Source organism: Paraneptunicella aestuarii, from assembly GCF_019900845.1.
GTDB classification, from domain to species: domain Bacteria; phylum Pseudomonadota; class Gammaproteobacteria; order Enterobacterales; family Alteromonadaceae; genus Paraneptunicella; species Paraneptunicella aestuarii.
On sequence record NZ_CP074570.1, the window covers coordinates 3,517,958 to 3,633,300 of the forward strand.

97 protein-coding genes, 1 other RNA gene and 1 other annotated feature (1 of these 99 cut by a window edge) are annotated in these 115,343 nt (G+C 44.1%); of the genes, 37 read left to right on the forward strand and 61 right to left on the reverse strand.

Going from position 1 to position 115,343, the window contains the following annotated elements; genetic code table 11:
* Positions 1–2,039, forward strand: partial view of a hypothetical protein gene (locus tag KIH87_RS13350; RefSeq protein ID WP_232358360.1) — the 3' portion only. The gene continues 508 nt to the left of window position 1, outside the view; only the last 2,039 of its 2,547 coding nucleotides appear in the window; its start codon lies off the left edge, out of view; the stop codon is at positions 2,037–2,039.
* 60 nt (positions 2,040–2,099) lie between these two features.
* Here KIH87_RS13350 and KIH87_RS13355 read toward each other — a convergent pair whose 3' ends face one another.
* The 5 genes from KIH87_RS13355 to KIH87_RS13375 form a co-directional block, all read right to left on the reverse strand.
* Positions 2,100–3,596: a tryptophan halogenase family protein gene (locus KIH87_RS13355; RefSeq protein WP_232358361.1), complete on the reverse strand. Its 1,497-nt coding sequence runs from the start codon at positions 3,594–3,596 to the stop codon at positions 2,100–2,102.
* A 19-nt stretch (positions 3,597–3,615) separates the two neighbouring features.
* The gene (locus KIH87_RS13360; protein ID WP_232358362.1) at positions 3,616–4,746 is read right to left on the reverse strand and encodes a cupin-like domain-containing protein; all 1,131 of its coding nucleotides are present in this window, start codon (positions 4,744–4,746) and stop codon (positions 3,616–3,618) included.
* A gap of 13 nt (positions 4,747–4,759) precedes the next feature.
* Positions 4,760–5,509, reverse strand: a complete 750-nt coding sequence (locus tag KIH87_RS13365; RefSeq protein WP_232358363.1) for a SapC family protein — start codon at positions 5,507–5,509, stop codon at positions 4,760–4,762.
* 15 nt (positions 5,510–5,524) lie between these two features.
* Positions 5,525–7,084: a tryptophan halogenase family protein gene (locus KIH87_RS13370; RefSeq protein ID WP_232358364.1), complete on the reverse strand. Its 1,560-nt coding sequence runs from the start codon at positions 7,082–7,084 to the stop codon at positions 5,525–5,527.
* Positions 7,085–7,241: 157 nt separating this feature from the next.
* The gene (locus KIH87_RS13375; protein ID WP_232361486.1) at positions 7,242–10,151 is read right to left on the reverse strand and encodes a TonB-dependent receptor; all 2,910 of its coding nucleotides are present in this window, start codon (positions 10,149–10,151) and stop codon (positions 7,242–7,244) included.
* A gap of 447 nt (positions 10,152–10,598) precedes the next feature.
* Between KIH87_RS13375 and KIH87_RS13380 the strand changes: the two genes are divergently transcribed.
* Complete coding sequence (locus KIH87_RS13380) at positions 10,599–12,188, forward strand: AMP-binding protein (RefSeq protein WP_232358365.1); 1,590 nt, start codon at positions 10,599–10,601, stop codon at positions 12,186–12,188.
* Between the two features lie 14 nt (positions 12,189–12,202).
* Here KIH87_RS13380 and KIH87_RS13385 read toward each other — a convergent pair whose 3' ends face one another.
* From KIH87_RS13385 to KIH87_RS13395, 3 genes are all read right to left on the reverse strand, one after another.
* The gene (locus tag KIH87_RS13385) at positions 12,203–13,357 is read right to left on the reverse strand and encodes a CaiB/BaiF CoA transferase family protein (RefSeq protein ID WP_232358366.1); all 1,155 of its coding nucleotides are present in this window, start codon (positions 13,355–13,357) and stop codon (positions 12,203–12,205) included.
* Between the two features lie 351 nt (positions 13,358–13,708).
* On the reverse strand, positions 13,709–15,871 hold the full coding sequence (locus KIH87_RS13390) for a 3-hydroxyacyl-CoA dehydrogenase NAD-binding domain-containing protein (RefSeq protein ID WP_232358367.1): 2,163 nt from the start codon (positions 15,869–15,871) through the stop codon (positions 13,709–13,711).
* Between the two features lie 275 nt (positions 15,872–16,146).
* Positions 16,147–17,358, reverse strand: a complete 1,212-nt coding sequence (locus KIH87_RS13395; protein WP_232358368.1) for an acetyl-CoA C-acetyltransferase — start codon at positions 17,356–17,358, stop codon at positions 16,147–16,149.
* A gap of 353 nt (positions 17,359–17,711) precedes the next feature.
* On the opposite strand from KIH87_RS13395, the gene KIH87_RS13400 reads away from it, so the two are divergent.
* The 3 genes from KIH87_RS13400 to KIH87_RS13410 all read left to right on the forward strand — a co-directional run bounded on the left by KIH87_RS13400 (position 17,712) and on the right by KIH87_RS13410 (position 20,970).
* Positions 17,712–18,167: a hypothetical protein gene (locus tag KIH87_RS13400; RefSeq protein ID WP_232358369.1), complete on the forward strand. Its 456-nt coding sequence runs from the start codon at positions 17,712–17,714 to the stop codon at positions 18,165–18,167.
* A 274-nt stretch (positions 18,168–18,441) separates the two neighbouring features.
* Positions 18,442–19,515, forward strand: a complete 1,074-nt coding sequence (locus tag KIH87_RS13405) for an AMP-binding protein (RefSeq protein ID WP_232358370.1) — start codon at positions 18,442–18,444, stop codon at positions 19,513–19,515.
* A gap of 15 nt (positions 19,516–19,530) precedes the next feature.
* Entirely contained in the window at positions 19,531–20,970 is a 1,440-nt protein-coding gene (locus tag KIH87_RS13410) for an aldehyde dehydrogenase family protein (protein WP_232358371.1), read from the forward strand.
* 61 nt (positions 20,971–21,031) lie between these two features.
* On the opposite strand, the gene KIH87_RS13415 is transcribed toward KIH87_RS13410, so the two are convergent.
* A complete protein-coding gene (locus KIH87_RS13415; RefSeq protein WP_232358372.1) occupies positions 21,032–22,045 on the reverse strand; it encodes a M14 family metallopeptidase in 1,014 nt (337 codons plus the stop codon).
* A gap of 55 nt (positions 22,046–22,100) precedes the next feature.
* Complete coding sequence (locus tag KIH87_RS13420; RefSeq protein ID WP_232358373.1) at positions 22,101–23,549, reverse strand: glutamate--cysteine ligase; 1,449 nt, start codon at positions 23,547–23,549, stop codon at positions 22,101–22,103.
* 262 nt (positions 23,550–23,811) lie between these two features.
* On the opposite strand from KIH87_RS13420, the gene KIH87_RS13425 reads away from it, so the two are divergent.
* Both KIH87_RS13425 and KIH87_RS13430 read left to right on the forward strand, forming a co-directional pair.
* Complete coding sequence (locus tag KIH87_RS13425; protein ID WP_232358374.1) at positions 23,812–24,855, forward strand: AraC family transcriptional regulator; 1,044 nt, start codon at positions 23,812–23,814, stop codon at positions 24,853–24,855.
* A gap of 128 nt (positions 24,856–24,983) precedes the next feature.
* Positions 24,984–26,132 carry an acyl-CoA dehydrogenase family protein gene (locus KIH87_RS13430; RefSeq protein WP_232358375.1) on the forward strand — a complete coding sequence of 383 codons (1,149 nt, stop codon included), beginning with the start codon at positions 24,984–24,986 and terminating at the stop codon, positions 26,130–26,132.
* 275 nt (positions 26,133–26,407) lie between these two features.
* Here KIH87_RS13430 and KIH87_RS13435 read toward each other — a convergent pair whose 3' ends face one another.
* The gene (locus tag KIH87_RS13435) at positions 26,408–26,734 is read right to left on the reverse strand and encodes a hypothetical protein (protein ID WP_232358376.1); all 327 of its coding nucleotides are present in this window, start codon (positions 26,732–26,734) and stop codon (positions 26,408–26,410) included.
* 187 nt (positions 26,735–26,921) lie between these two features.
* Between KIH87_RS13435 and KIH87_RS13440 the strand changes: the two genes are divergently transcribed.
* Together KIH87_RS13440 and KIH87_RS13445 are read left to right on the forward strand one after the other, a co-directional pair.
* On the forward strand, positions 26,922–27,392 hold the full coding sequence (locus KIH87_RS13440; protein ID WP_232358377.1) for a DUF2489 domain-containing protein: 471 nt from the start codon (positions 26,922–26,924) through the stop codon (positions 27,390–27,392).
* A gap of 96 nt (positions 27,393–27,488) precedes the next feature.
* Entirely contained in the window at positions 27,489–28,439 is a 951-nt protein-coding gene (locus tag KIH87_RS13445; RefSeq protein ID WP_232358378.1) for an alcohol dehydrogenase catalytic domain-containing protein, read from the forward strand.
* Positions 28,440–28,518: 79 nt separating this feature from the next.
* Here KIH87_RS13445 and KIH87_RS13450 read toward each other — a convergent pair whose 3' ends face one another.
* On the reverse strand, positions 28,519–29,052 hold the full coding sequence (locus KIH87_RS13450; RefSeq protein ID WP_232358379.1) for a hypothetical protein: 534 nt from the start codon (positions 29,050–29,052) through the stop codon (positions 28,519–28,521).
* Positions 29,053–29,517: 465 nt separating this feature from the next.
* Here KIH87_RS13450 and KIH87_RS13455 point away from each other — a divergent pair, with 465 nt between their 5' ends.
* Positions 29,518–31,926 (forward strand): TonB-dependent receptor, encoded by a 2,409-nt coding sequence (locus tag KIH87_RS13455; protein ID WP_232358380.1) that lies wholly within the window; start codon positions 29,518–29,520, stop codon positions 31,924–31,926.
* 66 nt (positions 31,927–31,992) lie between these two features.
* Here KIH87_RS13455 and KIH87_RS13460 read toward each other — a convergent pair whose 3' ends face one another.
* From KIH87_RS13460 to KIH87_RS13480, 5 genes are all read right to left on the reverse strand, one after another.
* Positions 31,993–32,574 carry an LOG family protein gene (locus KIH87_RS13460; protein WP_232358381.1) on the reverse strand — a complete coding sequence of 194 codons (582 nt, stop codon included), beginning with the start codon at positions 32,572–32,574 and terminating at the stop codon, positions 31,993–31,995.
* A gap of 30 nt (positions 32,575–32,604) precedes the next feature.
* Positions 32,605–33,588: an acrylyl-CoA reductase (NADPH) gene (gene acuI / locus KIH87_RS13465; RefSeq protein WP_232358382.1), complete on the reverse strand. Its 984-nt coding sequence runs from the start codon at positions 33,586–33,588 to the stop codon at positions 32,605–32,607.
* Positions 33,589–33,728: 140 nt separating this feature from the next.
* Positions 33,729–35,297, reverse strand: a complete 1,569-nt coding sequence (locus KIH87_RS13470) for a BamA/TamA family outer membrane protein (protein WP_232358383.1) — start codon at positions 35,295–35,297, stop codon at positions 33,729–33,731.
* Positions 35,298–35,762: 465 nt separating this feature from the next.
* Complete coding sequence (locus tag KIH87_RS13475; protein WP_232358384.1) at positions 35,763–36,029, reverse strand: helix-turn-helix transcriptional regulator; 267 nt, start codon at positions 36,027–36,029, stop codon at positions 35,763–35,765.
* Positions 36,030–36,083: 54 nt separating this feature from the next.
* On the reverse strand, positions 36,084–36,317 hold the full coding sequence (locus KIH87_RS13480; protein WP_232358385.1) for a helix-turn-helix transcriptional regulator: 234 nt from the start codon (positions 36,315–36,317) through the stop codon (positions 36,084–36,086).
* Positions 36,318–36,582: 265 nt separating this feature from the next.
* Here KIH87_RS13480 and KIH87_RS13485 point away from each other — a divergent pair, with 265 nt between their 5' ends.
* Both KIH87_RS13485 and KIH87_RS13490 read left to right on the forward strand, forming a co-directional pair.
* Positions 36,583–36,837 (forward strand): hypothetical protein, encoded by a 255-nt coding sequence (locus tag KIH87_RS13485; protein WP_232358386.1) that lies wholly within the window; start codon positions 36,583–36,585, stop codon positions 36,835–36,837.
* Positions 36,838–36,936: 99 nt separating this feature from the next.
* The gene (locus KIH87_RS13490; RefSeq protein ID WP_232358387.1) at positions 36,937–37,212 is read left to right on the forward strand and encodes a hypothetical protein; all 276 of its coding nucleotides are present in this window, start codon (positions 36,937–36,939) and stop codon (positions 37,210–37,212) included.
* 728 nt (positions 37,213–37,940) lie between these two features.
* On the opposite strand, the gene KIH87_RS13495 is transcribed toward KIH87_RS13490, so the two are convergent.
* Positions 37,941–38,429: a hypothetical protein gene (locus KIH87_RS13495; RefSeq protein WP_232358388.1), complete on the reverse strand. Its 489-nt coding sequence runs from the start codon at positions 38,427–38,429 to the stop codon at positions 37,941–37,943.
* A 354-nt stretch (positions 38,430–38,783) separates the two neighbouring features.
* Positions 38,784–38,969, reverse strand: coding sequence for a hypothetical protein (locus tag KIH87_RS13500; RefSeq protein WP_232358389.1), 186 nt, complete (start codon positions 38,967–38,969; stop codon positions 38,784–38,786).
* 595 nt (positions 38,970–39,564) lie between these two features.
* Between KIH87_RS13500 and KIH87_RS13505 the strand changes: the two genes are divergently transcribed.
* The 7 genes from KIH87_RS13505 to KIH87_RS13535 all read left to right on the forward strand — a co-directional run bounded on the left by KIH87_RS13505 (position 39,565) and on the right by KIH87_RS13535 (position 50,521).
* Entirely contained in the window at positions 39,565–40,497 is a 933-nt protein-coding gene (locus KIH87_RS13505; protein ID WP_232358390.1) for a restriction endonuclease, read from the forward strand.
* 88 nt (positions 40,498–40,585) lie between these two features.
* The gene (locus KIH87_RS13510) at positions 40,586–42,856 is read left to right on the forward strand and encodes a type I restriction-modification system subunit M (RefSeq protein ID WP_232358391.1); all 2,271 of its coding nucleotides are present in this window, start codon (positions 40,586–40,588) and stop codon (positions 42,854–42,856) included.
* Complete coding sequence (locus tag KIH87_RS13515) at positions 42,856–44,190, forward strand: restriction endonuclease subunit S (RefSeq protein ID WP_232358392.1); 1,335 nt, start codon at positions 42,856–42,858, stop codon at positions 44,188–44,190. The genes KIH87_RS13510 and KIH87_RS13515 overlap by 1 nt, the downstream gene beginning before the upstream one ends.
* Complete coding sequence (locus KIH87_RS13520; protein ID WP_232358393.1) at positions 44,187–45,449, forward strand: FRG domain-containing protein; 1,263 nt, start codon at positions 44,187–44,189, stop codon at positions 45,447–45,449. Before KIH87_RS13515 ends, KIH87_RS13520 begins: the two co-directional genes overlap by 4 nt.
* A gap of 38 nt (positions 45,450–45,487) precedes the next feature.
* Positions 45,488–46,150 (forward strand): RhuM family protein, encoded by a 663-nt coding sequence (gene rhuM, locus KIH87_RS13525; protein WP_232358394.1) that lies wholly within the window; start codon positions 45,488–45,490, stop codon positions 46,148–46,150.
* Between the two features lie 11 nt (positions 46,151–46,161).
* Positions 46,162–47,199, forward strand: a complete 1,038-nt coding sequence (locus tag KIH87_RS13530; RefSeq protein ID WP_232358395.1) for a PDDEXK nuclease domain-containing protein — start codon at positions 46,162–46,164, stop codon at positions 47,197–47,199.
* Between the two features lie 4 nt (positions 47,200–47,203).
* Positions 47,204–50,521, forward strand: coding sequence for a type I restriction endonuclease subunit R (locus tag KIH87_RS13535; RefSeq protein WP_232358396.1), 3,318 nt, complete (start codon positions 47,204–47,206; stop codon positions 50,519–50,521).
* Positions 50,522–50,583: 62 nt separating this feature from the next.
* On the opposite strand, the gene KIH87_RS13540 is transcribed toward KIH87_RS13535, so the two are convergent.
* The 5 genes from KIH87_RS13540 to gcvT all read right to left on the reverse strand — a co-directional run bounded on the left by KIH87_RS13540 (position 50,584) and on the right by gcvT (position 57,340).
* A complete protein-coding gene (locus tag KIH87_RS13540) occupies positions 50,584–51,240 on the reverse strand; it encodes an HNH endonuclease family protein (RefSeq protein ID WP_232358397.1) in 657 nt (218 codons plus the stop codon).
* The gene (locus KIH87_RS13545) at positions 51,215–52,645 is read right to left on the reverse strand and encodes an AAA family ATPase (RefSeq protein WP_232358398.1); all 1,431 of its coding nucleotides are present in this window, start codon (positions 52,643–52,645) and stop codon (positions 51,215–51,217) included. The genes KIH87_RS13540 and KIH87_RS13545 overlap by 26 nt, the downstream gene beginning before the upstream one ends.
* Before the next feature lie 155 nt (positions 52,646–52,800).
* A complete protein-coding gene (gene gcvP, locus KIH87_RS13550) occupies positions 52,801–55,698 on the reverse strand; it encodes an aminomethyl-transferring glycine dehydrogenase (RefSeq protein WP_232358399.1) in 2,898 nt (965 codons plus the stop codon).
* A 69-nt stretch (positions 55,699–55,767) separates the two neighbouring features.
* On the reverse strand, positions 55,768–56,157 hold the full coding sequence (gene gcvH / locus KIH87_RS13555; protein ID WP_232358400.1) for a glycine cleavage system protein GcvH: 390 nt from the start codon (positions 56,155–56,157) through the stop codon (positions 55,768–55,770).
* A 103-nt stretch (positions 56,158–56,260) separates the two neighbouring features.
* Positions 56,261–57,340: a glycine cleavage system aminomethyltransferase GcvT gene (gcvT, locus tag KIH87_RS13560; RefSeq protein WP_232358401.1), complete on the reverse strand. Its 1,080-nt coding sequence runs from the start codon at positions 57,338–57,340 to the stop codon at positions 56,261–56,263.
* A 332-nt stretch (positions 57,341–57,672) separates the two neighbouring features.
* Between gcvT and lepB the strand changes: the two genes are divergently transcribed.
* Entirely contained in the window at positions 57,673–58,335 is a 663-nt protein-coding gene (gene lepB, locus KIH87_RS13565) for a signal peptidase I (RefSeq protein ID WP_408635748.1), read from the forward strand.
* A gap of 15 nt (positions 58,336–58,350) precedes the next feature.
* On the opposite strand, the gene KIH87_RS13570 is transcribed toward lepB, so the two are convergent.
* Positions 58,351–58,641 (reverse strand): hypothetical protein, encoded by a 291-nt coding sequence (locus KIH87_RS13570; RefSeq protein ID WP_232358402.1) that lies wholly within the window; start codon positions 58,639–58,641, stop codon positions 58,351–58,353.
* Positions 58,642–58,957: 316 nt separating this feature from the next.
* Positions 58,958–59,069, forward strand: a sequence feature (His leader region).
* A gap of 79 nt (positions 59,070–59,148) precedes the next feature.
* On the opposite strand from KIH87_RS13570, the gene hisG reads away from it, so the two are divergent.
* The 11 genes from hisG (at position 59,149) to KIH87_RS13625 (ending at position 68,716) form a co-directional block, all read left to right on the forward strand.
* A complete protein-coding gene (gene hisG / locus KIH87_RS13575; RefSeq protein ID WP_232358403.1) occupies positions 59,149–60,048 on the forward strand; it encodes an ATP phosphoribosyltransferase in 900 nt (299 codons plus the stop codon).
* 6 nt (positions 60,049–60,054) lie between these two features.
* Positions 60,055–61,353, forward strand: a complete 1,299-nt coding sequence (gene hisD, locus KIH87_RS13580) for a histidinol dehydrogenase (protein ID WP_232358404.1) — start codon at positions 60,055–60,057, stop codon at positions 61,351–61,353.
* Complete coding sequence (gene hisC / locus KIH87_RS13585) at positions 61,350–62,447, forward strand: histidinol-phosphate transaminase (protein WP_232358405.1); 1,098 nt, start codon at positions 61,350–61,352, stop codon at positions 62,445–62,447. The genes hisD and hisC overlap by 4 nt, the downstream gene beginning before the upstream one ends.
* Before the next feature lie 49 nt (positions 62,448–62,496).
* Positions 62,497–63,576: a bifunctional histidinol-phosphatase/imidazoleglycerol-phosphate dehydratase HisB gene (gene hisB / locus KIH87_RS13590; protein ID WP_232358406.1), complete on the forward strand. Its 1,080-nt coding sequence runs from the start codon at positions 62,497–62,499 to the stop codon at positions 63,574–63,576.
* 2 nt (positions 63,577–63,578) lie between these two features.
* The gene (gene hisH / locus KIH87_RS13595; protein ID WP_232358407.1) at positions 63,579–64,211 is read left to right on the forward strand and encodes an imidazole glycerol phosphate synthase subunit HisH; all 633 of its coding nucleotides are present in this window, start codon (positions 63,579–63,581) and stop codon (positions 64,209–64,211) included.
* A 15-nt stretch (positions 64,212–64,226) separates the two neighbouring features.
* Entirely contained in the window at positions 64,227–64,979 is a 753-nt protein-coding gene (gene hisA, locus KIH87_RS13600) for a 1-(5-phosphoribosyl)-5-[(5-phosphoribosylamino)methylideneamino]imidazole-4-carboxamide isomerase (protein WP_232358408.1), read from the forward strand.
* Positions 64,980–65,768 (forward strand): imidazole glycerol phosphate synthase subunit HisF, encoded by a 789-nt coding sequence (hisF, locus tag KIH87_RS13605; protein WP_232358409.1) that lies wholly within the window; start codon positions 64,980–64,982, stop codon positions 65,766–65,768.
* Entirely contained in the window at positions 65,765–66,382 is a 618-nt protein-coding gene (hisIE, locus tag KIH87_RS13610) for a bifunctional phosphoribosyl-AMP cyclohydrolase/phosphoribosyl-ATP diphosphatase HisIE (protein WP_232358410.1), read from the forward strand. The genes hisF and hisIE overlap by 4 nt, the downstream gene beginning before the upstream one ends.
* 407 nt (positions 66,383–66,789) lie before the next feature.
* The gene (locus tag KIH87_RS13615) at positions 66,790–67,350 is read left to right on the forward strand and encodes a cytochrome b (protein WP_232358411.1); all 561 of its coding nucleotides are present in this window, start codon (positions 66,790–66,792) and stop codon (positions 67,348–67,350) included.
* A gap of 28 nt (positions 67,351–67,378) precedes the next feature.
* On the forward strand, positions 67,379–67,954 hold the full coding sequence (locus tag KIH87_RS13620) for a YceI family protein (protein ID WP_232358412.1): 576 nt from the start codon (positions 67,379–67,381) through the stop codon (positions 67,952–67,954).
* Positions 67,955–68,206: 252 nt separating this feature from the next.
* Positions 68,207–68,716: a hypothetical protein gene (locus KIH87_RS13625; RefSeq protein WP_232358413.1), complete on the forward strand. Its 510-nt coding sequence runs from the start codon at positions 68,207–68,209 to the stop codon at positions 68,714–68,716.
* A 65-nt stretch (positions 68,717–68,781) separates the two neighbouring features.
* Here the strand turns inward: KIH87_RS13625 and KIH87_RS13630 are convergent, their stop codons facing one another.
* Complete coding sequence (locus tag KIH87_RS13630) at positions 68,782–69,561, reverse strand: SDR family NAD(P)-dependent oxidoreductase (protein WP_232358414.1); 780 nt, start codon at positions 69,559–69,561, stop codon at positions 68,782–68,784.
* A 221-nt stretch (positions 69,562–69,782) separates the two neighbouring features.
* On the opposite strand from KIH87_RS13630, the gene KIH87_RS13635 reads away from it, so the two are divergent.
* Positions 69,783–70,967 carry an AAA family ATPase gene (locus tag KIH87_RS13635; protein WP_232358415.1) on the forward strand — a complete coding sequence of 395 codons (1,185 nt, stop codon included), beginning with the start codon at positions 69,783–69,785 and terminating at the stop codon, positions 70,965–70,967.
* Positions 70,968–70,996: 29 nt separating this feature from the next.
* Complete coding sequence (locus KIH87_RS13640; protein WP_232358416.1) at positions 70,997–74,206, forward strand: tetratricopeptide repeat protein; 3,210 nt, start codon at positions 70,997–70,999, stop codon at positions 74,204–74,206.
* Positions 74,207–74,359: 153 nt separating this feature from the next.
* On the opposite strand, the gene KIH87_RS13645 is transcribed toward KIH87_RS13640, so the two are convergent.
* Genes KIH87_RS13645 through KIH87_RS13660 form a run of 4 tightly spaced genes read right to left on the reverse strand, consistent with a single transcriptional unit; the run spans position 74,360 to position 77,680 of the window.
* Positions 74,360–75,217 carry a cobalamin-binding protein gene (locus tag KIH87_RS13645; RefSeq protein WP_232358417.1) on the reverse strand — a complete coding sequence of 286 codons (858 nt, stop codon included), beginning with the start codon at positions 75,215–75,217 and terminating at the stop codon, positions 74,360–74,362.
* A complete protein-coding gene (cobO, locus tag KIH87_RS13650; protein WP_232358418.1) occupies positions 75,217–75,819 on the reverse strand; it encodes a cob(I)yrinic acid a,c-diamide adenosyltransferase in 603 nt (200 codons plus the stop codon). The genes KIH87_RS13645 and cobO overlap by 1 nt, the downstream gene beginning before the upstream one ends.
* A 23-nt stretch (positions 75,820–75,842) precedes the next feature.
* A complete protein-coding gene (locus KIH87_RS13655) occupies positions 75,843–76,853 on the reverse strand; it encodes a FecCD family ABC transporter permease (protein WP_232358419.1) in 1,011 nt (336 codons plus the stop codon).
* Positions 76,850–77,680: an ABC transporter ATP-binding protein gene (locus KIH87_RS13660; protein WP_232358420.1), complete on the reverse strand. Its 831-nt coding sequence runs from the start codon at positions 77,678–77,680 to the stop codon at positions 76,850–76,852. Before KIH87_RS13660 ends, KIH87_RS13655 begins: the two co-directional genes overlap by 4 nt.
* Before the next feature lie 322 nt (positions 77,681–78,002).
* Here KIH87_RS13660 and KIH87_RS13665 point away from each other — a divergent pair, with 322 nt between their 5' ends.
* The gene (locus tag KIH87_RS13665) at positions 78,003–78,440 is read left to right on the forward strand and encodes an Hsp20 family protein (protein WP_232358421.1); all 438 of its coding nucleotides are present in this window, start codon (positions 78,003–78,005) and stop codon (positions 78,438–78,440) included.
* Positions 78,441–78,556: 116 nt separating this feature from the next.
* Here KIH87_RS13665 and KIH87_RS13670 read toward each other — a convergent pair whose 3' ends face one another.
* The 19 genes from KIH87_RS13670 to KIH87_RS13755 all read right to left on the reverse strand — a co-directional run bounded on the left by KIH87_RS13670 (position 78,557) and on the right by KIH87_RS13755 (position 97,627).
* Positions 78,557–78,958, reverse strand: a complete 402-nt coding sequence (locus KIH87_RS13670; protein ID WP_232358422.1) for an MAPEG family protein — start codon at positions 78,956–78,958, stop codon at positions 78,557–78,559.
* A gap of 89 nt (positions 78,959–79,047) precedes the next feature.
* Entirely contained in the window at positions 79,048–79,776 is a 729-nt protein-coding gene (locus KIH87_RS13675) for an alpha/beta fold hydrolase (protein ID WP_232358423.1), read from the reverse strand.
* 93 nt (positions 79,777–79,869) lie between these two features.
* Complete coding sequence (adk, locus tag KIH87_RS13680) at positions 79,870–80,514, reverse strand: adenylate kinase (RefSeq protein WP_232358424.1); 645 nt, start codon at positions 80,512–80,514, stop codon at positions 79,870–79,872.
* A gap of 258 nt (positions 80,515–80,772) precedes the next feature.
* Positions 80,773–82,695, reverse strand: coding sequence for a molecular chaperone HtpG (gene htpG, locus KIH87_RS13685; protein WP_232358425.1), 1,923 nt, complete (start codon positions 82,693–82,695; stop codon positions 80,773–80,775).
* Between the two features lie 242 nt (positions 82,696–82,937).
* Positions 82,938–83,540, reverse strand: a complete 603-nt coding sequence (gene recR, locus KIH87_RS13690; RefSeq protein ID WP_232358426.1) for a recombination mediator RecR — start codon at positions 83,538–83,540, stop codon at positions 82,938–82,940.
* 49 nt (positions 83,541–83,589) lie between these two features.
* The gene (locus tag KIH87_RS13695) at positions 83,590–83,916 is read right to left on the reverse strand and encodes a YbaB/EbfC family nucleoid-associated protein (protein ID WP_232358427.1); all 327 of its coding nucleotides are present in this window, start codon (positions 83,914–83,916) and stop codon (positions 83,590–83,592) included.
* Positions 83,917–83,928: 12 nt separating this feature from the next.
* Positions 83,929–87,015 carry a DNA polymerase III subunit gamma/tau gene (dnaX, locus tag KIH87_RS13700; RefSeq protein ID WP_232358428.1) on the reverse strand — a complete coding sequence of 1,029 codons (3,087 nt, stop codon included), beginning with the start codon at positions 87,013–87,015 and terminating at the stop codon, positions 83,929–83,931.
* Between the two features lie 7 nt (positions 87,016–87,022).
* Positions 87,023–87,559: an adenine phosphoribosyltransferase gene (apt, locus tag KIH87_RS13705; protein WP_232358429.1), complete on the reverse strand. Its 537-nt coding sequence runs from the start codon at positions 87,557–87,559 to the stop codon at positions 87,023–87,025.
* Between the two features lie 32 nt (positions 87,560–87,591).
* Positions 87,592–87,723: a hypothetical protein gene (locus tag KIH87_RS19440; protein WP_269751476.1), complete on the reverse strand. Its 132-nt coding sequence runs from the start codon at positions 87,721–87,723 to the stop codon at positions 87,592–87,594.
* A 139-nt stretch (positions 87,724–87,862) separates the two neighbouring features.
* Positions 87,863–88,606 carry an HvfC family RiPP maturation protein gene (locus tag KIH87_RS13710; protein WP_232358430.1) on the reverse strand — a complete coding sequence of 248 codons (744 nt, stop codon included), beginning with the start codon at positions 88,604–88,606 and terminating at the stop codon, positions 87,863–87,865.
* Complete coding sequence (locus KIH87_RS13715) at positions 88,603–89,463, reverse strand: HvfB family MNIO-type RiPP peptide maturase (protein WP_232358431.1); 861 nt, start codon at positions 89,461–89,463, stop codon at positions 88,603–88,605. The genes KIH87_RS13710 and KIH87_RS13715 overlap by 4 nt, the downstream gene beginning before the upstream one ends.
* Positions 89,464–89,560: 97 nt before the next feature.
* Positions 89,561–90,034: an HvfA family oxazolone/thioamide-modified RiPP metallophore gene (locus tag KIH87_RS13720; protein ID WP_232358432.1), complete on the reverse strand. Its 474-nt coding sequence runs from the start codon at positions 90,032–90,034 to the stop codon at positions 89,561–89,563.
* 343 nt (positions 90,035–90,377) lie between these two features.
* Positions 90,378–91,652 carry a tetratricopeptide repeat protein gene (locus KIH87_RS13725; RefSeq protein ID WP_408635815.1) on the reverse strand — a complete coding sequence of 425 codons (1,275 nt, stop codon included), beginning with the start codon at positions 91,650–91,652 and terminating at the stop codon, positions 90,378–90,380.
* Positions 91,653–91,654: 2 nt separating this feature from the next.
* Positions 91,655–92,272, reverse strand: a complete 618-nt coding sequence (locus KIH87_RS13730; RefSeq protein ID WP_232358433.1) for an energy transducer TonB — start codon at positions 92,270–92,272, stop codon at positions 91,655–91,657.
* A gap of 1 nt (position 92,273) precedes the next feature.
* Entirely contained in the window at positions 92,274–92,675 is a 402-nt protein-coding gene (locus KIH87_RS13735; RefSeq protein WP_232358434.1) for an ExbD/TolR family protein, read from the reverse strand.
* 12 nt (positions 92,676–92,687) lie between these two features.
* Positions 92,688–93,212 carry a MotA/TolQ/ExbB proton channel family protein gene (locus KIH87_RS13740; RefSeq protein ID WP_232358435.1) on the reverse strand — a complete coding sequence of 175 codons (525 nt, stop codon included), beginning with the start codon at positions 93,210–93,212 and terminating at the stop codon, positions 92,688–92,690.
* A 1-nt stretch (position 93,213) separates the two neighbouring features.
* The gene (locus tag KIH87_RS13745) at positions 93,214–94,566 is read right to left on the reverse strand and encodes a MotA/TolQ/ExbB proton channel family protein (RefSeq protein WP_232358436.1); all 1,353 of its coding nucleotides are present in this window, start codon (positions 94,564–94,566) and stop codon (positions 93,214–93,216) included.
* Between the two features lie 6 nt (positions 94,567–94,572).
* Positions 94,573–95,337, reverse strand: a complete 765-nt coding sequence (locus KIH87_RS13750; protein WP_232358437.1) for a DUF3450 domain-containing protein — start codon at positions 95,335–95,337, stop codon at positions 94,573–94,575.
* A gap of 595 nt (positions 95,338–95,932) precedes the next feature.
* Positions 95,933–97,627 (reverse strand): tetratricopeptide repeat-containing sulfotransferase family protein, encoded by a 1,695-nt coding sequence (locus KIH87_RS13755; RefSeq protein ID WP_232358438.1) that lies wholly within the window; start codon positions 97,625–97,627, stop codon positions 95,933–95,935.
* A gap of 162 nt (positions 97,628–97,789) precedes the next feature.
* Between KIH87_RS13755 and KIH87_RS13760 the strand changes: the two genes are divergently transcribed.
* A complete protein-coding gene (locus KIH87_RS13760; protein WP_232358439.1) occupies positions 97,790–98,056 on the forward strand; it encodes a hypothetical protein in 267 nt (88 codons plus the stop codon).
* A gap of 42 nt (positions 98,057–98,098) precedes the next feature.
* On the opposite strand, the gene KIH87_RS13765 is transcribed toward KIH87_RS13760, so the two are convergent.
* From KIH87_RS13765 to KIH87_RS13790, 6 genes are all read right to left on the reverse strand, one after another.
* Entirely contained in the window at positions 98,099–99,898 is a 1,800-nt protein-coding gene (locus KIH87_RS13765) for a tetratricopeptide repeat-containing sulfotransferase family protein (RefSeq protein ID WP_232358440.1), read from the reverse strand.
* Between the two features lie 6 nt (positions 99,899–99,904).
* Positions 99,905–100,657 (reverse strand): O-methyltransferase, encoded by a 753-nt coding sequence (locus KIH87_RS13770; protein ID WP_232358441.1) that lies wholly within the window; start codon positions 100,655–100,657, stop codon positions 99,905–99,907.
* Between the two features lie 38 nt (positions 100,658–100,695).
* Complete coding sequence (locus KIH87_RS13775; protein WP_232358442.1) at positions 100,696–102,504, reverse strand: tetratricopeptide repeat protein; 1,809 nt, start codon at positions 102,502–102,504, stop codon at positions 100,696–100,698.
* Between the two features lie 9 nt (positions 102,505–102,513).
* Positions 102,514–103,485, reverse strand: a complete 972-nt coding sequence (locus KIH87_RS13780) for a class I SAM-dependent methyltransferase (protein ID WP_232358443.1) — start codon at positions 103,483–103,485, stop codon at positions 102,514–102,516.
* Between the two features lie 170 nt (positions 103,486–103,655).
* The gene (locus KIH87_RS13785; protein WP_232358444.1) at positions 103,656–106,403 is read right to left on the reverse strand and encodes a TonB-dependent receptor; all 2,748 of its coding nucleotides are present in this window, start codon (positions 106,401–106,403) and stop codon (positions 103,656–103,658) included.
* A gap of 243 nt (positions 106,404–106,646) precedes the next feature.
* The gene (locus KIH87_RS13790) at positions 106,647–107,744 is read right to left on the reverse strand and encodes a tryptophan 2,3-dioxygenase family protein (RefSeq protein ID WP_232358445.1); all 1,098 of its coding nucleotides are present in this window, start codon (positions 107,742–107,744) and stop codon (positions 106,647–106,649) included.
* A gap of 75 nt (positions 107,745–107,819) precedes the next feature.
* Between KIH87_RS13790 and KIH87_RS13795 the strand changes: the two genes are divergently transcribed.
* Entirely contained in the window at positions 107,820–108,080 is a 261-nt protein-coding gene (locus tag KIH87_RS13795) for a late competence development ComFB family protein (protein ID WP_232358446.1), read from the forward strand.
* A 19-nt stretch (positions 108,081–108,099) separates the two neighbouring features.
* On the opposite strand, the gene ffs is transcribed toward KIH87_RS13795, so the two are convergent.
* Positions 108,100–108,196, reverse strand: an RNA gene (gene ffs / locus KIH87_RS13800) — signal recognition particle sRNA small type.
* A gap of 112 nt (positions 108,197–108,308) precedes the next feature.
* Entirely contained in the window at positions 108,309–109,358 is a 1,050-nt protein-coding gene (locus tag KIH87_RS13805) for a Leu/Phe/Val dehydrogenase (protein WP_232358447.1), read from the reverse strand.
* A 431-nt stretch (positions 109,359–109,789) separates the two neighbouring features.
* Here KIH87_RS13805 and KIH87_RS13810 point away from each other — a divergent pair, with 431 nt between their 5' ends.
* Entirely contained in the window at positions 109,790–110,248 is a 459-nt protein-coding gene (locus tag KIH87_RS13810; protein WP_232361489.1) for an Lrp/AsnC family transcriptional regulator, read from the forward strand.
* A 71-nt stretch (positions 110,249–110,319) separates the two neighbouring features.
* Here the strand turns inward: KIH87_RS13810 and maiA are convergent, their stop codons facing one another.
* The 4 genes from maiA to phhA form a co-directional block, all read right to left on the reverse strand.
* Positions 110,320–110,973 carry a maleylacetoacetate isomerase gene (gene maiA, locus KIH87_RS13815; protein WP_232361490.1) on the reverse strand — a complete coding sequence of 218 codons (654 nt, stop codon included), beginning with the start codon at positions 110,971–110,973 and terminating at the stop codon, positions 110,320–110,322.
* A 173-nt stretch (positions 110,974–111,146) separates the two neighbouring features.
* Positions 111,147–112,223 carry a 4-hydroxyphenylpyruvate dioxygenase gene (gene hppD / locus KIH87_RS13820; protein WP_232358448.1) on the reverse strand — a complete coding sequence of 359 codons (1,077 nt, stop codon included), beginning with the start codon at positions 112,221–112,223 and terminating at the stop codon, positions 111,147–111,149.
* 305 nt (positions 112,224–112,528) lie between these two features.
* Complete coding sequence (gene tyrR / locus KIH87_RS13825) at positions 112,529–114,085, reverse strand: transcriptional regulator TyrR (protein WP_232358449.1); 1,557 nt, start codon at positions 114,083–114,085, stop codon at positions 112,529–112,531.
* A gap of 290 nt (positions 114,086–114,375) precedes the next feature.
* The gene (gene phhA, locus KIH87_RS13830) at positions 114,376–115,176 is read right to left on the reverse strand and encodes a phenylalanine 4-monooxygenase (RefSeq protein ID WP_232358450.1); all 801 of its coding nucleotides are present in this window, start codon (positions 115,174–115,176) and stop codon (positions 114,376–114,378) included.
* Positions 115,177–115,343: the final 167 nt, after the last annotated feature.

Sequence of the window (115,343 nt, forward strand, 5' to 3'; positions counted from 1 at the left end):
TCAAAGAGTTAAAAATTGATGAAAGAACTCATGCCGATGCAATTAATCCAATTATTCTAGCATGCTGGCAACAATGGACGCTGAGAAAAGACGACTCCATGGCATCAAACATAAAGCGTCTTTTAAGCGCCATTATTTTAAACAATGAAAAGCCAAACAATAAAAACTTTAAAATAGGAATAAAACTAGACAGCATTCAATTGCACAATTTTGTAATATCAACACTTATTGAAACCAGAGAACGCTTAAATAAAATAGAGAACACGAAAGAAAGCAAAATCAATTCAACACTAATAAAGACATTATTCCCACCCACGGAACCAGAAAAAAACAATAGTAAAAGCAATAACATATGCGCATTAAGCCTTTGTGTAATCATCAACAATCAAGATTCAAAAAACATAAAAAAAATAAAAAGCAACAAAGAATTCAAGCTATTTTTATTTAAAGCAATACATGCGAGCTTTGCCGAATATTTAACCCGACAAAACATGCTGAATTCCGAATCATCCCAAAGAAAAATGATAAGGCTGAACAGACCCAACCTTTACATTTGGCTAGTTTACTCTCTTTTATCAGTTGTCATTAATGAAAACGACGAAAAATCACTTAAAATTTTGAGTAATCAAATGCTCTTTGAAGATATTTGTTATCTGGTAGAGTCCACATCAAGATACTTACTATTTAGAAGTAATGATTATCTTTTTGAATCCTCACCAATATTAACTGCAAAAAAACTTTTGAGAATCATTAACAAACATGCTGAATTGGTTATCAATACAAAGCTCCCCTCTCGTTTAGTTCAACTATTACAAAATTCATTAAAACGAGAACATAAATTCAATAGATTAAAGGATTCTTCTCAGCACGTTCAACATTCAACGGATCTTTACTTACTGGGTGAATACCTCGCTAGCGAAGACTTTAAACTAACAAATGCAAGAAATAACAGGGAAATACTAGATGAGCCTTTGAAAAGAAGTTATGCATTAGCCTCGTTATTTCACGATATTGGTATGCTAAGGGAATATTCTGAGACGGAGTTTAAATGGCATACTTTTTCGTCAATAGACGAATATATTGATTATCTGACTAACATCAAGTTTGTATCAGCCAAAGAAGCTCTTGATATTAAGCAGTATGAACACTTCCCACATCAGGAACATGCGTTTACAAGTGCCGTGACATTGCATAAAGAAATATGTGAATACAATCGTCATCGCCCACAAAATATTAGTCAAGTATTGCAAATGAAAGATCCTGTGGAGGCTGCCGTTAAATCCGTTCTTTTTCACAGCATGTGTTATCTGCCCACAGAATCCTCCAAAAGCAATGATATCAATGTCCACTCTGCAATGCTGTTAGCGCTAACTGATGCAATCTACACCTGGCGCCCTTCCTCGACAACCATTGGACGACCGCGAAACTTGATCAGTGAAGGCTTTGGAGCAAGCATTCAATCGGATATAGCACGGTACGACGATAAACAACTCGAAATAATAAATGGCAATATTTTTTTAATTCGCGACTCAGTTGTTGGTCAGTCTATACAGTACACGTTAAAACTCATTCAGAGCTTTGGAAGACTGTCTTTTACAGATTTACAATGGCTCCCCATTGTATTGTTAGAAGTAGATGATAAAGATTGTCTACTACAAGAGCTCCATGAGATTAGACATACAATGTATCATGAAGTCTGTAGCGGCCTGGAACACTGGATAGAATTGCAAGAAAAATTTAGCAAAGCCTTGATTGAAGCTGTTCCCACAAGCTCACCAACAGCAGCAAACGATCCTGATAGCTCTGATAGCTCTAGTAGCCCTAGTAGCTCTGAGCAGAAATCGAGATTATCGGCAATTGTAGAGTCACTTATTCAGCCAGAAGTATTACAACAACTCAATATGACAGCCAAGTCCATCGCTGAAAAAACCTTGTATATAGAATCAGGAACCAAACCTTTAGGTAACTTTGATGTGACAAAATTTGTCGAGCTCCCCGAGATAAAGGAATATATACGCAATCAGTCACAGTTTTATTAAGGGTAGTTTCAACTTTGGTGCAAACACGAGGCGGTTAACCCGCCTTTGATTCTGGATTGACTATTTCACTCCCGAACTCACTATCCCACAATAATGCTGCACAAACTCTTGATGATTAGGTAACTGCCCCACCATCTGTTTGGCACGTTGTTCTATCTGGCTTAAAAACTGTTGCAGTTCTTCGTCGCTCATCATATCCACGATGGGGTGATATTGATTCGGTGTCAGTCCTTGTCCCATCATCACTTGAACCCAGGAGTTTTCACCAAACAATTCGTTTGGCACTTTGAATACTCGCCCTGTTTCTTTGAATAGCTGGATGCGATGTTTCAATGAATCGGGAATATCCATGTTTTTGCAGAAACGCCAGAAGGGGCTGTCGGTGCGTTCGGTCACATGGTAATGCAGGATAATAAAGTCGCGGATATTCTGTAGTTCAAAGTCGGTTTGCTGGTTGAACTCGTCGATGTCGGATTGGTGGATCGCCGTTAGCGGGAAGTTCTGCATCAAGCGGATAATGCTGCGCTGGATCATATGAATACTGGTTGATTCCAATGGCTCCACAAAGCCACTTGCCAAACCAAGGGCAACACAGTTTTTATGCCAATGCTGGCGACGTTGCCCCGGACGGAATCGAATCAATCTGGGCTCACTGATGGTGTTTCCTTCAATGTTTTCCAATAGCAGGGTTTTAGCCGCTTCGTCATTCAGATAGCGGCTACAGTACACCAAACCATTGCCGACACGATGTTGCAATGGAATTCGCCATTGCCAGCCCGCTTGATGGGCGATAGAACGGGTATAAGGAATAGGTTCCGACACCGACTCGGTTTGCACCGCCAGGGCCGAATCACAAGGCAACCAATGGCTCCAATCTTCATACCCCACATGCAAAGCTTGCTCTATCAATAAAGCTCGAAATCCAGTGCAATCAATAAACAAGTCGCCTTCAATCACCTGACCGGAATCCAATTCTAAAGCTCGAATAAAACCATTATCAGCGTGAAGCTGCACTTGTGCGATTTTGCCTTCAACCCGCTTCACGCCAAATTCTTCGGCGATTTTTCGGAGGTACACCGCATAAGCCGTTGCATCAAGATGGTAGGCATAGTTAAGCCCTTGCTTGGGTGTCACGGCGAATCGATTCTGCTTGGCTGCCACTAATTCTGGACAATAATCGCCATAGTCTTTGCTAAACCCTAGCGCTTGCCCTTTCAGCCAAAAATGTTGAAATCCTGCCGCCCAGCAATCCTGGCCTGTGGTACCGAAAGAGTGAATATAGTCCTGTCCTTGAGCTCGCCAATTCTCAAAAGAGATGCCCAGCTTAAAGGTAGCGCTGGTCGCTGCCATCATTTCCTGCTCATTGAGTTTTAACAGCTTGTGCAAGGTCAAGATAGTCGGAATAGTGGCTTCACCCACGCCCACCGTACCAATGGCGTCAGACTCCACCAGAGTAATATCGAGATTTTTGCCCAGTAGTTTCGATAATGATGCAGCAGCCATCCATCCCGCCGTACCGCCACCCGCAATAACCACACGTTTAATACTCTGCTTCATCTTTTTCTCTCTTATCGAATCATCTATTCAGCTTTTGTAACAGGCGCTGACGTAAGCTGATAGCCTGCTGTTCGCTCAATCTTTCCTGCAACACACCGCGAACCGGCTCAGGAATATGTTCAGACGCACTGCTCTCATCGTCATTAAAAATGTAGTAATCAAATAACTCTTTCCAGGCTTGTTTTTGCGCTTTCGGAAGACCCTTGATACTCATTAAGGCATGGGTCAACGCATCGGTCGGATTACCCAAATACGCTGGCGTAGAACGCCACCAATAATTCACCAAGCCGTTAATGGCAGACAAACTGTCAACGTGATGCCACCACATACTGGGAATGAATAAAGCGTCACCGGGTTCCAGTTCTGCGACTACAGCATGTTTCATTGCTTCGGCAAACCGAGGAAATTGCTGGAAATCAGGCTGATAAAAATCCACCAAACTGATGGCTTGCCCGGAAGGGGTCAAATCTAATGGCCCCACATATAAATTGGCGATCTGATCGGGTGGAAACAATATAAATCTACGCTTGCCTGCAATACAGCAAGCCAGATTATCGGGGAAATCATAATGTGCCGCGATACGACTTCGATTACCCAACCACAAACTGATTAGCGGATTTTCCACCGCTATTGGCAGAGAGTTCTCATCCAGAAAACCGGGCAAAAATCGCTGTAACAGGGTTGAACCAACATAGTAGGTAGCTTGCTGATCATCAGCGTTTTCTTTGTTGCCAGACAAGAGCAGCAACACTTCTGATAAAGGCTTATTCGCTACCTGAAAGTTAAACCCGCTAAAATCCTCGTTATAGAAAATACGGCCTTGAGCTTCAGGTGGCGCACGGTAAACCGTTATATGATCTTTACTGGAAAGAGGCTCTTTACTGGAAAGAGCTTTTTTGCCAGCAAACTTCGCTAAATAGCGAAGATACTCTTCACCATCCTGTCCTCCTCCCTCTCCATTTCCCTGCTCACCATCCTGCTCATTCTCCTGATCAGCATCACTTTGAGCGGCACGCACCACAGGCCAGTTTTTCACTAGCCCACGGAGTACAACGGGTTCAGAGCGAGAGCTCAGATAATCAGTTAACGTATCAGCCGAAACGGAATCGCTTTCTTCCACTTTCGGGCATTGTTGGATCCAGTCAGCCAAATCCCTTTATCCCTTATTCGAGGATAGCGTTTTTACGCGCAATCAGGTTCGACAACTGAGATTGCGACGCCAACATCATGTACACCGCAGCCAGAAAACCTTGCTCGTTCAATTCATGCAGAGCATCTGCTGAAAGTGCAAACAACACTTCTTCGTTAATGGTGTAATAACCAATCAACTGATTCAACGAACCATCTTCAAGTTCAATTTCCGCGTTAAAGCTCTCAACTAATTTGTGCTTTAACAAGGCATCAGAGAACAACTTGTTCTGCTCCATGCCCAGATGAATGCTTTCCAGCAGTTCAGACATTTTCTGTAAATAGTTAGAGGTGCCGCCGAATTCCAAAAACAGTTTTTCACCTTCAACACTTTCCTCAGTGCCAGCCAAACGCACACGAGGGCTGTCCATATCAATATGTACCACTCTGCGCTCTTGTTGCGTATCAGGATCTTTTTGTAAGCCAATAGAAAAAGGCTGGCGCGCTATTAAGGCCGGAATATAAGGTGCATCCCATTGTTCTTCGCCAAGAAACAGGTTTTCTCCCTGTTCAAAGCCCAACAAAGCAACAGGGTAAAGCAGCTCGGTCTTGCCATCTTTCTGGAAAAACAATGGATAATGAGCTTGCATAGAACGCATTTCGCCCACAAAGGTTAAACAGGCGTTGACGTTATCACCAAAGGTTTCGGCGAGTTCCAGTGAATGACGAGTATCAATACGTACAGGTTTGTGATCTTCTTTATTTAATAAAACGGTTCTGGTCATGCTTAATTCCAAATGCTACTGATTGCGCATCCACATCAATAGTTCACGATTTTCGGGTAACGATTGGGCTAACGTGCGCGTTTGTTGCGCCACTTGCTGAAACAGGTTAGCCGCTTTGTCGGTATTTATATCAGGCGTCACAGGTTGCAATAGCGCGCCACAGTTCATACCGTACCAAACATACTGGAAGCTGGCTGCCGGAAACATCTCCATCGCCATTGGCAAGTCATAAAGTGTGGGGCTGTTATGTTGCCATAGCTGTACACTTTCTCTCAACCAATCCGACCAATAGCGCTCATCACGATGAGCCAACCAATATTCACTGTCATCGCGTTTTGATAAAACATAATGCAACTTAAGAAAATCAATAATCTTCTGCCAATGTGCAGTCATGGTCTGATTAAACCGTTTGGCAACAGTGGAATAGAGTTCGCCAGGGATGTTTAAATGGTCACTCACATATTTGGCAGCCACTTCCACCAATGCAATAGCCGATGCTTCCAACGGTTCGATAAACCCGGCAGACAATCCAATCGCCACACAATTATGCTGCCAGAATGAAGTTCGATAACCCGGATTTAGCTTGATGTGCTTAGCTTGTAATTGTTCGATTTGCGATTCAGACAGATTGCCCGACGTGTTTGCAATATGCTGCCTCAGTGTGGCCTCAGCCTGTTCAGCATTGGTAAAATCGCTGGCATAGACATAGCCCATGCCTCTGCGAGAATAAAGTCCAATGTCCCATGTCCAACCATGAGTTTGAGCACAAGCAATGGTATTGGAGGCAATGGGCTCATTCTGGTTTTTACCTTCATTGCCATAAGGCACTTGTATGGCGATAGCGGCATCATTGAACAAACCATCGCGTACGGATTGCAGCGGTACTTGGTAGTGCTTGTCGATTAATAGCGCGGCAAAACCTGAACAGTCGATATAGAGATCGGCCTTAAGCTGGCCATGAGCCTTCGTATTTAACGCTGAAATAGGCTCATTCAAGCCACCTTCTACCGACAACACATCATCAATAATATGCTCGATCCCCAGCTTTTCGGTGCCGTGCTGCTGCAATAACTGAGCAAACTTGCCTGCATCCAGATGATAGCCATAATTTAATGCCGCTGAATATTCGCTGCTACGCGCGTTTTTAGGCGCTAATCCCATTTCACAAATTCGCCCTTGAGCGGTCACGGCATTGGCAAATTCCACTTGAGACTGATAAGGCAACCAGTATTGCCCCAGATTCATCTCGGGATACCCCGCAGGTAACGTAAATGGATGGTGATATTGATCATCCGAAGCGCCAGTGCGCCAGCCCTTAAACGTTGAGCCCTGCTTAAACGACGCATCGCATTGCACAATAAAATCGCGCTCGGAAATACCAATGCGTTGCAATGTGCTACGCATGGAAGGCCAGGTGCCTTCACCCACGCCAATACTCGGCACATTGGCAGATTCCACTAGTCGAATGCGAGCTCGGGGTAAGTCCCCTCGACCATGCTCAGCCGCCAGCAAACAGGCGGTTAGCCAGCCTGCTGTGCCTCCGCCTACTACAACAATGTCGATGGGTTTTGTCATATCTTTGCTCAAATAGTGAGACTCTTTTTGTCTGGTTTTTTATTCGGCTTTTTTATCCGAGAGAAGGTGAATAGTAAAAACGAAAAAAGCCGCAATGTCATTACTGACCGCGGCTTGAACTTCTGAGAACATCATTACAACACAATAGAATCTGGCACTAAAACTTGTATCTCATTCCTACATGATATCTTGGCCCGGTTTGAGTCACATTCAACACCTGCTCCCAAGCTCGACCATGAGTTCGAGTATGCTCATCAGTCAGGTTCAAACCTTCAAAAAATACCGTCAGGTTTTCATTAAAGTCATAACTCACCATGGCATCCCACTGGCCGTACTCTTCCACATAAACAGGATGAGCTCCTGTTCCCTGAACCGTCGCATTTAAGAACTTGTCGCGCCAATTGTAGGCAATACGCACCTGTATTCCGTCCTTATCGTAGAACGCAATCAAGTTGGCAGTGTCACTCAACCCCTTTAAAGCAAACTGCCCATCAAAACTGGAATCAACATAATAAATATCACCATCGACAATAGTTGCGTTAACGATTGCACCAAAGCCGGACTCACCAAATACATGCTGTAAGGCAACTTCCCATCCATAAGTGCTACCGTCGGTCTGATTCACAGGAACTGTGATATCAAAGGTTGCGTAGGCATCATCGCCGTCAACACCATAAATGGTTTGACCTTCAACACTGTCAGGATAATTGGCAATGATATAGTCACGGATCAGGTTGGCGTCATTGCTACCTATCGCCGCAAAAGCTTCTGCATAGCGAGAGCCTAACGCCGGATGAGGCAAATTAAACACCTGCTCTTCAACGATAGAGGTACCGATAAAGTTTTTGGCATCTTTACGGAAATAACCCACAGACAAATAACTATCTTCGCCGTAATACCACTCAGCGCTGACATCATAGTTGGTGGATTCAAACGGTTTAAGCGCCGGATTTCCTCGAGCTCCTGTACCACCATCAATCCTGACCAGTGAATCAATGGTTAAACCACCCTGAATATCGGCATAACCGGGACGAGCCATTGTTTCACTATAGGAAAACCGTAAAATCACATCATCAACAATCTCAATATCAATATCCAGATTGGGCAAGACGTTGTCATAACTGCCCGTTAGCTCCGTGAAATCCTGATCGCCAGTAGCAACCAAATTGAATTCGTTAGCACTCACCCAGCCAATATTGCTATAAGTCGGCACCAGGGCACGAGAAGTTACATCTGTTTCCTCGTAGCGAACTCCCGCTACAATGTTAACCGGGCGCTCTGCCAGTTCGGTTGCCAAGGTCACTTGCACATAAGCGGCTTTTGATTCTTCTTCTGTGCGACGGTCTGTGGTCATCACAGACGACGGACAGAAACCGGTTCCACAATCGCCTTGTCCAGCAACAGGATAAAGTTGTTCCGCTCTGGCAAGCACATCATGAAAATCCCACATGAAGAATTCATTTTGCAGATTAGGATCATTGCTACCGGAAATATCAAAACGATCAGCGACGGTAGCTCTTGGCCAGAACGAATCATCAAAATCGCCCGCAGCTCCCACGCCACCCCATGTATCACGTTGCACGTTTGAGAAAGCAGATCGATTATTCACATCAGTCAGGCTGATACCAAAATCGATCTTCTGAACAATGCCATCATCCAATACGTACTCACCCTGAATCTGAAACTGATCGATTTCATTCCGCATCATGCTGTTGCGGAAGGAGCTTCCTGTTATACGCATATCGGAAGGATCTAACGTTTCACCATCAGGGTAAGCCAATTGTAAAACTGGCAGTTCTGAACCAAAGTATCCCGTTGTGCTAGCACGAACAAAAGCTGCCGCACTTAATACGTTATTACTTCCCAATGGACTATCCGGGCTGGATTCCGCACTGGATGAATGAGCATCAAAGACCAGATTCAAATTATCAGAAACTTGCCATTCCAGATTAAGTCCCAGGGATTTATTTTCATTTTTCGTTGCATAGTCACCCGCCCCCATTGAAAAATCAGCCGGGCTTCCAGAAGTATCTTCGGTGTACACGAGAGGAGACGCGATAGGGCCATCCGTCCACTCTCCCGTTGATGGGCCAAAGTTAAACCAGGCAGATAGATCATTGAATTGCGTAGCCACTTCATTTTTTGAATAGGTGTAATCCAGCGTCGCAGTGAGCGTATCCATTGGACGATACTGCAAGGTCAGTTGACCATTCACGCGTGTGCGCTGCACTTCTTCAAACTTGTATCCCAAGCTTTGAGGAACAGAATAAATAGAGTTTTCATCCGGGCGGTTGATATGGCCGGAGTTTTCACCGTCGGGAATACCACCCCAATCGGCTGTTCCTGCACCCCAATCCTGATCGGTAATGCCCGGGAAAGTACGCCAGCCAGTGCCAACATTCGCTTGCTGATTTCCATTTTCACGCTTTTGGTAACTACCGGAAATCGCCACACCGAACTTGTTATCACTAAAGGTATTGCTGTACAAACCCGACAATTCAGGTGTCAGCGTTGAATTATCTTCGCTGGAAGTATCGTAAACCCCCTTCACACCGAATGTTGCATTTAACCCCGGAGCATTTAACGGCTTGGTAGTAGTGATATTAATGGTCGAGCCCATGCCCCCAGTTGGAATATGCGCCTTGCCCGTTTTATAAATTTCGACACCCGCTACGCCTTCAGAGGCTAAATTGGAAAAATCAAATGAACGAGATGAAGAAGCGGTGGTGGCTTCCAAAGAAGAAGCCGGCATTTGACGACCATTTAAGGTCACCAAATTATAATCAGGAGCAAAACCGCGAACAGTAACCCTGCTACCTTCGCCATTTTGACGATCTATCGAAACACCAGTAACGCGCTGAAGTGATTCAGCCAGGTTAGTATCCGGGAACTTACCCATATCCTCAGCAGAAATCGCTTCCATGACACCTTTGTAATCACGTTTCAGCTCCATGGATTTAATTAAACTCCCACGGATCCCGGAAACCGTAATTACCTCAACATCACTCGACTTGGCATCATCCTGTTGCGCCATGACAGGCATGGATACATTTGCCCCCAACAGCATGGTGACAGCGATCGCCAATGGCGATTTGGTAAATTCCACGTTTCGAATAGGTGTGTTCACGATAACCTCAATAGCAATTCTTTATAATCATTCGCTGTGAATTTCATTTTTCAAACGAAACTGTAAACGCTTTCATTTTAAACAAATGAGAAATGTAAACGCTTTCATTTAATGCTAATAACATCCTTAAACTGAGTCAACAAAAAATTAACAATTCCTTTATTACATACATCTTTGAGCACTGTAAACACAGGGGAAAATATCATTAATATTTTGATTTTAAGGATGTTTTGTAACAAAAACGCGTAAAAGAACCAATGTGTATACACACTAAAGTAAGCGCAAAATCACTTTTACAATCCATTTACACGGCCTTATTATTCAGGAAACAATGCGCACTCGATAAACAAATTGTCGGTAAACCAATAACCTGTGCAGGAATCATCTATGAGCCAACTGGCAGAAATTCTCAATGACATCCCCAGCGACATTCATAATTTGGCAGAATATCTGGAACGCAGCCTCATTGAGTTTGCCGACAAACCCGCCTTTACCAGCTTAGGGAAAACTCTGACCTTTTCTGAAATAAATGAACACTCCAAAGCGCTTGCAGCCTGGTTGCAGAATCATTCCGGACTACAGCCCGGCGACAGAATAGCCATTCAACTGCCTAACCTGACTCAATATCCCATTGCAGCCTATGCCGTACTAAGAGCCGGATTCATCATTGTAAATACCAATCCGCTCTATACCTCACCAGAAATGCTGCATCAGTTTAATGATTCCGGCGCCAAAGCCATCATTATCCTGCAAGATCTGTATCCCAAACTGGAAGCCATTCAAGCACAAACCGGTATCGAAAAAGTGATTGTCACCGGAGCCGATGATTTAATCACGGGTGAAACAAAGCTGCTTGCAGAAGGGCAAATTGGCCTGATGCAAGCCATTGAAGATGGGCGCAAAGAGACACTAAAACCCAGCACGGCAAAGTTAGATGACATTGCCGTATTGCAATATACCGGCGGCACAACCGGAGTCTCCAAAGGAGCCGCGCTGACTCACCGCAACCTGATTGCCAACACCCAGCAAACCAATGTGCGCTTTAGAATGGTTTGCAATAGAGGCGAGGAAACTATTATCTGCCCGCTTCCTCTTTATCATCTATATGCCTTCATGGTGAATATGATCCTGTTTGCCAGCGAAGGACAGCATAACGTGCTGATTATCAATCCTCGCGATTTGGATTCCTTTGTGACGGCCATCAAACAATTTCCGCCCAGTGCATTCACAGGCTTGAATACTCTGTTTGTTGCGCTGTGCAATCATCCCCCTTTTCAGGAGCTGGATCTTAGCCGCCTGAAACTGACCACCTCTGGTGGAACATCATTAACCTCAGCAACCGCTGAGCTTTGGAGTAGAACAACGGGTTGTACTATTTCAGAGGGGTATGGACTATCCGAAACCGGGCCAATTCTCACCTTCAACCAACCGGGTCAAGAGCTGTTAGGCTCAGTTGGACACCCTATGGTTGGAACCGAAATTGCCCTTTGGGATGACAAAGACCAGCCTGTTCCCGACGGCGAAGAGGGTCAAGTAGTCGCCCGAGGACCACAGGTGATGAAGGGCTACTGGAACAAGCCGGAAGAAACCGCAAAAGTGATTGATAGCGATGGCTGGTTTAAAACCGGCGATGTCGGTGTTCGCCTGCCAACCGGGCAAATCAAAATCGTTGATCGCCTCAAGGATTTGATTATCGTTTCCGGTTTTAACGTGTACCCCAATGAGGTGGAAGACGTATTAACCCGACACCCAAGCATTCTTGAAGCCGCGGTTGTTGGCGAACCAGATGAAAAATCTGGTGAGCGGGTATGCGCTTTTATTACCGTATCAAACCCCGTCGATACCGACGAAATAATTGCTCACTGCAAACAAAGCCTCACCGGCTATAAGATCCCGAAACACATCACCGTGCTTGAGGAACTGCCCAAATCAACCGTAGGCAAGATCTTGCGTCGGGAACTCCGAATAAAGAGTTAAAAGGGTAAAAAAAGTCAATCAGCGTTGAGAGTTATGCCTAATTGACTCAACACATTATTGGTATCCTGCCCCAATTCAGGAATAGAGAAAGACTCGCTTTGAGCACGGCTATCACCCGCACCAAATTTCGGTGTGGGTGCAGGCTGAGTCACACCATCCTGCTCCATGAAGACACCTCGCGCCTGATTATGAGGATGCTGTGCAGCTTCCTCCAAGCTCAAAACTGGCGCGTAGCACACATCAGTTCCCAGCAATAGCTCATCCCATTCATCACGGGTTTTACTGGCAAAGGTTTCAGCCATCACACGCTTTGCTTGCGGCCATGACTTTGTATCCCACTGCTGGGCAAAAACAGGATTATCGGTTAACGCCAAGCGTTGTAGCAGGTCTTCATAGAACTTGGGCTCAAGCGCGCAGACCGTAATATACTGACCGTCTTTGGTTGCGTAGGTATCGCTCCAGGGCGAACCGCCATCAGGCCAACTATGACCAAACTGCGGCGCAAGCTGCCCCATATTGCGTAAACACCACAACAAAGTAGACATATAAGCGCTGCTGTCTGAAATCGCAGCATCAACGACCTGACCTTTGCCTGAGTTTTGAGCACAAATGTAAGCCGCCAACACACCAGAAACCAACATCATGCCACTACCAAAATCACCGGCGATGGTCAGCGGTGCGCTGGGTGGTGCTATATTAGATGATGTGTTAGATGATGATGCGTTTTGTTCACGAATGCGACCGCCATACCACATGGAGCCCGCCAGGCTCATATAGTTAGGCTCATGCCCTGCTGCTTGCGCTAGTGGCCCTGTTTGTCCCCATCCTGTCAGGCGTCCGTAAACCAGTTTTGGATTGCTTTCTTCGAAGCTTTGAGGCGATAAACCCAATCGTTCCATCACGCCGGGTCGGAAGCCTTCCAGCAAAATATCGCTGTTTTCAACGATGGTTCGGGCGGCTTGAATGTGTAGTGGATTTTTTAAATCCAGCGCCACTGACTTTTTACCACGATGGTAAATTTCGGCTTTACGAGGAAAGGGGGTTTTATGGTCGGCGCGCTCAATTAATATGACCTCTGCGCCCATATCCGCCAACATCATACCGGCACAAGGGCATGGCCCCAGCCCTGCGAATTCAACGACTTTTACGCCCGTTAGTGGTGCTTGCATAACCCTAAAACCATCCTGTTAATTTACCAAATAGTGCCTGAAATAATGCTTGAGCAAATGTCTTAAGAACGAATCGCAAAATCGCTACAAGTTCATCCATGAACGCTCGAATTTTTCATCCCTGAAAAATACGTTTTGCTCACTCGTTCTTAAGCCATTTCAGAAAACTTTCGCTGTCAATTGTAGATAGCCAGCTTGAGGTAAAGCATTAATAAAAAGAAGACCGTCCTCGTCATGGATGACGAGGTCGAGCATACAGGGATGTACTTGCTGCGTGTCTTCGTTTATTCATGCTTTACCTAAAAGTGAGCTGTTATATAAAAGCTGTTATATAAAAGCTGTTAAAAGAAATTAACTAAAAGTCTTCCCTTCAGCCAAATAGCGTTTCACAATGGCAGGTGCTTCAAATCGTGCGCCATATTTCGCCGCTAACTCACCACAACGTTCAATGAAGTTCGCTAGTCCGTAAGTATTCACAAACTGCAAATAGCCCCCAGTCCAAGCAGGTGCACCAATACCCATAATAGAACCAATGTTGGCATCTGCCACCGTGTTCACCACGCCTTCTTCGAAGCACTTCAACGCCTCAATGACATTACAGAACAACAAACGGTCTTTAATATCAGCGTCGCTAATATCCAACTCTTCACGATAATACTGGCTCACCAGCTCAGGCCAAATCGACTTGCCATCTTCATTGTAGTCAAAGAAACCACCGCCATACTGGCGACCACCACGCTTCTGCTCCAAACATAAAAACTCACGCAAAGCCGTACCCAGTGGTGTTTGATCTTTAGCCGGATCACGCAAGCCCATCTTGATTTGGGTATCTCGCACCTGGAACAACAAGTTCAAACTCACTTCATCGGTTACCGTCAAAGGCCCAACGGGCATACCAATCGCCACGCCCAAATTATCAACGCGAACCGGATGCACACCTTCCGCCACCAATTGCGCACCTTCATTCAACTGCGCTTCAAAGGTACGTGAAGTGAAAAAGCCAACGCTGTCGTTCACCACAATCGGCGTTTTGCCAATCTGCTGAGTGAAATCAAAGGCTTTCGCCAAGGTTTCAGCGCTGGTTTCCTTACCGCAAATCAGCTCAACCAACGGCATTTTGTCTACAGGTGAGAAGAAGTGGATACCCACAAAATTGGCAGGATTCACACTCGCCTCGGCTAATTGCGTAATCGGCAAGCTAGACGTATTCGAGCCCCACACGCCGTTATCAGCCAATTGTGATTCCAGCTCTTTAGTGAGTTGATGTTTAAGTTCCATCTTCTCGAATACGGCTTCGATGATCAGGTCACAACCGGCCAAGTCAGAGGCATTTTCTGTCGCCAGGATTTTACCCAACAATGCTTCTTTGGCTTGTTCCGTTGCTCGACCTCGTTGAATTTGCTTGTCCATCAGCTTGGCGGAATACGCCTTGCCTTTGTCAGCAGATTCCTGACTCACATCTTTCAAGACCACATCAATACCGGCTTTCGCTGCAACATAGGCAATGCCCTGCCCCATCATGCCAGCGCCAATTACACCCAGCTTTTGTACTTTAAAACGCTGTTCAACCGCCGGACGGCTACCGCCATTGTTAAGGTCATTCAGTTGGAAAAAGAAAGTGCGGATCAAGTTCTTGGCTTGTGGCGTTGTCACCAAATAAGCCAACTTACGGCTTTCCAGGGTCAAAGCGCGATCGACAGGTAAACGCAGTGCTTCCACTGCCATATCAATGATTTGCTCAGGCGCCGGTAACAAACCGCGAGTTTTCTTAAAGGTCGCCGCAGCAACGCCAGATACAAACATGGCGTTGGCAGGGTTGTTATGGTCTCCGCCCGGGATTTTATGGGCTTTACCGTGTTTTTTCTTGTCTAAATCCCAAGGCTGAATTGCGGCAAAGGGGTCGTCAGCATTCGCTGTAATCCAGGCTTTAGCCTTGGCTAATAGCTCATCGGGATCAGCCGCTAACTCATCAATTAAACCCAATGCTTTTGCTTCAGGAGCTTTATGTTTTTTACCTTCCAGCAAGAATGGCAACGCGGTTTGAATACCCAGCATTTGCACTGTACGTACAATACCACCGCCACCGGGCAACAAGCCTAACGTCACTTCTGGTAATCCAACCACCACGCCTTTTTCCAAAGCAACGCGGTGATTACAGGCCAAACACAGCTCTAAACCACCGCCCATTGCCGCACCGTTAATAGCCGCAACCACGGGCACTGGCAGTATTTCCAAAGCGCGAAATTGCGCTTTAATGCGTTCAATAAAGTTAAAGGCGTCTTCTTCCTGCCCCGGTTCAATAGACACCATGTAATTCAAATCGCCACCGGCGAAGAAGGTGTTTTTAGCAGAAGCCAATACCACGCCTTTTAAATCGCTTTCGGCTTTTAATATTGCCAGCGTGTCGTCCATCAATTCAGCAAACTCAGCGTTCAGCGCATTTACTGGCCCGGTCATATCCATGGTGATGGTGACGATATTGGCATCATCTTTTGTATAGAGAAACTGTCCCATGATCATTACCTGTCATTCTCGAAATAGTTCAAATGTGATTGATGATAAAGGTCGAGCATACAAGGATGTACTTGCTGCGAGTCCTGGCTCTTTTATCATCAATCTTCTTTAATTTGTTATTCATGTCTTTATTGAGGGAGATTTAACGCAGACTCGCCGTGAATCAATCCCTTGAGGCTCCACCACCGCCTCCCTGCGGTGTAGGGTCTGCTTAGAAATCTCCCTCAATGAAAGCTTGGTAAGGTGCGATATATATTTACCTTAAACGCACTGGCTTAAACCCGTTCAATAATGGTCGAGATACCCATACCACCACCAATGCACAATGAAATCATGCCTCGTTCCAAATCGCGTCTTTCCAACTCATCTAACACAATGCTAACCAACATGGCTCCGGTTGCGCCAAGAGGATGCCCCATAGCAATTGCGCCGCCGTTAACGTTGGTCACATCATGCCCAATGCCCAAATCCCGCATATAACGCATGGCTACTGAGGCGAAGGCTTCGTTGATTTCCCACAAATCAATATCACTAACGCTCATACCCGCAATCTTCAAACACTTTTTCGCAGCAGGGCCCGGAGCGGTCAGCATGATCACAGGATCGTTTGCCGTAACTGCACCCGCCACAATACGTGCTCTAGGCTTCAAGCCCAGATCCTGTTTGGCTTGTTCATTACCAATCAACACCGCGGCAGAACCATCAACGATACCCGAGGAATTACCCGCAGTATGAACATGATTAATACGCTGAACCGATGGATACTTGGCAATCGCCATATCATCAAGGCCAGCATCGCCCATCGCCTGGAACGCGGAACGCAACCCGCCAAGGGTCTCCATGGTGGTTTCAGGTTTGATGTAATCGTCTTTATCCAGAATGGTAATGCCGTTCAGGTCTTTCACCGCCACAACCGACTTGTCGAAATAACCATTGTCACGAGCCAATGCAGCCCGGCGCTGCGACTCAACAGCGAAAGCATCGACATCAGCACGGGAATAACCATCTAACGTGGCGATCAAATCCGCCCCAATGCCTTGAGGCACGGAAAGCTGTTCAAATTTAAATTGAGGATCAAAGAAAAGCGCACCGCCGTTGCTCGCCATAGGAACACGCGACATGGACTCAACACCGCCAGCAACAACCAGATTCGACCAACCCGACATGACTTTTTGCGCCGCCATATTGGTCGCTTCCAAACCAGAACCACAGAAGCGATCCAGTTGCACACCCGCAACCGATTCATCCCAGCCAGAATGCATGGCAATCGCCTTGCCCACATCACTGCCTTGTTCACCGACAGGAGTTACACAGCCAAACAACACATCGTCAACATAGGCAGAATCAAAGCCGTGACGTCGTTGTAATTCTTTTAACAGGGTGGCGCCCAAATCAATGGGTTTGACTTCGGCAAGCGAGCCGTCTTGCAAACGACCTTTGCTGCGCGGAGTGCGCACAGCATCAAAAATATATGCAGTATTACTCATGATATCCTCAAGGAAAGTTGACCGATGCATAGCAGATATTTCAAGGTTCATACCTGTACGAAGCACATCGCTCAATTTGAATAAAAGCTTTTATACCCAGTAATCTGGTTGTATGTGTACTAGGCTAGAGGATTGATGTCATCTGTAAAGTGACCAAAGGTGTCATTGCGTTGACCATAAGTGCCTAATAGATGGATACCCAGACCGAAAAATCACTGAAAACAGTCATCTCAAAAGTGAAATAAGGTGAAATACACTCCCTCGCCGTCCTTGCCTATAGTGACCCCCGCATTCGACACACAAGAATGCAAACGAAACATATAAAACTTCACAATTTTAATGAGAGTAGAACAATGTCTGAATTAAATTACATCCAATGGGTAGGCGGAAACAAAACTGACACATTCAAAGATGGCGCCATTCAGGTTGAGCATATTTACAGACCAGAAGCCTATGAAGGCACAGTCCCAGGCACTATCGTTCACACAGTGAAAGTGACCAACATTGGTGGCAACAACGTAATGTTGAAGGATGTACAAATGGTCGTAGACCTGGACGATACCGGTACTCGCTGGGATGCTTACCTGGCCGACATTTCAGCAAACCCAATCGACCCACTGGGTGAAACCCTGAATTTCGGTGACATCGCACCGGGTAGCAGCTCAAGCCAAACTTATCGCTGGGCTGCCAGATCATTGATCCCAAATGTAGAAGAAGCCTTCGACATCACGTTCAACCTGATCCCGGTATACCAAGTGGTATATAGCAAGTCAGATGCCTTCGTAAGCAAGTGCCATGTGTCTGAATAAGACAATTTGATGATTGCTCGTTGAGCAACCTGAAACGACAAGCCATCCCGTCTAATGAGCTTGTCGTTTCAGCACATCTAAATCCATGTTTTTAACTCTTTCGTTTCACTGCATCTTTCCTAAAGCTTCTCCCTTCAATTCCAGAAATAAACTCCCGAAAAACGATAGGTTAATATAAAAACCTTAAATCAAACACTCATCCGATCTCAAAACACATCGTTTACAGCATAAAAAAGGTTAAATAACATACAGAAAAAACAACAAAAGAAAAATCGTGAAAAACCTACTTGATAACTCATTAGAAAGCTGCACAACAAAAGAAAGGGAAAATTTCATTTCAAAAAGGATAAAACAGCAGTTTGATTACAATAAAAATAAAACCCCCTTTCATACCAACCGACTCCCCGAATATGGAAAAATTGCAAACCTCAGTTATGAAGACTTATTTAAAGCCATTCCTTATATGACAAAATCAGAGGTTCGCAATGCCGAGTCCCCCATGTCTTTGGTCGCAAATGATGACATTGCAAACCTTCGTTATTCCTACTCTTCTTCTGGAACAACAGGCAAACCAGCCTATTCATTTTTTAGCGAACAAGATAATGATGCATCAATTATCAGCCTGACTCGTACTATCCCCGAACTGCAAAGCAATAAACAGGAATTAACCGTCTATAACGGTTACAACCAGGCGCATATTTCTGGCCCCTTATTTAACTCCATGTTCAGGCATATTGGAGGATTACCAGTACCCAGACGGTTTGGCATTTCCGATGAAGTTGCTTATGAACAGATAACAGAAACCAAGTGCAACATATTAACCATACCTTGGACTTCAACAAATAAAGGCGGTTCTTTAGAAGATCTTCTAAGCACTGAAGCAAAATTAGGAGGGAATTATATTAACGGCGACAATATAAAGGCTATTTATTGTTCCAGCATTGAACTATCAGAAGATTTAGCAGAAGAAATTCAAGATTTAGATATCCCGTTAATCTATAACAGTTATGGCACAACAGAAGTGTCTATCGTAGCCGTCTCCTGCCAAAGTAATCCCTTATCCATGCATTTATTACCGGGAATGACCTGGGCTGAAGTGGTCGATGCTCAAGGAAATCTAACCCCGAGTGGCGAGGTGGGAAGAGTGATAGCAAGCCGAATAATGAGCCAGCGCAATGATGAAATCACGACCTGTAATAGTTCCCAATATTTCTTTTACGAAATTGGCGATGAAGTATTAGTGGATCGCAGCCCCTGCCAATGTGGCAGAACCACCCCCAGAATAAGCCAGATACGCCGTTTTTCCGGGATTAACGACAATATCGAAGGTGGCTGTCAAACCTTGTAACCGAGTCTGAAAATCATGTTAACAATACCGAATTACATTGATGGATGCGTTAAAAACAGCCAATCACCTTTCACCTTATACTCCTGCGAAGGACTTCCCTATGCTGAAGCATACTTTGCAACGCCCGCTCAACTCAGGAAGTTCAAACGCGCAATTCCCAGTATCAAAAAAAGGTTAAACACAATACCTGTCGATACCCTCATTCACTTGCTGCAACAAGCCTTTCAAAACTTCATCAATGACGAAACGGCAGAGCACACAGCGAAATTATCCGGTGTTCCATCGGTCATTATTAAACAAGACTGGAATACATTACGCCTTTGGTTTGAAGCCCTTCCAGACTACCTGCAAGACAATTTCGGTTCAGAGAATTATCAACGAAGTCCGGTCATTCACCCCCTAAGCCACAAAGATTTTCGGCGTTTTCAAGCCAAAGGCCCTCTTATATCAATATTACCTTCAAATTCAGAGATCGAGAGCCTGGTACTCATCGCTATCGCGCTTTTATCGCGCACTCCGGCACTATTAAGAAGTTCAAGGAGAGGAACTTCAAATTACATCCCTACAACGTTTTTACAATGCTTCAACAAAGTTGTGGATCAACATACCTTCTCCAGCGACATCGCCGAAGCACTCATGTCGGCCGTTTGCGTCGCTAACTTGCAACAGGATTCTGTGGCAGATGTCATTGAGCAACTTGATGTAATAGATGGGGTGTACTATCTATTTGGCTCTGACAAAACGCTCCAAGATTTCAAACATGCAATCCCCAAGAATAGAACCATCGTTGAGTTTGGAACCGGATATGGTGTGTCGTACCTGTCCTCTAGTGCCGAACTCGACTCAAGCCTGAATAATATTTTGGAGTCGGTCAGCTATCGCAATGGCACGCAATGCACCAATACCAAGCTGCTTTACGTTCATCAGGACATTTACCCTCAAGTCATCGACGAATTATTCACTCGCTCCTTAGCGAAAAAATATCAGCCCTCTGATGTGCTCGGTGGAGAGTCCACTATTGGCCTGTTACCACCCGAGAGTCAAAAATCAGTGAAAAGCCATGCAGCAAACCTTGTACACAGCGAGCAACTGCACATCAATAATAAGTCGACTGGACTCTCTTTTATCGAATTACAACCAGAAGAAGTTTTCCCGGAATACCCGGCTCCGATTTGTGGAGTCCGCAAAGTAAAGGATCATCAGGATTTCCTTGAAAGCATGAAAAACGATCTGGAACGAATGTGTATGTCGCGCAATCTGGTGTCATCCATTTATTCCAGTGACAATGTTGAAATCCAGAGCCTGATAAATAGCATCCCTTCACATTCAATCCGAGTGAATCTGCCTACAACCCGATTCGCACTGCATATTGAACATCAGGGAAAAAGCCTGATCTCTTCACTGATGCAGGTGCAAACTGTAGAAGGATGGGAAAGCATGGAGCTATCAGATTAATAGCTATCAGATTAATAGCTATCGGATTAAGAGCAATCGTGTTTGAAGACAAGAAAATCGCCTAATCGGATAATGGCACAAAATAAAACAAGCAATCCGATTTGGCGATATCTGCTCTTGTCGTCACCATAAAAAGCCTTAAGGGCTGTTTACATTTCAACTGACCATTCTGGATAGCAAAATAATCCTCTACCCTTTTCCCGGTTTCTGACGAGTCCAGACAGAAATGTCGTAATCCATCAGGGGATAAATACCCCAACACATCATCAGGCTGAGTCACACCAAAGTTGTGCCGCTCCACGTCCTGACAAATAGTGATATCCAGCTGTGGGTTTAGTCTTTCACCATAACCAATACTACTCTCGGGCATGATTTGTAATCGTCTGGGATGCTTTAGTAACGCCATATCCTGTTGTATTTCAAACAAGCTGCCTTGATTCAGGAACTTCATCATGCCGTCAAGGGCGGTAACATCCGCTTCGCGGTCTTGTACACCGCCGCACTCAATAGTGACAACAGGGCAACCGAAATCCACTTCCATCAAGCTACCGAGGCGAATATCGGTAACGATAATGCGATGCGTAAAATACGAAGCTAATGCCAGCGTTTTCTCGCATTCAGTAATAGCGACAGAAAAAGCAGGGCCACTGCCAGAGGTATTGTGAATATCCAACACCGCTTCCGGCTGATATTCAGTAATCAATTCCTGGATGGATTTCGCCAACTGACCTTGCAGATCATCATAAGGCGCTATAAAGCAGCGGTTTAAATCGCGTTTTCCCGGCAACATGCGATGCGTAAAAACCGGCTCGGTTTTGGCTGCCACAACCGACGCAATGATAAATTTCACATTGGTTTTAGGTGTCATTCCCTGTTTGAACAGCTGATGAATCGCCTTCAATCCCGACGGTTCGTTACCATGCAATAAGGTAACGATCACTCGAGTGCGAGTGGCATCTTCCCCATTAACATGAATAACCGTGGCGCCAGACAAACTGGCGAAAAACGCTTGGAAGCTTTCTTGCACCTGTTCAGGCTCGGGTTGATACCAATGATTAAGCTGAATAGCTGGCACTATTTCCCCTCATTGCTGGTAATTGTTCTTAATTCATATGTGGTTAAATCGAGGATTATTTCCATTTAGACACCGGTTCACCTTCGATCATATTCTGCAAATACTGACTCAACATTAAGTTTAAACTGTCTCTGCGAGAATGCGTTTTTTCATGCTCAGCGACCTTGTTCAATTGCCAGATCGCCCCCGTTTGTTTGTGTGCTAAGCGCTCTTCAATAACCGACATTAAATGATCGATTTCGCCCGGTTCGACATGCAATTGCGCCAAGCCTTGTGCCGCTAAAGGCAATAAAGCCTGAATAACGTCAACGATACTCACTTCCTGCAATGCCTGTTGTTTCGGTTGCGGCCACAAAATACGGGCATTGAGGCCATATTGCGCGGCACGATAAAAATTATATTCGGCATAAGTAAAAGGTAACTTGCTGATAAACCCATCAACATCATCCGCTAGCGCTTGAGTCAGGCCAATCGCCAGAGCGGCATTAGCCATCATATCCGTCACTGTTGGGCCAGCAGGTAAAGCGCGGAACTCAATTCTCAGATGCTGGTCTTTGCCAGAATCAAACACCGCACGGTTCCAATTCCACACCGTTCCATGATGCATGGATAATTCTGCAAAAGCGTTGTCTTCAGATAATAAAGGAATAATAGGAGGATAAAGTGCGACGTTCTCGGCGAATAATTCCCATACCCCTTCGCGCACCCAACCGTTACCAAAGTGAACTCTGGGAGGGTTCTTCCAATGGCTATTGTGATGATCAACACGGCTATCAATGGACTGTTTAAACAAGGCAATTCGCGTTTCATGCCACAGCTTTTTATCCATGAATAAAGGTGAATTGGCAGAAATAGCCACAAGCAACGGCGTGACTAACTGTGCAGCATTGTACATATTCTTGAAGCGGCTCTGAGGCACTCTCAAATGCAGCTGAAATGAGGTATTCGCCCCTTCCAACGTCACTTCATCACAGTAAGTTTGCAACGACTCATCACCATTGATGTTGATGTGAAAGGCTTCGCCTCTCAAATCAGATATCGCCTTGGTTAACACACGGTAACGAGGTAAATCCGTCATACAATGGCGCTCAAGATCTTTATGCTGCAAAGTGGGTAAGATGCCAATCGCCATCACTTGAGAATTCAAACCATCGGCAATACTTTGAACAGAGTCCAGCGTTCCTCTCAACTCCTTATCCATTGTCGTAAAAGGCTTACCTTGCGCCATAACTGGCGACAAATTGAACTCCATATTGTAGCGGTTCAATTCTTCTGTTAGCTGCGGGTTATTGGCAATTTCCAGAATTTGCTGGTTAATCATGCGAGGATTAAATGCTCTATCAACCAGATACAATTCCAACTCCGCGCCTATTGAGGTATCGCCCTGTTCCAGTTTAGAGTCATCCAACAGGCTCTTTAAATCATCCAACTGCTGATACAAGCGAGAAACAAACTCTTGATACTGCTCGGTGTTAAAGTCTTCCTGCTGAAAGAATTGCCCCATATAGCCCTACCTGTTTGTAATATGATTTTATTATTCTCAAATATCAGGCTAGAAGTTTTGCCATATTTGTTTATTGATTAGTATCAAGTTCAGCTCATTCACGCCCGCACTCGAAGAAACTCAGAGTAAGAATTCATCCTCCGTAGCAATCATGCTATTATTCCGCCACTATCAATGCCGCCGATTTAACGTTACCTGGAGTATTACCCTAAACACGTTGAAAATCAGGCGCAAAACATAACAAAAAGCCAATCCCATCGTTGTGAATACCAATACGTCTCAGTCATCCTATTCGGTACATCAGGTCGCACTCGATCTGCTCTTGGCAGGATGTGTTAGTAAAGGGTTAAAGCCTGCCGATTTACTGGAAAAAATTGGTGAACAACGCAACTTTTTCAGTATAGAAGGTAATCGCCTTCCATCACGTAAGTTAGGCAAATTGCTACGACTTGCGAGCATTACCCTGAACGATGAAACGTTGGGCTTTTTGCAACGTCCAACCAAACTTGGTGGTACAGAGCTCGCGCTGACCAGCGCCATGAGCGCAACCACACTAAAGCAAGCCATACAAAATCTCGGACGTTTCTGTTCACTCGTTCATGACGATATGAACCTCATCCTCACCGAATCCGAACAGGAAGCGAAGCTGTCACTGCATTTATCACCCATGCAAAGCAGCACGCCCGTGGCTCAAAAGCCCGCAATTTTTGTCATGATGGTGTTGCTGTTTCTGGTGCGTTGGATGTCGTGGTCGGTTAATCGTCAGGTGATGCTTAATCACGTCACCATGCAAGCGCCCGAGCCGGTTTTCGCCGAAGACGTAGACACCATCTTCCCATGCCAGCATAGCTTTCATCATATTGAAAACGCCTTGATATTCAGCCGTGACTATCTGGATTTGCCTCTGGAACATAAAGCCGAAGACGTGCCCGCATTCGTCAAAACCCTGCCCGATTTTGTCACCACGCGCTTTGTCGATTCCAACCTGACAGGCCAGATAAAACGCATGTTGAAAAAGCGCGACAATATCGAGTCTCTACCGTTAAAAGTGATTGCCGAAGAGCTGAATAAAAGCCCGCAAACCATACGCCGACATCTAAAACAGGAAGGTATTACCTTTGCTGAAATCAAAGAGAATGTGCGCCGCGATATCGCCATTTATCACTTAAAACAACAAGAGACGCCAATCAAGAATATTGCTTATCTGGTGGGATTTTCAGAACCCAGTGCTTTTATTCGCGCTTTTAAGAACTGGACAGGACTAACACCGGGCGAATTCAGAGAAAAATCTCGCGCCTCAGAGTAGTTCAGCCATTGCGAGTGAACGTTTTTGTCACCTTGTTGCTCTCATCCGTCAACTTACCTCCCTGCAAGACTTTGTTAAGTTAGTCCCCATTTCAATTTGGGCATAGTCCAACCGTTAAGGAACTCATCATGATCCCACGTACCTTATTTGATTCAGAGCACGAATTATTGCGCGACAGCTTACGTCGCTTCCTTGAGAACGAAGTTGTTCCCCATTATGAAGAATGGGAAAAAGCGGGAGAAGTCGACAAAGCATTATGGAAAAAAGCTGGCGAGCAAGGTTTTCTTTCGCCAATGGTGCCAGAAGAATACGGCGGTTTAGGCTTGGACTTCCTCTATAACACTATTGTTACCGAAGAAATCGGTCGCATGGGATTAAATGGCCTGGGTTGGCAGCTTCATTCTGACATTGCCGTTCCTTATATCACCCGTTTAGGTACAGAAGAGCAAAAACAAAAGTACCTGCCAGGTACAGTATCTGGTGACATCGTCACAGCCATCGCTATGACAGAACCCGGTGCAGGCTCAGACCTGCAAGGCGTAAAAACCACTGCGCGCAGAGATGGTGACGAGTATGTCATCAATGGCTCAAAAACCTTCATCACTAATGGTCAACATGCAGACTTAATTATCGTTGTTGTTAAAACCGATCCCAGTGCTGGTGCAAAAGGCACCAGTTTGATTCTGGTAGAAGCAAACACGCCAGGATTCGAGCGCGGCACAAATCTGGATAAGATTGGCATGAAGTCGCAAGACACGTCCGAGCTTTTCTTCAATGATGTTCGCGTTCCGGTTAGCAACTTGCTTGGTCAGGAGAATCAGGGCTTTGTTCACTTAATGGAAGAACTGCCACAAGAACGTTTGACCGTTGCCGTTCACGCTATGTCGATCTGTGAGTCTGTACTGCAACAAACCGTTGAATATGTGAAAGAACGTCAGGCATTTGGCAAGTCAGTGGCTACATTCCAAAACACCCAATTCGTTCTGGCACAACTGGATGCAGAAATCACAGCAACGCGGGTATTTATCGACCGCTGCATTGAGCTACACGTTAAGAAAGAGCTGTCTACAGTTGAAGCATCGAAAGCCAAACTGCTGGCAACAGAACTGCAAGGCAAGGTCGTTGACCAGTGTCTGCAATTATTCGGTGGCTATGGTTACATGCTGGAATATCCGATTGCTCGGGCTTTCGCTGATGCCCGTGTTATGCGCATCTACGGCGGAACCAGCGAAATCATGAAGCTGATCATTGGCAGAGATTTACTGGCAGATAAGTAACAATTCTAAAGCCTAAAGCCGCTTGCTAAATACCTGTTCCAAACTATCAGTCACCTGTAGAGAATTAGGAGCAAACCCTCAGCCCTGCTTTTCACTTGATGAATCGACGAAGCGGCTGTGGAGCCTACATGGAAGTATCCACGGCGAGTTTGCGATAAATCTCTATGGGTGACTGACAATTAAACACAGCTATTTAGCTATGATTTCCCTCAAGCTTCAAGTGGCTTTTTTAATGTCGTATATTGCTCTGGAGCTTATTTTCTCTGGTTCTACGCCTAATACTTCACGCTTTTGGCCAAATTAATAATGGCCTGTGAGAAATCTTGTTTTAGCTCGTCCTGGCGATACTGTAATTCTTCAATCGCTTTGAGAATATTCTCTTTACCGGGATGATTGGTGATCACAACAAACCCGGGCATCATCATCACCGACGCCTGTGTGCCCGGGAAAAAATTAAACTCCTGCAAACTTTCGTTATCGAGGATAACGCCCTCACTATCAACAGATACCTGGCTCACACAAACATGAGAAGCGGTAAACTGATTGACGGAATAGTCATCAAAACCGCATTGCTCTGTATCAAAATGCATTTCATCTTGCATGGCTCTTTATCCTATTTGTACCATTTGACTCTATTTGCAATTGCCACACAGCATTAGCAAACAACCAGAATACTGTATATATTTACAGTTTAATATTATTTGTAGAACAAAGCATCTCTTTTATAAATGGTTTCGTTTAGAATACGCGCGCACTTTTCCCAAGATGAGACGTACAACAGGAAGAACCATGCTTATTTACCTAATGATTGCCATCGCTTTAATTATCATCGCGGGACTGTCGTGGTACGCAGCATCATTGTTATTGCAACTAAAAAAACAAAATGAAAACCAAAGAGCGCAGCGAACAGAGAGAAATCTGAATATCGCCGAGAGCATTGAGGGTATAGTGTTAGCAATGGAGCAAGGCCAATGTGATTATTCAGAAGGCGTGATACGCTTATGCGTTTTACTGGATCACTTTGCGCCAGAAAAGCCTGTCGACTTCCAACAAACCTACCCACAAATGCACCTTTTTTATAGCCAAATCAAAGATATGGCGACACACAGCAAACGTGCCGCCTTACCCAAAAACGAGCGGATGAAACAAGACGTAGAACGCTTGAAATACGAAGCAGAAAGTAAAGCGGTTATTGAACAGAACGAGTTGCCAAAGTTAAAAGAATATATAACGCTATTTTTACAACAAAATACGAAATAACAACTTAAGTGAATAGCATACGTCAGAATAGTGATGATAAAAGCCTGATGATAAATGGCTGATGATAAATGGGTGCAGATAAGTGGGTAATAATAAATGAGTAATACTGACTACTTGGCATGGCAATTTCAGGGAAAGAATACCTCTCTACAACTAGCAACTAAAACACTCAACCGCAATCTCCAGCCTGATGAAATACTTGTTAAAAATCAAACAATTGGCATCAACCCGGTAGACTGGAAACTGATTCAAAACAATCCGCAAAACTGGCCTGTAGGGCATACGCCCGGCGTTGATGGCGCGGGAACAGTAATAAAAATCGGGGCACAAGTACCGGGAAACCTTCTGGGCAAACAAGTTAGCTATCATCAAGCGTTAGCTCTACCCGGTAGTTTTGCCGAATATACGATTTTAAAATACAACCGAGTCATAAAAATTCCTGAACATTTCCCAATGCCAGAGGCCGCAGCCACGCCTTGCCCAATGCTCACCGCCATATTAGCGTCCGAGAAAATTCCAGTAAAAGCCAACAAACGAGTTCTGATATCCGGGTTTGGTTCTGTTAATAAAATCCTGACTCAAATACTGCACAAGCAAGGCTTTAGCATCGACCTCCTATCAGCCAGTGCCAATCAAACTCAAGCAGAATTTCTTGGCATCACTCATATTTACCGAAGAGTCGAAGCATTAAACAGCAATTATTACGCTATTTTCGACGCCACCAGCCCACAAAGAGCCACAGAATTAACTCAATATCTATCGGCAAATGGGCATATTGTCTGTATTCGGGGCCGGGTAGAAAATCACCAGTTTGAACCTTTCACTAAAACTATTTCCTATCATGAAGTCGCACTGGGAGCATTACATCATTTTGGCAGCGATGAAGATTGGCAAGTGTTAATCAGCAAAGGCGAAGCGCTACTTTCAGATCATCTTCACAACAAACTTCAGCTCGATAGCCCCGTCGTATTTCCATTCTCCGACATAAACCAGGCGCTAACTCATAGTGAAAAGATAAGAACGAAAGCGGTTGTGGCAATAACCTAAAGCACTCAAAAGATGGGATAAGAAAATATAGCCCTTTCAAACAATTTCCTTATCCCAAACAAAGGTTTTTAATACAAAACTAGAACGGTTGACCGTCATTAAGCAGCATAAGCGTAGAAGCTTCTTGACCAGTGGCACTATAGTGACTTCTAAAAGCAACCAACAATGCTTGGTCAATACAAGCATCCGTTTGCCAGATAACAGTTCCAAACATCACATCTTGATAACTATCCTCAAAGATGCCAATTCTTGCAGAACGTCCCGGCCTAACAATAGCCCAACTATTAATAGGGCTCGTGCTAATCGGTGAATTGGATGAATTAAATTCCCCCTTCAGCTCATAAGACTGTGGGTAGTAAACAGAACCATCATAGTTTTTAAAGTGCAACCTGACGTTAATGTATTTATCACTCGTGTTGGTCACCGTAACGTAACCCGTCCACTTGCCATGAGTAAGAAAAGGCGGCAAATACAGAGAATTAGTTGACCCCTGCCCATCCTCACCATGAGGAATAGAGTAACAGGTCGCAGGAGGAGCATTACCACCCGCCTGAGCCAATAAAGGCATTGAAGATAATACTAAAGCCGAAAATACTGATAGTGTGTTTTTCATATTGATATCCTTAAATTACGAGTTGTATTACATACCTGTGCAGCACACCGACTGTGAAAAAACAGACTCACAGAAGAATTGCGATACGGAAGATGAGACCAGTCACACCTTTATTTAATTTCAGCCCGGAATAAAACAAGGCATAGCAACAAAGGTTAACCCATTGTTATAAAAGAGGTTATTAACAATTTCTTATTATCCCAAGCTATGATCATTTAAGGATTTTCTCCATTTCACTCATACAGCCATTTAATACCGCAAATCAGAGTTCACGAAAGCAAATACATACACCTAAGAACCTTTCCTTTTTTCACCAGCACAATGTTCTTCGGAAAGATTTAATCCCCATCACTATAAAAAATACTCAATATCATCAAGTTTTTAGAAGCATTGTTTGGTTAATGAGCTGGAAACAGGTAATGTTAACGAGTTGTTAACTGTCTGTATAAATGAGTAGTAAGTAGTATGATTAAAACAAAATATTCCAAAATACACCTTATGGTGGCACTCAGCTTAACGGGATCTCTTGGCTTTATTGGGCAAAACGCACTTGCTCAAGAAGATGCAGCAGCTCCCCCTGAAGAAGTTATCGCTCTGGAAAAGATCATCGTTACATCACAGCGCAGGGTTGAAAATCTGCAAGATGTTCCACTGTCTGTTCAGGCAATGTCGGCAGAAGGCATTGAACGCGCTTCTATCGACAAAATTGAAGACCTGCAACTCTACATTCCCAACCTGTCGATGACCGAAACCGGTATCAGCACTCAAACCTACATTCGAGGCATCGGTAGCGGTAATAACCAAGGCTTTGAGCAATCGGTCGTGCAATATATTGACGGTATTTCCTACGCCAGACCCCAACTTACCCGCGCCCCCTTTTTCGACATGCAGCGCGCGGAAGTGCTACGCGGCCCTCAAAGTATTCTGTTCGGTAAAAACGCGGTTGCAGGTGCATTAAACCTGACCACTGCCGAAGTGTCTGAGTATTCCGAAGGCAAGCTGATGGCTCAGCTCGGTGAACATGGTATTCGTGAATACCAAGCCATGTTTAACTTCCCCATTGTTGAAGACAAGATGTTTGGTCGTTTGTCATTGCGTAGCTACAAGGAGGATGGCTATGTGAAAAACACTTACACCGATAGCGACGAACCTCAGCGCGACGACTTTTCCGTGCGAGGCAAATTGCATTATCTCGCCACCGACAACTTAACCATTAATATCAAAGCTGAACACAGCACTTTTGATACTAAAGGGCGTCAAATCGAGATCATTCAGGATGAAGGCAACCCCGGCAATGCATTTGCCACAACCTTGGGAGCAGGATTTGGCTTGACCGAAGCCATCACAGAGACGGATTTGGACTATCGCAGACAAGCCGACGGCGGCGATTACAGTAAAAACGATTCCACCAGCTATGTGCTTGATGTGAACTACGACTGGAATCAATACGAAGTTCGTTTTACTGCCGCCTTTGTTGAATATGAATACGACGACTTGTGCGACTGTGACTATATCGCCGCACCTTTGTTCACCGTCCCCATGCAAGAGGACTATGAACAAACCAGTTACGAGCTGCGCATTGCTTCTGACACGGCTCAAACCATTTCATGGCAAGCCGGGCTTTTTTATCAGGAAGCTGAGTTAAACTTTAATGACAAAATCCTTATCCCAACAGGCAATGTTGGCTCCCCATCATTAAGCGTGATCCCAACCGCAGTAGCCGCACTAACGGGCAATGTCGCATTGGGGCAATCCATGTCAGGCACCAGTGCAGCGCGTGATTTTGAACAAGACTCTGAACATTTCTCGGTATTCTCACAAGCCACCTGGAATATCAGCGATGCACTAAAAATCAGTGCAGGTTTGCGCTGGTCTACGGAAGACAAAACCGGCTATCGTGAAATCAATATTTACGATACCGACACAGGCAACATCACCACTAGCCCGTATGCGCCTATCGTCTATAACAACTTATTTGCCATTGAAAACCAACAGCTGACAGGGCATGAATTAAATGGAAGCCGTTCTGAAAGCTCGCTGGATCCAAGCATTAATATTCAATATTACTTCGACCCAGACACCATGATTTACCTGTCGCGCACAGAAGGTTCAAAATCAGGCGGCTTTGACGCACGCGCCAATACAGTCGATTCTTTTGAATTCGAAGATGAAGGGGCGATTTCCTACGAATTGGGTCTGAAAACCACATTCTGGGACAACCGCGCCCAAATCAACATCGCCGCCTTCCAGATTGACTACGACAACCTTCAAGTCAGCCAGTTCGACGGTACATTGGGCTTCGTAGTGAGCAATGCCGATGCGGAAATCTCAGGCGTTGAAATTGATGGTCGAGTGGCCTTAATGGAAGACCTGACATTGGCCTACGCCTTGTCTTACCTTGACCACGAGTACACAGACTATGTCAATGGCAACTGTTACTACCGCCAAGGTTCAGATACAACGAACCCGGATTTTCAAGCCAGATACAACCCTGAAACCGGCTTATGTAACTACAACGGTTTGTCGGGGCAGTACACGCCGAAATTCAATGCCAACCTGAATCTGGATTACTACTACCCACTGGGTGATTACAACCTGCATTTAAACGGCAACCTGGCCTATGTTAGCGAGCAGGATATCCATCAAAACCTGGATCCAAACTTCAAAATTGGCGGCTATTCGAAAATGGATTTGAGAGTGAGTTTTGAAGCCGAAGAGTGGTCAATTTCATTGTTAGGCAGAAACATCACCGACAAAGAAATGATCACCTACGCAGGTAACTCACCGCTTTCCGGAACCTTTGGTGCCGACACCATTTATGCTTTTGTTGCGCCACCAGCCACATGGACACTAGCGTTTAATTACAGATACTAAGCCGATATCAAACAACAGTACAAGGTGCGAATAGCACCTTGTACTTATCGCATCTTATTTATCAACTCAGGTTTCATCACGATGGATCAGCTTTTCCACATTTAACGGCACATAGTCGCGCATTAAATCCAGTAAACAACTGGCGTCATCTGCCATCAGCATCATGTCGCGGTGCGCTTGCTTCATAAAGCCCTGTTCAACCGCATGATCAACAAACTGAGATAACTTGTCGTAATAGCCTTGCACATTCAGCACACCAATAGGCTTTTGGTGAAACCCAAGCTGAGCCCAGGTCAGCACTTCAAATAATTCCTCGAACGTACCCAAACCGCCCGGAAGCGCAATAAAACCATCGGCATAATCCGCCATTGCCGCCTTACGCTCGTGCATAGAACTAACGATTTTAAGCTCGGTTAATCCATGATGTGAGACTTCCTTATCCACCAAGGCTTGCGGAATAACACCAATGACTTCACCGCCATTTTCCAGTACAGCATTGGCAATTTTACCCATCACACCAATACTGGCTCCGCCGTACACCAAACCAAAACCTCGCTCCACCAACTCATGAGCCAGGGCTTTTGCCGCTTCGTAATAAATAGGAGAGTTACCCGGGCTAGAGCCACAGTAAACACAGATCCTTTTCATGCAAATAATCCTTCCAATATAAAATTGTTATTATGCGTTAACATCCACCAGCAAGCGCCCGGTGATCTGCCCTTTCAACAGTTCATCGGCTTTAGCAACACACTCATGCAAGGTGATTTTGGTAGCAATAGCATCAATATAATCCGCCATATCCATCTGAGCTAAACGCTCCCAGGCTTCGATTCGATCTTGCAATGGGCGCATCACACTATCAACACCTAACAGGCTCACACCGCGAAGAATAAAAGGCGCTACAGTCGCAGGAAAATCCATACCTTGCGCCAAACCACAAGCCGCAACCGCGCCGCCATATTGAATACTCGCGCACACATTCGCCAAAGTGGTACTACCCACAGAATCAATGGCAGCCGCCCACCGCTCTTTCATTAAAGGTTTACCCGGCTGCGATAATTCAGCACGGTCGATAATCTCCGAGGCTCCCAACGACTTAAGATAATCAGACTGCGCCATACTGCCCGTTGAGGCAACAACGCGATAGCCCAACTCCGACAGAATTTTCACCGCCCAACTGCCAACACCGCCAGTTGCACCTGTCACCAACACATCACCACTTTCGGGTTTGATATTGTGCTTTTCCAAAGCAATGACACACAACATTGCGGTATAACCCGCCGTACCAATAACCATTGCCTGTTCAGCGGAAATCGCTGCCGGCAAAGGGATGAGCCAATCACCATTCACCCTCGCCTTTTGTGCCAAACCGCCATGATGCTTTTCACCCACACCAAAACCATTCAGCAGCACTTTGTCGCCGGCCTTAAAATGCGCATGGGCGCTTTGAGCCACAGTACCCGCAAAATCAATACCCGGCACTAAAGGAAACTGGCGAACAACCGGCGCTTTACCGGTAATCGCCAAAGCATCTTTGTAATTAATGGTGCTAAAAGCCACATCAACCAACACATCCCCTTCCGTTAAAAAGTCATCGGAAAGCTCAGTAAGCAAGGTCTGATAGCCCTGCTCGTTCTTATCAACAAGTAATGATTTGTACATAGTCGGTTCCTGTTTTAAGCATGATGCCGCTTTCAAATATGAACCTAAGACTTTAGCTCTCAGAAGCCAAAAACTAAAGGAATGAACGCTTTTTCTCGCCTAAACAGCATACTCGCCTAAGCAATCTCGAAGTCAGAAATTTAAAAGTTCGATTTAGTGGTCACCAGAAATTCCACATTATTCACATGCTCACCGCTGATCATTGGGAACGACATATCAATGTGAATCACCTTGGTGTCGGAAGCGTGGCGAGAGTACAAGCGAGCACCAATACCCACGCTGGAAAGCCAACCTTTCTCCTGGTTATCAAATTCATCCAACCCCGACGCTTTCCCGGTATCCACAAATACCGCGCCACCCAGCTCAAACAAATTATAGATATTGATATCGGGGTAATAACGCAGCTCACCAGTGAATGCGAATTTACGGTGACCGCGTTGAAATTCCAGCGGATACCCACGCACACCACTTTCTTCACCAATGGTAATAGGTTCATCAAGATAGGGGTTTTTACTCAAGGTTAGATGTTGTGCAGCATACAGGCCAAATTTCGGGCTGAGCCTATAAAAGAGTTCGTTTTCAAGATTCATCACATAGCGCGATGAGTCTGTGCTACCAAAATTGGAAACAAAATCCATATTGGTTAACAGCAAAGTCGATTCAGATAACTGCGTCCCCTTGCTGGCTTCAAAATCCAAGATATAGCGCGACTCGTCATTGGAACGTGACGCAACATTAACGCCCAACTTCGCCATAAAACGCCAACCAAAATTGAAATCCTCAATTTGATTAATCACATGCACATTATTCAATTCATGAAAGTCATCTTCCAGGTACTCAAATTGAACAAAAGGAACCAGATACTCTCTGTCGGAAGGCAAAAAGATATCGTAGTCAGAGATCACCTGATTGAACAATCTCTGTGAATAATCCACCCCAACCTGATATCTCAGTACAGAATCAGGAGAGCGAGAATAGAGCTGCCCCCAACTCGCTCGCGCCAGCTTTTCGGTATAATCCAGCGCAAAGTAATCCTGACCATTTAAGAAATATTGCTGAGTAAGATCCGCGTTATATGCCGCAATCTCAAAAGCCGTTTGAGTGTCAAAACTCACAAAGGGCTTCACAACACTTATTCCTTGTGTACTACCATCATCGGTATTCGATAAGGAAAGATTACTATGAATGTTGTAGCCCATAAACAGCGGGAAATTGGTATCAAGAATGTAGCCAGAACGCTGTGCGTCCTTGAAATATTCGATCTCAGCATCAATGCCATAACCAAACAAATTGCGCTCTTTCAGGCCAATAGAAAACTTGTTTTTGCCACCTTTACGACCAAAATCGAAGGTGGGCATCAGAGTCCATTTATCGCTGGTTTCAACAGCCACCTTACCATCATCAGTAAACGACGCCTCGGCAGAGCGAATGTATTTCAGTGTACGCAGATGGCGTTCAATCTCCTGTAAATCCTGTTCATTCAAACCACACTTCTCTTTCAGAAACGCCAACTCATTACGGATCGTATATGGCTTGGTAACAAAGTTGAGTGCATTGGCAAGTTTATGCAACCAGATGGTTTCAGGATCATTCAAATCAAAAATGTCATTGGTTTTTATCACCAACTCAGGAGTAGGCGGGCATTCTTCCGCCAGCAACGACGATGAAAAACATAAAGCAGCAACAACAAACAGAGACTTTTTACACATACCATGCGACTAAAATGATGGATAGTGATTAAAGATTAGCCAAAGGATCTTACGAATTGCTTAAGCGAGAACTGAAATGTTTTTATGACGCAGGACTAAGAACAACAAGTAGCCAGGTGAGAAACAGACACAACAAGAACAATCTGAAAAAATCGTTTTTAAAGAAACGCATGCAATGCCCCTGAGATTAATACAAAAAAGCGGCGGGAACGAAAACCAACAAAGAGAATCTTCCTCCCGCCGCAAGTACATATTCAGAAAATCCCTTTCCCACACCTGATTTCCCCGTGTGTTATCAATAAATGTGTAAATAAATCAGGTTATGCACGACAGCCCAAAATAGTTAAACCAATCTGACCAATCTGGCTGCCACAGTAGTGTTGAACTCCCTGTAATTTAAAGCTCCTTCCCGATATGAGTGCCAAAGTTACAGAAGCCACAATCACGAAGACCAACGCCAACACCCTACCGTTTTTCAAGCGCCACCAAGTCATGAAAACAAATCAATGCATGGCTTTTTCGCTCAAACATCAAATGAAAATACTGCCTGTCGTTAATGCCACAAGCTTCCAACAATTTAAGAAACTGATTAATACTTGGGTGCCCTACATTCTTCTCCCAATTCATCACTGTCTTACGCGTCTTCACACCAACAATCTGCGCAATTTCGGTGATGGTATACCGTGAATATTGGCGAATCGCCCTTAACTCTTCACCAGTGATAAACCGCATATTTTTTCCTCTACAACACCGCCCTGTACTGCCTAACCCTCTAATGTACAGCCCCTACGCCGCCATACTGCTATCACGTAGATCCATAAAACGTATATAAGTATCTATATCGAACCCACAGGCACTTACCATCAAGAAGAACTGGTTCACACTGGGAAAACCCACCTCCTTTTCCCAGTTTTCATAGGTCTTACGGGTTTTAACCCCTGCCGCCGTAGCCATTTGTAAAGTCGTTAAGCCTGCAAACTGGCGCATGGCTCTTAAGTCTGAACCTTTAATCTGTCGCATTATTTAACTCTCCATTTCACTGGTCTTTTTATTCTCACCATCAGCTTTTATTGTTAACATTCATAGGCTTTGCTTATTGCAGTTGGCTAATTGCTGGTTCATTCAAGCATTCTGCAATATCAATCAAAACAGAGATCTTGTTAAAACACGTCCTCAAAAATGATTTGCAATGATATGGTAATGCACTTACTGTTAAAGTCAAATCATTTTTGAGGACAACCTTTGAAATGTAATAAATACAAAAGCTGTAAAGTAAGGGGTTAACTTGGATAAACTTTCTTTCGCCAGAAATAACGTTAAAAAGCTCAAAGACGAATGCGGCGGCTACAAACAACTATGGGCAAGATTGAATAAAGACAAGGAAGTGAATCGACGTGACACTCAAACTTTCACCAACCTGGTTAACCGAGGTGCATACAAGGCCGAACTCATCATTCAACTCATGGAAGAATTTGGCTTGGAAGACGTCACCCTAGGCGAATTCTTCAAGGGTGAAATACCGCGTAAACCAAAAGACTAAGAACAAAAAAATCAGCAATCAACAGAACAGGCTGGTAACACAAACACACAGTGGTATCATCGGGTTAATTTGTACTCAGTGTAATTTTTTACGTTATCTATGTCTGAATTCGATTTACCCACCGATGAAATATTGAAGCGCCGCATTCGCTACCTGTTAATGACAGAATACGACGGCAATGTCAGCAAGTTTTTCCGCCACGTATACCCAAATGAAACCGACTTTTCCGGCATGAAACGCTTCGAGTTTTACCTAAAACGCGGGCAATACAACCACAACTTCTTCCGCCTGCTGGCAGAAAAAACAAAACTAGGGCAAGTCACACTCGCCCGACTCTTTGATGTAAATATCAATAACGAAGACTTGTTTAAATAGCTCCAACAAATAGCGTCGCCCTGTAACCACAAACGACGTCGCCCTACAGCCACAACGACATCGCCCTACAACCACAACGGCGTCGCCCTGAATTTATTTCAGGGTCTCCCAAAAAAGATGCTGATATACATCAGCATGACGACAAATCTGAACTTATTAACATCACCCTGTAACCACAACGGCGTCGCCCTGAATTTATTTCAGGGTCTCCCAAAAAAGATGCTGATATACATCAGCATGACGACAAATCTGAACTTATTAACATCACCCTGTAACCACAACGACGTCGCCCTGAATTTATTTCAGGGTCTCCCAAAAAAGATGCTGATATACATCAGCATGACGACAAACCTGAACTTATTAACATCACCCTGTGACCACAACGACGTTACCCTGAATTTATTTCAGGGTCTCCCAAAAAAGATGCTGATATACATCAGCATGACGACAAACCTGAACTTATTAACATCACCCTGTGACCACAACGACGTCGCCCTGAATTTATTTCAGGGTCTATTGAATCGAGCCAGAATCTCACATTGTCGTTCCTGCGAAGGTAGGAACCCATTAACTCAAAGGCCAGCAACAGCGCACTTATTCAAACATCGCGTTTATAGATTACCGCCTTCGCGGTAATGACGAAGAAAGGAATGACCAACACAAAAAAAGCCGGACAAGTAACACCCGCCCAGCTCTTCAATACAAATAACAAAAGGTTATTTAAATAACTAACTTCTTAACCAATAAACAAAGCGCCCCAAATAACCAACCGGCTTGGTTCTTCCCGGCTCATAACAGCACTTTTTAATGCCTTCATTCAGCAGCATAGTACCCACTTCGTAGTGATGGAAATCCTCTTTACTACCCGTGGTTTCACACAAACCTTGCGCACTGTAATACAAATAAGCCTGCGCTTTTAACCTCATAATTGACGTTTCTTTAAACTTCTCAAGATAACGCTCTACATCTTCCAGAATGCTAAAAGCAACCGTGTTATCGTCAGTCTTGACTTGGTAGATTTTGGGCAAGGTCAAGGCAAGGAAAACGGTAAAGGTAGTGAATTGAGAAAGATAATCCCTCATATCCCACAAGAACCAACTGGCTGACAACGACATATTGGGCATCGTTGCACCATTAAGAGCAACCACATTACGGTCAATGTGTACCGCATAGCCCAGTAGTGCTTCAACCACTAATAATCCAATGGTTATAGACATGATCACGCGCAGTTTATGACGATTAATTATAAATAGCCCTAATGCTAATAAGCCGGAACTAACTGCAAAGAATAAGTAATGAAATCCTAGAACTTCTTTAGCCGGTAGTGACATCAACCATAATGAATTTCCGATGTGCGCGGCCACATACATAAATAATACAAACGCACTGCTAATAAATAAGTCTTTTTGGTTTTTATAGTGGTTGTACATTGTTGCTAAAAATAGCAGGGCTATATAAAGCAACGAAACGATTACCATAACCGATAAACTCATTGATAAAGAGTCCTTGTGTTTTTATTGTTAATCTGTTTCTACACCGGAACTACTAACCTATCCGGTAATAATGCAATATTAATTTGGATCTGGACCAGGAGGATTTCCGCCACCGCCACCAGGCCCCATAATTGTTATTGTTGAATCACCAGAACTAGCTTCAACAGTACCTGATCCAAACAAGTCATTAAACCAACCAGCTTGAGCAGAAGCGCTTAGCAACGCAAACAACATCACAGCGCCTAATTTCAATTTTATTTTCATAACAAATCTAACCTTCATAAATGATTTGACGGTCAGTATATTAACCGGGCAAGGTTGCCAGATCAACCTTTGGCTACAAATATATCTCAGAGTATTTTTGAAACATCAGTGATATCAATGTATTAGTTGCCAAACCGAAAGAAAATTGATTGAACACCTGACTTTCACATCCAAACCAAGCAACCAGGATCACAACAATGAGACACTTTTATATTATTTTCTCAACAACACAGATCAAGCTCTCACTCAAATAGTACAGACAGATGTCGCATGAGAATAGAAACCACAACTTCCCTGATAGAAAACGGCAAAGCCGATTATGAAAATCTGCAAGAATCTCTCGCCCTGTTAGAGCTCACAGGCTTATCAAAGACATCCCAAATGCCACCCCTTAATGAAGTATTTCAATGAACAAGTTACCGCCAAACCCACCCTGAAACATTGCTTGTTTCTGCAATTTCTCATAGCATCCCTTGGTTAACTACAAGTAACCAATTTTCCATAACTTCCAAAGCTTCTCGCAGGACAAACATTGTCGTTTACACATTGATTTTGAGAAGTGAATAGAAAAACCAGACATATAAACGGACGTGAAATGATCCCAAGTTATCAAGAGTTTATGCGCCCCTTCCTTGAGATTGCGCAACAAGCCAACGGTCAGGAAGTTAGACTTAGAGACGTGATCAACCAAATTGCCGATCAATTTCAATTAACCGAAGAAGAACGCGAGGAAACACTGCCAAGTGGCAAGCAACCCATTCTCGACAACCGAGTAGGCTGGGCTCGAACTTACCTGACCAATGCCGGTTTACTGGAAACCACCCGCAGAGCGCATTTTGTCATCACTGAACGTGGTAAACAGGCCATCGCCAACCCCAATACGCAAATTAATAACGCCTACTTAAGACAATTTGACGAATTTGTCGCCTTCACCAACAGAACCAATGGCAGAGATGCGACAGCAAACGAAGTAAGCGAAACAAACACAGAGAACACCGACAACGACATCACCCCGGACGAAGCCCTTCGCATCGCCTATAAAAAGATCAACGACGCACTGGCAGAAGACATCCTGGATCGCACCCGCAAAGTCACCCCCGCCTTTTTTGAAAACCTGCTAATCGAATTACTGGTTGCCATGGGCTACGGAGGAACAGGCGAAGGCGCAGCCCACCCACTGGGCAAAACAGGCGACAACGGCATTGACGGCGTTATCGACCAAGACCCCCTAGGCGTAGACCAAATCTACATCCAGGCCAAACGCTATGCCGAAGGCAACAATGTCGGCTCAGGTGATATTCGAGACTTTTTCGGCGCACTCAACCTGAAACGCGCACAAAAAGGCATATTCATCACCACCTCCGACTTCACCTCGTCAGCAAGAGATACCGCAAGAGATTTAGGCACGCGAATTGTACTGATTAACGGCACAGAACTCGCCAAACTCATGCTGCGCTACAACATTGGCAGCCGAGACGAACAGGTATTACACCTGAAAAAAATCGACGAAGAATTTTTTGAAAATTGAATAGCCACTGTCATTGATTCAATCATGCAGTGCTCATGTTCAGATTAATAATCCGTTTTACAAAATAAAAACAGAATTAAAGTAGATAATGACTAACAACAATTTCTCTTCAACCGCAGCATTTTTATGGTCAGTCGCCGACCTTCTTCGTGGTGATTTCAAGCAATCTCAATACGGGCGCATCATTCTTCCTTTCACACTGCTAAGACGCCTGGAATGCGTACTTGAAGCGACAAAACCCGAGGTGCTGGCAAAATACGAAACAGTAAAAGCCATGCCCATTGAAGCGCAAGACAAACTGCTCACCCACACAGCACAGTTAAGCTTTTACAACACCTCAAAAATGGATTTAAACCACCTTGGTGAAACCAATGTGGCGAATAACCTTGAGCGTTACATTCAGTCATTCAGCCCGAACGCGCGTGAGATATTCGAGCACTTCGACTTTTTCAACACCATCGACAAACTGCAAGAAGCCGATCTGCTATACAAAGTCGCCAAGCGTTTTGCCACCACCGACCTGCACCCAAACACCATCAACAACTACGGCATGGGGTTAGTGTTTGAAGAGCTGATCCGACGCTTTGCCGAAAGCTCCAATGAAACCGCCGGGGAACACTTTACCCCACGGGATATTGTTGAGCTGACCACCTCATTACTTTTCACCAATGAAGAAGAACTCACCAGCTCTGGCCTGGTGCGTTCCATCTACGACCCTACGGCGGGCACGGGTGGCTTCTTGTCATCCGCGATGGAATATGTTCACACGCTCAATGACAGAGCCGCTTTATCAGCCTTTGGTCAAGAGCTAAACCCGGAGTCCTACGCCATCTGTAAAGCGGATATGCTGATCAAGGGGCAAAAGGTCGATAACATCAAGCTGGGTAATACCCTATCGAATGACCAACTCCGCACAGAAAAGTTTGACTATATGCTGTCAAACCCACCGTTTGGCGTAGATTGGAAGAAGATCCAAAAACACATCAACGACGAACACGTTGAAAAAGGCTTTGAAGGCCGATTCGGCGCAGGTTTACCACGCGTGTCTGACGGCTCATTACTGTTCTTGCTACACCTTATCAGCAAAATGCGAAGTACAGGACGTACAAGTGTCGCGCCAGGCAGGACGCCGGAAGCGACCGAAGTAACAGGACGTACAAGTGTCGCGCTAGGCAGGACGCCGGAAGCGACCGAAGTAACAGGACGTACAAGTGTCGCGCCAGGCAGGACGCCGGAAGCGACCGAAGTAACAGGACGTACAAGTGTCGCGCCAGGCAGGACGCCGGAAGCGACCGATAGCGAAACAAAAAATAGCGGCTCACGTATCGGTATTATCTTAAACGGCTCACCCCTTTTTACTGGCGGTGCGGGTAGCGGGGAAAGTGAAATCAGACGCTACATTCTGGAAAACGACCTGCTGGAAGCCATTGTGGCACTGCCGACCGATATGTTCTACAACACAGGTATTGCCACCTACATTTGGGTGTTATCCAACCATAAGCCAGCCAAGCGCAAAAACAAGGTGCAGCTAATTAATGCCGCAAAAGAACGAGCCAAAACCAGTGGACGTGGTCGCGGCTCTTCGCTAAGTACAGGCGGTGAAGTGAACGGTGGCTCTTCACAAGAGAATGAAAATGTCTTCTATGCCGCCATGCGCAAATCATTAGGTAGCAAGCGCAAAGAACTCACGCCAGAGGCGATTGATATCATAGTGAAAACCTACGGTGAATTTGCAGAAAACGCATTTAGTAAAATTTTCGATTACCAAGCCTTTGGCTACCGCCGAATTACCGTTGAACGCCCACTGAAATTAGCGATTTACCCCAAAGATGCACAACACATTGAAGCCCTGCAAGCCGATAACGCATGGGCAAAAATGGATAACACCACACAGCACGCCATCCTTGACGCCCTTGCATCCTTTGAACAAGAGAAATACTTGTCTCGTGACAAGTTCCTCAAGCAACTAAAAGCCAAACTGACAACAGTAAAACTCAGTGCCGCACAGCTTAAACTGATAGTAAAACACCTTGGTAAGCACGACGACGAAGCAGAAGTGTGTAAAACCCAAGGTCAAATTGAAGCCAACCCGGATCTGCGTGACTTTGAAAACGTCCCCCTCACTGAAACCGTGGAAGATTACTTTGCCCGTGAAGTGCAGCCGCATGTGCCCGATGCATGGATAGATAAAAGCAAAACCGATCCTAAAGATGGCGAAATCGGCATAGTAGGATATGAAATCCCCTTTAACCGCCATTTCTACGTATATGAACCACCAAGATCATTAGAAGAAATAGATGCGGATTTGGATGCGGTATCGGCTGAGATTATGCAGCTACTGCAAGAGGTGCATTCATAATGACAGGACGTTATAAAGCGTATCCAGAGTATAAGGACTCAGACGTAGAATGGCTTGAGAAGCTCCCTACACACTGGGGTTCAAAAGCTCTCAAATTTCTATGTTCATACAATGATGAAGTTATCAGTGAGACAACTGATTATGATACAGAAATTGAATATGTTGATATCGGCAGTGTATCTGCTGTTGAAGGTATTTTTAAAACGGAAAAAATAGCTTTCGGAAAGTCGCCATCTAGAGCAAGAAGAATTGTTCGTGATGGTGATGTAATTGTATCTACAGTGAGAACGTACTTAGAGGCAATAGCCCCCATAGTAAAGCCACCTGAAAATATGATTGTATCAACAGGTTTTGCAGTAATTCGGCCTAATAATCAGATAGAAAAAAGGTTTGCAGCGTATTGTCTGAGGGCAAAAGGCTTTATTAGAGAAGTTGTCTCTCGTTCAGTAGGTATTAGTTACCCCGCTATCAATGCTTCAGAATTGGTAAAAATCAATGTCCCGAATCTCCCATACCAAGAACAACAAAAAATAGCCAACTTCCTCGATCATGAAACCGCCAAAATAGACACATTAATTGCCAAGCAAGAAAAGCTGATTGAGCTATTAAAAGAAAAACGCCAAGCGGTAATCTCTCACGCCGTCACTAAAGGACTTAATCCTGATGCACCAATGAAAGATTCTGGCGTGGAATGGTTGGGAGAAGTGCCAGAGCATTGGGAAATTGCCCCTATCAAGTATTTGATAGAACTCACTCCGAAAAAATCTCAAATGAAGGCTAAATACTCAGACTTTTGCAATTTTGTTCCCATGGAAAAGCTTAAACAAGATATTCTGATTTTGGATGAGCAAAGAAAAATATCTTCGGTCTACGACGGTTATACATACTTTGAGAATGAAGATATTTTGATGGCTAAAGTAACTCCATGTTTTGAAAACAAGAATATGGTGGTAGCCCGTGGACTGTTAAACGGAATTGGTTTTGGTTCATCTGAAATCTATGTGCTGCGTTGCAATAGAAAAGTGCTCAATGACTTCTTATATTATCGATTACAAGAAGATAGTTTCATGAACATAGCAACAGCTGCGATGACTGGAGCTGGTGGTTTAAAGCGTGTACCCGCAGACGTAATTACTAATTATCAAGTAGCTCTACCGCCAATTAAGGAACAAATTGAAATAACTCAAGATTTGAAAAATAAGCTAGGGAGTTTTGATGTGCTTATGGATAAAGCTTGTGGGGGTATCGAGCTAATGAAAGAACGCAAAACCGCTCTTATCTCCGCCGCCGTCACTGGCAAAATTGATGTGCGAAATTGGGAGTCTACTCAGTGAAACATAATCGTGCCGAAAGCCTTGCAGAATTTATAGCTATTTGCTCGGAAATAAAGGTAAAAGAAGACCATACACTGTTTTTTAGAGGACATGCTTCTCACACGTTTATTTCATTGCCCACGGTTTTTCGTAATCAAAACGATGATCCCGCAAATCAAAAATATGTTATGAGGGAAGAAGAGTTATTTCATAACTTAATTACACGATGCCCGGAAGAATTCAAAAACTGTGCCTCAACATTTGATTGCCTAGTAAAAATGCAACATTATGGTTTGCCAACTCGGTTGCTAGATATTACAAGTAACCCTTTGGTAGCCCTTTATTTTGCCACTGAAGAATATGGGTCAGGCGAGGCAAAATTTAACTCTACAGATGACATTGGGGAGTCAGATTTAGACGTTGATGGTGGGAAATTATCTAACTCAGAGGAAATGCCTTTTGAGACTGATGAAGTAGCAGCAGATGATGAACCAATACATATTTCTGACGGTGATGCTCGTGTACTTATTTATCAGGTACCTAATGATGAAGTGATGTATTACAACAGTGATCTTGTCTCAGTGATCAGCAACCTAGCCAAAATGAATAGACACTTCGATCTCGACAAGACGCAATATAAAACTCAGTTATTACACGCTATACAATCTGAAAAGCCTTATTTTAAAGGTGATATCAAAGAACGGGATCTTGAGTCAGTCGTGTGTGTAAAACCAAAACTTGATAACAAGAGAATAATTAAACAAAGTGGGGCATTTTTTCTATTCGGTATGGGGACTGACAAAACCGTCCCCACTCGTATTCCAGAAAAGTACCGTGCAAATGTAAAACATATTGATATTCCCACAAAAGCAAAAGCCCAGTTAAGACAACAACTCGAAATATTGGCTATTTCGAAAGCTACCTTATTTCCTGAAATAGATAGTGTTGCAAACTTTCTAAAATCCGAACCGCTGATTATCACAACGACCAAAGATATTTTGGATAATGAAGGTCTTAAAGAAGAGAACCTGCATAATAGTATTGAACTGCTTTCTGCATCTATTAGAGATAAACTGTCTGGTAATCAAATACTTGAAGAGCAACTTAGAAGTAATTCTCAGTCGCAAGCAATGAGAGGTTTTTTTGCAGATTTAATGGATGCCGCTTTAGCAGAAAGTTTAGATACCCATTATGACATTGCAGTAAAAGTTATTTCCGACCCCGAACTTCAAAGAAAAGTTGAAAATCTGGTTTATGAAAAACTAATGCATGATTTATAACAGGCTCAAACCACCTAAGTTTTTCAAAGGGAAAGCACATGAATGACTTAATACATGCCCCCAAAGGACACTTCATTCTTTATCAAGATGAAGAAGGGCAAGCAAATGTTGAGTGCTTATTTGCGTCCGACACCCTATGGCTAACGTTAACTCAGTTAGCAAGCTTATATGGTCGTGATAAGTCGGTTATCTCCAAGCACCTCAAAAACATCTATGCCGAGGGCGAATTAGTACAAAATTCAACCATTGCAAATTATGCAACGGTTCAAACAGAAGGCTCCCGGGAAGTTGAGCGACATTTAGAATATTACAATCTGGAAGCCATTTTAGCGGTGGGTTATCGCGTCCGTTCCAAACAAGGAAGACTGTTCCGTCAGTGGGCTACCCGCACGTTGCAAGAATACTTAACTAAAGGTTTTGTTATGGATGACGAACGCCTGAAACACCCTGATAACAGCCAATATTTTGATGAATTGCTTAACCGCATCCGTGATATTCGCTCATCGGAAAAGATCTTCTGGCGCAAAGTGTGTGATATTTATGCCACCAGTATCGACTATGACGGTAAGGCTGAAACCAGTATGCAGTTTTTCGCTCAGGTGCAAAACAATAAAGCAGCCCAACCCCATGTTGAATTAGCTACTGCCATCCGATACTTTATGGCTTACGCAACCAATACTTACCGGATAATTTGCCAATAAGGATGACACGAATGAGCCAGGATTTACCATTTAATAACCCGCTACTGATAAATGACGTGACTCGTTTGGTTCGTCAGGCCAAACAACGTGCGGCGGTGGCAGTGAATAATGAAATTACTTTACTGTATTGGCAAGTCGGCAACCGCATTCAGCAAGAAGTGTTAGGCGGTAATCGAGCTGATTATGGCAAACAGGTTTACGCGACATTGTCAAAATCACTCACGGCTCAATTTGGCCGTGGCTGGAGTGCGAGAAACCTGGCTCAAATGGTTAAGTTTGCAGAGGTATTTACCGATGTTCACATTTTGCAGACAGTGTCTGCAAAATTGTCATGGAGTCATTTTGTAATACTTTGCAGTATTGATGACGCTATTAAGCGCGATTTTTACACCAGCATGGCCATTCAAGAGCGCTGGTCAACCCGAACGCTGGATGAGCGTATTGGCGCATTATTATTTGAACGTACTGCAATTTCTAAAAAACCCGATGACACCATAGTGACCGAGCTTACTCAGTTAAGAAATTCGGGTCAGTATCATCAGGATTTATTGCTAAAAGATCCCTATGTGTTGGACTTTTTAGAGCTGAACGACCGCTATCTGGAAAAAGATCTTGAAGATGCAATCCTCAGAGACATCGAGCAGTTTTTACTCGAATTAGGCGCAGGCTTTAGTTTTGTCGCAAGGCAAAAACGAATTCAGGTAGATAATGATGATTTCTATATCGACCTGCTGTTCTACAACCGAAAATTAAAACGTCTGGTAGCGATTGATTTAAAACTTGAAAAATTTAAGCACACTCACAAAAGCCAGATGGAGCTTTACCTTAATTGGCTTAAAAAGTACGAGACCGAAGAAGGTGAAAATCCGCCTCTTGGTATAATATTATGCTCCAGTAAAAAGCAAGAACAAATAGAACTGCTTGAAATGGAAGGGAGTGATATTCACGTGGCAGAGTATTTAACTCGCTTGCTGGATGTTGAACTACTAGAGCAAAAGTTACAACACGCTATTACCAACGCCAAGCAAAGATTAGAACAAAAGAAATAAGCTTATGACCCCTGAAAAAACCGTCAGAGAGCAGCAATTCCAAAACGACATTCTTGACCAAATGCAGTCTCATGGTTGGTTGTTAGGCGAATCGAACAAATACAATAAAGCGCTGGCGCTTTATCCTGATGATGTGATCACTTTTGTGAAAGCCTCACAGCCCGAGCAATGGGATAAATTAGCGCAACACTTTCCAGAAACCGAACGTAACCCCAATGCAACGGCTGAGGCGCTGCTTAAGTCATTAGAGCAAGCGCTTAAAAACGAAGGGACGCTGTGGGTGTTGCGCAACAAAATCAGTAACCGTGGTGCCAGGTTTAACCTGTGTAGCTTTAAGCCGGATCACGATTTAAACCCAACGGCGACCGCCCGTTATCAGCAAAATATATTGCGGGTCGTGCCTGAACTGACGTACTCGCCCAATGGCTATGAGGGTCGATTAGACTTAACCTTGTTCGTTAACGGTATTCCTGTTGCTACGTGTGAGCTTAAATCGGAATTTAAGCAGTCGATTGATAGCGCCAAAGTCCAGTATATGAAGGACAGGCTGCCGAAAGATCCCAAAACGCGCAAGCCAGAGCCACTACTCACCTTTAAACGGGGTGCATTGGTTCACTTTGCGGTAAGCCAATACAATGTAGCGATGACCACTCGCCTGGATGGCAACAAAACCTTTTTTCTCCCCTTTGACCAAGGCACACGCGATGGCGGCAAGGGCAACGATGTTCCAGGCTCTCTATCCGCTGAGGGCTCTTATGCCACGTCTTACTTATGGAACGAGATTTTCCAAAAAGATAACCTGTTAGTTATCTTAGGCCGATACATTCACCTAGAAGTAAAAGACGTTGAGGATCTGGACGGCTCCATCACTCAAAAAGAAACCCTGATTTTCCCGCGTTATCATCAGTGGGCGGTGGTATCCCAGCTACTCAAAACCGTAGACAACGAAGGCACAGGGCATAAGTACCTTATTCAACATAGTGCTGGTTCTGGTAAATCGAATTCGATTGCGTGGTTGTCGCACCAGTTAGCGTCCAAGCATTACTACACTGCACATCCCGAGCTGAATAAACAAGCTGGAGATAAGGTTTTTGATTCAGTGATTGTTATCACTGACCGAACGGTATTAGACAGCCAGTTACAAGACACCATTTATCAGTTTGACCATAACGAAGGCATGATCGCTCGTATTAACAGGGAAGAGGCTTCTGGTAGTAAATCGAGTCAATTAGCAAACGAACTCAAAGCAAGCACCTCGATTATTATTGTCACGATCCAAACCTTTCCTCACGTTTTAGACGCTATCCGCAAAGACGCAACCCTTGCCGGACGAAGCTATGCCGTTATCGCAGATGAAGCGCACTCTAGCCAGACAGGGCCAACGGCGCGCAAGCTGCGTGAAGTGCTCATGGCAGTGAAAATCGAGAGCGAGCTATCCGGCGAAGACGAGCCATCCAGTGAAGACGAGCTATCCAGTGAAGATATCCTGCGTTTATCACTGGAAGCCCGCAAAGGTTCCAATAAACTCAGCTATTTTGCGTTTACCGCTACGCCAAAGGCGAAAACAATAGAACTGTTTGGTCGTAGACCCAATACCGATGAACCCGCAAGCGACACCAATAAGCCGCAACCTTTCCACGTTTACTCAATGCGCCAGGCCATTGAAGAAGGTTTTATTCTGGATGTTCTGCAAAACTACACCAGTTATCGAGTAGCCTACCAGTTAGCGCATAGCAACCCTGACTCAGATCACGAGGTAGACAGTAAGAAAGCGGCTTCGAAAATGGCAAAGTGGGTAAGGCTGCACCCTTACAATATTGCGCAAAAAGTGGAAACCATCATTGAGCATTTCAATAGCAAAATTAAGCACTTGCTGGGTGGTGAAGCCAAAGCCATGGTTGTGACCAGTAGCCGCTTGGAAGCAGTGCGCTATAAGCTCGCCTTCGAGAAATACGTGCAAGAAAAAGGCTACAAAGACGTTAATGCTATGGTGGCGTTTTCTGGTGAAGTGAATGATCCAGACTACTCTCTGCTGCATGGAAAGGATCATGCTTTTACCGAAATCAATATGAACCCGAACCTGCGCGGGCGAGATATGCGTAAAGCATTCGATAGCTCGGATTATCAGGTGATGCTGGTGGCGAATAAATTCCAGACAGGCTTCGACCAACCCAAATTAGTGGCGATGTATGTTGATAAGCCCTTAAAAGGCGTTGAGTGTATCCAGACCCTTTCACGGCTAAACCGCACCTACAAAGGTAAAGACAAAACCTTTGTGCTCGATTTCGTCAATGATCCTGAAGAAATACTGGCTGAGTTTAAACCTTACTTTAAAACCGCTGAGCTGGCGGGTGTATCCGACCCCAACATCGTCTATGAACTGATGAAAAAGCTGGATAGAGTCGGTATATATCAATGGCGAGAGGTTGAGGCGTTTGTAGAGGCGTACCACAACAAACGAGCGAACCAGGCTAAACTAGCGAATATTGTTAAGCCTGCCGTGGATCGTTTTTCGGTGCGCTATAAAGAAGCGTCACAGGTGCTGCAATCGGCACAAGCGGAATTGTCTCGGGCAAAAATGGAAAGCGCCTCACAAAAAGAACGCGATAAGAAAATCAAGTTTGCAGAGAACAGCGTGAAACACGCCAAAGAAGCCAGGGACATTCTTGAAGTGTTTAAGAAGGATTTACTCTCTTTCTATCGCTATTACGAGTTTACTTCTCAAATCGTCAATTTTGATGATTATGAGCTGGAGAAACTGAGTATTTTCGCCAAACATCTTTATCCGTTGCTTCGCCTTGATGTGGTGGAAGATGACATTGATTTGTCTGATGTTGTAATGACGCACTACCGACTGCACGAGCAGCGTGAAGCCAGTTTGCAACTTGGCAGAAAAGTTGGTGAAAAAGTTGGTGAAGAACCTCCCTCTTATCTCCCAGCCGCAAAAGAAGGCACTGGTGCAGTACCCAAAGATCCCAAAACGGAACTACTTAACGACATCATCCAACGAATGAACGACTTGTTCATCGAAGATGGTTTATCTGAAAATGACATGCTCAATTACGCCAACACCATTGCTGGCAAGATCTCGGAAAATGAAGTAGTGATGGATCAACTGCGCAGCAACACCAAAGAACAAGCAATGCTCGGCCAGTTCCCGACTTCAATCAACAATGCCATTATTGAAAGTATGGATGTGCATAAGGATATGGCGATGAAGCTTCTGTCGAATGAAGCGATAGCAAAAGGCTTTGCTGGACTGATGTTTGATATGTTGATGAAAGGGCTTAATAACCCGGCAATAGATAAAAGCGTGGATTAATGAGTCATCAATCAGAATATGCACAGGATATCTGACGCTCTTGATATCTGACAAACCTACCTCTAAGGAGCTAATAACCCCTTGAGAATATTCACCAAACAGGGGGCAAAGGGCTCTAATTTGCCTCTAACAGGATGCTCAAATTGCTCAAGCAAGATCGTCAGAATATCATCGTCTTCGTTTGATATATCTTCTGGATCCGTCCCTTCTTGGTAAAGAAGCCCGCTAATCAGTTTCTTACGCTTTTCTATCAAGGCTCGGTTTTTCGATGCACAATCACCAAGGTTCAGTACATTAATCGTTGTTTTTGCTCGTTCGGTTAACCCCTCAATTTTGCCGCTAAGCCTGAACCTGAATTCCGTTTCGCATTCATTCATCAAAGGGGTGAGTGGTAAGTGCTGCGCTTTGTGTGAATCATCACATTGATTTCTCCTGGTGCAGCTGGCAACAATATTCGAATAATCAACACTCAGTTTTGCTCCATGCACTGGAGCTGAGCGAGGAACAACATGCTCATTCATAGTGTCGGCTGATTCACCAGAGATCCTGCCGCAGCAGTAAGCACATAAATAATACTGCTCTGACGCACAACTTCGGCGAATATCTTGTCGGATATCCTGCCTTTCTTGCCGCTCTAGATCGTCATAAATGCCACCTGGATTACTCCTTTTCCACAAAGCCAGGCTAGCGGGTTCAGTCCCTTTGTCTATTTTTCTCACTACGCAACTCCTGTTTACGCATTAGTATTCTGGCTTTGCTTATTTCGGTATTGTCGTTAGGCAAATCGGCTTCCAATACTGTTAACAATGCTCGTGCACGATCAAAATCGCTGTCTTGAATGGCATCCAATAAATCATTTAACAGTTCGTCCACTTTTTCATTTCTAATGCTGGTGTCCATGGCTTCCAGAAGCACTTCGTTTGCATCTTTGCCATAAAATGAGGGAAGCGGCTTGGCCTCATGATCTTCCAATGAATAAACCAGCACATCCTTAACGTCACTGATAACCAAAGGAGAATGCGTCGATAATATAAATTGAATGTTCGGAAAGGTGTCGGTTAGACGCTGTATGATTTTCCTTTGCCAGGTTGGGTGCAAGTGCATATCGACTTCATCAATCAACACAATACCGTCACCCAGCAGAGGGTTTTTCAACCCCGGGTTCATCATTGCCAACCGACGAGCAATATCACCAACAAGGGCTAACAGCGATTTTTCCCCCTGAGACATTTGAGCAACGTTCAAGCGCTTACCATTCTTCTCAATCGACATATGCAGCCTTGGCTTTCTACGTACTTTTAAATCGGAAAAACCGGGCATAAAGTTACTAATGGCTGTTCGTACTGCGGTGAGTTGTCGGTCTTTCGACGAAGCCTTCAGCTCCGCAAGTTTGTCCCAAAGCTCACCGCCGGTGTTGATTCCAAGGGCTTTTCCTATGGCTTCAATGGCTTCATCGTTAATACTTGATTCATTTTCTGAATCTTCCCGTTCTCTAAACCATTCAAAGAAACGTCTAAAATCAACCCCCTGACTTAACGAATTGTCGTAACCGTCAATTTGCTGAAAAGAATGCTTGCCTTTGATTTTTATTGGAACTTCAATAACGACCCGCTCAACCGAATAAAAAGCCAATAATGGCAAACTCACGTTTTCATCTTGAGTGTATTGATGTCGATAAGCGGCAGCGAGTTGCGACAAATCGGTCAGTTCTGTTGCCACTGTTCCATATTTGCCACTTTTAGTTCTGGCAATAAACCAGTTTGTAACAAACTGATCCTCAATTAATTCGCCTTCTGGAACACCAGCCTGAAGAGGTACATTAACCAAGGAACGCGCCTGGGTATTACCATACTTATCCATCAAGGTTATCGCGATCCCGGCTTCATTACTGTCATTATTGATTGCTATATCGAGAATAGGGCTGCCATTGCCTTTTTCAGATTTAACCCGGGATATAAACCAACTTAACGCTGTTGATATAGAGCGTAATAATGATGTTTTACCCGAACCATTGTTGCCAATGAAAACCGTGACATTCCCCGGATACTCCGCCATTGGAGCCAGAGAGATATCGAGGTTTTTAAATCCTCCAATATTGAGCAAACTGATCTTTTTAATTTCCATTCTTCAACAACAGGGCAAGTTCTTCATCTTGGGGCAAAGCCTAATGGCACTTAATACAAAATATCAAGCATTTACTATAAAAAAACGAGGCCAGATTTCTCAACGCCTCGTTTCTTCATGTTTATATTTGTCTGCTGATCCTGAGAACCAACAACCTACTCTTCCCTGTAACTCTCCACACCCGGGCATGAGCAGATCAGGTTGCGGTCGCCATAGACGTCGTCGATACGGTTGACGCTTGGCCAGAACTTGTTGCGAGCGACGGCTTGTACCGGGTAGGCGGCAAGTTGTCTGTCGTAGCTGCGGTTCCATTCGCTGTCGCAGATATCGGCCAGTGTGTGGGGGGCGTTGTGCAGAGGGTTGTCTGTGGCATCCCATTCGCCGCTTTCCACTTTGGCGATTTCGTTGCGAATGCTGATCATGGCTTCGCAGAATCTGTCCAGCTCGGCTTTGCTTTCTGATTCGGTTGGCTCAATCATTAGCGTGCCCGCTACCGGGAAGCTCATGGTTGGCGCGTGGAAACCGTAGTCGTTCAAGCGTTTGGCAACGTCCAGTTCCGTTACGCCACTGGCTTCTTTCAGTGGGCGCAGGTCGATAATACATTCGTGCGCGACTTTGTCGTTACGGCCTTTGTACAACACCGGGTAGTGTCCGGTTAGCTTGGCTGCAATGTAGTTGGCGTTCAAAATGGCCACTTCGGTTGCTTTCTTCAAGCCTTCGCTGCCCATCATGTTGATGTACATATAACTGATTGGCAGAATCGATGCACTGCCCCAAGGTGCAGCAGAAACCGCGCCGTTATTGGCATGTTCACCGCCCATGTTCACTACTTCGTGACCCGGCAGGAAAGGCGCCAAGTGTGATTTCACACCAATTGGGCCCATGCCTGGGCCGCCGCCACCATGAGGAATACAGAAGGTTTTGTGCAGGTTCAAGTGCGATACGTCTGAGCCAATGAAGCCAGGAGCGGTAATGCCCACTTGCGCGTTCATGTTGGCGCCGTCCATATACACCTGACCACCGTACTGATGCACGATGTCGCACACTTCTTTGATGGTTTCTTCGTATACGCCGTGGGTAGACGGGTATGTAACCATGATGCACGACAGGTTGTCGCCCGCTTCTGCGGCTTTCGCGCGCAGGTCATTCAGGTCGATGTTTCCGCGCTTGTCGCAATCCACGACTACCACTTTCAGGCTAACCATGTTGGCAGTAGCCGGGTTTGTACCGTGGGCAGAGCTTGGGATCAAGCAGATATCGCGATGGCTTTCACCACGGCTTGCATGATATTTCTGGATGGTGATCAAGCCCGCGTATTCACCTTGCGCACCTGAGTTAGGTTGCATGGAAACCGCGTCGTAACCAGTGATGTTGATCAACCATTTTTCCAAAGTGTTGATCATGGTGCTGTAGCCTTGCGCCTGCTCAACAGGAGCAAACGGGTGCAGCTTGCCAAATTCAGGCCATGTGACCGGGATCATTTCAGCGGTCGCATTCAATTTCATGGTACAAGAGCCCAATGAAATCATGGAATGGTTAAGTGCTAAGTCTTTGTCTTCCAAGGACTTGATATAACGAAGCATTTCAGTTTCAGACTGATACTTGTTAAACACTTCGTTAGTCAGAATGTCGTTGGTACGGACTAACTCAGCCGGAATAGATTGACTGCCGTTAGCGACAATGGCGCTATCCAGCGCTGCTACATCCAAACCGTGATCGGCACCACAGAAAATCTCGAACAAGTCTTCAATGTGCGCACGCGTGGTGGTTTCATCCAGACTCACGCCCACGGCACCGTCAAGGTCGGCACGTAAATTCACATTTTTCGCCAAGGCGCTGTTCAACACAGCGGCTTTGTCGGCGACTTTTACCGTGATGGTGTCGAACCAGGTGTTGTGCGCTAGCTCAAAGCCTTTTTGCTGTAAGCCCGCGGCCAGAATGTCGGTGAAGCGGTGAATACGTGACGCAATGGTCTTCAAGCCTTCTGGGCCATGATACACAGCGTAGAAAGACGCCATGTTGGCCAACAAAACCTGAGCAGTACAAATGTTGGAGTTGGCTTTTTCACGGCGAATGTGTTGTTCGCGGGTTTGCAAAGCCATACGCAAGGCAGGGCGACCACGAGTGTCTTTAGACACACCGATAATACGACCCGGCAATGAACGCTTGTACTTGTCGCGAGTGGCGAAGAACGCTGCGTGAGGGCCACCATAGCCCATAGGCACACCAAAACGTTGTGCTGAACCAAGAACCACATCTGCACCCAAATCACCCGGAGCCTTCAACAACACCAGGCTCATAATATCAGCCGCAACCGCTACAATGCCGTTGTTCGCTTGAACCGCAGCAATGATGGTGCTGATATTTTGGATTTCACCCGTTGTACCCGGATATTGCAATAAAGCACCAAAGCAGTCGCAATCGCTGGCATTTTCAGCCTTACCCACTGTGACTTCAAAACCGAACATATCTGCGCGGTTTTTCACAACATCAATGGTTTGAGGGTGAACATTGTCGGCAATAAAGTAGCAATTAGAGTGCTTATTTTTAGACATGCGCTTGGCTAGCGTCATGGCTTCTGCCGCTGCCGTTGCTTCGTCTAACAAAGAAGCGGATGCCAATTCAAGACCGGTTAAGTCCAAGGTGACTTGCTGGAAGTTCAATAAAGCTTCCAAACGACCCTGGGCTATTTCAGGCTGATAAGGCGTGTAGGCTGTGTACCAACCTGGGTTTTCCAACACGTTACGCAAAATCACGTTTGGCGTAAATGTGTCGCTGTAACCCATACCAATGTGCGAACGATTGATTTTGTTCGTTGCAGCTACATTTTTCAGGTTGGCTAATGCTTCGGCTTCGGTTTGGCTTTCACCGATGGCCAAACCTTGCTTCAGTCGGATACTTCCGGGGACAGTCTGCTCCATCAAGTCATCCAACGACGAAGCTCCCACCTCGGAAAGCATGGATTGCATTTCGGATTCGCTCGGGCCGATATGACGGCGCACAAAATCCTGTTTTTGCTCTAATTGGGCAAGAGTATGTAATGGTTCAGACATTTCGTTAATTTCTTGGCTCGTTAAAGTATGTATTCAGTGATGCGAATGACAAAAACTGATTCTTAAAGATTAGTCTTCGTCAATGCTTTGCTCGTAGCCTTCTGCGTCAAGCAAAGCTTCTACTTCAGAAGCATCGTCAGCTTTAATGCGGAACATCCAGCCGTCGCCGTAAGGGTCGGTGTTCACCAATTCTGGGGAATCTTCCAAATCTTCGTTAATGGCAACCACTTCACCGCTGATAGGCGCGTAAACGTCAGAGGCTGCTTTTACCGATTCAGCAACGGCGATTTCATCGCCAGCACCGAACTTGGCGCCCACTTCTGGCGCTTCAACGTAAACCATGTCACCAAGCAACTCTTGAGCATGTTCAGTAATACCAACGGTGTAAGTACCGTCACCTTCGTTGCGAACCCATTCATGAGAAGTTGTGTAGCGTAGTTCTGCTGGAATGTTGCTCATAATTATTCCTTAAAATTTTAAGATTGATATTCTGTTAACTGAACGAGCCCAAGCAATATGCTCAGGCTCCCTATTCTTTAAAAATTCGTTTGGGGTAAAACGCTTAAAATACTTGTTTGCCGTTACGGACAAAACCGGGTTTTACCACATTTACTGTAACCCACTTTTTGCGCATTTCCACCTCAACGGTGTCACCTACATTGGCAGGTACACGCGCCATGGCAATACTGTGGCCTAGTGTTGGGGAGAAAGTACCCGATGTAATCACGCCTTCTTCATCGCCCACTTTTACTTTCAAGCCAGTGCGTAGCACGCCTTTTTCGGTCATCACCAAACCAACAAGCTGCTCAGTACCTTCTTCTTTCTGGCGAGTAAGAGCTTCACGACCAACGAAATCGCGGTCTTGCGGTTCCCAGGTAATGGTCCACCCCATATTGGCAGCCAAAGGCGAAATAGTTTCGTCCATGTCCTGACCATACAGGTTCATACCGGCTTCCAGACGCAATGTGTCACGAGCGCCCAAGCCACAAGGTTTAACGCCAGCGCCTAGCAATTTATCCCAGAACGCACCCGCTTCATCGGTGTTAACCATGATTTCGTAACCCGCTTCGCCGGTGTAGCCTGTAGTAGCGATAAACAAATCGCCAGCTTGCACACCAAAGAAAGGACGTAAACCGTCTACCAGTTTGTGCTGCTCTTCATCCAGCAATGTGCCTACTTTTTCGATGGCGTTAGGGCCTTGCACGGCGATCATGGCCAGATCATCACGAACTGTAATGCTAACCTTGTAGCCTTCGGCGATTTTATTTAGCCAGTCGAGATCTTTTTCACGGGTTGCCGAGTTTACAACAAGGCGATAATCCTGTTCTGTGAAGTAATAGACAATCAAGTCGTCAACCACCCCACCACTTTCATTCAACATGCCGCTATATAAGGCTTTGCCCGGCACTCTCAGCTTGGCAACGTCGTTTGCCAACAAGTAACGAAGGTAAGCTTGGGCATCGTCGCCTTTCACATCAACAATGGTCATATGGGAAACGTCGAACATGCCTGCGTCTTGGCGAACCGCATGATGTTCTTCGATTTGAGAACCGTAATGAAGAGGCATATCCCAGCCGTGAAAATCAACCATTTTGGCGTTAGATTCGTGATGTTTAGCGTGCAATACCGTTGTACTAAGCATGTGCTTTCTCAAAGATTAGAAGTGTGTTGGCGCATAATTATAGAGTTGCCGTGAAATCGCCACAAATTGGAAATATTTATGAATACATAAAAAAATACAATATAGATTAGATCCTTTATTGCATTTATTAATACTCGATTATTCTGATGAATAATTGTTATAGATAGATTGAATGGCGGAAAACGCCTTTTTACTTGTCTCTTATGCTCTTCGTTGCGCCTTACTCCGAGGCAATGAAATAACAGTTAAGTTCCAATACAGCTAAATCAAACTACGCTCTAAAAACTACCCTGAAAAATTCATCGGAAACGGGGTTCTTATGAGGAGTTGTTATGAGTAATGATATGACTAACAAGATGACCAAGTTGTACAAGGAAAATCGCGGTTTCCTGTTATTTGTGATCTTAATGAGTGTGTTTAAAAGCGCAGTTGCCGACTGGAATACCGTACCAACGGGTTCCATGAAGCCCACTATTATTGAAGGCGACCGAATCTGGATTAACAAACTGGCATACGATGTTCGCATTCCTTTCACTCATACATCCCTGATGAAATTAGCCGATCCACAACGTGGCGATGTCATTATTTTTGATTCCGAAGTGTCTGATATTCGCCTGGTGAAACGTGTTGTTGGCGTTCCCGGCGACGTCATCGCCCTTGATAACAATGTGCTGTATATCAACGGTGAAAAACTGGATTATGAAACAGCCGATGCAAACAATGTGTATCAGGATAGAAAGGAGAACCTGGCAGGTGTCGAACACTTTATCCGGGTTCACAATAGAGGTTCTCAGTTATCGAGTTTCTCCCCTGTTACGGTTCCCGAAGGTCATTATTTAGCGATGGGTGACAACAGGGATAACAGTTCAGATTCACGCGTGATTGGCTTTGTACCGCGTAAGGAAATTATTGGCAAAACCGAAACCGTGGTGATGTCGTTGAACTACGACAATAACTACTTACCTCGCGCAGAACGTTTTTTTCACACGTTGTAAGTTTAGAATTTCAATTTAGGCGAAATCATCAATATGCCGATGCCCTTCTGCATCGGTATAGTTGTGATCCTGTAGTTTGTCTTCTTCCTTGTCTTGCTCGTTAGCTTCCGCTTCTTCCCTTTTCTTCTTGATGGATTTTTTGTATTTCTCGCGCGCTTCACGCTCTTCAGAATTCAGCTCTTTTTCATCGGCATCAAGCTCGCGCAGGCGCGCTTCTTTGCCCACCTGTTCCACTACATGCTCGTCTTGTATTGGAGGTTCTTTCCCTAAACGGGGTAAAACCGAAAATAATAAATCGCTACTCATAACTATTAAATATAGGGTCTAAAAACCAGATTTCTACCTATTATTGTATCGACTCAAATAAACATTGTTTAATTTTTAATCTAAAAATGATTTAACGCAAAGTTTCAAACGATACCGAAACCACACATTCCCGGCTCAGCATGTCTATACAAGGAAATATTTATTCGTCATATATGAATATTTTCTTACAAATAATGCATAACCATGAAATAGGCGTTGCAATTGCGCCAGACATTGGTTAATGTCGAGGCTCACTCAATGAGAGACAATATTTAAACAAGCAAATGAATACATTAACTCTGAAAGCACTCCGCCATCATCACCATATGCCAGGTTAGCCTTTCAGGTTATTTCTGGAAGGTAATATCCTTCCAGTGGTAGACCAAATTTTGATACCCCCGGAAGGAAACTTCCGGGGGTTTTCGTTTTTAATGGGTTTTAAATCTACATTTAATGCTTGGGTTAAACTAATAAAATACGGTTAAAAGACAGCCAACAGGAACCAACATGAGCGAATCATCAAGACTACGAATTGCAGTGCAAAAATCCGGGCGACTTAGCGAAAAAAGCATTAGTTTGCTAAAAGCTATCGGCATCAAATTAGCGATTCAAGACAGGCTGTTAATGGCTCATTCAACCAATATGCCTATTGACCTGATGCGAGTACGCGACGACGATATTCCCGGCTTGGTGATGGATGGCGTGGTCGATCTCGGGTTCATTGGCGAGAATGAGCTGGAAGAAAAAATGCTTGAACGCCAAGCGGCGGGCAAATGTTATGAATTTACCACCCTGCGCCAACTAGATTACGGCGGTTGCCGCCTTTCTATTGCGGTTCCATCTGAATGGAATTATCAGGATGTTTACAGCCTGAGCGGCAAAACCGTTGCCACCACTTATCCTTACCTGTTGGAGCGTTACTTTAAGGAGCAGAATGTCGACGCCAACGTCGTGATGTTAACGGGCTCTGTTGAAGTTGCTCCTCGCGCCGGCCTTGCCGATGCCATCTGCGATTTGGTTTCCACAGGCGCAACGCTGGAAGCCAACGGCCTGAAAGAACAAGAAGAAATCTTCTATTCCAAGGCCGTGCTTATCCAAAAACCAAAGCCTCTAAGCCCTGAAAAACAACAACTTATCGACAAACTCTTGCCTCGTATTAACGGTGTGCTGCAAGCCAAAGAAAGTAAATACATCATGCTGCACGCTCCTAAAGACAAACTCAATGAAGTGCAAGCATTGCTGCCGGGGGCAGAAACGCCAACGGTATTGCCGCTTGCTGCGGACACAGGCCATGTCGCCATTCACGTTGTTAGCCCGGAAACCCTCTTCTGGGAAACCATGGAGAAACTAAAAGCGTTGGGTTGTTCGTCAATTCTGGTCTTGCCAATCGAAAAAATGATGGGGTAGTAACACATGCAGGTTTGGTCGTCCCTTTCTGTTAGTGAGCAAAAGGCATTATTGCAACGCCCTGCTCAGGCAGATTCCGTTACATTGAGCAAAACCGTCGCTGACATTATTGCTAATGTTGCTCAACAAGGCGATAGCGCATTATTTGAATACAACCGTCAGTTCGACAAGGTTGCGTTGAATTCCCTGACGCTTGCTCAAGACAGTGTTGCCAAGGCCGTTAAACAGATTTCACCTGAACTGAAAAAGGCCATCGACACCGCCTACGACAATATTCGTCGTTTCCATGAGGCACAATTGCCTAATGATATTGAACTGGAAACCAGCGCTGGCGTGCAATGCTCCATGCATTACACGGCGTTAACGGCTGTGGGTTTGTATATTCCCGGCGGTAGCGCTCCCTTGCCATCCACCGTATTAATGCTGGGCGTACCCGCACAAGTCGCCGGTTGTGAACGCAAAGTATTATGCTCACCGCCCAATAGCGAAGGTTCGTTGCATCCCGCTATTTTGTATGCGGCACAACGTTGTGGCATTGATGAAATCTATCTGGTCGGTGGCGCCCAAGCCATTGCAGCTATGGCGTTGGGAACAGAGACCATTGCCAAGGTAGACAAAATCTTTGGCCCAGGTAACAGCTTTGTCACTGAAGCCAAGCAACAAGTCAGTCAAATGCCCAATGGTGCGGCAATTGATATGCCCGCCGGCCCTTCAGAAGTATTAGTTGTCGCTGACGAACACGCACATCCGGCGTTTATTGCCGCAGATATGTTGTCACAAGCTGAACACGGTTCCGATTCTCAAGCCGTATTGGTTTGTAATAGCGAAACGATTATTGAAGAAACCAAACAGGAAGTAGAGGCGCAGCTTCAAACCTTGTCGCGTCAGGATATCGCTCGCCAAGCCATGCAACACGCTCGTTATATTCTGACCGACGATGTGCACCAAGCCATTGAAGTTAGCAACCAGTACGCGCCCGAGCACCTTATTGTACAAACCAGGCATCCTCGTAATTGGCTGTCGAGTATTCAGTATGCCGGGTCAATCTTTTTGGGCGCATGGTCGCCAGAATCTGCCGGCGATTATGCCAGCGGAACCAACCATGTATTGCCCACTTATGGCTATTCCCGTACCTATTCCAGCTTAGGCTTAAATGACTTTTATCGTCGCTTTACCGTGCAGGAATTGTCTTTTGATGGTTTGCAAAATATCGGCAATGCCATTATGGATTTAGCCGATGCGGAAGGCTTAGATGCGCACAAACAAGCCGTGGCTATCCGCTTACAACAAGGAGGCGCTAAATGACACAACAGCCTAATGACAACGATTTCATCAATGAGTTAAGCGCCGTACATGTACGCGACTTACAGCCCTATGAATCTGCGCGTCGTTTATTTTCCGGCGGTCAATACTGGCTTAATGCCAACGAATCGCCGTTTGCCAACGAATATCAAATAGACAGTGATCATTTCAATCGTTACCCCGATTGCCAGCCGCCCAAAGTGATTTCAGCCTACGCCAAATACGCAGGCGTGGATGCCAAATCGGTATTGGTTAGCCGTGGAGCCGATGAAGGTATTGAGTTACTCGTGCGCGCTTTTTGTAATTCAGGAACGGACAGCATTCTGATTTGCCCGCCTACTTACGGTATGTACGCCATCAGCGCCAATACCTTTAATGTGCAGGTACAAAAAGCACCATTGCTGGATGACTTCTCACTGGACTTAGAAGCCTTAACCGCTGTGGCAAATAGCGAGAAGCCGCCAAAACTGGTGTTTGTTTGCTCCCCAAACAACCCAACGGGCAACCGTGTTGCGCAAAGCCAATTGCAACAGGTATTGGCGTTGTTCGCCGGTAAATCGCTGGTGGTGGTGGACGAAGCCTATATTGAGTTTGATATTGAGCACAGCTGGGCATCGCAAATTCAAGAATACAATCATCTTGTGGTACTGCGCACTTTGTCGAAAGCTTTTGCGCTGGCAGGTATCCGTTGCGGTTTTTTGCTTGCTCAACCCGAAATTATTCACGTATTGCTGAAGGTGATTGCCCCCTACCCGGTTTCAGACCCCGTTGCGCAAATCGCCGCGCAAGCCTTATCCGAAGAGGGCGTTCAGCGTATGAAAAATCAGGTAAGCCAATTGCAAGAACAGCAAGAAGTCCTATTAAAGCAATGTCAGCAGTTTCCGGGTTGGCAATGGTTAGGCGACAAATGCGCTAATTTCTTGCTATTCCGTGTGCCAGAAAAACAAGCTGTGATGGATTATCTGGTGGCTAATGGCGTGCTCATTCGCGATCAATCCAAACAAGTGAACCTGCAAGGCTGCTTGCGTATCAGTATTGGTAATGAAGCGGAAAATGCGCATTTGTTATCCCTGATTCAACAATTTTATGCCCGTTAAGTTCGATGCAGAGCCTCTGCCTCTAATAGAAAAAAGATAGAGAAAACACATGACAAATGCTCAACCCAAACCCATTTTGTTTATCGACCGTGACGGCACGCTGGTAGAAGAACCGCCAATAGATAAACAACTGGATACACTGGAAAAACTGGTCTTTGAACCTATGGTGATCCCGGTACTGACTCGCTTACAACAAGCCGGATTCCAACTGGTGATGGTGTCGAATCAGGACGGCCTTGGCACTGACAGCTTTCCTCAAGCTGATTTTGACCTGCCCCACGACAAGATGATGCATATCTTTAACAGCCAGGGCGTAACTTTTGATGATGTTCTGATTTGCCCTCATTTCCCGGAAGACAACTGTAGTTGCCGCAAACCCAAGCTGGGATTGGTAAAAGATTACCTGCAACAAGGCAAAGTCGACTTCACCCGCTCGTTTGTGATTGGCGATAGAGAAACCGACATTCAGCTAGCTGAAAATATGGGTATCACAGGCATTCGCTACGATCGCACCAACAACAACTGGCTGGCGATTGAAGAGTCATTGAAAGAAGGTCAACGCGCAGCAACCGTTGTGCGTAAAACCTCGGAAACCGATATCACGGTAACGGTAGAGCTGGATCGTAGCGCTAAAGCCGACATTGCAACCGGGTTGGGTTTCTTTGACCATATGCTGGATCAAATTGCCACCCACGGCGGCTTCTATATGAATGTTCAGGTCACTGGCGATTTGCACATCGACGATCACCACTCAGTGGAAGATACCGCTCTTGCCTTGGGCGAAGCATTGCGCAAAGCCTTGGGCAATAAACGCGGTATTGGTCGTTTTGGTTTTGCCTTGCCTATGGATGAATGTCGCGCCGAATGTATTCTGGATATTTCCGCCCGTCCTTATCTGAAATTCGATGCAGAATTTACTCAGGAACGTGTCGGTGAAATGTCCACCCAAATGGTGTCACACTTCTTCCGCTCCTTGTCTGACAGCATGGGCATATCGCTGCACTTGAGCACCACCGAAGGCAACGCTCACCATCAGGTAGAAAGCCTGTTTAAAGTGTTTGGGCGTGCATTACGCCAAGCCATCACCAAGCAAGGCGATGAACTTCCCAGCAGCAAGGGAGCACTGTAAACATGAGCGTGAATAAAATCACGGGAACTAAGCAAGTTGTGATGATCGACACATCCTGCGCCAACGTGTCATCACTGAAATTTGCCATAGAACGCTTGGGCTATGAAGTGCTGGTGAGTGCCGACATTAGCGTTATCAACTCCGCGGAAAAAGTGCTATTGCCCGGAGTTGGTTCCGCCGCCGCTGCCATGCAACAGATTCAGCAAAAAGGCTTGTTAGACTGTATTCGAGGGTTAACACAGCCAGTTTTAGGCATTTGCCTGGGAATGCAGTTACTCACCAATCGCTCAGAAGAAGCCAACGCCACGGCGGATTACATTGAATGCCTGGGCTTGGTCGATACCGAAGTGAATGCCATGAAATCCGACACCTTACGCTTGCCCCATATGGGTTGGAATCAGGTCAAGGTAGAACGCGATACGCCGCTTTTTCATGGTATCGACGACAACAGCTATTTCTATTTTGTGCATGGCTACTGCGTACCAAAAGGCGAACACACATTGGCTTCATGCGATTACACCAAGCCTTTTTCGGCAGCCATTCAAAATGGCAATTTCATGGGCGTGCAATTTCATCCGGAACGCTCTAGCGAAGCCGGAGCCCAATTACTCAGAAACTTTGTTGAACTGGTATAACACAGGATTAAAAGCATGATTATTCCCGCAATAGATTTAATCGACGGAAAAGTCGTCCGTTTATATCAGGGCGACTATGAACAAAAAACCCAGTATGCGCTTAACCCTGTGGATGTAGTGAAAGACTACGCTGCTCAAGGTGCGCAGTGGTTACACATTGTCGATTTAACCGGAGCGAAAGACACGTCCAAGCGCCAATTATTGTTAATTGAAAGCATGGTCAGAACCGGGCTGATGCAATTTCAGGCCGGAGGCGGTATTCGTAACGAAGACGACGTAAAACAGCTTTTGAAGATTGGCGTTAAACGTGTGGTCATCGGCTCGTTAGCGGTGAAGCAACCTGAACTGGTAAAAGGCTGGTTTGAAAAGTACGGTGCCGATTCCATCGTGTTAGCGCTGGATGTGAACATTGACGCTTCCGGCAATAAAATGATTGCCACCCATGGCTGGCAAGAAGATTCAGGCGTGTCATTAGAAGCCTTATTGAACGATTTTCTTAGTGTCGGAGCCAAGCATGTTTTATGTACCGACATCAGCAAAGACGGTACGTTGCAGGGAGCCAACACCTCGTTATATCAAGAGATGTGCGCTCAGTTTCCCACAGTTAGCTGGCAGGCATCGGGCGGCATCGGCAGCCTTGATGACATCGCAGCGCTTAAGCCCTGCAATGTGGGTGGCGTAATTTTGGGACGCGCCTTATTGGAAGGCAAATTCACAGTGAAAGACGCCATTGAATGCTGGCAGCAGCAGGATCAGGGAGAACGATAAATGTTAGCAAAACGCATTATTCCTTGCCTGGATGTTCGCGATGGCAAAGTGGTTAAGGGCGTGCAATTCCGCAACCACGAAATCATTGGTGATATCGTGCCACTTGCCGAGCAGTACGCGAAAGCCGGAGCCGATGAGCTGGTGTTTTACGATATTACCGCTTCCAGCGATCAACGCGTTGTGGATAAAAGCTGGGTAAGCCGTATTGCTCAGGTGATCGACATTCCCTTTTGTGTTGCTGGTGGTATTAAGTCCGTCGAAGACGCGCGTATTATTCTGGAAATGGGTGCGGACAAGATTTCCGTCAATTCACCCGCCCTTGCCAACCCTGACTTGATTAACCAGTTGCATGACCGTTTTGGTCAGCAATGCGTGGTGATCGGTATCGACAGCTACTTCAATGCTGACACCGGAAAGTATGAAGTTTATCAATTCACGGGCGATGAAAAGCGCACCCAGCAAACAGGCTGGGAAACCGCGGATTGGGTGAAAGAAGTGCAATCCCGAGGTGCGGGCGAAATCGTACTGAATTGCATGAATCAGGATGGCGTGCGCAAAGGCTATGACATTGAACAATTGCGCTTGATCCGCTCTAACTGCCGTGTGCCGTTAATTGCTTCTGGCGGTGCAGGTGAAATGCAACACTTTGCCGATGTACTTTCACCTATGAGCGAGGGTGGAGCTGATGTCGACGGTGCATTAGCGGCATCGGTATTCCACAAAGGCATTATCGCCATTCCTGAACTGAAAACCTTTTTACGCCAACAACAGATTGAAATCAGACCATGATTATTACTAAAGAAAACCTGTCGCAACTGGCTTGGGACAAAGTCGACAACCTCATTCCCTGCATAGTGCAGGACATTCACACCGGGGTTGTTCAAATGCTGGGCTATATGAACCAGGAGGCGCTGGAACAAACACTGGATTCAGGCAAAGTCACCTTTTTCAGCCGCACCAAACAACGTTTATGGATGAAAGGTGAAAGCAGCAACAATACCCTCGATTTACATCAAATCAGTACCGACTGCGATAAAGACACCTTACTGGCATTAGTCACGCCCAATGGCCCAACCTGCCACCTGGGAACAAACAGTTGCTGGAATGATGAAGGCGATCCTGAGCTAGCCTTTTTAGGCAAGTTGAATCGCTTATTGGGTGAACGTAAAAATGCCGATCCTGAGAGCAGCTATACCGCAAAACTCTACGCCAAAGGCATAAAACGCATCGCGCAGAAAGTGGGTGAGGAAGGCGTTGAAACGGCACTAGCTGCCACGGTTCACGACAAGGAAGAACTCAAGAATGAATCTGCGGATTTGCTTTATCACTTGTTAGTGTTGCTACACGCCAGCGACGTGAAATTTGAAGATGTGATTGGGTTGCTAAAAGAAAGACACAAGTAGCCCTGAAAGCTTTTTCCAAGCTATGATCAAAAAAAACCGCGATAGTCAAAGACTATCGCGGCTGACAATATAGATTGTTAACAATTCATAAATTCAAATGGTTAACAGGAACTAACAACACAACGAGAAATTCAAATCAGGGAGATTTGATGGTTGTAATTTACTCCATAGTTATTTCTAAATTATGACACTCACAAATTTTTTATAGCATCTACTTATAAAAAATAATGAGAGTCATATTTCTACCTCGATTCCCCTTTTCATCAATAATGTCCTAAACACTTCTATTTTTTAGAAGTATTTAGACAAATTAACGCGATTTTAATTTCATTCGTTCGATGTATCATTAAGCCTCGTCAGCATCCCCAAAGCAGTATGAAGTAAGGTAGTTTGAAGTATGGTGGAATATGATTAAAAACAGTGCATATAGTTACGGTTGGATTTCTATCATCTTGCACTGGGTATCAGCATTAACAATTGTCAGCTTATTTGCGCTTGGCTTATGGATGGATGGCCTGGATTATTACAGTGAGTGGTATCAAACCGCCCCTCACTGGCATAAAAGTACAGGTATTTTACTTGCAGGATTAACGCTATTTCGTATGTTGTGGATATTTTCAGGAAAGCGTCCTAATCCTCACGGCAGCCCATTATTGAGCAAAATTGCAAGACTAACCCATATTGCTCTATACCTCATTCTGTTCGCCATATTTATATCTGGCTACCTTATTTCCACAGCGGACAACCGTGATATTGAGGTATTCAATTGGTTTAGTGTCCCAAGCTTTGGCAGTTGGTTTGACAATCAGGAAGATGTCGCTGGTGAAGTACACGAATTACTCGCTTTTGGGCTTATTGGATTAGCAATATTTCATGCAGCAGCAGCGCTAAAACACCATTTTCTGGATCGAGACAATACGCTCACCAGAATGCTCAAGCCCAAAAGTAACAAACCCGGTTTTAAATAATTTATGACAAACAATTTTTAGGATTTTTATGAAAAAAATATTAACCCTCACAACCCTTTTAAGCCTATCGACATTGTTTAGCAGCACAACACAAGCTGCTGACTATATTATTGATACCCAGGGTGCTCACGCCTTTGTGAATTTTAAAATCAGCCACCTTGGCTTTTCCTGGGTTACAGGACGTTTCAACACTTTTGATGGTACTTTTAGTTATGATGCAGAAAAACCAAACGAAGCCAGCATCGTAGTGAACCTCGACACCACCAGCTTCGATTCGAATCATGCACTACGCGACAAGCATATTAAAGACGCAAAGTACTTAAATGTTGAAAAATACCCAACTGCGAAGTTTCAAAGTACCAGCATCACCGACAAAGGTAACGGTAAGCTGGCCGTTAAAGGTAATTTGACCCTGCACGGTGTTACCAAAGAAATCATGATTGATGCTGAGAAAATTGGTGAAGGCAAAGACCCTTGGGGCGGCTATCGTGCAGGTTTTTCCGGCACAACCAGCATAAAACTCAGTGACTACGGCATTAAACAGCCGGGTCCAGACTCAACGCATGCGGAACTGGAACTTCATGTAGAAGGCATCCGCAAATAAGGCTCATGCCTAAACACAGTTACTCGTAGCAATAGCTTGTCATCGTTCCTAAAAGCAGAAACAAGCGACTCTTCTCGCACCATCCTCGTGGTGCGAGTTTTTTCCTACTCCCCCGCCCCGCAATCCCTTCTTTCACCTGAGTTAATTTAAACATAGGCAACCGTGGTTATAGACAATTCCACCGAGTAAAAGCATCTCTACTCCTTCAGATTAAATAGCTCCCGATCATGGGGAATTGAAGAGGTATTAGATATGTTTGACTTAGATATTGGAAAGCGACTGGATAAAATCAAAGACGCAACCAAAGGTTTTAACTTCAAGGATCGTCCCGACCTGAAAAAACTTGTTTTGGATAGAAACAAGCAAATTCTTGATGGTATCAGACAGTCCAAAGGCGATAGAGCCATTCTGTCGGAAGACTCCTACGATGTGGAAGGCTTGCTCAACTGCAACTCACTCGCACTCTATAGCTCGGTAAAGCTCACTTTGGCTTACAACCATAGTTTAAAAATCATCAACTTTGATGGTAACGCTTATGGTTTAGGCTTGGGTAAGTTTGTAGCTGGCGCAGTTGGCATTTTCAATTATCCGATTGATGATCTTGCCGGTAAATGCAGCTTTAACATCGTCGGCGGCGGTGAGGATATTGGCGGATTTGAGCTTACTTTCTGGAATGACGATACCTATATGGGATTCATTATTGCAGCAGGTATAGCTGAAGGCGCAGTAGCAATGGCAGGTTCTGGAAGCTGGTCGGTATAACGACGTCGAGTCACAATAATTGGTTTAAAGAGCACCAATTCGTGCTCTTTAATCCATAAAAACATTCACCCTTTTGGACTGCTGATCATCCGCACAACGGCTGTCGCGATACGACGAGGCGTAAATCGGATAGACTGCGCCATTAGCCAGTTCATTGCGCCATGAATCGCCACACGCTTTCCTTTCATCATGGCGTTAAAGCCATACTCTGCTACTTGTTCCGAAGTAGGCATCGGCAGCATTTTAACAAGACCCGATTTATTCATCTCAGCCGCATCCTGAAAGCCAGAGGCGGTAGGGCCTGGACACAAAGCAGTAACCGTCACGCCCGTTCCCTGTAGTTCGTTAGCAATCGCTTCCGAGAAAGACAACACGTAAGCTTTCGTCGCATAGTACACCGACATATAAGGCCCTGGCATAAAAGATGCCGTAGAAGCGACATTCAGTATTTTGCCATTGCCACGGGCTTTCATCGCAGGTAGCAAACGGTGTGTTAACTCGGTCAAAGCCACCATGTTCAGCATCATCATCTGCTTTTGTTTCGCCAAATCGGAATCAACAAAAAAGCCAAAGTCACCAAAACCGGCATTGTTGATCAGGTAGTCAACCTGGCAATTAAGCTTGTCCAGCTCATCCACCAGCTTTTGTACGCCGTCAACAGCCGATAAATCACTCGTTATCACATGACATTGCACACCATACTGACTGACTAATCGCTCCGATAGTGCTTGTAGCTTATCTTCTGAACGAGCGGTCAGTACCAGATCTATTTTGTGTTTAGCGCACTGTTCCGCTAAACATTCGCCGATACCACTGCTCGCCCCTGTGATTAATGCTGTTGTCATGATGGATTCTCTTTGAAAGTTGGAAGCCAATAGTAAGCAATTAATGCCTGTGAAACCATCTCAAAAAGCATCTTCAATAAACCACCACAAAAAAAATAAAACATTTTTGTTTTACATTTTTTTTGTTTTAAACTAAATTTATTTTAAACTAAGCCTGTTTTAAACCGTGCCTGTTTTAAAAATTCACTAATGACGAAACAAATATAAGGAAGTAGTAACTCATGATCCAAACACAGAGAATAAGAATTTCAATAGGAAGCCCGGCAGAAGGAAATAACTTCTACGGTAGAGAGCAAGAACAAACGGAAATATGGGAAAAAACCGGAGCCGACAACTTGCTAATGCTGGCACCAAGGCGAATCGGAAAAACGTCGTTATTAAAACGACTGCGCGACACGGCTCATGCCCAGAATGCTTCGGTGTACTATTGCAGTTTTGCAGATTGCATAGAGGAAGAAGCTTGCATTGATCACTTATATCGCACCTTGAATCTGCCAAATTGGAAAAAGCATGTTCAACGTTTCAGCAGCACACTAAAACAAATTACCAAAGTGAACACCAATGGCATCGAGCTTGGCAGCGGTCAAAAGAAAGATTGGCAAGCGACAGCGCAACACTTTTCAGCTCAGGTAGACAATCTGGATAACGGCGGCAAGCGCATTATTGTTTGTGTCGATGAGCTTCCTATTTTCATTCTGGCATTACTTAAACAAGAAAATGGCAAAGAAAGGGTTAGGCACTTTTTGAACTGGTTTCGTTCTCTTCGCCAGGCTTATAACCATAAAATCAAATGGATTTTAGCGGGCTCCATTGGCCTGGATACCATCACCGCCAGGCACAATATGGGAGACACCATCAATGATCTGGTTTCCTTTCCGTTAGGCGAATTTCCCGAGCATATCGCCAGCGAATTTGTGAAGGCATTGCTCACCAGTTACAACAAAGTCATCTCCGATGAGGTTAACCAATACCTCCTGTCAAAAATAGGTTGGAAAATCCCCTACTACTTACAGTTATTGGTTGAACACATCAAAAAACTGAACACCTCTGGAGCGGTGACTATTGAAGATGTTAATCAGGCATTTGTCGAGTTACTCAAACCCGCGAACCGAAATTATTTTGATTACTGGCATCAGCGTTTAAATGAACAATTAGGGCCACCAGACAATCAACACGCCGTACTCCTGCTAAATCACATTAGCCGATCAGCAAACGGCGTACAAAAAGCCACACTAAAACAGGCTCTGGAACACAAAACAGGTAAGCTGACACAGGAAGACAATTTACTCCGATACCTGCTGGATATGCTGGAAAACGACGGTTACATCATAGAAAGCAATGGTCGTTATCAGTTCAGGTTGTCATTGCTGGGTGAATATTGGAAAAACCGCTACGCCCAAGAGTAAAAGATGAGTGCAAGAGCAGCGAAAGAAGAATGAAACGCTCGATAAACAATCAAGCAAAAATCAAGAAAGAATTGGTAAAAAAGGTCACCCCCATGTCGAAGTCAGATATGAATAAAGTAAACGAAGCAATCCCGTCATACCGCATTGAAGCAAACCCCATCAAGAACCTTGGGTTACACGGGGTTGCCGTTTATAACCCTGCACTGTGGAATGACGATGAAATAGTGCAATACTTTATTGCCCGTCAGGACTTGCTCGATTCCATCGTAGACGGATTACTCAGGGAACAGCCCAATATGCCAGCCCAACACCAATTATTATTGGGCTTGCGAGGCATGGGAAAAACCACCTTTTTACGCCGTTTGGCGGTAGCAGTAAAACGCCACCCGGAATTGAATCAAATCTGGCTGCCACTTTCTTTCCCGGAAGAACAATACAATGTGGTGAATATTAAAGACCTGTGGCTAAACTGCCTGGATGCCCTGGGTGATACGCTTGAAGCCGAAGGCCATGAAGACGAAGCCGACCGGGTCGATATCATTATTGATAAATCGCGTCATCTTAAAGCCAACGATGTATTGCAGGAATTAATCACTCTTTCTCGTCATTACAATAAACGACTGCTTCTTCTGATAGACAATATCGACCTGATCTTCGACCGCTTAAAAGAAGAACACTGGCACCTAAGAGAAATTTTACAATCAGAGCCGCAATTAATGTTCATCGGTGCCAGTTCCCGTGCCATGGAAGTCACTTATGAATACGACGCAGCATTCTATGATTTCTTTCTGGTCCACGAACTCAAACGCCTCACATTACAAGATACTCACAATATTTTGCGGGAACTGGCCAGTGTCACGAACACCCCCAAAGTGGAACAAATTCTAACAACTGATCCTGCTCGAATTAATACACTGCATACCCTCACAGGTGGCAACCCAAGAACCATCATCCTGCTTTTTAAAGTGCTATCCCAAGGATTAGACGGTGATGTCAGAAGCGATCTTGAAGGGCTGTTAGACATGGTCACGCCATTATACAAAGCTCGCTTTGAAGAATTACCCAGTGCTCTACAACAAATGGTTGATGCCATTGCCTTACACTGGGATCCTGTTTCCGCCAACAAACTGGCAGAAAAGTTATCTACCACAGTCAACAAGGTATCGGCTCAACTTAGCCGTTTGGAATCTATCGCCATAGTAGAAAAAGTACCTCCCGTTGAAGGCAAACGCGCCGCGTTTCAAATTAGCGAACGCTTTTTTAATATCTGGTATTTAATGCGAGCCAGCCGCCGGGTACGTAAAAAACTGATTTGGTTAGTCTACTTCCTGAAAATGTTCTTCACCGCGCAAGAACTGCAACAACATAGTAGGAAGCGATTAGGTCTAGGGGCGACAGACCAACGTAGCGCCGAATATCTTTTGGCCTTGGCTCAATCCACATCGGGCGGCATCAAAGGCGCTCTGGAACACAAAGCACTGAAAAGCCTGATAGCGCAGAAAAACACAAGTTTACATTCATTATTCGATTTTGCAGGCGAAGACAAAGAGCTATTGCCCCGAGCTGAACGCATACAAAAACTGCAAGCACTTCATGAAAAGCTGGCAAGTATTTTAAAACCTCTGGATTGGCTATCCAGAGAAGAAAAGGAAGCTTTTATCGAGAATTTATTGGGTTCAAGTGAACACTCAATAAGAGAAAAAGATTTAACAATACAACGACTTGCCAATTCCTCAAAACAAGAAATTCAAAACTGTATTACAGACAGAACTGCACGACGTGAGTTTTATGAATTATCTTTTGGTGATACCTGCAAGCTGATTTATAAAAGTATCGCCCAAGGCATAATGCTTCATCTATCAGACGTTAAAGGCGCTGAGGCGGCGGCAGAAGAATATCACGCCCCCTATATTACCGAAACCGTGCAGTTATTCGATTTATTAAAGAAAGATACCCAAAAAGAAGATTTAATGGCTTTAGATGCTATAACAAGCAAATCAGAAGCTTTACATAGCAATATCATCTGCAAACTTGTAAGGTTGTTCATTCTCTATACTCAAGATGAGCCACAAGAATTTTTAAACAGAATAAAACAGCTCTCCAACGATAACCCTGTAGTTTTAGGTGTACTATGCTCATTTTTAATTAAAATCAACCGTTTAGATGAGGCCGAAATATACCTGCAAAAATACTCCCAATTACATCCAAATGACTATAAATGTTGGGAAATAAAAGTCGAGTTCTACTCATCACATAAAATTAACGTAAGAAAAGCCGAAGACTCTTTTTTAAAAGTATTAGCACTAGCGCCTGAAAGCACCGAATCTTTCACAGGCTTAATCAAGCTATTTATCACCCAAAACAGAATGTCAAAAGTGCAAGATTATGTCGAAAGATTGGTACAGATTACTCCTTGGGATCCAGATGCATGGGGCTTGCTGGGAAGAGTCCTTGGAATAAGAAGTAACAATCTGGAGCAAGCTGAAATGGCGTTTAAAAATGCCTGTTCATTGGATAACAATAACGCTGATTTTTATTTAGCATTAGCACAGCTCTATTTACAAAATAATCTCATCGAAAAGGCCGAACTAATTCTTGGTGAGTTGGAAAACATCGAACTCGAAAAACAGGAACCGGATTTATATTCTGTCTTTATCTATCGAGGTATCATTCAGGCGTTTTTTAGAAAGGATTACACGCAAGCGAACAGATCATTTTTATCTGCCATCAAAGAATATTCAGGATCAGCAGAACCTTTTATCTTGCAATCCATACTACAGTTACATTGCTTAAATTCCCCTAATGAAGCACAAAAAGCAATGATAGAAGCACAAAAGTGCGATGAGTTTATTTTGGAATTGATGAGTGTAAGCCGCCGTCTAGTTCGATTCTCACTGTGGGATATGGCAGCAGAATTAATCACATCCCATTTGCTACCACGCGATAATCAGGTGGTAATGACTGATTTATGGCAGCCTTTTTCTGACTTGGTGAGAGATATCATTAGAAACGGAAAAACGACGGAATTTATCCGCTTGCTCGAAGCCAATAACAGTGAAGAAAAATGGCAGCCGTTGATAATCGCGTTACACTGCGTGCACGCCAATAACCCCAAACAATTATTGGGGCTTGCACCGGAAAGAAGGAAACCCATTCTGGAATTAGCTCGTATGATCACAATTGACGAGGCGTTTCTTGATGAACTGGAAGCTCTGTTTGAGCATGAGCTCTTTGGCTAGACTGTGCCTTTACCTTGCTGTGTTTTTAATCGACTGTGCTTTTACCTGGCTGCGGAAATATTGTCTGAACAAACAAAGACATATTCCGACACACAGCCAGGCTTACTCGGCCAATAAAACCCCTTGGCGATTACATTAATTGGTCGATTTCGTCTATTTCGTCGCTTGCTCACACAGCCATTGCAGTTCGTCTAGTACACGTGAGCTCATGCGGTGTAATTTGTCGGAATCGGGTTGAATAATACGGTGGTTTTTCACGGCAGGAATGTCTGGCCATTGGCTCCATTGATAGCCTGATGTTTGACCTTGGCTGATAGAAACAGGTTGAATAATCAATTCGATATTCTCTTCCAGCACTTGTTCAATATTCACCTGCGGATAAGGGTTTCCCGCATCGGCAAACGCATTACGAATATGGCAGGTTTCCAGCAAATTATGCGCCCATCCGGGCTTGGCAACCGTGGTTAAAGGTTGATGCCAGATCTCGTAAAAGGCCGTTTGCCATTTCTGATCCTGATATTGCTTTTTCATTGCGCTCAAGCGTTGCTCAAAAGCACTTGCCACTCGCTCGGCAGACTCCGCATTATGGGTTTTTGCGCCATACAAACGCATTTCTTTCGGCACATCCGTTAACTCAAGAGGAAAGGAATACAAGATCTCAAACCCTAATTTTTTAAGCTTATCCAGATCCGTCGCCGGATTACCTCCTTGCCAGGCAATGATAAGATCCGGATTTAGCTCAATAATACGTTCAATCTGCAAGCCCAGATAATTGCCAATCACCGGGATGTCTTTCGCCTGCTCGGGATAATCGGAATATTCAGTTGCAGCGATAATTTGCTCGCCCGCGCCAACTTCAAATAACACTTCAACGATATGGGGTGCAAGCGCAATTATTGTCGGTTTTTCTACTTGCTCCTTTCTAAATAGCTCTTTGTCAGCCGCGTGTGCTGATAAGATACATAAGCAACACGCCAGCAATATACTTTGCCAATATCTTACTGAAAGCATTACCAGTCGATCCCTTTCTGAGCTTTAACGCCAGCATCAAAGGCATGCTTGGTGTTATTCACTTCGCTCACCGTATCTGCCAATTCAATAAGAGCACGATGGCAAGCTCTTCCCGTGACAATCACATGCTGATTCACCGGGCGATTGGCGATAGCGCTCAATACTTCGTCCAAATCCAGATATTGATAAGTCAGCATGTAGGTGATTTCATCTAGCATGACCACGTCGATGGTGTCATCTTGCAGCCATTGTTTAGCATGTTGCCATACTGCTTGAGCTGCTTCGGTGTCGGCGGTTTTATCCTGAGTGTCCCAGGTAAAGCCGGTGCGCATAACTTCAAAAGCCACGCCAGCTTTTTCCAACAAATTACGCTCGCCACACTCCCAACTGCCTTTAATAAACTGCGCGACGGCAGCCTTTAATCCATGCCCAACAGCGCGTGCCACCATGCCAAATCCAGAGGATGACTTGCCTTTGCCGTTTCCGGTGAGTACCAGCAACAGTCCTTTGTCTTCGGTCGCGCTCTCAATGCGGGCATCGACCTTTTCTTTTAGCTTTTGCATCCGTTGTTTATGGCGTTCGTCACTGCTACTGCTATTCATTAACTCTCCACACTTTCCAATCATTATCGTGTTGCTTTTGAGCGAAGCATTAACAACACAAAGAAAATACTACCGATAGCTGAAGTGATAATACCAATAGGCAATTCTTGCCCCGACAAAAGCTGTCGAGCCAAGACATCCACCCACATAAGGAAAATACCACCAAGGAAAAAACAACCAATAAGCAATTTAAAACTGGTCACACCAAATAAAAACCGCACCATGTGTGGCACCATCAAACCGACAAAGCCGATACCACCACAATAAGCGACTATCGCGGCTGTCATGAGCGCACAGCCGAGCAACAACAACATACGCAAGCGAGGCACATTCACCCCTAATGTGAGCGCAGAATCTTCGTCCAGTAACATGGCGTCCATTTGTCGATGTACCAACAGTACCAACCCCAGTAGCACCATCAACAGAGGCAACAATAATTTCACTTGTTCCATCTCTGCGCCCGCCAAGCTGCCCATTAACCAGAACATGATGCGATTACTGGCAAGGGGCTCTCCCACGTACAACAGAAACTGGCTCATGGAACCCAACATGAAAGCGACCGCAACCCCAGCTAACAGGATCAGTTCCACACGAAATAAAAAACGCGCCAGAAACAATACCAACATTATCGCCATTGCTGCGCCAACAAAGGCCATAGCAGGCAACATAAAAGCGATTTGCTGCGCAAAAAAGGTATTGGCAATGGTTGCACCCAACCCCGCTCCGGCAACAATACCGAAGAGGTAAGGGTCGGCGAGAGGATTGCGCGTTGTATTCTGCAACACCGCTCCGGCGCAAGCTAATCCTGCACCCACAATAAAACCCAACATGACTCGGGGAACCCGTATTTGCCAAATCACCGTTTCCACCATGCGACTACTACACTCACCCAGTAAACATTGGTAAGCATCACTGGCAGATATACTGGCAGAACCAATGCTGATTGCCGCAATAAAACTGAGGCACACGGCTAGTACCAGCAGGAGCACTTTGAAGCCCAGTGAATTAGCAAGTGCATTGTTAACAGACTTCATCGTGATTGCTCCCAAAGGGAATCGTCGGGATGAAAGCAAACACTGACAAGGCCATTGCTCGCCATGTCCACGGCACAAGGCAATCCAAAGATCTGCGATAACACTTCCGCTTGCAACACTTCGCTTGGTGTACCAAAGCCCTGGATCTGCCCATCGGCTAACAGCAAAATCTGATCGCAATAACGTGCAGCCAGATTTAAATCGTGAATAGTCATTAAAATGGTGAGGTTTAGATGCCTTAATAACTGCAATATCTGATGTTGAAAATACACATCAAGATGATTAGTCGGTTCATCTAACACCAGAATATCGGCCTTTTGTACCAATGCTCGCGCAACCAATACTCGTTGTAATTCTCCACCGGAAAGAGTGTTAAGCAGCTGATTTTGTTTGCTCTCCATCCCAACTCGATGCAAAGCCTGTTCGATCATTCTCGCATCCTGAGTGGAGTTCATTTCAAACAAGGATTTATGAGGTAGCAACCCCATTTGCACCACATCCAATACTCTCAGATCAAACAGACTATCGGAATGCTGAGGCACGCTGGATAAAGTTTTAGCTAACATCCTGCGAGACATCTGCTTTTGTTCTTTGCCCTGAATAAGAATCGACCCGGAATAGTCTTCAATCAAGCCCAGCAAACAGCGTAATAAGCTGGTTTTACCTGCGCCATTTGGCCCCACAATACCCACAGTTGCGCCTGAGTTAATAGCAAAGGACAAGTCTTTTAAAATCGCTCTGGGTGCACTACTACGACCGCCCTTTGTAGCCTCGACGCTCCAGTGCAAATGTTCAACTTGAATAATAGGGGGAATAGCAGACGACAAAGGTGTATAGACTCTTATTGATAATGTGTCGGTAAGGAATGGGCACAGACTAAGTGAAAAGCGTTCAAATGTGAATGTTAACCCGGCGCTTTCTTGTCAAAGCATCATGATAGAAAAAACTTCCACATTTTTATTTCTTTAATTTCAATAAGTTAAATTTAAAAAATAAAAAAATTTAAATTTTTTTATTGAAAAAGTTCACAACAAACATACATAGGAATTGTCGATGCCGAAAGGGTTAAGAAACCTGGGTCGACATAACCGTCGCCGCGTAGCGGGACAATAAATAACAACAAACATATTGCTTAATGAGGATATGACTATGCGTACTATCGATCTATCTCCACTTTACCGTTCATTCATTGGTTTTGACCACTTGGCTAACCTGTTGGACGATGCTTCCAGAAACGAAAAGCAAAACGGTTACCCTCCATATAATATTGAATTACTTGCCGACGACAAATACCGTATCACTATGGCTGTCGCAGGCTTTAGCAAAGATGAACTCACTCTGGAAGTGAAAGAAAATCTGTTGCTCATTACAGGTCAAAAACCAGATAAAGAAGAACAAGAGCGCAAATTCTTGCATAAAGGTATTTCCGAGCGCAGCTTCGAGCGTAAATTCCAGTTGGGTGCTCATGTAAAAGTGCTCACAGCAGACATGGAAAACGGGTTACTACATGTTGATTTGGAACGTGTTATCCCGGAAGCGCTGAAACCAAGACGCATTGAGATTGGCAGCAATCTTATCGAGAATTAGTTCTCGAATGTGTTCTCTCTTTTGTTCTTAGTGATTGTTATTTGGTGCCCTTTAAAAAAGTGACAAGAACGCCCGGCGAATGCTGGGCGTTTTTGTATTTGAAAGCCTATCTCAACTTAGTAGATAACAAGCAAATTCAACCCTATCAAAACCAGCAATACAATATAGGTCGCCAAAGTGCCATAGAAGCGTTGCCAGGTAACTCCAGGATTACGGCGAATGCCATAAGCATGTAACAATCGTCCAAGCAACAATGTCACTCCAACCCCATGCAGCAAAAGTTCATGAGACTGATTAATTTCGGCAATCAACATCATCACTAACGCCAAAGGCACATATTCAGCAAAATTTCCTTGAACCCGCATCACCTGCAAAAAATATTTATCTCCACCGTCGCCCAAGCCAATGCGCTTTTCGCGACGTTGGAAAATAACCTGCAAGCAAAGATATAAATATAAAGCGCCGAGCAAACCGGCGTAGAAAGCGGTGATGGGTGTGGCGATTAACGTCATATTCATAGCGTATTCCTACATTATTGTTGTTATCGATATTGTTAGTATCGCCGCCACTATAACAACAAATCACCATAATCTGACACGTTTTAGATTTATGTTTTCGATAAAAAATCTCGAATAATGTCAGCCACTTCATGGGGATGCTCCAAAGGCAACATATGCCCGCTCTCTGGAATAACATGTAATTGCGCATCAGGGAAAGCCTGCGCCATCGACTCTAAATCCTCGACCGACACCAAACCGTCGTTCTCAGCGCCTAATATCAACACCGGGCAAGTTAATTCATTCAAACGCGACATTAACGGCTCCCGCTCGCTGGTCTCTCGTACCTGAGTTTCCAATACATCATGCCCAAGCTCATTATCCATGGCCTTGATCGTATTGATTAACCGAGAATCAAACATTCGGGAAGGGTGAACAAACTGCTGTAAACGCGCTCGCGCGATACCGCCATAGCGATGATCCTTTAACCATTCCAGGCTTTTACGACGCATGGTCATTTCATGCTCAGGCAAAGGGTTAGCCGAAATAGAAGCCAACACCAAGCGCTGTATTTTCTCTGGATGTTGCAAAGCGTACGACAAACTGAGATAGCCTCCCATTGAAAAACCAATGAGATTCGCCCCCTCACCTCCGCCTTGCTGAGATACCAATTCAACCCCTTTGGCAACCGTGTCCATCATCTCAGCACGACTGGAGCAACGTTCAATAGCAACATGATGTGATGCATAGTCCGGTTGCAATAGTTCAGCCACAGGCTGCCACAAGCGTTCATCGCACATGGTTCCTGGTACAAATGCCAGTGACGACTGCAAACTCATATAAACGTGCTCTTCTCTTGTTCAAACAAAACGAAAAAGCCGCTTGCAGCGTCAACTACAAGCGGCTTTTAAATTCATCCAGGGATTGAGGTATTAACCCAACAACTCGTCCAGTTTTGCATTCACAGATTCAACTGCCACGCTGGCGTCTACTTTGTGGTACTGGCAATTATTTTGTGACGCTTCATTCAGATAGTAATCAACAAGAGGCTTGGTTTGCTCATGGTAAACCGCCAAACGCTTTCTTACGGTTGATTCTTCGTCGTCAGGACGGATAACCAACTCTTCGCCTGTTACGTCGTCTTTACCTTCCTCTTTAGGTGGGTTGTATTCAACGTGATAAACACGACCAGAACCAGGGTGAACACGACGACCCGCCATACGTTGTACGATAATTTCATCGTCGATATCAAATTCAATAACGTGGTCTACATCAATGCCATTTTCTTTCATCGCATCGGCTTGAGGAATGGTACGAGGAAAACCATCAAGCAAGAAACCTTTGGCACAGTCGTCCTGAGCAACACGCTCTTTCACCAGACCAATGATGATGTCGTCAGAAACGAGTTTACCTTCATCCATAATTTTTTTGGCAGCAACACCCAACTCGGATCCTGCACTGATAGCTGCGCGCAGCATGTCACCAGTCGAGATTTGAGGAATACCGTATTTACCCATCAAGTACTGAGCCTGAGTGCCTTTACCTGCACCTGGCGCTCCAAGAAGAATAATGCGCATAGTTGTAGTTTCTCCCAAGTACGCAAAATAGACGCACTTTTAGCTAATGCGTTGGTTTTGCTACCGAGTCTCGGGCGAAGAAATTCGCGGACTCAAAACCATTGACGCCAAATTGAAAATGAAAGCAGCCACTTTAGAAGAATTGGGGTCTGTGTCAACAACTGGAGGGAAAAAAGTTAAAGATAATTTGCTCTGGATCTATGAGCCAGAGCGGATGGCTAGCCATCCGCCTGACATTATTTATTTAGCTTATTTTGATTATTTGGCGAGATCCATCAACAAGCTATTAAGATTTTGCACAAAACTGGCGGGATCTTTCAAATTACCCTGCTCAGAAAGTGCCGCCTGATCCAACAAAACTTTAGACCATTTAATGAATTGTTCTTCGTCTTGCAAATCAGCCAACATTTTCACCAATTGGTGCTCAGGGTTAAGTTCCAGATCATATTTAATTTCTGGTACATTTTGCCCCGCCGCCAGCATCATCTTACGCATTTGCGTGCTCATGCCAAACTCATCTGCCACAACACAAGCAGGAGAATCGGTCAAACGGTGTGTGAACTTAACATCCTTCACCGCATCGCCCAACGCCGTTTTAACGCGCTCTGTCAGCCCTTCAACCTGCTTCTCGGCTTCTTCGTGAGCTTTCTTGCTCTCTTCATCTTCCATTTCACCCAAATCCAGAGCTCCGCGAGCAATTGACTGGAATTGCTTCTCTTCGAATTCGCTCAGATGAGACATCAACCATTCGTCGATGCGATCATACATCAACAAGACTTCAATGCCTTTCTTACGGAAGATTTCCAAATGAGGGCTATTCTTGGCAGCTTGATAGCTATCGGCAGTCACATAGTAGATCTTATCCTGACCTTCTTTCATACGACCAAGATAATCAGACAAGGATACGGTTTGCGCATCGCTGTCGTTATGCGTAGAAGCAAAGCGCAACAGTTTGGCGATTTTCTCTTTATTGGAATAATCTTCTGCTGGTCCTTCTTTCAATACGTTACCGAATTCTGACCAGAAAGACTGATACTTCTCAGCGTCATTCTGTGACAAAGAACTTAACATTTGCAGAACACGCTTAGTGCAGCCCTGACGCAGGTTTTGCGTGATCTTGTTGTCTTGCAAGATTTCACGGGACACGTTCAATGGCAAATCATTGGAATCCAGCAAACCTTTCACGAAACGCAAATAGCTCGGCATAAACTGATCAGCATCGTCCATAATGAAAACGCGCTGTACATAAAGTTTCAGGCCGTTTTTCTGATCACGATTCCACAAATCAAACGGGGCTTTGGCCGGAATATACAACAAGCTGGTGTATTCCGTTTTGCCTTCTACGCGATTGTGAGACCAGCTAACCGGATCACCAAAATCGTGAGAAATATGCTTATAAAACTCTTTGTATTCTTCGTCGGTAATTTCCGACTTATCGCGAGTCCAAAGCGCAGTAGCTTTGTTTACACTTTCCCACTCACCCGGGATAGCAGGGATTTTCTCGCCGTCTTCACCATCTCTCTCAGGAATTTCTTCTTTCCACATTCTGACAGGAATAGAAATGTGATCTGAGTATTTGCCGATAATGGAACGCAAGCGCCAGTTATCTAGGAATTCTTTCTCATCATCACGTAGATGCAGGATGATTTCCGTACCGCGATTGGCTTTATCAATTTCTGCAATAGTGAACTCACCTTCGCCTTCCGATTCCCACTCAACACCTTGAGCGGCATCTGCTCCGGCGAGTCGAGTGCGAACCGTCACTTTGTCTGCAACGATAAACGCCGAATAAAAACCAACACCAAATTGACCAATCAGTTTAGAGTCCTTGGCTTGGTCACCAGACAACTTACTAAAGAATTCTGCAGTACCAGATTTGGCAATGGTTCCCAAATGCTCAATGACATCTTCACGGCTCATGCCGATACCATTGTCAGCAATGGTTAATGTTCCAGCTTCCTTATCCACAGAAAGCTTAACGTGTAAGTCACCGTCGTTCTCATAAAGAGAATCGTCAGACAAAGCCTTAAAACGTAACTTGTCGGCTGCGTCAGCAGCGTTGGAGACCAATTCACGAAGGAAGATTTCCTTATTGGAATACAAAGAATGAATCATCAAATGCAGAAGTTGCTTTACTTCTGTCTGGAAACCATGAGTTTCTTTATGGGCAATTTCAGCCATGCTTAAGCTGCTCCTAAATTCATTTGCACATTGAGATTTATTTTAGGTTATCGCTGTTCAAGTGTATTCACGACAACATTAACGACGAATAGCACCGAACAACAAACTATCAACGTCCGAGATAGGGGCAGTTATGACAAAATCAACAGCAACATTGCGGTTATTTTTCAGATCAGAGAGATTTATTAGAAGCGAAGAAATCGAGAGGTAAAAAATACACCTCCCGTAGAGAATAAAAGAAGCTAATCCAGTTGCTTGCGACCTTGGAAGGCATGACTTAGTGTGCTGCCATCAATGTATTCAAGTTCACCGCCCATAGGTACGCCTCGGGCAATCCGTGTAGCAACGACGTTCAAAGACTTGCACAAGTCGCTGATATAATGCGCTGTCGCTTCGCCTTCTACCGTAAAGTTGGTCGCCAGAATCACTTCGTTCACATCATTGGATTGCAGTAATTCTGTTAACTCTGGAATACCGATTTCAGCGGGGCCAACACCATCAATCGGTGATAAATGCCCCATCAAAACGAAATAACGGCCTTTAAATTCCGAAGAAGACTCAATAGCCAACACGTCTTGCGGCGATTCAACAATACACAAAATGCCATTGTCGTGACGCATGGGGTTAGCGCAGATATCACACAGATTGGCCTCAGTGAAATTGCGGCATTGATTGCAATGCTTCACATGCTCCATTGCGTCATGTAACGCCTTGCTTAGCTTAAGAGCACCATCACGATTACGTTCCAATAGCTGAAACGCCATACGCTGCGCTGTTTTTGCTCCAACACCGGGCAAGCACTTTAATTGAGTGATGAGATCATCAATAAGAGGGCTAAATTTCATTGTGGCTCTTTATCTGGGTATCGAATAGATGCAGTTTTTCATTCACCTATTACATAGGGAATTTAAAACCTGGAGGCATAGGCATACCACCTGTCAATTGGGACATCTTTTCCTGATTGGCTTCTTGTACTTTACGCACAGAATCGTTAACCGCAGCGGCCAACAAGTCTTCCAACATTTCCTTATCTTCTTGCATCAGGCTGTCGTCAATTTCAACCTTACGTACGTTGTGATTGCCGGTCATGGTTACTTTCACCAAACCAGCACCAGATTCTCCAACGACTTCAAGGTTTGCCAATTCTTCCTGGGCTTTTTGCATACGCTCTTGCATTTGCTGAGCCTGCTTCATGATATTGCCCATTCCGCCTTTAAACATAATCTATCTCTCTTATCTGGGTTTAATACTTTCGTTAATGACTTGTGCGCCGAACTCGTTGCAAAGCATCGCCACTTTCTCATCTTGCTGGATGAACTTATGGGCATGAGCTAAACGCATATTATTGATTGCTTGTTGCACGGCATAAGGAGTGTCACTCACTTCACCCGTGCTAATTTCCAATGAAACGTCTTGCTGTAATACGTTGGCAAGCGCTTCAGTCAATGACTCTCGAGTCGATGGGCTCATTAGGTGAGCCTTATCCTCTGCCAAAACCAGACTCACTTTATCGCCATTCTTCTGATACATACTGTGAATGGCCACTTGCTTGGTTAAGCCAGGTAAATTCATCTCGTCTATCAGTTGACTCCATGTGTCCAATTGCTTGGCATATTCCACCTTCTTGCCGTCAGACAAACGGTGAGGAATATCAAAGTCCACATCAACTGCAACTGACGATCCGGCCTCAGATTCGACAACACCATTGATATCACTGATACTATTTTCGTCATCCGCTTTATCAGAGTCTTCTTCATCTGAAAGCACGGTTAATGTAGGGTCGTTAGGCGCAATTTCAAGCGCCTCTATCGACGTTGCTGTCGCACTCTCTGTAGATGTAGGCTCATGTGTGACATCAGCATTAAACGGGACTTCATCAACGCTCAGTTTTTTTTTATCAGCCTCTGTCGGTTGATTGAAATCAGAAACAAACATTGAACTCGCTTGCCCATCATCTAAATCAAATGGCGGCAAGTCATCATCGTCGTCTATCGAGGCATTTTCAAACTGAGATTGTGCTAATGAGCCTTGTTCACTCTGATTTTCTGGCGTTTGTTGCTCTGTGCTTTTTCTGGCAAAGAGTCTTTCCGCAGGGTTATCAAATAATGATTCTTCTTTGTCTTCGGTTTTATTATCTGCTGCTACCACATCATTAATTTGAGTACGCAGCGCGAGTAATTCTTCAGTTTTCAGGAAACTGGAAGTCGAAGTGCCATTTTCAGACTCCGACTCCGCAGGGAGAGAAGTAGTAGAATCTGTCGCCATCTGTTCCTCATGATACTGAGGTGCAGAATAGGAAGTGCTTTCAAAATGCTGGCTATATTGAGCACTATCAAGATGAACAAATTCTTCGTCCGTCATGGGCTCCAATGGCATATCCATCTCACTATATTCATAGGAGATATTATTGTCATAGGAGGTGTGCTCTTGCGGCTGTTCGACTTGCTCTACGACTGGAGTATCGTCGCTTTGAGCGGACACTACCTGTTCAGAAACATCAGACGTTGTTTGCTCATCTTCTGTGCTTTGAGTTTGTTGCGTCGCCTGCTCTTGTTGTGTAACAAGCTCGGCTTGAATGCTCTGCTCTTGCTTTTCGTCTGCCAAGACTGACTCATTGGTTTCTGTTGAAGCAATAGCACTGGTTCCAAATTCGTTTTCACGAATAACACTGGCTTCAGCCAACAAGCTTTCTTGTTCCGACTGCAAACTCTCTACTAGCTGAGCTTCATCTTCTGATTCTACTTCTTCTGATTCGACTTCTTCAGCTCCATCAGACTCTTCATCAAAAAGACCAAAATTAAGCGATGTGTCCATCTCTGGCTCATCGTGTTGAGCATCAACTTGATCATCAAGTAATGACCCGCCTTGTGAATGATATTCAGGCTGAACCTGAGTAGTCGCTTCAGGTTCAATGGACTGAGAAGCATCGGCAGCTAACTCAGTTCCATCAACAGAGTCTGCTTGTTGCGGCTCATTCGATTCAGAGATAACTGGCTCAACTGCGCTTGTCTCTGGAGCACTGTCATACTTTGGGACGTCTGCACTCACCTCACTATTTTCATTTAAAGCAGGAGGTGGTGTTGAACTCGGTGTTGGTGTTTGCGAAGAAAAGGCTTTAGCTTGTTCAAGTAACTGTTGGGCAACATTCTCAACCAAAGACATGGATGATCTTGCGCCAGCTAAATCAGCCATTTCTGCTTCAACGGCATTGAGTTCTGTTGTATCCAGCTTGTCATTTTCAGGAACGAAAGCCAGCATTCTTAACAAGGTCATTTCCAATCCCACACGCCCGTCTATGGCATGCGGCATATCTTTGCGACCTTGTAAGGCGATTTGATACAAAAGTTGGACATTCTCTGGCGTGATATTTTTAGCTAAAACAAATACCGCCTTGGCAGAGTGGGTTTCCAATTTACAGGCATCGGGCACAAATTGAGTCAATGCCACTTGGTGCAAATAACTCATCAGCTCTGAAAGCACCTGCGCATAATCAGGGGATTGCAGTGACAAGCTTTCCACCAAACCCAAAACTGTATGCTTATCTTTCTTGATAATGGCATTCAACAGCTTTAATACAACATTACGATCCAGTAAGCCCAACATGTCGGCAACGACTTGTGCTGTCACTTGACCATTACCTTGCGCAATCGCCTGGTCGGTCAAACTCAGTGAATCACGCATACTGCCTTGTGCTGCACGAGCGATTTCCTGTAATCCGGAATCTTCAGCAGGAATATTTTCAGCCTGCAAAATATGCTGTAACTGATGGAAAATTTGCTCACGAGTCAGCGATTTCAAACTGAACTGCAAGCAACGAGACAGTATGGTTACGGGCAGTTTTTGCGGATCAGTAGTGGCTAATAAGAACTTAACGTGAGGAGGCGGTTCTTCCAGGGTCTTCAACAAAGCATTAAAACTATGCTTGGATAGCATATGGACTTCGTCGATGAGATAAACCTTGTACTGGCCTCTTGTGGGCTTGTATTGAACGTTGTCGAGTAACTCTCTTGTGTCCTCGACCTTGGTACGAGACGCAGCGTCAATTTCTAATAAATCAACATAATTGCCCTGCTCAATCTCTTTACAGGTTGGGCATTGTCCGCAAGGATTTGAACCCATTCCCTGTTCGCAATTCAAGCTCTTGGCAAAGATTCTGGCAATCGTGGTTTTACCTACCCCTCGAGTACCAGTGAAAAGATATGCATGGTGAAGACGATTATTATCCAGCGCGCTGGATATCGCCGCAATGACGTGTTCCTGGCCTACCAACTCGGAAAATTTGCGAGGTCGCCACTTCCTGGCGAGAACCTGATAACCCATTATTGCTTCAATCCCCTTCAAACTGGCAGATAGATCGACAGCTTATTCCATTCTCTGCAAGTTTCGTTTCACCACCTAAATCTGGTAGCGAGACAACAAATCCAGCGTGCTCAACCACGCCACCCAATTGACGAATTAAGTTAGCCGTAGCCAGCATAGTGCCGCCTGTCGCTAACAAATCATCAATCATTAATACTCGTTCACCCTGAAAGACAGAGTCGTGATGCATTTCCAGCATGTCTGAACCATATTCCAGTTCATAGCGCTCTGAAATGACTTTGCGAGGTAATTTATTGGGTTTTCGAACGGGAACAAACCCAACACCTAATGCAATGGCAAGAGGTGCGCCGAAGATAAAACCTCGAGCTTCTGTGCCGGCAATCTGGTCAAACTCATAACCAGAGTAGAACTCAGCCAGCAACTCAATAGCGCGTTTAAAGGCGGTTTTGTCCTGCATTAAACTGGTTACGTCTCTAAACTGAATGCCCGGTTTCGGGTAATCAGGCACCGTCTTAATCGCGGCTTTAACCAATTCTGCGGACATAATGCGCCTCTGGTGTCATTAGCTGTGCTTGATTACAGATAAAAAGTTAGCCAGCCAAGAATAACGTGCATCAATGGCATAGCAAGTAGTACGGCTACAGCAATAAAGAAATAGGTGAAGTTGAAAGGATCATGAGGTGCCTGACTTTGCTCTTCGTGTTGCATTTTTAACTCCCAAAAACTGCTTGGGGGAACAACTTCCCCTGAATTATCTGTGGAGCGCAATGGTAATGCAAATGCGAATATGAGGCAATGATAGAGGATGATACCAAGGTAACAATTCGGTATTGCTACCTCAGATTATTCATTCCGGTAGAAGTATTTCTGCTACCAGCATTTGCTCAATAATTTGTAGCGCTCCCTGGCGAACCTGTTCTTCTGGAAATTGTGTGAGCCCTTGTATCAATTGCTGAATTAATTCTTCCACAGGAATGTGTTCATACTGCTTAACCAAGGTTAACAAGTGTGCAGAAAGTGCATTCACTTCGGTAAACTTCACTTCATCATTCAATTTCCTGTTTACCACCAAATAAGTGGTTCCGTTGCTTTCGTAAGGTTGAAACTCTTCGGAAATCTGATGTACCGGGAATTGATAGCTCAATAACTCGGCAAGAGGTGAAAAAGACAAACTGGATACCGCTGATTGCCCGTCCCATACTGAGAATGGTTGCTCCAAAATACGTATGCTTAAGGCAAGCTCAATCCATTCATAGTGAGCTAACTCCACCATGAAGGGAGGATCACTGTTCTGCATTTGGTACTCGTTGCTCAGGAACTCCACAAACTCTTTACTGATATCAACAAAATAAGGGGAGCGACAATGGTGGGATGAAAAGAAATCTCTGGCGAGTTGTTGCCATGCGTTTTCTTGGTAAAGGCTCGCCAATACAGGAAAGCCATTGTCTAAAAAGCCACGAATATTATTGAAAAACAGCTCTCGATAGATCTTAAGACGCCTTTCTTCTAATCCTGCAACAGGCGGATTGCTATCGGGGTTACGAATATGGTCGGCAAACTGCTTCTGAACCCGTTGAAACGCTTGCATCATGCGCTCCTCATTGCATTTTTTATCGTACCTTTTATTTCACTTTGCTGATATTGGTGCTGAATTTTCCGGATCTGTTCAACTTCCAAAAGTAATTCAGCTATTGGCGGTATGTTGAAATCACGTTCCAGTAAGGTTGGAAAAACGCCATGGATCTCATAAGCTTTTTCCAGCAGCTTCCATACTGGTTCAACCACATCTGCGCCGTGAGTATCAACAATCAGATCTTCGGCCTCATTAAAATGCCCAGCGATATGCCCGTATACGATTCTATCGGTAGGCAAGTTGGCCAGAAATTCCTCGGCATCATAACCATGATTGACTGAGTTAACATAGATGTTATTCACATCCAGCAGCATCAGGCATCCTGATTCCTGTAATACGCCTTGAGTAAACTCCAGTTCAGTTAGCTCTTTCCCTGGGGCTGCATAGTAGGACACATTTTCCATCAATAACGGGCGTTCCAATATATCCTGAACCTGCTTGATGCGATCCGACACGTAGTGAATCGCTTCCTCGGTGAAAGGGATGGGCATGAGATCATACAAATGACCATTACCAGAGCAATAACTCAAGTGGTCGCTGTAATAGAGAATATTGTGCTGATTGAGGAAATGCTTTACCTCTTTCACAAAATTAATGTCCAGAGGATCTGGGCTTCCAATTGAAAGGGATAGGCCATGAGCTACAAAGTTATTAGCTTTGGTAAATTGAGTTAAAACCTTATGATAAGAACCACCTAAAGGGATCCAGTTCTCAGGAGCAATTTCCCAAAAATCGACCGTATCAGGCAACTGTCCGCACAACTCGCGGAGCATTTCTCTACGCAGCCCCAGGCCCACACCAGATAAATTATTCATTGCTCACTCAATTCTCATTTATATTCTTGCGTTGTAATCCATATCAACTATGAGAAAGGCCGGATAACCGGCCTTGCTAGCACAAATCAAAAACAGATTAAGCTTGACCGCCGCACTTACCTTCGCCGCATTTAGCTTCTTTAGCTTTGTCCTTGCCACATTTTCCTTCTTTGGCTTTGCTACCGCACTTGCCTTCGCCGCATTTGCCTTCGTGCTTGGCTTTACCTTCACCGCACTTGCCTTCGCCGCATTTACCTTCGTGCTTGGCTTTGCCTTCACCACACTTGCCTTCGCCGCATTTACCTTCGTGCTTGGCTTTGCCTTCACCGCACTTGCCTTCGCCGCATTTGCCTTCGTGATGCACTTTACCTTCACCACATTTGCCTTCTGCTTCCTTACCGCCGCATTTACCTTCGCCACATTTACCTTCGGCGGCAGTTTGCATATAACCGGCATCAAGACTGTTCATCGCAAAAAGGTTGGCATTTGCTTCTACCGAAATAGTAGCCAATGAACCTAGTACAACAGCACCAACAGCAGAAGCAATGTTCGATTTCTTAACCTGTTTCATATTCTTTTCCTAAACAATTATACGAGAGTCATGTTTCGTTATACGCCTAGCGACGTGTCCAAGTGAGTAGACCTCAGCTTTATTTTTTTAATTTCATTAAAAACGTATTTATTTAATAAATAATACGCTTTTATTCTTGCAAGCGTTCCCTAAACAATAAAACCGTTCAACAGCTTGGCATCGCAAGGAATTGAGCAGGGAATCAGGCAAGCCAATTAATACTAGCAAAGAATCTGGTAAATTCTATGCCTGAAATGCATGACTGTGAACAATATAACGTGAAAGGTATCTAAGATATGGGATTGGGTAACGCAAAAAAGAAAAGGCTCCGAAGAGCCTTTTTCTATATAAGTTTGATGCCGCGATTTTTCGCTTTTTCCTTAACGTAAGGTTCCCAAGCTGCAGCATTACGAGCCGTCGATTTATCTTTCTTCGCCTCTTGAATGTGCTGATATGCCTGTTTGAACTTACCTTGATAGAAATAAGCTTCCATCATCGCCATGTGTATAGCGCCTTCCTTCTTGGAACCAGAATCGAGTGCTTTTTGCAAAGCGTCTAAAGCTTGAGGATACTTCTCTGCGCCTAGCAACAAAGTACCTTGCTTACGATAGTGTTCCGGATCAGAACTTAGAGCAGCAGCTTCACCATAATAGGTCGCCGCTTTCATATGTTCTTTAGCTCTATGCCATGAGTTTGCAATGGCAGACAGATTTGATGCATCTTTCTTCAACAATCCAGACTTCAAGAATTTTTCATGCAATACAGCAGATTGATATGGAATTTCGTTAGTCGCATAAAGCTGAACTAATGCTTTAATCTCTGACGCTTTTTCCAAATAACCTTGTGTATAAGCCAATTCAAATGTCTGTAAGGCTTTAGCATAATCTTCAACCAGCATGTAGAAGAACCCTAGTTGAGTCCACCACTGCTTGGTTTCAGGGAACATCTTAACCAGTTGTTCCGCTACCTTAATAGTTTCAGGATACATCTTACGCTCGTAGTACGACGTCATCTTAAGAACATAAGGGTTCTTATTAGGTTTGTCGTATAACGCAATTGCTTTATCAGCAGGTGCGATCATTTTAGCCAATTGCTTGGTTTCATAGAACGCTTGCGCCTGACGAGTGTAAATGTCTGCATCTTCCTTACATGTGAATTTCATCCATTCGTCATACCACTTGATCGCTTCCCCATATTGCTTTTCCTGCATATTGAGGTCACCAACCAAACGTAACGTTGATGCATGTTCACTGTCATTCAACACTTTGGTCTGAACAGTTTTCAGCAAGTAATCAAGAGCATTCTTACCTTCACCGTCTTTGGCAGCCAACAGGTTACCTAAAAAACGGTATACATACGCTTGATCAAAATCGTCAGAGGATTCAATTTCTTTCAAAATTGCAATTGCCTCTTCGATCTGATCAGTATTGTATGCTTCAAAAGCTCTTTGAACTTTTTTACCCACACGCTGCCCAGGGATTTTGGTTGGGCCTTGTTTGTATCCAGGACACTCAACGGCCAAACTTTGTGCCATTACAGTATTCATAGATAACGAACCTACAACCAATAGCGATGATGCCACCCATTTGATCAAAGGACTTTTTTGATTCTTAATCATGATCATGAACCAGCCTCCAATTTGAAGTCCAATTGAACTCTCATATTGAATTGCTTAACAGGCTTTCCTTCTACAATCTTAGGCTTGTACTTCCATTTATTCAGTGCACGCTTTGCCTCACGGTCAAAGATACGCTTAGGTTCCGCGTCGATAACTTCAACATCCTCTACCCCACCAAGCTCATTGATAGTAAATGACAGTTTTACCCAACCTTCTTTACCATCACGCGCAGCCTGAATTGGATAACGCGGTTCAATCCTTACGATTGGTGTCGCTTCACCATCCCTTTGCATTGCACCTGGAGAACCAATATCAATGGAATTCCCACCCAGATCAACACCTGGCATATTAAATGAAACCGCACCTGGATCTGGCTCAGCTGAGTCAGGTTCCTGAGGCTCCATTTTAGGAGGCTGTTGTGGCGGAGGTGGAGGCGGAGGCGGAACACGTTGGCGTACCTCTGTGGCGCTATCCGGCTCATCCATTACAATATCAATTACCGGTGTTGGAGGCACTTCATCAGCTGGACGCTGTGAATTAGCAATTAACGTTGCCATCAACACGAACAAGGCAAAAGTTACTGCGGCACCTAATAATACAGATACTATTAGACGTCCCATATTAACCACCTTTTGCTGCTACCGAAATCCTGGAAATACCTGCAGCTTTTACTTGATCCATCACTTCAACCACCTTTCCATGCTCTGCTTTTTCATCAGCCTGAATGATTACGACTTCAGTAGGTTGCTCTGCAAGCATACGTTCAATGTTTGCACGTACACGCTCAACATCTACTTCGCGTTTATCCATCCAAACGTCGCCATCTTCATTAATCGCAATAAAGATGTTTGCTGACTTTTGCTTGGTTGCGTTACTAGCGTCAGGTTTATTAACTTCAATACCAGCCTCTTTCACAAAGGAGGTTGTCACGATAAAGAAGATAAGCATGATAAACACGATGTCGAGCATCGGTGTCATATCAATACTTGCATCCTCTTCTTCTGCACGATGTTTACGAGCCATATAAAAATCTCTCTAGTGATGAGGCAAACTGTCAACTAACTTCTCTTTGGCCATCTTGACTTTCGATTCCAGACGAGTGCTGAAAAACAGTCCTGACAAGGCCGCAACCATTCCCGCCATAGTCGGGATTGTTGCCATGGAGATACCCGCAGCCATCAGGCGAGGGTTTCCAGTGCCTTGAGTTGCCATCGTTTCGAATACGGTAATCATTCCGGTTACAGTACCCAATAGTCCAATAAGAGGACACATGGCGACCAAAGTTTTAATTAACAATACACGCTCACTTAACTTATCGGACGCTTCGGAAATCCAAGCGTCACGGATTCTATGCGCATACCAGGAAGTGGTATCTGAACGCTGATCCCAATCTGCAATAATTTTGCTTTGCAATTTAGGAAATACAGCATTCAAAAACCAGAAGCGCTCAATCATACATATCCACATAAGGAAGAGCGCAAGTGCGACAACGTAAAGAACGTCACCGCCAGTAGCGATAAAATCCCTGACAGATTCCCATAGTTCTATCAGGAATAACATCTTATGCTTTCTCCCCTTCTGCGCGAGCAGCTACGATACCAGCTGCTTGCTCATCCAGAATATGAACAATTGATTTGCTACGACCTGCAACAACGCTGTGCAGAAGAATTAGAGGTAATGCTGCGATAATACCTTGAGCCGTTGTTACCAACGCCATCGAGATACTTCCCGCCATGATTCTTGGGTCACCTGTACCGAACAATGTGATTTGTTGGAAGGTTGCAATCATACCGATTACCGTACCTAGTAGACCTAGTAACGGGGCGATAGCTGCAAGAATCTTAATCAGGTTGATACCACTTTCAATTGAAGGCAGTTCACGCAAGATAGCTTCATCCAGTTTCAATTCCAAAGTCTCAGTGTCTGCATTTTTGTTTTCTTCATAAACAGTCAAAATGCGGCCAAGAGGGTTTGAAGTAGAAGGATTTTGAGGGTTGTTCAATTGCTTTCTGATACCGCCGCTCATCACAGTCAGAACGATGATCTTATACAGAGCAATCAACAAACCGATAGCCAACATGACAGTGATAACATAACCAGGCAAACCACCTGCATGATATCTTTCCATCATGGTTGCTTTAGCAGTCAACAAGCCAAGGATTTGACCTTGAGAAGGGTCGATATAAACCGCTTCTAAACCAGAGCCGCCTGTAGCAAAACCAGTAGCTGAATTAACCATGTAACCATCAGGTTGACGACCTAAAGGCTGAACTTGTTTCAAGTCATCTTTATAGGTCAGGTAACCTTCGGCACTAACCAGGTTGAAAGTACCGATACGAACCACTTCTTTCTGCTCTGAGCCACCGTCAAGGCTAACAACTTCAGTAGTGAAGCGAGAAACTTTACCTGATTGAGTCATTTCAGTTTGAAGTGCGAACCACAAATCTTCCAATTCTTTAATGTTAGGAAGACCTTTGGATTCATTAGACATTCTTTCAAGGAAGTCTGCACGACCAGGGTATTGAGCACTTACGATAGAGGTTGAAATACGTCCGTAAGCTTCAGCAGAGGCTTGACGAACAACACCAAACATCTCACCCAAAGTGCCTACTGCATTTTGCAGTTCAACTTCTTTATTAGCTAAGGTAACTTCGTTTTCTTCGAATTGCTTCTTCAAACGATCGCCACGTTCTTTTTCAGCTTTCAATCCCGCGCGAGCTTTGTTTAACAGAGCTTGCTTGTCTGCACGAGCAGCTTGGAATTCAGCTTCACGTTGTTTGTTAACACGTGCTTCAGAAACACGGTTTTTCTTCACTTCTTCCAGAAGTGCATCAAGTGAATCTGCGGCCTGTGCAGATGCAGCTGCCATAGCTACAGTTCCACTGACTAATAGTAGTTTCAACAAATTCTTCATAGTCACTTACTCCGCAGCTCGGATAGGCATCTTGATTAGGTTAACAGGAACGATCTTGCGAGCCATTTTCACAGCTTCAACAACAGAACCCAGGTATTCATCACCTAGTTGTTCCCAAGCTCTGGAATCATTATTCCAAACCCATGCACTTTTCTGATCAAGTGACAATGCAACCATCGCTGTACGACCCAGGTTGAAGAAATCAACAGCAATATTGGTACCGTTGTAGTTCAAATCACCCTGATAAGCACGGATGCTTGAACCGTATTCAAGTTCAACCTGATAAGCTTCCAATACTTGTCTGAACTGCTCAGAAGTAGAAACGTTTGAATTGCCCATTAGATCACGTAATTTTGCTACGCGAGCTTTTCTTTCTTCATGATTAATTGGCACGTCTAAATCAATGAATTGATCCAATGAGTCAATCATTTTATACATCAAAGGTACAACGCCTTTTTTAACGCCATCGATACTGTCAATTTGACGTTGCAATGCGTTAATGCCGTCCTGTTGGTCTGCAACCAATCCAGCGACATGGTCGTTATACACTTTCAAGTTCTCGGTTTCGTCCAGAACTTGACGATATTCAATTAATAGGTCTTGAGTTTGCTCATAGAGCTTATCGATACGCTTCTGGGATTGGATTGCAGCAGCGTTCGTTTTCGCTTCCTCTTTTTGCAGGTTGATAAGAGGATCTGCAGAGACTGCGGGGCTGCTACTGAGCGCGAATGCACTCAAAATAGTAGAAGCAATAATATTTCTCTTGCTCATCTTGGACATAGTTCCCAACCAATTGTCTAGTTTTGAATCCTCGTTACGCATCCAGTAGCCAGTAACAAGGGACGATTAAAAACGTTATATTTTTATTGGATTCAGCACTTAACTTTCGTTCAAAAGCCAAACACTGGAACCCGGGGATATTCACACGGATAGAGACAACAAGTCAAGCCGACATAGCTAGCTAATTCTAAACGGATTCAATTCATTTTAAGACGTTTTTTGCAATTTTACCTTCATGATACCCTCATATTTAACACTTTTATTTAAAACCATCACAGAATCAATCAGATCCGAGCACAAATAAACGAACATTTTTTTGATGATTTTATAAACAATTTCAAGCAACTATATACTTACTTTGCGATAAAGAATGAAGAGTGAATAAATGCAGCGGGATACATTAGTTACCAAAGATAATTTTCATCTTTTTCAAGCAACATTCGGAATTGATTATTTAATCGCTCAGATTGTTTAAACTTCTCTGTATTAATGAGTAATTAATAGCTCAATCCAATAAATATCTTTCACGAAAATGAAAACAAAACGGGATGTAAGTACGACCTTATTTCATAAAACCAATAAATGACTAATCACTATTAAGACCTTGTGCAGCTAAGATCTTTTTTGCCTGAGTTAGATGATTTTCGTAGTTCAACCAGCGCTTAACTGCACTTTCGTATAGTGGCTTTCTAACCTGCCAAATGCTAGCTGTACTCACTGCATTCGATGACTGATGAAATTGCAAACATTGCTCATCCCAATCAACAACACAATAATCAAGCAACCTCCGAGTGGTATCAGCTTGATTTGCAACAAAGTCTTCATAAGACAAACAAAAAATCTGTTCCCCAAAAACAGAACGCCAGTGCTGTAACAATCGATAATGCTGCCCGTAGTAGTGAGCAATATGTTCCAGATTATTTGCATAAGGCAGATCATTGCCCAAATGCTGGAAATAAACAGATATCATATTATCCAGCGGGTGACGCAGAGTATGGATAATCCTGGCATTTGGAAATATCAGCTTGATTAACCCAATGTGCATAAAGTTATCGGGTCTTTTATCTATGATGTGTGTGTGTGTAGCTTTATCACCGAAGCGCTCTGTTAAGAAGGCTAAATAAGATTCTCGAATTCCCCGAAGCTTTTCTCCCACATCTTCAATTCCACCTAAGTCAGATGGATAATTTGGAAAAACCTTCCGAACGGCATTGTTGATAAATTCAAGTTCTCCCCCACTGGTAAATGACTCGTGCTTCGATAGTACCTGCTCAATAAGTGTTGTACCGGAGCGGAACATACCACAGACAAATACGGGGGATTTAACATGAGAAGAATCTGCTTCATCTAGCGTGATTGAGGAAAAAAGCTCAGGAGAAAAAATATCAATAAGATCTGAAATCCGTTTTTTCATCTTGTCAGGTTCATATTCCCCTACTCGACGTTCAGATAGTACATTGCCTTGTTGATAGTATTGAAAAGCGGCATCGTATTGCTTGTGTTCGTCATACAATTTACCCAAACCAAAACAGATACTTTCACGCTGAGGCTCAGACAGTTTACCTTCACTAAGCAATCGGCTTACTGTCTCGATCAAAGGATGATTGATATTATTAAAGGCACTTGCATTAGCTAAACGCTCAAATACTTGCTCATAAGCAGGGTTAGTTTCAGCAAGCTTAAAGTAAATCTCTAATGCTCTGTCTTTATCACCCAATTCTTCATAAATGGTTGCCAAATTAAAATGTGCATCTTGGTATTCCGGTGCAATATCAAGCGCCTGTTTTAATTCAACTATGGCACTCTCGTGCTTTCCCTGACGATAAAACAACACAGAACGATTGAGGAACACTTCTTCAGGCTGAGAAATATTCAGATCCAGGCATATCTGATAATGCGTGAGTGCCTCGCTAAAGGCTTCGATTTTCCCCAAGAGCATAGCCAGATTAAAATGCGCTGTTGCATTGTCGGGAAATGCCTTTAATAAAGATTGATATACCGATATGGCAGAAGGAAGCTGGTTCAAATACTGGTAAACATCTGCCAGATAAAAATAGGTGCCTTGCTCGGTAGGAAAATAATGAATCATTGATTTGAGCGTATCAATCAAACCTTGATAGTTTCGCTGCTGGCTTTGAGCATTCACCATCATTTGTAGAGCTTGATGATGATTTGGAGTGTATTGCAAAATTTCACTCAATTTTTCCACGCCAGCTGAAAAATTTCCCAATTGCATATCCAATCGTGCAGAGGCAAGTTGTTGCTCTACTTTTTCAGACACTTTACATCACCCCGTTTTTAGCATTTTCTATTTAATTAACAGCAAGGCACAAGATAATAACATTTTGAAGCATTTCGTTGTTCAACAAAGCAAAAAGAATTCTGTTAGACTCATTTTTGTTCGTATTTTACGAATAATTTATAACTATAGGCAGGAAGTAATATGAAGTACGTCATATCAGGAGCATTTCTAGCGGGGTTAATGCTTTCAGGCTGCGCCTCCACCGATGATTCAAAAACCGCGGCAACCGACAGTTCAAATCAGAAAAATGACAATATGGTTTGTGAATATATCCGTGTCACAGGTTCCAATTTGAAAAAGAAAATTTGCATGACTCGAGAAGAGAGAGAACGTCAAAGAGAGGCGGCTCGAAATGAGATGGAAGAGCTGGGCAAACGAATGGCTCTGGATACAGCGACTCGAAATTAAGCAAAAACAGAATTACCCTAAAGCCCAGTGTCGTTGGGCTTTTTATTCCCCCAAATTCAGCGGCTGCCCATCATCAGAAAGCAAACGCCGTTTCTGCAATTCATGAATTAAGGGCTGTAGTTCCATTTCATAATACTTCCATCGCGCAATGGCCGAGCGATATAAAGGCTCCCGCACCTGCCCCGAGCTAGCGGTACTAACGACACGTTTAGTGGTATTAAATTGATAACAATCATCATGCCATTGCAACCCTAAGAATTTCAGAACTCGCTCCGCTTCATTGCGCATATCATCAACTAATTGCTCATAGGACAGGTTAATAATGGAATTAGGTAACACTGAATTCCAATGCTTCATGATGTCACGATAATCAGCATAGAACTGGGCTAACTCTTGTTGGTCGTAACTAAATTCTTGTGGCCCGGAAAACAATTGCTTATAGCAACTAAAACAACTGTCGATAGGGTGTTTATATATATGCACAAAACGGGCATTGGGGAAAATCGTCGCCAGCATACCCACAAACATAAAATTGAAAGGCAACTTGTCGGTAAAGAAATGACTATCCTGGATCCAGGTTTGATTTTGCTGTAGATAAAATTCCTCAGCCTGAGGAACAAACGCTTTTATTTTACCTATTGCGTTAATCGCATTGGTATTTGCCCAAGCAGGAAGCTTGTCATAATACAACTCTAACGCCGTTTCCCTTTCCCCCCCCGCCACAATAGCTGGATGACTTGCTAATATTTGCTCAATTAAACTGGTTCCCGACCTCGGCATACCAATGATAAACACCGGGGTAACATTTCCTCCCTCATCAAACGACAAGTCAAAATCACCAGCAGTAAAGACCCGCTTCATTACTTGCACAAGTTCGTGTACTTGCTCACCAGAATAGTGAATCAAACTGCGTTTTAACTGATTCCCCTTCACTAACATTGCAAAAGACTCTGTGAATCGTTCTTGCTGTTCGTAAGCTTTGGCTAGTGCAAAATAGAGATAACTCTTATCCTGTACAGAAAACTCCTGCTGAACTAAAGCTTCCATCCTTGCCATGTCTTCATCTGAAAAACGATATTTCCCAATATTGGCAAGAGACCAATAAACAGGGCAATGATCAGCCCTAACAGCAAGACATCCAAGATAAGCTTCAATAGCGTTATCGGTTTCGCCAAGGTGCTCTAACAGTTCACCTTTAAGCATTAAGGCAGCAACATAATCAGGATATTTGTCGAGACAGCTCTGAACCGTCGTCAATGCCAGCGCTTGCTTCTCACCCTGTTTTTGCACTAATGCCAGGTTATACAAAGCAATGCCATAATTGGGATCCAGTTTTAGAGCCTGTACATAACATTCTTCTGCCAACGCCCAATCTTTCATTCCTCGATAAGCATTGCCCAAGTTAAGGTGTATACCGGGGTTCTGATTTTGTAGGAATAACGCTTTTTGCAAATGCTCAATTGCCGTCGGATATTGCTGAGTAGATATGTACAAATTGCCCAGATTGACTAAAGGATCCGGATATCCGGGTTCTAATGAGCTCGCTTTATGGTATTCCTTAATAGCATTGTCAATTCGCCCCAATTTTCGCAACACCATCCCCATAGAGTTACGGTATTTGGCATCTTTTGGTGCTACCTTTATCGCCTTTTGAATTTTTTGTAGAGCCTGATCAAATCGGCCCGCTTGATAATACATCAAACCAAAAAGGTGGTTGATTTCAGGGTGCCGATTATCAAGCTGCTGAACCTGGTTGAACATAGCCTCAGCCTCAGCAAAACGACCTCTTTTCTGATATTGAAGAGCCTGATTAACCCAGGACTGAATTTGGTGTGCGGACATAATGACTTACTTATTTTTTGCGTAGGGTTTGTCCCAGTCAGCCGAGTGCAATCTCTTTGCTCCCATAGCAAAGGAAGGCTGGCGCTTTTCTATGGTTGGAAAGTCAAAAGTACGATCAAAAAATAACGATGTCGTGGACGTGTGAGATTCACAAGGCTTGAAGCCGCTCATGTCAACCTGAAACAACCCATGCGCTTTCAGCAGCGCTGCGGTTTTATGATGCCAGTCAGCATTATCAAGAATGATAAAGCCCCCAGGAGCCAGCTTCTTTAAAGCTTGTTGCGCGCAATCGAAGCGATAGCCAGCACTGTCGACAACAATCACATCAAACAGCCCTTCAAATTCATGAATTGCGAAGGGGAAATCATCCCCTGTCACAAATTTTATTTGAGCGTTGCTTTGTAATTGTGGCTGCATTTTATCCAGCCAACCCTGATCATTTTCCAGGCTGTAAACAGACTGAGCTCTTTTCATCCAAAACAAGGTGGATGCCCCAGAACCAAATTCAAAAACACGTTTTTGGGAATAATCAAACTGATTAATGTATTCAATTGCTGGATAGGTATAGAGAGGTAGGGAATCACCCTCTTTATTTGCTGCTAATCCATTATCAGTTGCAGCAACAAAACCATAGGCATGACGAAAAATACTCATACATGCAGCAAGAAACACTTCCCCCTTAGACATATCAATAACATCTGGATGTCTTGCATATTCGTCTTCTTTACCTTTCTGAGGTTTGAGTGTTGCCCAAAACATATTCTTCTCTCTTTATTATTCTTCAATTAATAAAAGTTCTACGACTCAACAGGAACCACATCAAAAGCCACAGTCATCCTTTCCTTGGGTGAGTCATAAGGAATAGTCCCATGCCACATATAAGACGGAAATAATACCAGACATCCTTCTTTGGGTTTTACAACATGTTCTGGTTCCAGTTGAATTTGACTACTCATTTCTGGCTGACCAAATTTAATCCAGCCTTTTTGCTGATCCTCAATTTCATCTGGCAAACTGACATAATAAGCAGAGCTAATCCAACCTTTGTGGTGAAAATGGTTCTTATGAAAGCCATGATCCTGTAACCGCACTGACCAAGAACATGAAAATCGATGTGCCTTACCAACATGCTGCAATAGAGGATGAAAATTATCTCTCTGCAAACGAGCATTATATTCTTGTACTTTCTTTTCTATTTCAGCTTTGAGTAATTGCACACTCGGGATATCCATGTCAAACAAGTTGCCTTGAGTTTGAGTTCCTGAGCGTAAAGATTGGTCAATTGGTCTCTGTGCCTGTTGATGGTGCAAGACCATTAAATCAGACTTCAATTGCTGATTAAATTCACTAATAGATGAATAGCCCGGAGGAACATCAATCTGATGAGGCTGAACAAAATTATTGAAATCGTGTAATTCCGCTAGCCTGTCCCAATTTCCGCTTAAACGCAAAGCCGTACAAAGATAGGCAACAAGCCCCCTATCATCGGGAGAGGATTCAACTAACTTATCAAATACCTTTAATGCATCATCATAACGTTGTGCAGCCAGCAATGATGTACCATATTCCTTTTGCAATTCGATATCATGAGGGTATTGCCCAGCAGCATCCTCATGTATTTCCAAACCTTTTTGAACATCACCGTTTTCACGAAGCAAGTAACCATGAAGAGTGCTGATAGCACAGGAATTCAAGCCTTTATTTTGGGCATCCATAATCAATTCTAACGCCTTGGCATTTTCATCCGCCTTAACCAGGCTTACCGCATAGTTTGCTATAATATCGGTATTTTTTGGGCTTCTGAGCATGGCATCCTTGTAAACCCTTTCCCAGTCACCTCGTCCACTATTCCAATAAAGGCGGCTCCATCCGTCAAGCAGGCTGATATTTTCAGGCTGTAATTCCACGCCCTGCCGATACAAGTTATCTGATTCTTCAAACTGCCCTTTTAGCGCATATAAGCTCGCCAGTTGTTGATTCAATAAAGGATGCTCAGGTGCAATGGTTCTCACTGATAAAAGTAATTCTTCAGCAGCATCATAATCACCAATCGAACGAAGCATGTTTGAGTAGTTCTGTAAAACAAGTAAGTTGTTTGGCGATTTATTCAATAATGACTTAAATATTGAACCTGCCGCTTTATATTCTTGCTGATGAGTTAGGCACTGTGCCTTGGTAACCTGTGCATTGATACTGTCAGGATTAATTTTTAGTGCTTTTTCAACCTGAACTAACGCATCCCCAAATCTGCCTGCATATTTATATAAAAGAGCCAGGTTATAAAGAGGTGTAAATTCTCTTGGAAATTCCTTCGTTAATTCAAGAAACAACTTTTCGGATTCAGCAATCCCCCCTTTTTCCTTATATAAATTTGCCAATAAATTTCTTAATTCCGGGTTTTTAGGCTGTAGGGTTAGTGCTTCCTGCAAATACTTGTGAGCGGAATCCAGATTTCCTAATTTTCTCTCGCTTTGAGCTAGCAATTTCAGCACTGCCAACGACTGATTGAACTTAGGGATTTGGGCACCGTAACGTACGGCATCTTGAAAACGATTCTGCTGGAAAGCAGCGACAGCGGCTTGCCATAATTCCTGTGGATTACTCATAATAGGCAACTAGTCAGATATCTTTTTAAAGTGCAGTAATCTCGCAATAATCTGATTATCAGAATCCAACAGCACTTCATTTTTAATGGTTTTTAAATGAATAGAGCGAACAATATCAAATAAGTTAGCCAGAGACTCTTGATCTAACGCACTTTCAATACACAAATTAAGTCGCTTTCGATGCATCTCTAATGCATTTTCGATATCACTCACTTTAGCCAACATATCATCTAATTCAAAATCCTGATGATTCGACAACATATGACCCACAACGGAAATAACATTATGTGCGATATCCTTGCTATCGACTGACTGATATCCTTGCTCAACAATTTTCTTTGCCTTAATGAGCTCTTTATCTAGCTGAAGTAAAGCGTCTGACGGCTTAAAAGGTATATTTTTTCGTTCCAGGCACAAATGTTCAAGATATGCTTTCAGTACCGAGAAAAAACGGCTTTTATCCAATACTGAAATAAGATAATCATGGGCATTCTGAGCAGCGATGACGCTTAACCCCTCTTTATCATGCGCAACGATGACCAGCTCACCACTTTGTTTTAGCACCCGGGCAATTTCAGGAAGGGTAACTGAAGTATTGGTGTACTCAATACCGTATTGGCTGACGATCAAATAAAACGGCTGATCTGAAAATGGTAGCTGTTCAATGTTTGTCTCATCAACAAAGTTAACTTTTCCTAGCCATTCATCTCTTTCAACATACTCCTTGTTTATTGAGGCTCCATCAACAGCTGTAACCTCATGAGATAACTCGCTATCAATGGAAACCTGCACGGCCATTCTTGACACAGCACCATTGCCAACACAAACATCCAGCACCTTGGAATTGGGTGCTAATTTTGAAAAATACGGCTTCCAGACAGATTCCAGCTCTTCTCGGTATTCGCCATCATTAACCCGAACACACGCATGGCTATTCATCGTTTGCCAATAATGTGCCCAAGGTTCAAAAGACTTTTCCACTATCACTTACCAGCTTATTAAATATGTATTCAAGATAAGAAAACGCATCGATAAAAGAGGAGGTTATACCAAAACGTTTTCTTATCTCCTGCCATTCTCATTTTATTGCTTTTATGCCTACAAAAAAGCCAGCGTAATCGCTGGCTTTTTTACCAATAACAACAGTTCTATTAGAACTTAGCAGATGCTCTTACGTAGAAGTAACGGCCTGCAGTGTCATATGAATAGTTGATAGTATTCATATCTTGGCTGTTAGTTACATAAGGAGGATCTTCATCCGTCAAGTTACGAATACCAGCACTGAATGTATAGTTATCCAGGTAGTACGCAGCATTGATGTCGTGATACCAGATAGAATCAGCGATAATATCTAAATGCTCATCTGCGTTACCGTTGTAATCTTCAGTTTCAGACATGAAACGAGATTCCCAAGTTACAGAGTAGTCATCAGTGCGATATTTCAAACCAATGTTGTATTTCCATTCGTTGAATGTCGCCAAAGCGCCTTCCCACTGGTCAGTATCAAAGTAACCTGCGATGTCAATCTCTTCTGCACCGTCATAAGGGGTGTACTTGTACTCGTTCAGGTAAGTACCAGCAACAGTTGCTTCAACTTCACCACCCATCGCTTCCATTTTGTAAGAGAAATCGAAGTCAACACCAGAGGTTTTGAAGCTTGCCAAGTTAGCAAATGACAAAGTAACACCAGCTGGATTACCGATTACGTTACGACGAGGAGACGTTGGGTGAGGAGCATCACCAGAAGCACCTGGGCCACGAATCAATGCGCAAAGAGGGCTTGAGAAGTCAACACTTGCATAACATTGACCAATGATATTGTTCACACCTGCGGTACCGATACCGTTAGTGATTTCAATATCAAAGAAGTCCATTGCTGCAGAGAAACCAGAGTCGTGAGTATACACGAAACCAGCTGTGAAGCTTTCTGACTCTTCTGGCTCAAGATCAGGGTTACCACCACTGATTGCGCTTGCTTGGTTAGATGACAAGGAGAAGTCTGGGTCTAAGCCATCAGCAGCACAGTTAGCACGTACGGTTGCATTACTAGAAGCACCCCAGTTCACACAAGGATCTGTGTAAGCAGGGTTAGTATCTTGCTCTGGCAAGAACAACTCAGTGATACTAGGAGCACGGAAACCTTCCGCCCAAGTCGCACGAATCAACAAGTCTTCAACTGGAGTCCACTCTAAACCAAATTTAGAGTTAGTAGCAGCATCGTTCAAGAAGTCATAATCTGAACGACGTACCGCAGCAGTTAAAGTCAAACGCTCTGCGAAAGGCATACCTTCCAAAATAGGAACTACAACTTCCAAATACGCTTCTTCAACGTCATATTGACCTTCAGTACGGTTAGCAGCAACGCCGTAGATTTGACCAATTGTTGCCGCACCATCAGGCTGGCTCAAGTAGTCTTCCCAACGCTTTTCAATACCGAAAGCCCACTGGATAGGACCAGCAACTTCCAAGCTACCCATATCGCCTTGAATGTTAGCCATGAATTGCTTGGTAGTACCGCGACGTACAGGAGAGTGAGTTACTGTACCGTAGTCAATCATTTCTTGAGTCAAAGTACCAGCGATGAACGGGTTCCAAACTCCAGGACAATCTGAATCAGCAGCACACAAATCTGGGTCTAACAAGTTTTGGAAACGTACTTCGTTAGCTTGACCAAATACAACGCGAGTATCTACGAAACGAGAGTAGTTATAAGAAGCTTCCCAAGTCCAATCGTTAGGAAGAGTACCTTCAAAACCAACTACCATGCGATAGTCACTTGCGTCCTGAGTGAAGCGACGTCCACCAGTTTCAGCCAAACGACGAGCTACATAGGTATCAGTACCAACACCATTTGGATCGAAAACAGCAGTACCAGGGTTAGAAGCTGGAACTAATGGGAACCAGAAAGTACCAACTGGAGCCATCAACTGCTCAGATTGACGGTTAGCAACACCGAATTCAGAGAAAGCTTTCAAAGAATCACTGATTTCATAGTTGGCTGAACCATTCATGCTGAATACTTCTTGAGGAGTAACCATGTAGCTAGAAGCTGCATAGTTATAACCGTGAGTCGCATTAGAGAAAGGAACTACGCTGTCTGTCGCAGGATCATAAACTACGCCGCTGAAGCCGTAAGAAGCTGGGAACGCATGGCCTTGAGGAATAGTGCCAGAACCACCACAGTAAGGTGTTGTACCTGGACCATCATCAAACAAAGGACAATTTGAGAAGTCACGATCGCCTTGCCAGATTGAGTTACGGTTAGTGTATTCCAAAGAAAGAACTACATTACCTTTATCGCTTGAAGTACCAGTAGTGATAGAGAATTTGGTAGTTTCACCATCATCTTCATCAGTAATGTCATACTGAGCTGCAATTTCAACGCCTTCAAAATCACGCTTGGTGATGAAGTTGATAACCCCGGCAATTGCGTCAGAACCGTAAACAGTAGAAGCACCGTCACGTACGATTTCAACACGCTCAATGATAGAAACAGGGATTGCGTTCAAGTCACCAGAGTTCCAACGACGACCATTGATCAATACCAATGTACGGCCAGAACCCAAACCACGCAAAGATGCTGTAGCGAAACCAAGGTTACCGTTGTTTACTGTGCTACCTAATTTCGCACCGTTGATGGCAGGAACGTTTTGAACGAAATCTTCTAGAGTGTTCAAACCAGCAGCTTCGATGTCTGCTGCAGTAAATGTACTTACCGGGCTTGCAGTTTCAACGTCAGTACGTTTGATACGAGAACCAGTAATAGCGATTTTCTCGACGCCTTCTTCTTCGTCAGCTTCTTGCGCGGATACAGCACCGGCAGTCAAAACTGTTGCAGAAGCAGCACCAAATGCAAGAGCTAGTCTAACAGACTTAGCCAATCTTGAATTTAAATACATGTGTTGTCTCCCTGGACCACTAATTATTAATTTTTAGTGTTGTGTGATCACATACGACCGTGATCGAAATTTTTATTCTATAAGGCTAATAGCCCATGAAGGGTAGTGAGCCCCGCAGAGGATAATACACACAAGCGGGAACTCGGGTCAACATCAAACAATTGACTCTAAAAGCAAAGTTCCAATTAACAATTATTTAATAAATCATTAACCGTAAAACAAACCTTACAGGGCATATAACTATTAAACTGATGTAAGAGAAAACCCTAGAGCTTTCTTGACGTTAGCCGGTAATGGCGGCAATGCAGACTTGGCTAGAATAAAGGTCGCCATGTTAAAGAAATCTTTAAAAATACGGTTGGATTCTGTCGTTTTTTTCAAATAATCGTGTCCAGAAGATCCCCCTGTGCCTATTTTTGTTCCCAGCATTCGTTGCACCATCATTGCATGTTTATAACGCCAAATGGTTAATTTTTCATCAACCTCCGTTAAGCATTGTAAAAATTGACAAGGGAGATTGAAAATAGGCTCTTCTGAATATTGCTGAATAAACAACGCAGACATAACTGCTCTTTGTGACATCCGGAACTGACCGGATGCTTTGACTTCTTCATATTTAGCAGGATCCAACAAAGCGTCGAAAGATGCTGCTGTCATATCAAGATCTTTAAGTTCCTTCTCTCTTTCCGTTTCAGACATCATTTGATTGTTCAAAATAATATCTTTGTCATTACTCATCATGTCATTCGTTGCATCTCGATAGTGACGCCAAAAATCAAAGTTTTCAAACTCGAGAAATGGCATTCTCTCTAACCACTTCTCTACCAGTTCAAGTAAACTGTCTTGCGACTCCAGCTTCTCAAGAAACTCTCGATGCTCAGGTTTAAGACGCATGTAAAAAGACTGCTTATCAAACTCAATTCGATAGTTGGTTTTTAATCCAAGGCTGATTTCCAAAATCTTGAACTGAATACTCTGAAAACCTGAAGCAGGAACCAGATAATCTCTGAATTCTAAAAATTCTTGCGGGGTCATTGTTTCCATTACCCCGATTTGATCATTGAGCAAGTCTTGTATTGCCAGCACCCGTTTCAGACGATGCACAACCAATGTTAGCTGATCATCTTTAACTTCTTCTTGCGCAAAAATATCGATAACGGTGCTTAACTCATGCAGTATTTGCTTAAACCAGAGTTCATAGACCTGATGCACAATAACAAACAGCATCTCTTCATGAGCGGGTTTATCATTGTATTTACTGCTTTCCATTTCCTGAGCTGAAAGCAACTTGTCCAATTTAAGATATTCACCATAATAAACAGGTTGAGTATTTTTCTTCATAATGAATCCAATGATTTTTATTAGGATATAGTGTCCCGTATAGCTACACTTAGGTTATCAAAGTCTGGAGGCCGCATGAAATTAGATGATGATGTTCACAACTATTATGAACACCTGGTTTTGGAAAGAATTGGTCAGTTAGGTTTACAAGAAACAAAAGATGCTGATTATTTAGCCGACCTGTGCTGTATGGCACTGAATCAAGTTCCCCCCAAATACATTCGTTATGAGGTGGATATGGCCTTTTTCCTGAGTAGTGAGGAACGTATGAAAATGGAAAAAGAAGTCGCTGATGCTATTGATAATTCAGTTAAGGTACTGGACGAAAGGAAGTAATTGCAGAATTGGGTGGCGGTCCAACCAGCCACATCCCGGCACATGAGTCACTCGCTGCGGCTGCTCCCTTCCGGGCCTGACCGGGTTCACCAGCTATCATTGCGAGAGGACCGAAAGGACCACCATTGATAAGGCTTTAATTTAAAGTATTCGTAACTACTTCTCTAAAGCGGCGGGCATTATGCACAATGCCCGCGAGAGATGCAAACACCTTGTTTACAGAAAGGTTTACTTGTTGAATCTTTCTTCAGCGATCACGTTCGCGACCAAATTATTAGCTTGGTCTGTTTCATCGGCGCGAATATAAATTTCACGCAAGGTATCGCCGATAGATTCTAAATGCTTACGCAAATCATCAGGAGTACCATCCTGAGTTTGGTGATAAATATCAATAATACCGCCAGCATTAATCACATAATCTGGGGCATAGCAAATTCCTTTACTACGTAACACCGACCCCAAGGCTTCTCTTGCCAATTGGTTATTGGCAGCACCCGCAATCACTTTCGCTTTAATTTGAGGAATAGTGTTATCGTTTAGAATGGCACCAAGAGCACAAGGCGCAAATACATCGACATCCAAGCCATAAATATCATTCGGCTGCACCACTGTAGCACCAAGCTCTTCACGCGCTTTTTCTAATTGTTCAGGAAATATATCGGTAACATACAGCTCGGCTCCAGCATCACGTAAATGTTTCGCCAGACGATATCCCACATGGCCTAATCCTTGAATCGCAACTTTTACGCCATCCAAACTGCTATGAAGAGCATATTCAACGGTTGTCTTCAAACCGACAAACACACCATATGCAGTACCTGGTGCAGGATTACCATCGGCAGGGCTGCCATCATAAGTAAATTTAGCCTTGATACCCGACACATATTGAGTTCTTTCAGCAGTCGCGTGCAAATCACTCACCGCCACCCCAGAATCTTCGGCCGTAATGTAATCCCCACCCAAACGCTCGATGAAATCCCCCAATGCCAAAAACATATCTCGACTTTTCTGGGTTCTCGGGTCACCAATAATAACCGCCTTGCCACCACCTTGATTCAAATTAGCCATAGCAGCTTTGTATGTCATGCCTTTTGACAAGCGCAACACATCCGTTAACGCTTCGCCGCTGTTTGCATAAGGAAACATACGGCACCCCCCCAAAGAAGGGCCTAAATTCGTGTTATGAACAGCGATAATAGCCTTAAGGCCAGACTTCTCGTCATTACAAAAAACAACTTCTTTATGGTTATCAAATTCGTGGTGTTCAAATAACGACATAGTATGTAGAGATCCATTTGTTATATTTTTCAGGATTCTAACTCATTTGTGAGACAGCATTTATGCTCTGAGAGATGAAATAATCCTTTTTTATCACTATCAAGTGTAATCATTTTATTCCAACAACATCACGTCGAATCAGGCTTGTATAAATAATAACTTTTGCCAAAGTAATAAACCTCCTCCCATCCCCCACTATCAGCTCTGGGGCAAACCCAATATCCACGCAAGCCAAACTCACAATAACTCGCTCCTACGGTTCGAAATGAAAGCTAAAACGTTTAGGTCACAAGTGGAATATTCTTCAAGAAACAGCAAATTAAACAAATATGATTACAGCGTTTGAAAAAACAGGTAATTTATCTCATTCTAGAACGTCGCGATTCAGGTGGACATTTGTCCTGCATCCATCTTCAGACAAAATAACAACAATGAAATTAGATAAATTTGATAAAGAAATCCTGAGAGTGCTCCAAAAGGACGCAACCATTTCAATGGCAGAGCTCAGCCAGAAAGTAGGTTTATCTCATACACCCTGCTGGCGACGAGTAAAAAAACTTGAAAGTCAGGGTATTATCAAGCAAAAAGTCACCATTTTAGATCACAAGAAACTGAACCTTGGCGTCAGTGTGTTTATCTATGTTTCTATTAAAAATCACGACAGTGTTTCCTTAACCGCCTTTGAAAAAGCGGTTCAAGATATTCATGAAATAGTGGAATGCCACACCACTAGCGGCGACAAGGATTACTTGCTAAAAGTCATTGTAGAAAGTGTTGAAGAATACGAGAAGCTACTCAAGTCAAAACTGACACAACTTCCCTGTGTGGATCACATCAGCTCAACTTTTGCCCTGAAACAAGTCAAAAATACAACCGAGCTTCCTCTTTAAATCTTTTTATATTGAACTGACATGCATCCATGCATTTAGGTTAATCAGAAACGCCCTACTTACTCATCTGATTAACCTGCATCAGGCTGATTTTCGGGTTTCGCATCAATAAACGCTTGTAACTGATTACAATTGTCAACCACTCGCTGAATGGTAGGGTAATCAGCCAAATCAACACCAAAACGTGTCGCGTTATAGGCTTGGGGCACAAGGCAAACATCGGCCAGGGAAAGCTTATCACCAATACAGTATTTCCCAGATGATTTAACAAGCCGTTTTTCCAGAGCTTCAAACCCGGTACGAATCCAATGCTGTGCCCATTGCGTCTTTTTATCAGCTTCCATGTTCAAATTATCAGTCAGGTAATTCAGAATACGCAAATTCGCAATTGGCTGGATATCGCATCCCACATCGTAAGCAATAGTGCGAATTAACGCCCTACTCTTTTTATCACCATAAACCAATTGCTCAGTGTCAGGATATGCTTCGTCCAGATACTCAACTATCGCCATTGATTGATTTAACGTAAGCCCTTCGTTCTCATCAACTAAAGTAGGAACCAATCTGGCAGGGTTCATCTCCTGATATTGTTCAGAATGCTGCTCACCTCCATCTTTTACCAAATGTACGGGAACATAGTCATATTCGATGCCCTTTACATTTAATGCAATTCTGACTCGATAACTTGCAGATGAACGCCAATAACTAAATAACTTCATGAAAATAGCTCCGGGAAAGAAGGCTTGTGAAAAGAATCCAAATTGTGAAGTTGAGTGAGCAAAAGATCAAATAGAAGTGTTAAAGGTAATCATTCGAGCTTCGAACTTTGGGCGACACATAAGAAAAAAGCGAGACGCTCTCACGTCTCGCTTTTAAAAATGAACTCAATGTCGCTCAATTACTCAGAGATTACGCCACGGCGGATCTGATCCAGCTCGATAGACTCAAACAAGGCTTTGAAGTTACCTTCACCAAAACCCTCGTTGCCCTTACGCTGGATAATTTCAAAGAATACAGGGCCGATAACGGTATCAGTAAAGATTTGCAGCAAAATGCCATCTTTCTCTGGCGCACCGTCAATCAAGATACTGAGTTCTTTCAACAAATCAACGTTCTCACCATGCCCCTGTACACGGTCATTCACTTTCTCGTAGTAAGTATTCGGCGTTACCATGAACTTCATACCACGCTCACGCAAAGTACGTACTGTTTGATAGATATCATCGGTAGACAATGCAATGTGCTGAATGCCTTCGCCGTTGTACTCTCTCAAATATTCTTCGATCTGAGACTTATCATCAGAAGATTCATTGATTGGAATACGAATTTTGCCGCAAGGGCCAGTCATCGCTTTGCTTACCAAGCCCGTTAACTTACCTTCAATGTCGAAGTAACGGATTTCACGGAAGTTACCAATTTTCTCATAAAAATCAGCCCACACCTTCATGTTGCCACGCTGAACATTGTGGGTCAGGTGATCCAGCGTATGTAATCCAGCATCAGCCGCTTGCAATCTTTCTTTCCAATCAGGATAGAAGTTGAAGTCGATATCATAAATCGTGCTATCACCGTAACGATCAACAAAGTACAACGTGCTTTCACCAATTCCGTAAATAGCAGGAATATTTAACTCCATTGCGCCAAGGTTGCCTACGAACTGCTTACCGCCATTTTGCAGAGCGTGTTTCAAAGCCGCATTAGCATCTTTAACACGGAAAGCCATGCCACAAACACTTGGGCCATGAACTTTAGCAAACTCTTCAGCTTGTGAAGATGGTTGAGCATTTACGATGAAATTTACATCCCCCTGCTTGTACAACCAGACTTCTTTAGAGCGGTGTTTAGCTACTTCAGCAAAACCTAAAGAAACGAACAAATCCTTCAGTTTTTGGATACCTTCTGCATCAGCAGCAGTATATTCAACAAATTCAAATCCATCTGTACCTAAAGGGTTATAGGCTTGATCATTACTCATCTGTACAATCTCTTAATCAGGTTATAAGCCGTTTGTATTGTCAGTTGCCAGCTTCACTTCAATTCACATCAAATGAAGCATAAATCGAGAACTGAACAGGAATTAAACAAACAGCATTGAGTTATAGTTTGCACCGAATCATAGCGACAAAATCCATGAGGAAGTAGATAGCAGAGGTGAATTAGCCCCCTGCTAACAGGGCATAAATACGTACAATATAATTTACAAATTAAACACCCCCGAAAAACAGCCATAATCGCCAGTCATTCGGGGAAAATCTGTAAAGATTATAGAACAGTGCGTAACTAAACTTTTACAGTCTTACGGTTAATACCGTACTCTCTAAGTTTATTAGCAATTGCGGTATGACTTAGTCCAAGCTTTTTGGCTAATTGGCGAGTGCTCGGATATGAAGGATACATGCGGCGTAGCAAATCACGTTCAAAGCGTTTAACTTCGTGCTCTAACGTACCTTCAAAGTCTTCTGAAATATAGTTAATAGTGCCGGCACAAGAAGGTAGTTGAATATGCTCTTTACTCAGCTCTTTACCATCCAGTAAGGACACCGCTCGATAAAGCGCATTCTCTAACTGACGAATATTGCCCGGCCACGGGTAATTGGTTAAAAAATCAACACAGGATTTATTCAATTTCGGAGGTCTACGTCCTAACTTGGCTGAATGCTGCTTAATGATCACTTCTGCCAGAGGAATAATGTCTTGTTTACGTTCTCTTAAAGCTGGCAAGACCAAACTCAATACATTCAAACGGTAATAGAGATCTTCTCTAAATTCTCCATCTGCCACCATTTGCCCCAGATCTTTTTGAGTAGCGCAAATAACCCGAACGTCAGTTTCGACTTCCTTTTCATCGCCAATACGACGGAAGCTTCCATCCTGCAACACTCGCAATAGTTTGGATTGCAGATGTGGCGACATGTCCCCGACTTCGTCCAGAAACAGGGTTCCACCTTTAGCTTGCTCAAATAATCCAGATTTGGTTTCCTGACCACCAAACGCCCCAGGACCATAACCAAACAATTCAGTTTCAGCGACGTTATCAGGAATGGCTGCGCAATTAAGTGCCAGGAATGGCGCTTCATCACGTCGACTGGCGTGATGACACGCTTTTGCGATCAGCTCTTTACCCGTGCCAGTTTCACCAAAGATCAGAATAGGCGCATCCAGTTCCGACATTTTTTTCGCTTCACGGATAACTCGCTTCATGCTGGTACTGTTAGCTTGAATATGGGTAAACCCATCTTCCTGGCTTTGATGAAACACATGTAGCTGCTGACCGAGGCGGTACTCAGATTTAAGCATGATGACAGCTCCAGCCAAGACCTGACTCTCACTGGATTCAGCCACCAAAATAGGTAGCATGTCTGCGACATAATCCTGCTCAACAAACTTCACTCTATGGGTTTCCATCGCAATTTTCTTGCTTCCCAACCACTTGTTGAAGTTGAAGCCTTTAACTATGTCACCTATTTCCTTATCGCGCAGTTCTTCATCTTCTTGTTCCAGGCTGGAAGACGCAGCTTCATTCACCAGCAAAACCTTGCCTTTAGTATCTACTGAAAAAACCGGATCTGGCAGTATTTCAAGTAACGCTCGAAGCTGCTTTTTCTCGCGTTCAATGGGCATAAAGGGAATGGTTTTAACATCATCAACACCGCTTAGTTTGCGAATTTCAGGCATTAAATGCTGAAATTCCTCAAATTCGATATTGGGAAAATTAAGATAAATCTTTCCTGAGCGATCAACTTCAATGCCGCGTAAATCAATGTTGTGTCTAACCAGAATGTCTAGTACGTCTTGGGCGATCCCCAATCTGTCCTGGCAGCTTATTTCCAGTCTCATTTGGATTCCTGAACATCAGAGAATGTAAACTATTTGGTACAATTTACCGCAGAATTTATCCTGAGCAAAGAAAAAACTCTCTCGAAAGATAAAATCAGCAAACGGGAGCAATATAAAACTTAGCAGTACCGAAACTTAAGGAATGATAATTTATATTTAATATTCAAATAGATAAAATGATAAGAGAGTAAATTAACGTTGAATAATGTAACAAATCGGAGCAGTGAAGACGGGAACGTTGCCCAGTTTGAAGCTAAACCTCAAACTGGACATCACACATACAACAAAGGCTAACTTGCCTTCTTGATTTTTGGCGGGAAAAGCGGCTCGAACAGCCCTAATTTACGAGCTTCCTGAACTTTTGCAATCAAGTCCATTTCAGACAATTCATACAAGTCATCCATTTTTTCAAGAACATAATAAATGGGCTGCATAATATCGATACGATAAGGTGTACGCATAACATCGACGACGTTCATCGCATGACGCTTCACATTTTCATGTTCCAACGCTGCAATAGTTTCACCTGGAGATGACAAAATACCTCCGCCATAAATGCGTAAGCCATCTTCATGTTTCAATAACCCAAACTCAACCGTGAACCAGTACAAACGCGCCAAAGACACACGCTCTTCTTTAGAGGCTGAGAAACCCAATCGTCCATAAGTATGAGTGAAATGAGCGAATGCTGGATTAGTCAACAACGGACAATGACCAAAAATTTCATGGAAAATATCGGGTTCCTGCAAGTAATCAAACTCTTCTTTGGTACGAATGAAAGTCGCAACCGGAAACTGTTTGTTAGACAACAAACGGAAAAACTCATCAAAATTGATTAGAGCTGGAACCTGAGCTACTTGCCATCCGGTGGTATCTCCCAACACCTCATTAACCTGAGACAATTGAGGAACACGGTCATGGGGCAGATCCAATAAGTTCAGACCATGCATGAACTCGTCACATGCACGTCCAGGAATAATATCCAGTTGGCGAGCAACTAATTGCTGCCATGTATCGTTTTCATCAGCAGGCCAATCAATAAAACCTTCAGCATTGGGCTGTCTAGAGATATATTTTGTACCTTTAGCCATTATTGTTACCCCTCATATTCTTGTCACAATCCCACTTTTTACACCCATGATGCATAGCCAACTTTACGCTAAAAGGTGTCTGGGGAATCGTTGAATCTTATGCAACTCAGTCTACTGAAAATACGCTCACGAGTAAGCTGTTACGCTCTGATTGAAGGGGCTTATTT

Coding starts and splice junctions, on each gene's coding strand:
- KIH87_RS13355 (WP_232358361.1), bottom strand. CDS start 3,596: ATGAAGCAGAGTATTAAACGTGTGGTTATTGCGGGTGGCGGTACGGCG.
- KIH87_RS13365 (WP_232358363.1), bottom strand. CDS start 5,509: ATGACCAGAACCGTTTTATTAAATAAAGAAGATCACAAACCTGTACGT.
- KIH87_RS13370 (WP_232358364.1), bottom strand. CDS start 7,084: ATGACAAAACCCATCGACATTGTTGTAGTAGGCGGAGGCACAGCAGGC.
- KIH87_RS13375 (WP_232361486.1), bottom strand. CDS start 10,151: ATGCTGTTGGGGGCAAATGTATCCATGCCTGTCATGGCGCAACAGGAT.
- KIH87_RS13380 (WP_232358365.1), top strand. CDS start 10,599: ATGAGCCAACTGGCAGAAATTCTCAATGACATCCCCAGCGACATTCAT.
- KIH87_RS13385 (WP_232358366.1), bottom strand. CDS start 13,357: ATGCAAGCACCACTAACGGGCGTAAAAGTCGTTGAATTCGCAGGGCTG.
- KIH87_RS13390 (WP_232358367.1), bottom strand. CDS start 15,871: ATGGGACAGTTTCTCTATACAAAAGATGATGCCAATATCGTCACCATC.
- KIH87_RS13395 (WP_232358368.1), bottom strand. CDS start 17,358: ATGAGTAATACTGCATATATTTTTGATGCTGTGCGCACTCCGCGCAGC.
- KIH87_RS13400 (WP_232358369.1), top strand. CDS start 17,712: ATGTCTGAATTAAATTACATCCAATGGGTAGGCGGAAACAAAACTGAC.
- KIH87_RS13410 (WP_232358371.1), top strand. CDS start 19,531: ATGTTAACAATACCGAATTACATTGATGGATGCGTTAAAAACAGCCAA.
- KIH87_RS13420 (WP_232358373.1), bottom strand. CDS start 23,549: ATGGGGCAATTCTTTCAGCAGGAAGACTTTAACACCGAGCAGTATCAA.
- KIH87_RS13430 (WP_232358375.1), top strand. CDS start 24,984: ATGATCCCACGTACCTTATTTGATTCAGAGCACGAATTATTGCGCGAC.
- KIH87_RS13435 (WP_232358376.1), bottom strand. CDS start 26,734: ATGCAAGATGAAATGCATTTTGATACAGAGCAATGCGGTTTTGATGAC.
- KIH87_RS13440 (WP_232358377.1), top strand. CDS start 26,922: ATGCTTATTTACCTAATGATTGCCATCGCTTTAATTATCATCGCGGGA.
- KIH87_RS13445 (WP_232358378.1), top strand. CDS start 27,489: ATGAGTAATACTGACTACTTGGCATGGCAATTTCAGGGAAAGAATACC.
- KIH87_RS13450 (WP_232358379.1), bottom strand. CDS start 29,052: ATGAAAAACACACTATCAGTATTTTCGGCTTTAGTATTATCTTCAATG.
- KIH87_RS13455 (WP_232358380.1), top strand. CDS start 29,518: ATGATTAAAACAAAATATTCCAAAATACACCTTATGGTGGCACTCAGC.
- KIH87_RS13460 (WP_232358381.1), bottom strand. CDS start 32,574: ATGAAAAGGATCTGTGTTTACTGTGGCTCTAGCCCGGGTAACTCTCCT.
- acuI (WP_232358382.1), bottom strand. CDS start 33,588: ATGTACAAATCATTACTTGTTGATAAGAACGAGCAGGGCTATCAGACC.
- KIH87_RS13470 (WP_232358383.1), bottom strand. CDS start 35,297: ATGTGTAAAAAGTCTCTGTTTGTTGTTGCTGCTTTATGTTTTTCATCG.
- KIH87_RS13475 (WP_232358384.1), bottom strand. CDS start 36,029: ATGCGGTTTATCACTGGTGAAGAGTTAAGGGCGATTCGCCAATATTCA.
- KIH87_RS13480 (WP_232358385.1), bottom strand. CDS start 36,317: ATGCGACAGATTAAAGGTTCAGACTTAAGAGCCATGCGCCAGTTTGCA.
- KIH87_RS13490 (WP_232358387.1), top strand. CDS start 36,937: ATGTCTGAATTCGATTTACCCACCGATGAAATATTGAAGCGCCGCATT.
- KIH87_RS13495 (WP_232358388.1), bottom strand. CDS start 38,429: ATGTCTATAACCATTGGATTATTAGTGGTTGAAGCACTACTGGGCTAT.
- KIH87_RS13500 (WP_232358389.1), bottom strand. CDS start 38,969: ATGAAAATAAAATTGAAATTAGGCGCTGTGATGTTGTTTGCGTTGCTA.
- KIH87_RS13505 (WP_232358390.1), top strand. CDS start 39,565: ATGATCCCAAGTTATCAAGAGTTTATGCGCCCCTTCCTTGAGATTGCG.
- KIH87_RS13510 (WP_232358391.1), top strand. CDS start 40,586: ATGACTAACAACAATTTCTCTTCAACCGCAGCATTTTTATGGTCAGTC.
- KIH87_RS13515 (WP_232358392.1), top strand. CDS start 42,856: ATGACAGGACGTTATAAAGCGTATCCAGAGTATAAGGACTCAGACGTA.
- rhuM (WP_232358394.1), top strand. CDS start 45,488: ATGAATGACTTAATACATGCCCCCAAAGGACACTTCATTCTTTATCAA.
- KIH87_RS13530 (WP_232358395.1), top strand. CDS start 46,162: ATGAGCCAGGATTTACCATTTAATAACCCGCTACTGATAAATGACGTG.
- KIH87_RS13535 (WP_232358396.1), top strand. CDS start 47,204: ATGACCCCTGAAAAAACCGTCAGAGAGCAGCAATTCCAAAACGACATT.
- KIH87_RS13545 (WP_232358398.1), bottom strand. CDS start 52,645: ATGGAAATTAAAAAGATCAGTTTGCTCAATATTGGAGGATTTAAAAAC.
- gcvP (WP_232358399.1), bottom strand. CDS start 55,698: ATGTCTGAACCATTACATACTCTTGCCCAATTAGAGCAAAAACAGGAT.
- gcvH (WP_232358400.1), bottom strand. CDS start 56,157: ATGAGCAACATTCCAGCAGAACTACGCTACACAACTTCTCATGAATGG.
- gcvT (WP_232358401.1), bottom strand. CDS start 57,340: ATGCTTAGTACAACGGTATTGCACGCTAAACATCACGAATCTAACGCC.
- lepB (WP_408635748.1), top strand. CDS start 57,673: ATGAGTAATGATATGACTAACAAGATGACCAAGTTGTACAAGGAAAAT.
- KIH87_RS13570 (WP_232358402.1), bottom strand. CDS start 58,641: ATGAGTAGCGATTTATTATTTTCGGTTTTACCCCGTTTAGGGAAAGAA.
- hisG (WP_232358403.1), top strand. CDS start 59,149: ATGAGCGAATCATCAAGACTACGAATTGCAGTGCAAAAATCCGGGCGA.
- hisD (WP_232358404.1), top strand. CDS start 60,055: ATGCAGGTTTGGTCGTCCCTTTCTGTTAGTGAGCAAAAGGCATTATTG.
- hisC (WP_232358405.1), top strand. CDS start 61,350: ATGACACAACAGCCTAATGACAACGATTTCATCAATGAGTTAAGCGCC.
- hisB (WP_232358406.1), top strand. CDS start 62,497: ATGACAAATGCTCAACCCAAACCCATTTTGTTTATCGACCGTGACGGC.
- hisH (WP_232358407.1), top strand. CDS start 63,579: ATGAGCGTGAATAAAATCACGGGAACTAAGCAAGTTGTGATGATCGAC.
- hisA (WP_232358408.1), top strand. CDS start 64,227: ATGATTATTCCCGCAATAGATTTAATCGACGGAAAAGTCGTCCGTTTA.
- hisF (WP_232358409.1), top strand. CDS start 64,980: ATGTTAGCAAAACGCATTATTCCTTGCCTGGATGTTCGCGATGGCAAA.
- hisIE (WP_232358410.1), top strand. CDS start 65,765: ATGATTATTACTAAAGAAAACCTGTCGCAACTGGCTTGGGACAAAGTC.
- KIH87_RS13615 (WP_232358411.1), top strand. CDS start 66,790: ATGATTAAAAACAGTGCATATAGTTACGGTTGGATTTCTATCATCTTG.
- KIH87_RS13620 (WP_232358412.1), top strand. CDS start 67,379: ATGAAAAAAATATTAACCCTCACAACCCTTTTAAGCCTATCGACATTG.
- KIH87_RS13625 (WP_232358413.1), top strand. CDS start 68,207: ATGTTTGACTTAGATATTGGAAAGCGACTGGATAAAATCAAAGACGCA.
- KIH87_RS13630 (WP_232358414.1), bottom strand. CDS start 69,561: ATGACAACAGCATTAATCACAGGGGCGAGCAGTGGTATCGGCGAATGT.
- KIH87_RS13635 (WP_232358415.1), top strand. CDS start 69,783: ATGATCCAAACACAGAGAATAAGAATTTCAATAGGAAGCCCGGCAGAA.
- KIH87_RS13640 (WP_232358416.1), top strand. CDS start 70,997: ATGAAACGCTCGATAAACAATCAAGCAAAAATCAAGAAAGAATTGGTA.
- KIH87_RS13645 (WP_232358417.1), bottom strand. CDS start 75,217: ATGCTTTCAGTAAGATATTGGCAAAGTATATTGCTGGCGTGTTGCTTA.
- cobO (WP_232358418.1), bottom strand. CDS start 75,819: ATGAATAGCAGTAGCAGTGACGAACGCCATAAACAACGGATGCAAAAG.
- KIH87_RS13655 (WP_232358419.1), bottom strand. CDS start 76,853: ATGAAGTCTGTTAACAATGCACTTGCTAATTCACTGGGCTTCAAAGTG.
- KIH87_RS13665 (WP_232358421.1), top strand. CDS start 78,003: ATGCGTACTATCGATCTATCTCCACTTTACCGTTCATTCATTGGTTTT.
- KIH87_RS13670 (WP_232358422.1), bottom strand. CDS start 78,958: ATGAATATGACGTTAATCGCCACACCCATCACCGCTTTCTACGCCGGT.
- KIH87_RS13675 (WP_232358423.1), bottom strand. CDS start 79,776: ATGAGTTTGCAGTCGTCACTGGCATTTGTACCAGGAACCATGTGCGAT.
- adk (WP_232358424.1), bottom strand. CDS start 80,514: ATGCGCATTATTCTTCTTGGAGCGCCAGGTGCAGGTAAAGGCACTCAG.
- htpG (WP_232358425.1), bottom strand. CDS start 82,695: ATGGCTGAAATTGCCCATAAAGAAACTCATGGTTTCCAGACAGAAGTA.
- recR (WP_232358426.1), bottom strand. CDS start 83,540: ATGAAATTTAGCCCTCTTATTGATGATCTCATCACTCAATTAAAGTGC.
- KIH87_RS13695 (WP_232358427.1), bottom strand. CDS start 83,916: ATGTTTAAAGGCGGAATGGGCAATATCATGAAGCAGGCTCAGCAAATG.
- dnaX (WP_232358428.1), bottom strand. CDS start 87,015: ATGGGTTATCAGGTTCTCGCCAGGAAGTGGCGACCTCGCAAATTTTCC.
- apt (WP_232358429.1), bottom strand. CDS start 87,559: ATGTCCGCAGAATTGGTTAAAGCCGCGATTAAGACGGTGCCTGATTAC.
- KIH87_RS19440 (WP_269751476.1), bottom strand. CDS start 87,723: ATGCAACACGAAGAGCAAAGTCAGGCACCTCATGATCCTTTCAACTTC.
- KIH87_RS13710 (WP_232358430.1), bottom strand. CDS start 88,606: ATGATGCAAGCGTTTCAACGGGTTCAGAAGCAGTTTGCCGACCATATT.
- KIH87_RS13715 (WP_232358431.1), bottom strand. CDS start 89,463: ATGAATAATTTATCTGGTGTGGGCCTGGGGCTGCGTAGAGAAATGCTC.
- KIH87_RS13720 (WP_232358432.1), bottom strand. CDS start 90,034: ATGAAACAGGTTAAGAAATCGAACATTGCTTCTGCTGTTGGTGCTGTT.
- KIH87_RS13725 (WP_408635815.1), bottom strand. CDS start 91,652: ATGATTAAGAATCAAAAAAGTCCTTTGATCAAATGGGTGGCATCATCG.
- KIH87_RS13730 (WP_232358433.1), bottom strand. CDS start 92,272: ATGGGACGTCTAATAGTATCTGTATTATTAGGTGCCGCAGTAACTTTT.
- KIH87_RS13735 (WP_232358434.1), bottom strand. CDS start 92,675: ATGGCTCGTAAACATCGTGCAGAAGAAGAGGATGCAAGTATTGATATG.
- KIH87_RS13740 (WP_232358435.1), bottom strand. CDS start 93,212: ATGTTATTCCTGATAGAACTATGGGAATCTGTCAGGGATTTTATCGCT.
- KIH87_RS13745 (WP_232358436.1), bottom strand. CDS start 94,566: ATGAAGAATTTGTTGAAACTACTATTAGTCAGTGGAACTGTAGCTATG.
- KIH87_RS13750 (WP_232358437.1), bottom strand. CDS start 95,337: ATGAGCAAGAGAAATATTATTGCTTCTACTATTTTGAGTGCATTCGCG.
- KIH87_RS13760 (WP_232358439.1), top strand. CDS start 97,790: ATGAAGTACGTCATATCAGGAGCATTTCTAGCGGGGTTAATGCTTTCA.
- KIH87_RS13765 (WP_232358440.1), bottom strand. CDS start 99,898: ATGTCCGCACACCAAATTCAGTCCTGGGTTAATCAGGCTCTTCAATAT.
- KIH87_RS13770 (WP_232358441.1), bottom strand. CDS start 100,657: ATGTTTTGGGCAACACTCAAACCTCAGAAAGGTAAAGAAGACGAATAT.
- KIH87_RS13775 (WP_232358442.1), bottom strand. CDS start 102,504: ATGAGTAATCCACAGGAATTATGGCAAGCCGCTGTCGCTGCTTTCCAG.
- KIH87_RS13785 (WP_232358444.1), bottom strand. CDS start 106,403: ATGTATTTAAATTCAAGATTGGCTAAGTCTGTTAGACTAGCTCTTGCA.
- KIH87_RS13790 (WP_232358445.1), bottom strand. CDS start 107,744: ATGAAGAAAAATACTCAACCTGTTTATTATGGTGAATATCTTAAATTG.
- KIH87_RS13795 (WP_232358446.1), top strand. CDS start 107,820: ATGAAATTAGATGATGATGTTCACAACTATTATGAACACCTGGTTTTG.
- KIH87_RS13805 (WP_232358447.1), bottom strand. CDS start 109,358: ATGTCGTTATTTGAACACCACGAATTTGATAACCATAAAGAAGTTGTT.
- KIH87_RS13810 (WP_232361489.1), top strand. CDS start 109,790: ATGAAATTAGATAAATTTGATAAAGAAATCCTGAGAGTGCTCCAAAAG.
- hppD (WP_232358448.1), bottom strand. CDS start 112,223: ATGAGTAATGATCAAGCCTATAACCCTTTAGGTACAGATGGATTTGAA.
- tyrR (WP_232358449.1), bottom strand. CDS start 114,085: ATGAGACTGGAAATAAGCTGCCAGGACAGATTGGGGATCGCCCAAGAC.
- phhA (WP_232358450.1), bottom strand. CDS start 115,176: ATGGCTAAAGGTACAAAATATATCTCTAGACAGCCCAATGCTGAAGGT.